Source organism: Pyxidicoccus sp. M6 (assembly GCF_055568925.1).
The window spans coordinates 346,029-458,448 of the sequence record NZ_CM145714.1; the positions used below are offsets into that span (position 1 = coordinate 346,029).

General features: G+C 69.9%; 96 protein-coding genes (2 of these 96 only partly in view). 45 read left to right on the forward strand and 51 right to left on the reverse strand.

Annotated elements, in window-relative coordinates; translation table 11 throughout:
• Positions 1 to 491, reverse strand: partial view of a sigma-54-dependent transcriptional regulator gene (locus ACVTJA_RS01345; RefSeq protein ID WP_465840747.1) — the 5' portion only. Its footprint begins 859 nt before the window's first position; only the first 491 of its 1,350 coding nucleotides appear in the window; the start codon lies at positions 489 to 491; its stop codon lies beyond the left edge, outside the window.
• A gap of 396 nt (positions 492 to 887) precedes the next feature.
• Here ACVTJA_RS01345 and ACVTJA_RS01350 point away from each other — a divergent pair, with 396 nt between their 5' ends.
• From ACVTJA_RS01350 to ACVTJA_RS01365, 4 genes are all read left to right on the forward strand, one after another.
• Positions 888 to 1,154, forward strand: coding sequence for a hypothetical protein (locus ACVTJA_RS01350; protein ID WP_465833096.1), 267 nt, complete (start codon positions 888 to 890; stop codon positions 1,152 to 1,154).
• 207 nt (positions 1,155 to 1,361) lie between these two features.
• Positions 1,362 to 1,760, forward strand: a complete 399-nt coding sequence (locus tag ACVTJA_RS01355; RefSeq protein ID WP_465833097.1) for a hypothetical protein — start codon at positions 1,362 to 1,364, stop codon at positions 1,758 to 1,760.
• A gap of 311 nt (positions 1,761 to 2,071) precedes the next feature.
• Positions 2,072 to 2,419 (forward strand): hypothetical protein, encoded by a 348-nt coding sequence (locus ACVTJA_RS01360; protein ID WP_465833099.1) that lies wholly within the window; start codon positions 2,072 to 2,074, stop codon positions 2,417 to 2,419.
• A 74-nt stretch (positions 2,420 to 2,493) separates the two neighbouring features.
• Positions 2,494 to 2,979, forward strand: coding sequence for a PTS sugar transporter subunit IIA (locus ACVTJA_RS01365; protein ID WP_465833100.1), 486 nt, complete (start codon positions 2,494 to 2,496; stop codon positions 2,977 to 2,979).
• A 33-nt stretch (positions 2,980 to 3,012) separates the two neighbouring features.
• Here the strand turns inward: ACVTJA_RS01365 and ACVTJA_RS01370 are convergent, their stop codons facing one another.
• Positions 3,013 to 4,617: a toxin-antitoxin system YwqK family antitoxin gene (locus ACVTJA_RS01370; protein ID WP_465833101.1), complete on the reverse strand. Its 1,605-nt coding sequence runs from the start codon at positions 4,615 to 4,617 to the stop codon at positions 3,013 to 3,015.
• A gap of 54 nt (positions 4,618 to 4,671) precedes the next feature.
• Here ACVTJA_RS01370 and ACVTJA_RS01375 point away from each other — a divergent pair, with 54 nt between their 5' ends.
• The 3 genes from ACVTJA_RS01375 to ACVTJA_RS01385 all read left to right on the forward strand — a co-directional run bounded on the left by ACVTJA_RS01375 (position 4,672) and on the right by ACVTJA_RS01385 (position 10,540).
• Entirely contained in the window at positions 4,672 to 5,943 is a 1,272-nt protein-coding gene (locus tag ACVTJA_RS01375; protein ID WP_465833102.1) for a M16 family metallopeptidase, read from the forward strand.
• On the forward strand, positions 5,940 to 7,235 hold the full coding sequence (locus ACVTJA_RS01380; RefSeq protein WP_465833104.1) for a M16 family metallopeptidase: 1,296 nt from the start codon (positions 5,940 to 5,942) through the stop codon (positions 7,233 to 7,235). Before ACVTJA_RS01375 ends, ACVTJA_RS01380 begins: the two co-directional genes overlap by 4 nt.
• A 68-nt stretch (positions 7,236 to 7,303) precedes the next feature.
• Positions 7,304 to 10,540, forward strand: a complete 3,237-nt coding sequence (locus tag ACVTJA_RS01385; RefSeq protein WP_465833106.1) for a protein kinase domain-containing protein — start codon at positions 7,304 to 7,306, stop codon at positions 10,538 to 10,540.
• Between the two features lies 1 nt (position 10,541).
• Here the strand turns inward: ACVTJA_RS01385 and ACVTJA_RS01390 are convergent, their stop codons facing one another.
• Together ACVTJA_RS01390 and ACVTJA_RS01395 are read right to left on the reverse strand one after the other, a co-directional pair.
• Positions 10,542 to 11,777, reverse strand: a complete 1,236-nt coding sequence (locus ACVTJA_RS01390) for an ADYC domain-containing protein (RefSeq protein WP_465833108.1) — start codon at positions 11,775 to 11,777, stop codon at positions 10,542 to 10,544.
• A 119-nt stretch (positions 11,778 to 11,896) separates the two neighbouring features.
• Positions 11,897 to 13,696, reverse strand: coding sequence for a sigma 54-interacting transcriptional regulator (locus tag ACVTJA_RS01395; protein WP_465833109.1), 1,800 nt, complete (start codon positions 13,694 to 13,696; stop codon positions 11,897 to 11,899).
• Positions 13,697 to 13,905: 209 nt separating this feature from the next.
• Between ACVTJA_RS01395 and ACVTJA_RS01400 the strand changes: the two genes are divergently transcribed.
• The 3 genes from ACVTJA_RS01400 to ACVTJA_RS01410 all read left to right on the forward strand — a co-directional run bounded on the left by ACVTJA_RS01400 (position 13,906) and on the right by ACVTJA_RS01410 (position 17,951).
• A complete protein-coding gene (locus ACVTJA_RS01400) occupies positions 13,906 to 15,000 on the forward strand; it encodes a hypothetical protein (RefSeq protein ID WP_465833111.1) in 1,095 nt (364 codons plus the stop codon).
• Positions 15,001 to 15,018: 18 nt separating this feature from the next.
• The gene (locus ACVTJA_RS01405; RefSeq protein ID WP_465833112.1) at positions 15,019 to 15,834 is read left to right on the forward strand and encodes a hypothetical protein; all 816 of its coding nucleotides are present in this window, start codon (positions 15,019 to 15,021) and stop codon (positions 15,832 to 15,834) included.
• A gap of 515 nt (positions 15,835 to 16,349) precedes the next feature.
• Positions 16,350 to 17,951: a methyl-accepting chemotaxis protein gene (locus tag ACVTJA_RS01410; protein WP_465833114.1), complete on the forward strand. Its 1,602-nt coding sequence runs from the start codon at positions 16,350 to 16,352 to the stop codon at positions 17,949 to 17,951.
• 66 nt (positions 17,952 to 18,017) lie between these two features.
• Here the strand turns inward: ACVTJA_RS01410 and ACVTJA_RS01415 are convergent, their stop codons facing one another.
• From ACVTJA_RS01415 to ACVTJA_RS01425, 3 genes are all read right to left on the reverse strand, one after another.
• Positions 18,018 to 19,100: a YybH family protein gene (locus tag ACVTJA_RS01415; protein ID WP_465833116.1), complete on the reverse strand. Its 1,083-nt coding sequence runs from the start codon at positions 19,098 to 19,100 to the stop codon at positions 18,018 to 18,020.
• A gap of 25 nt (positions 19,101 to 19,125) precedes the next feature.
• Positions 19,126 to 20,781, reverse strand: coding sequence for a formate--tetrahydrofolate ligase (locus tag ACVTJA_RS01420; RefSeq protein WP_465833118.1), 1,656 nt, complete (start codon positions 20,779 to 20,781; stop codon positions 19,126 to 19,128).
• Between the two features lie 104 nt (positions 20,782 to 20,885).
• Positions 20,886 to 22,196 (reverse strand): hypothetical protein, encoded by a 1,311-nt coding sequence (locus ACVTJA_RS01425; RefSeq protein WP_465833120.1) that lies wholly within the window; start codon positions 22,194 to 22,196, stop codon positions 20,886 to 20,888.
• 81 nt (positions 22,197 to 22,277) lie between these two features.
• Here ACVTJA_RS01425 and ACVTJA_RS01430 point away from each other — a divergent pair, with 81 nt between their 5' ends.
• Together ACVTJA_RS01430 and ACVTJA_RS01435 are read left to right on the forward strand one after the other, a co-directional pair.
• A complete protein-coding gene (locus ACVTJA_RS01430; protein ID WP_465833121.1) occupies positions 22,278 to 22,766 on the forward strand; it encodes a hypothetical protein in 489 nt (162 codons plus the stop codon).
• A 140-nt stretch (positions 22,767 to 22,906) separates the two neighbouring features.
• Positions 22,907 to 23,359 (forward strand): hypothetical protein, encoded by a 453-nt coding sequence (locus tag ACVTJA_RS01435; RefSeq protein WP_465833123.1) that lies wholly within the window; start codon positions 22,907 to 22,909, stop codon positions 23,357 to 23,359.
• An 11-nt stretch (positions 23,360 to 23,370) separates the two neighbouring features.
• Here ACVTJA_RS01435 and ACVTJA_RS01440 read toward each other — a convergent pair whose 3' ends face one another.
• Both ACVTJA_RS01440 and ACVTJA_RS01445 read right to left on the reverse strand, forming a co-directional pair.
• Positions 23,371 to 24,546 (reverse strand): sensor histidine kinase, encoded by a 1,176-nt coding sequence (locus ACVTJA_RS01440; protein WP_465833125.1) that lies wholly within the window; start codon positions 24,544 to 24,546, stop codon positions 23,371 to 23,373.
• Positions 24,547 to 24,562: 16 nt separating this feature from the next.
• Positions 24,563 to 25,249 carry a response regulator transcription factor gene (locus tag ACVTJA_RS01445; RefSeq protein ID WP_465833127.1) on the reverse strand — a complete coding sequence of 229 codons (687 nt, stop codon included), beginning with the start codon at positions 25,247 to 25,249 and terminating at the stop codon, positions 24,563 to 24,565.
• Between the two features lie 157 nt (positions 25,250 to 25,406).
• Here ACVTJA_RS01445 and ACVTJA_RS01450 point away from each other — a divergent pair, with 157 nt between their 5' ends.
• Positions 25,407 to 26,180: an alpha/beta hydrolase gene (locus ACVTJA_RS01450; protein WP_465833129.1), complete on the forward strand. Its 774-nt coding sequence runs from the start codon at positions 25,407 to 25,409 to the stop codon at positions 26,178 to 26,180.
• Positions 26,181 to 26,339: 159 nt separating this feature from the next.
• On the opposite strand, the gene ACVTJA_RS01455 is transcribed toward ACVTJA_RS01450, so the two are convergent.
• Together ACVTJA_RS01455 and ACVTJA_RS01460 are read right to left on the reverse strand one after the other, a co-directional pair.
• Positions 26,340 to 26,966, reverse strand: coding sequence for a LysE family transporter (locus ACVTJA_RS01455; protein WP_465833131.1), 627 nt, complete (start codon positions 26,964 to 26,966; stop codon positions 26,340 to 26,342).
• Positions 26,967 to 27,026: 60 nt separating this feature from the next.
• Positions 27,027 to 27,596, reverse strand: a complete 570-nt coding sequence (locus tag ACVTJA_RS01460; protein ID WP_465833132.1) for a helix-turn-helix transcriptional regulator — start codon at positions 27,594 to 27,596, stop codon at positions 27,027 to 27,029.
• A gap of 288 nt (positions 27,597 to 27,884) precedes the next feature.
• Between ACVTJA_RS01460 and ACVTJA_RS01465 the strand changes: the two genes are divergently transcribed.
• On the forward strand, positions 27,885 to 28,376 hold the full coding sequence (locus tag ACVTJA_RS01465; RefSeq protein WP_465833134.1) for a GNAT family N-acetyltransferase: 492 nt from the start codon (positions 27,885 to 27,887) through the stop codon (positions 28,374 to 28,376).
• Here the strand turns inward: ACVTJA_RS01465 and ACVTJA_RS01470 are convergent.
• The 6 genes from ACVTJA_RS01470 to ACVTJA_RS01495 form a co-directional block, all read right to left on the reverse strand.
• Complete coding sequence (locus ACVTJA_RS01470) at positions 28,373 to 29,242, reverse strand: sulfite exporter TauE/SafE family protein (RefSeq protein ID WP_465833136.1); 870 nt, start codon at positions 29,240 to 29,242, stop codon at positions 28,373 to 28,375. The genes ACVTJA_RS01465 and ACVTJA_RS01470 overlap by 4 nt on opposite strands.
• The gene (locus ACVTJA_RS01475) at positions 29,242 to 29,847 is read right to left on the reverse strand and encodes a rhodanese-like domain-containing protein (RefSeq protein ID WP_465833138.1); all 606 of its coding nucleotides are present in this window, start codon (positions 29,845 to 29,847) and stop codon (positions 29,242 to 29,244) included. Before ACVTJA_RS01475 ends, ACVTJA_RS01470 begins: the two co-directional genes overlap by 1 nt.
• 173 nt (positions 29,848 to 30,020) lie before the next feature.
• Positions 30,021 to 30,719 carry an MBL fold metallo-hydrolase gene (locus tag ACVTJA_RS01480; protein WP_465833139.1) on the reverse strand — a complete coding sequence of 233 codons (699 nt, stop codon included), beginning with the start codon at positions 30,717 to 30,719 and terminating at the stop codon, positions 30,021 to 30,023.
• A 347-nt stretch (positions 30,720 to 31,066) separates the two neighbouring features.
• Positions 31,067 to 32,374 carry a sigma-54 interaction domain-containing protein gene (locus ACVTJA_RS01485; protein WP_465833141.1) on the reverse strand — a complete coding sequence of 436 codons (1,308 nt, stop codon included), beginning with the start codon at positions 32,372 to 32,374 and terminating at the stop codon, positions 31,067 to 31,069.
• 55 nt (positions 32,375 to 32,429) lie between these two features.
• Positions 32,430 to 33,704, reverse strand: coding sequence for an NAD(P)/FAD-dependent oxidoreductase (locus ACVTJA_RS01490; protein ID WP_465833143.1), 1,275 nt, complete (start codon positions 33,702 to 33,704; stop codon positions 32,430 to 32,432).
• 255 nt (positions 33,705 to 33,959) lie between these two features.
• Positions 33,960 to 36,671 (reverse strand): AsmA family protein, encoded by a 2,712-nt coding sequence (locus tag ACVTJA_RS01495; protein WP_465833145.1) that lies wholly within the window; start codon positions 36,669 to 36,671, stop codon positions 33,960 to 33,962.
• Positions 36,672 to 37,057: 386 nt separating this feature from the next.
• Here ACVTJA_RS01495 and ACVTJA_RS01500 point away from each other — a divergent pair, with 386 nt between their 5' ends.
• Positions 37,058 to 37,729 carry a DUF2381 family protein gene (locus ACVTJA_RS01500; protein ID WP_465833146.1) on the forward strand — a complete coding sequence of 224 codons (672 nt, stop codon included), beginning with the start codon at positions 37,058 to 37,060 and terminating at the stop codon, positions 37,727 to 37,729.
• A 55-nt stretch (positions 37,730 to 37,784) separates the two neighbouring features.
• Here the strand turns inward: ACVTJA_RS01500 and ACVTJA_RS01505 are convergent, their stop codons facing one another.
• Entirely contained in the window at positions 37,785 to 38,204 is a 420-nt protein-coding gene (locus tag ACVTJA_RS01505) for a hypothetical protein (protein ID WP_465833148.1), read from the reverse strand.
• 800 nt (positions 38,205 to 39,004) lie between these two features.
• On the opposite strand from ACVTJA_RS01505, the gene ACVTJA_RS01510 reads away from it, so the two are divergent.
• The 5 genes from ACVTJA_RS01510 to ACVTJA_RS01530 all read left to right on the forward strand — a co-directional run bounded on the left by ACVTJA_RS01510 (position 39,005) and on the right by ACVTJA_RS01530 (position 43,697).
• A complete protein-coding gene (locus tag ACVTJA_RS01510; protein ID WP_465833150.1) occupies positions 39,005 to 39,400 on the forward strand; it encodes a type I restriction-modification system subunit M N-terminal domain-containing protein in 396 nt (131 codons plus the stop codon).
• Between the two features lie 37 nt (positions 39,401 to 39,437).
• Entirely contained in the window at positions 39,438 to 39,758 is a 321-nt protein-coding gene (locus ACVTJA_RS01515) for a hypothetical protein (protein ID WP_465833151.1), read from the forward strand.
• Positions 39,759 to 39,917: 159 nt separating this feature from the next.
• Positions 39,918 to 40,067 (forward strand): hypothetical protein, encoded by a 150-nt coding sequence (locus ACVTJA_RS01520; protein WP_465833152.1) that lies wholly within the window; start codon positions 39,918 to 39,920, stop codon positions 40,065 to 40,067.
• Between the two features lie 832 nt (positions 40,068 to 40,899).
• Positions 40,900 to 41,844, forward strand: coding sequence for a GRAS family protein (locus ACVTJA_RS01525; RefSeq protein WP_465833153.1), 945 nt, complete (start codon positions 40,900 to 40,902; stop codon positions 41,842 to 41,844).
• Positions 41,845 to 42,005: 161 nt separating this feature from the next.
• Positions 42,006 to 43,697 carry a DUF885 domain-containing protein gene (locus ACVTJA_RS01530; protein ID WP_465833154.1) on the forward strand — a complete coding sequence of 564 codons (1,692 nt, stop codon included), beginning with the start codon at positions 42,006 to 42,008 and terminating at the stop codon, positions 43,695 to 43,697.
• 6 nt (positions 43,698 to 43,703) lie between these two features.
• Here the strand turns inward: ACVTJA_RS01530 and ACVTJA_RS01535 are convergent, their stop codons facing one another.
• The gene (locus ACVTJA_RS01535; RefSeq protein ID WP_465833155.1) at positions 43,704 to 44,123 is read right to left on the reverse strand and encodes a fibril protein; all 420 of its coding nucleotides are present in this window, start codon (positions 44,121 to 44,123) and stop codon (positions 43,704 to 43,706) included.
• A 408-nt stretch (positions 44,124 to 44,531) separates the two neighbouring features.
• Between ACVTJA_RS01535 and ACVTJA_RS01540 the strand changes: the two genes are divergently transcribed.
• On the forward strand, positions 44,532 to 44,894 hold the full coding sequence (locus ACVTJA_RS01540; RefSeq protein WP_465833156.1) for a hypothetical protein: 363 nt from the start codon (positions 44,532 to 44,534) through the stop codon (positions 44,892 to 44,894).
• 27 nt (positions 44,895 to 44,921) lie between these two features.
• On the opposite strand, the gene ACVTJA_RS01545 is transcribed toward ACVTJA_RS01540, so the two are convergent.
• The 4 genes from ACVTJA_RS01545 to ACVTJA_RS01560 form a co-directional block, all read right to left on the reverse strand.
• Positions 44,922 to 45,908 carry a 4-hydroxy-3-methylbut-2-enyl diphosphate reductase gene (locus ACVTJA_RS01545; protein WP_465833158.1) on the reverse strand — a complete coding sequence of 329 codons (987 nt, stop codon included), beginning with the start codon at positions 45,906 to 45,908 and terminating at the stop codon, positions 44,922 to 44,924.
• A 119-nt stretch (positions 45,909 to 46,027) separates the two neighbouring features.
• A complete protein-coding gene (locus tag ACVTJA_RS01550; protein WP_465833159.1) occupies positions 46,028 to 48,163 on the reverse strand; it encodes a M56 family metallopeptidase in 2,136 nt (711 codons plus the stop codon).
• Positions 48,160 to 48,555: a BlaI/MecI/CopY family transcriptional regulator gene (locus ACVTJA_RS01555; protein ID WP_465833160.1), complete on the reverse strand. Its 396-nt coding sequence runs from the start codon at positions 48,553 to 48,555 to the stop codon at positions 48,160 to 48,162. The genes ACVTJA_RS01550 and ACVTJA_RS01555 overlap by 4 nt, the downstream gene beginning before the upstream one ends.
• 152 nt (positions 48,556 to 48,707) lie before the next feature.
• Positions 48,708 to 49,532 (reverse strand): sterol desaturase family protein, encoded by an 825-nt coding sequence (locus ACVTJA_RS01560; RefSeq protein WP_465833162.1) that lies wholly within the window; start codon positions 49,530 to 49,532, stop codon positions 48,708 to 48,710.
• A gap of 300 nt (positions 49,533 to 49,832) precedes the next feature.
• Between ACVTJA_RS01560 and ACVTJA_RS01565 the strand changes: the two genes are divergently transcribed.
• Positions 49,833 to 50,162, forward strand: a complete 330-nt coding sequence (locus ACVTJA_RS01565) for a hypothetical protein (protein WP_465833163.1) — start codon at positions 49,833 to 49,835, stop codon at positions 50,160 to 50,162.
• Positions 50,163 to 50,290: 128 nt separating this feature from the next.
• Here the strand turns inward: ACVTJA_RS01565 and ACVTJA_RS01570 are convergent, their stop codons facing one another.
• The 3 genes from ACVTJA_RS01570 to ACVTJA_RS01580 form a co-directional block, all read right to left on the reverse strand.
• Positions 50,291 to 51,400, reverse strand: a complete 1,110-nt coding sequence (locus tag ACVTJA_RS01570; protein WP_465833164.1) for a hypothetical protein — start codon at positions 51,398 to 51,400, stop codon at positions 50,291 to 50,293.
• Between the two features lie 16 nt (positions 51,401 to 51,416).
• Positions 51,417 to 52,841: a vWA domain-containing protein gene (locus ACVTJA_RS01575; RefSeq protein WP_465833166.1), complete on the reverse strand. Its 1,425-nt coding sequence runs from the start codon at positions 52,839 to 52,841 to the stop codon at positions 51,417 to 51,419.
• Positions 52,842 to 52,960: 119 nt separating this feature from the next.
• Positions 52,961 to 55,828: a PAS domain S-box protein gene (locus tag ACVTJA_RS01580; RefSeq protein ID WP_465833168.1), complete on the reverse strand. Its 2,868-nt coding sequence runs from the start codon at positions 55,826 to 55,828 to the stop codon at positions 52,961 to 52,963.
• A gap of 455 nt (positions 55,829 to 56,283) precedes the next feature.
• Between ACVTJA_RS01580 and ACVTJA_RS01585 the strand changes: the two genes are divergently transcribed.
• Entirely contained in the window at positions 56,284 to 57,918 is a 1,635-nt protein-coding gene (locus ACVTJA_RS01585; protein ID WP_465833170.1) for a sensor histidine kinase, read from the forward strand.
• 4 nt (positions 57,919 to 57,922) lie between these two features.
• Here the strand turns inward: ACVTJA_RS01585 and ACVTJA_RS01590 are convergent, their stop codons facing one another.
• Together ACVTJA_RS01590 and ACVTJA_RS01595 are read right to left on the reverse strand one after the other, a co-directional pair.
• Entirely contained in the window at positions 57,923 to 60,478 is a 2,556-nt protein-coding gene (locus tag ACVTJA_RS01590) for a sensor histidine kinase (RefSeq protein ID WP_465833172.1), read from the reverse strand.
• Positions 60,479 to 60,578: 100 nt separating this feature from the next.
• Complete coding sequence (locus ACVTJA_RS01595) at positions 60,579 to 61,094, reverse strand: GreA/GreB family elongation factor (RefSeq protein WP_465833173.1); 516 nt, start codon at positions 61,092 to 61,094, stop codon at positions 60,579 to 60,581.
• An 86-nt stretch (positions 61,095 to 61,180) separates the two neighbouring features.
• Between ACVTJA_RS01595 and ACVTJA_RS01600 the strand changes: the two genes are divergently transcribed.
• Positions 61,181 to 61,462 carry a rhodanese-like domain-containing protein gene (locus ACVTJA_RS01600; protein ID WP_465833175.1) on the forward strand — a complete coding sequence of 94 codons (282 nt, stop codon included), beginning with the start codon at positions 61,181 to 61,183 and terminating at the stop codon, positions 61,460 to 61,462.
• Between the two features lie 66 nt (positions 61,463 to 61,528).
• Positions 61,529 to 62,431 carry a DMT family transporter gene (locus ACVTJA_RS01605; protein WP_465833177.1) on the forward strand — a complete coding sequence of 301 codons (903 nt, stop codon included), beginning with the start codon at positions 61,529 to 61,531 and terminating at the stop codon, positions 62,429 to 62,431.
• Between the two features lie 118 nt (positions 62,432 to 62,549).
• Here the strand turns inward: ACVTJA_RS01605 and ACVTJA_RS01610 are convergent, their stop codons facing one another.
• Positions 62,550 to 63,488 carry an alpha/beta fold hydrolase gene (locus tag ACVTJA_RS01610; protein WP_465833179.1) on the reverse strand — a complete coding sequence of 313 codons (939 nt, stop codon included), beginning with the start codon at positions 63,486 to 63,488 and terminating at the stop codon, positions 62,550 to 62,552.
• A gap of 516 nt (positions 63,489 to 64,004) precedes the next feature.
• Between ACVTJA_RS01610 and ACVTJA_RS01615 the strand changes: the two genes are divergently transcribed.
• Together ACVTJA_RS01615 and ACVTJA_RS01620 are read left to right on the forward strand one after the other, a co-directional pair.
• The gene (locus ACVTJA_RS01615) at positions 64,005 to 65,297 is read left to right on the forward strand and encodes a phytoene desaturase family protein (protein WP_465833180.1); all 1,293 of its coding nucleotides are present in this window, start codon (positions 64,005 to 64,007) and stop codon (positions 65,295 to 65,297) included.
• 3 nt (positions 65,298 to 65,300) lie between these two features.
• Entirely contained in the window at positions 65,301 to 66,278 is a 978-nt protein-coding gene (locus ACVTJA_RS01620; protein WP_465833181.1) for a sigma-70 family RNA polymerase sigma factor, read from the forward strand.
• A 13-nt stretch (positions 66,279 to 66,291) separates the two neighbouring features.
• Here ACVTJA_RS01620 and ACVTJA_RS01625 read toward each other — a convergent pair whose 3' ends face one another.
• A complete protein-coding gene (locus ACVTJA_RS01625; protein WP_465833182.1) occupies positions 66,292 to 66,870 on the reverse strand; it encodes a class I SAM-dependent methyltransferase in 579 nt (192 codons plus the stop codon).
• Positions 66,871 to 67,073: 203 nt separating this feature from the next.
• Positions 67,074 to 67,886 (reverse strand): prolipoprotein diacylglyceryl transferase, encoded by an 813-nt coding sequence (locus ACVTJA_RS01630; protein ID WP_465833184.1) that lies wholly within the window; start codon positions 67,884 to 67,886, stop codon positions 67,074 to 67,076.
• 599 nt (positions 67,887 to 68,485) lie between these two features.
• Between ACVTJA_RS01630 and popC the strand changes: the two genes are divergently transcribed.
• From popC to ACVTJA_RS01645, 3 genes are all read left to right on the forward strand, one after another.
• Positions 68,486 to 69,910: a subtilisin-like protease PopC gene (popC, locus tag ACVTJA_RS01635; RefSeq protein WP_465833185.1), complete on the forward strand. Its 1,425-nt coding sequence runs from the start codon at positions 68,486 to 68,488 to the stop codon at positions 69,908 to 69,910.
• A 63-nt stretch (positions 69,911 to 69,973) separates the two neighbouring features.
• On the forward strand, positions 69,974 to 70,414 hold the full coding sequence (gene popD / locus ACVTJA_RS01640; protein WP_465833186.1) for a PopC secretion inhibitor PopD: 441 nt from the start codon (positions 69,974 to 69,976) through the stop codon (positions 70,412 to 70,414).
• A gap of 378 nt (positions 70,415 to 70,792) precedes the next feature.
• On the forward strand, positions 70,793 to 72,544 hold the full coding sequence (locus ACVTJA_RS01645; protein ID WP_465833188.1) for a hypothetical protein: 1,752 nt from the start codon (positions 70,793 to 70,795) through the stop codon (positions 72,542 to 72,544).
• A gap of 65 nt (positions 72,545 to 72,609) precedes the next feature.
• Here the strand turns inward: ACVTJA_RS01645 and ACVTJA_RS01650 are convergent, their stop codons facing one another.
• The 3 genes from ACVTJA_RS01650 to ACVTJA_RS01660 form a co-directional block, all read right to left on the reverse strand.
• A complete protein-coding gene (locus ACVTJA_RS01650) occupies positions 72,610 to 73,002 on the reverse strand; it encodes a RidA family protein (protein WP_465833189.1) in 393 nt (130 codons plus the stop codon).
• Positions 73,003 to 73,061: 59 nt separating this feature from the next.
• Positions 73,062 to 73,388, reverse strand: coding sequence for a hypothetical protein (locus tag ACVTJA_RS01655; protein WP_465833191.1), 327 nt, complete (start codon positions 73,386 to 73,388; stop codon positions 73,062 to 73,064).
• 125 nt (positions 73,389 to 73,513) lie between these two features.
• Entirely contained in the window at positions 73,514 to 74,362 is an 849-nt protein-coding gene (locus ACVTJA_RS01660) for an alpha/beta hydrolase (protein WP_465833192.1), read from the reverse strand.
• 152 nt (positions 74,363 to 74,514) lie between these two features.
• Here ACVTJA_RS01660 and ACVTJA_RS01665 point away from each other — a divergent pair, with 152 nt between their 5' ends.
• The 4 genes from ACVTJA_RS01665 to ACVTJA_RS01680 are packed head-to-tail and all read left to right on the forward strand — an operon-like array spanning position 74,515 to position 78,271.
• A complete protein-coding gene (locus ACVTJA_RS01665) occupies positions 74,515 to 75,780 on the forward strand; it encodes a ferritin-like domain-containing protein (protein WP_465833193.1) in 1,266 nt (421 codons plus the stop codon).
• A gap of 1 nt (position 75,781) precedes the next feature.
• Complete coding sequence (locus tag ACVTJA_RS01670) at positions 75,782 to 76,291, forward strand: PaaI family thioesterase (protein WP_465833195.1); 510 nt, start codon at positions 75,782 to 75,784, stop codon at positions 76,289 to 76,291.
• Positions 76,291 to 76,539: an acyl carrier protein gene (locus tag ACVTJA_RS01675; protein WP_465833197.1), complete on the forward strand. Its 249-nt coding sequence runs from the start codon at positions 76,291 to 76,293 to the stop codon at positions 76,537 to 76,539. Before ACVTJA_RS01670 ends, ACVTJA_RS01675 begins: the two co-directional genes overlap by 1 nt.
• A gap of 28 nt (positions 76,540 to 76,567) precedes the next feature.
• Entirely contained in the window at positions 76,568 to 78,271 is a 1,704-nt protein-coding gene (locus ACVTJA_RS01680; protein ID WP_465833198.1) for a fatty acyl-AMP ligase, read from the forward strand.
• A gap of 70 nt (positions 78,272 to 78,341) precedes the next feature.
• On the opposite strand, the gene ACVTJA_RS01685 is transcribed toward ACVTJA_RS01680, so the two are convergent.
• Complete coding sequence (locus tag ACVTJA_RS01685; RefSeq protein WP_465833200.1) at positions 78,342 to 80,585, reverse strand: VIT domain-containing protein; 2,244 nt, start codon at positions 80,583 to 80,585, stop codon at positions 78,342 to 78,344.
• Positions 80,586 to 80,863: 278 nt separating this feature from the next.
• Here ACVTJA_RS01685 and ACVTJA_RS01690 point away from each other — a divergent pair, with 278 nt between their 5' ends.
• From ACVTJA_RS01690 to ACVTJA_RS01700, 3 genes are all read left to right on the forward strand, one after another.
• Positions 80,864 to 82,096 (forward strand): hypothetical protein, encoded by a 1,233-nt coding sequence (locus tag ACVTJA_RS01690; protein WP_465833202.1) that lies wholly within the window; start codon positions 80,864 to 80,866, stop codon positions 82,094 to 82,096.
• Complete coding sequence (locus ACVTJA_RS01695) at positions 82,093 to 82,755, forward strand: TVP38/TMEM64 family protein (protein WP_465833204.1); 663 nt, start codon at positions 82,093 to 82,095, stop codon at positions 82,753 to 82,755. The genes ACVTJA_RS01690 and ACVTJA_RS01695 overlap by 4 nt, the downstream gene beginning before the upstream one ends.
• 634 nt (positions 82,756 to 83,389) lie before the next feature.
• Complete coding sequence (locus ACVTJA_RS01700) at positions 83,390 to 86,299, forward strand: transglycosylase SLT domain-containing protein (RefSeq protein WP_465833205.1); 2,910 nt, start codon at positions 83,390 to 83,392, stop codon at positions 86,297 to 86,299.
• A 395-nt stretch (positions 86,300 to 86,694) separates the two neighbouring features.
• Here ACVTJA_RS01700 and ACVTJA_RS01705 read toward each other — a convergent pair whose 3' ends face one another.
• From ACVTJA_RS01705 to ACVTJA_RS01760, 12 genes are all read right to left on the reverse strand, one after another.
• The gene (locus tag ACVTJA_RS01705) at positions 86,695 to 87,441 is read right to left on the reverse strand and encodes an SDR family oxidoreductase (protein ID WP_465833207.1); all 747 of its coding nucleotides are present in this window, start codon (positions 87,439 to 87,441) and stop codon (positions 86,695 to 86,697) included.
• A 198-nt stretch (positions 87,442 to 87,639) separates the two neighbouring features.
• Complete coding sequence (locus ACVTJA_RS01710; protein ID WP_465833209.1) at positions 87,640 to 88,857, reverse strand: aminotransferase-like domain-containing protein; 1,218 nt, start codon at positions 88,855 to 88,857, stop codon at positions 87,640 to 87,642.
• A 3-nt stretch (positions 88,858 to 88,860) separates the two neighbouring features.
• A complete protein-coding gene (locus ACVTJA_RS01715) occupies positions 88,861 to 89,337 on the reverse strand; it encodes an Lrp/AsnC family transcriptional regulator (RefSeq protein WP_465833211.1) in 477 nt (158 codons plus the stop codon).
• 290 nt (positions 89,338 to 89,627) lie between these two features.
• A complete protein-coding gene (locus ACVTJA_RS01720; protein ID WP_465833213.1) occupies positions 89,628 to 90,566 on the reverse strand; it encodes a TraB/GumN family protein in 939 nt (312 codons plus the stop codon).
• Positions 90,567 to 90,629: 63 nt separating this feature from the next.
• Positions 90,630 to 91,235 carry a pentapeptide repeat-containing protein gene (locus ACVTJA_RS01725; protein ID WP_465833214.1) on the reverse strand — a complete coding sequence of 202 codons (606 nt, stop codon included), beginning with the start codon at positions 91,233 to 91,235 and terminating at the stop codon, positions 90,630 to 90,632.
• Positions 91,236 to 91,387: 152 nt separating this feature from the next.
• Positions 91,388 to 91,993 carry a hypothetical protein gene (locus ACVTJA_RS01730; protein WP_465833215.1) on the reverse strand — a complete coding sequence of 202 codons (606 nt, stop codon included), beginning with the start codon at positions 91,991 to 91,993 and terminating at the stop codon, positions 91,388 to 91,390.
• A 9-nt stretch (positions 91,994 to 92,002) separates the two neighbouring features.
• Positions 92,003 to 93,484: a SitA5 family polymorphic toxin gene (gene sitA5, locus ACVTJA_RS01735; RefSeq protein ID WP_465833217.1), complete on the reverse strand. Its 1,482-nt coding sequence runs from the start codon at positions 93,482 to 93,484 to the stop codon at positions 92,003 to 92,005.
• A gap of 132 nt (positions 93,485 to 93,616) precedes the next feature.
• Positions 93,617 to 94,219: a hypothetical protein gene (locus ACVTJA_RS01740; RefSeq protein WP_465833219.1), complete on the reverse strand. Its 603-nt coding sequence runs from the start codon at positions 94,217 to 94,219 to the stop codon at positions 93,617 to 93,619.
• A 26-nt stretch (positions 94,220 to 94,245) separates the two neighbouring features.
• Positions 94,246 to 94,848, reverse strand: coding sequence for a pentapeptide repeat-containing protein (locus tag ACVTJA_RS01745; RefSeq protein WP_465833221.1), 603 nt, complete (start codon positions 94,846 to 94,848; stop codon positions 94,246 to 94,248).
• A gap of 22 nt (positions 94,849 to 94,870) precedes the next feature.
• Positions 94,871 to 96,352 (reverse strand): SitA5 family polymorphic toxin, encoded by a 1,482-nt coding sequence (gene sitA5 / locus ACVTJA_RS01750; protein WP_465833223.1) that lies wholly within the window; start codon positions 96,350 to 96,352, stop codon positions 94,871 to 94,873.
• 189 nt (positions 96,353 to 96,541) lie between these two features.
• Positions 96,542 to 97,462, reverse strand: a complete 921-nt coding sequence (locus tag ACVTJA_RS01755; protein ID WP_465833225.1) for a DUF2381 family protein — start codon at positions 97,460 to 97,462, stop codon at positions 96,542 to 96,544.
• 95 nt (positions 97,463 to 97,557) lie between these two features.
• The gene (locus ACVTJA_RS01760; protein ID WP_465833227.1) at positions 97,558 to 99,510 is read right to left on the reverse strand and encodes a serine/threonine protein kinase; all 1,953 of its coding nucleotides are present in this window, start codon (positions 99,508 to 99,510) and stop codon (positions 97,558 to 97,560) included.
• Positions 99,511 to 99,611: 101 nt separating this feature from the next.
• On the opposite strand from ACVTJA_RS01760, the gene ACVTJA_RS01765 reads away from it, so the two are divergent.
• Positions 99,612 to 100,034, forward strand: coding sequence for a helix-turn-helix domain-containing protein (locus tag ACVTJA_RS01765; RefSeq protein ID WP_465833228.1), 423 nt, complete (start codon positions 99,612 to 99,614; stop codon positions 100,032 to 100,034).
• Positions 100,035 to 100,043: 9 nt separating this feature from the next.
• Here the strand turns inward: ACVTJA_RS01765 and ACVTJA_RS01770 are convergent, their stop codons facing one another.
• From ACVTJA_RS01770 to sitA5 (ACVTJA_RS01780), 3 genes are all read right to left on the reverse strand, one after another.
• The gene (locus ACVTJA_RS01770) at positions 100,044 to 101,225 is read right to left on the reverse strand and encodes a serine/threonine-protein kinase (RefSeq protein ID WP_465833230.1); all 1,182 of its coding nucleotides are present in this window, start codon (positions 101,223 to 101,225) and stop codon (positions 100,044 to 100,046) included.
• Between the two features lie 308 nt (positions 101,226 to 101,533).
• Positions 101,534 to 102,136, reverse strand: coding sequence for a pentapeptide repeat-containing protein (locus tag ACVTJA_RS01775; protein WP_465833232.1), 603 nt, complete (start codon positions 102,134 to 102,136; stop codon positions 101,534 to 101,536).
• 22 nt (positions 102,137 to 102,158) lie between these two features.
• The gene (gene sitA5 / locus ACVTJA_RS01780) at positions 102,159 to 103,634 is read right to left on the reverse strand and encodes a SitA5 family polymorphic toxin (RefSeq protein ID WP_465833233.1); all 1,476 of its coding nucleotides are present in this window, start codon (positions 103,632 to 103,634) and stop codon (positions 102,159 to 102,161) included.
• Positions 103,635 to 103,822: 188 nt separating this feature from the next.
• On the opposite strand from sitA5 (ACVTJA_RS01780), the gene ACVTJA_RS01785 reads away from it, so the two are divergent.
• The 7 genes from ACVTJA_RS01785 (at position 103,823) to ACVTJA_RS01815 (ending at position 111,684) form a co-directional block, all read left to right on the forward strand.
• Positions 103,823 to 104,464 (forward strand): hypothetical protein, encoded by a 642-nt coding sequence (locus ACVTJA_RS01785; RefSeq protein WP_465833235.1) that lies wholly within the window; start codon positions 103,823 to 103,825, stop codon positions 104,462 to 104,464.
• A 116-nt stretch (positions 104,465 to 104,580) separates the two neighbouring features.
• Entirely contained in the window at positions 104,581 to 105,294 is a 714-nt protein-coding gene (locus ACVTJA_RS01790; RefSeq protein ID WP_465833237.1) for a TetR/AcrR family transcriptional regulator, read from the forward strand.
• Positions 105,295 to 105,306: 12 nt separating this feature from the next.
• Positions 105,307 to 106,302, forward strand: a complete 996-nt coding sequence (locus ACVTJA_RS01795; RefSeq protein WP_465833239.1) for a 3-oxoacyl-ACP synthase III family protein — start codon at positions 105,307 to 105,309, stop codon at positions 106,300 to 106,302.
• Between the two features lie 26 nt (positions 106,303 to 106,328).
• A complete protein-coding gene (locus ACVTJA_RS01800; RefSeq protein WP_465833241.1) occupies positions 106,329 to 107,882 on the forward strand; it encodes an acyl-CoA synthetase in 1,554 nt (517 codons plus the stop codon).
• A gap of 101 nt (positions 107,883 to 107,983) precedes the next feature.
• Complete coding sequence (locus tag ACVTJA_RS01805) at positions 107,984 to 108,613, forward strand: hypothetical protein (protein ID WP_465833242.1); 630 nt, start codon at positions 107,984 to 107,986, stop codon at positions 108,611 to 108,613.
• Positions 108,614 to 108,868: 255 nt separating this feature from the next.
• A complete protein-coding gene (locus ACVTJA_RS01810) occupies positions 108,869 to 110,497 on the forward strand; it encodes a hypothetical protein (protein WP_465833244.1) in 1,629 nt (542 codons plus the stop codon).
• A 2-nt stretch (positions 110,498 to 110,499) separates the two neighbouring features.
• Positions 110,500 to 111,684 (forward strand): alpha/beta fold hydrolase, encoded by a 1,185-nt coding sequence (locus tag ACVTJA_RS01815; RefSeq protein WP_465833246.1) that lies wholly within the window; start codon positions 110,500 to 110,502, stop codon positions 111,682 to 111,684.
• An 81-nt stretch (positions 111,685 to 111,765) separates the two neighbouring features.
• Here ACVTJA_RS01815 and ACVTJA_RS01820 read toward each other — a convergent pair whose 3' ends face one another.
• Positions 111,766 to 112,420: the 3' portion of an alpha/beta hydrolase family protein gene (locus ACVTJA_RS01820; protein ID WP_465833247.1), read on the reverse strand. 383 nt of this gene lie beyond the right edge of the window; 655 of the gene's 1,038 nt are visible here — the last part of the coding sequence; its start codon lies off the right edge, out of view; the stop codon is at positions 111,766 to 111,768.

Genomic DNA, 112,420 nt, shown 5'->3' on the forward strand with positions numbered 1-112,420 from the left:
GCCGCGTCGGACGCCGCCGCGCGCGTAATCAGGCCAATCGCCGCGTGCATCGCCGGGGAGGTCGTCTCCAGCGTCGCCTCCGGCACGGACTGCGCGAGCTGTCCCTCCAGGCTCTCCAACTGCGACGACAGCTCGCGGTGCGAGCGCGCCCTGTCGAGCACGTGCCGAATCTGTGCCGGCGTGAAGGGCTTGGGCAGGTAGTCGCGCGCACCGCGCCGCACCGCCTCCACCGCCGTGTCGAACGTCGCGTAGGCGGTGATGAGGACCACGTCCAGGTTGGGGGACTCGGCGAGCAGCTTCGGCAGCAAATCCAGTCCGCTGGAGGTGCCCAGTCTCAGGTCCACGAAGGCCAGGTCGGCAGGCCCCTGGGCGAGCGCCGCCAGGGCCGCCTCGGCGGTGGCTGCCTCGCGCACCTCGCACCCGAAGCCCTCCAGGCACACCCGCAGGGTGGTGCGGATGTTGCGTTCGTCATCCACCACCAGCACCCGCATTGGGCGCTCACCGGCCACCGGCGTCACGTCCGTCCGTGCATCCATGCGCCAATCCTAAGGTGCATCCCGCGCGCCGGGCCGTGCCATGTGCCGGGCCCGAGGGAACTCGCGGACTTCACTCTGCCCGTTCGCCCTCGTGCCCTGTACTTCGCAACCGAGAACGCAACCTGCCTTGCGGTTTGCAACCCGCTTCGTCCCGATGACGTCTCGTGCACACCCTGGAAAGTGGTGCTGGCATTGCCGACCGTAATGCAGTGAAACAGGCGGGGTATGCGTCTGACTGGGATGATGTCCGGAGGGCCGCCGCCCGGGGAGGGTGGCGACGACAACATCTTCACTAGGGACCGTCCGCCCTCCAGTGGAGAGAAGCGGGTCCGCCAGGCAGTGGTGGTGGGCGTGGTGTTGCTGGTCCTCCTCGGCGTGTGGCTGTACCTGCAGGGCGGGGAGAACCGGGCCCTCAACGCCATGTCCCCCGCACAGCGAGCGGCCTTGTTCCAGGAGACGCGCGACAGCATCCGGCTGATGTGCCTGAGCGACGCGGGCGTGAAGAAGGCCTTCATGGCCCGCTGCATGAAGCAGGCGGACTTCCTCACCCGTTTCCCCGAGTGCGACGAGGCGTGCAAGCGGGAGATTGAGCCCATGCTGCCGCCGCCGTCCCGCTGAACGCACGCGCGTGATTCCCGACGGGCCGGCCACGCTGGAGCCCGGGAATCAGGCTCCGGAGCGAGCCGCGAGCGCGGGAGTCCTGAATCCGGTTCCGCTCCCCGCGCTGCCGGATGCACGACGTCCGGCGGACACTCCTTGCCAGATGCACGATGCGCCCCATCCACGAGGGCGTCTCTCCTCGGGCGAGTGGGGCGCGCTCGCGGCATGGCGCTTGCGATGGTGGTGGGGTGCATGCGCCTCTACCTCGTCGACGTCGAGCCCACTCCACCTGTTCCTACCCTTGATGACGAAGGGAAGGTGATTCGCGGCCCTTCGCGTCTGTGGTGGGCGGCCGTGCTGGGGGCGCTCCTCTTGGCGGGGTTGTTGTTCGCCGCCGCCGGGTGGCTGGCGTCCGAGCGCCGGGCCATCCTCTCCATGGATTCGTCCGCCCGCGAGCCCCTCTTCCAGCAGACATGGGAGGGCTTCGAGCAGCTTTGCGTAAAGGGCTCGCCGGACTTGTTCGCTGACCGCTGCCGTGAGCAGGCCCGCTTCCTGTTGCTCTTCCCCGAGTGCCAGGGCGTCTGCCTGGAGCAGGCCCGCCTCCGCACGCGCGCCTCCCGCTGAGAAGGCGCCAGGGCTTCATGAGGCATCTCTCCCGCGTTTCCGACGGGCACGAGCTCCGCGCCGGAGCGCGAGGTCTCCGGCGCGCCTCCTTGTCCGAGGACCCGATGCGGCCTCGTCTCCCACGGAGGGAGCAGGGACGCGGGCGGCCCGTGCGCTTCGCAAGGCGGCATCGTGCGATTCGCGAGGGTGCCCGGCGCGAGAGGCTCCCAACTCGTTGGAATCCCGGCTCCTGGCGTGGGGCGGAGGCGGCACGCAACCTGCGTAGGCATTGGGCAGGCCCGGGGAATCGATGCCTCCGGCCTGGAGGACTCATGTGGTTGCCGGTATTCGTGAAGTCGCTTCGCTTGTTGCCCCAACCGCCCGTCGAATCCACGTCCTGGGAAACCAACCTCAAGGCCGTGCACCTGCTGGACGCGGAGGGACTGGTGGAGGCGCGCATGCGTGCCGAGCAGGTGCTCGCCGGAGCGCGCCAGTGCCTGTGCTGCCGAGGTCTGCTGGCGCACCTGTTCGACCGGCTCGGCTCAACGCTGTTCCTGGATGACGACCCGGAGCAGCTCGCACAGGCGTTCGACGAGGACGAGCGCGACCTCTTCACCCCTCGCGTGCTCGCCGCGTGCATCGTCCTCCGCGGGCGTGAGCGGCTGGCGCCCACCGGCTGAAGCGGCGCGTGCCGAGCGGCGACTGGGGATACATCTTTCGTGCGGGCGGCGCTCGCCGTCAGGGGAGACGGAGCATGCTGTGGTGGACGGACTTTCTCGGGATGGACGCCATCCGTCCGGCTCTGGAAGGACGCAACCGGGCGGAGGTGCTGGCGGAGTTGCTGGCACCGCGCGCGGAGGTGCCCGCGCATGAGCTGGCGGCGCGGCTGCTGGAGCGTGAGCGGCTGGGCAGCACGGCCATGCCTGGAGGCGTGGCCGTTCCCCACTGCCGGCTTCCGGGCGTGCCTCGCATCGTCACCTGCGTGGGCATCCACCGGGGCGGGCTGGCCTTCGGCGACGCAGAGGACGGACTGGTACGAATCTTCGTGGGCGTGGTGTCTCCGCCGGACACGGCGGGCCTGCACCTGAATGTGCTCGCGCGCATCGCCAGCATGCTGCGCGAGGCACCCCTGAGGGAAGCGCTGCTGCGCGCGCCCTCGGCCACGGCGATTCACGCGCTGCTGGCGGGAGTCGAGCGGGACCTCGTGGCCTCGCGGACGGAGGCGGCCCAGGCGAGGTGAGTCACGGCCGTAGTGCGAGTCGGCCAGCGGCCGTCAGGGCGCGGACTGCGACGAGAGCTCCACGCCCTCGGGCTTCTCCTGGACGCCGAAGCCGTTGGCCCGGGCCCGCCGCAGCGTGAGTTGGTACAGCGCGGCCACCTTCGGGTCCTTCTCCGCGCGACGCTGGAGCTGCGCGAGCCGCTCCTGCCACCACTGTCGCGTGTGGCCTCCGCGCACCTCTTCCACCTCGGTCGCGCTCGACGGCAATGAGGAGGCCAGCGTGGCATTGCCCGCGAAGACGGCCGCGACGCCCGCAGTCTCCGCGTCCGCGCCGCCTCCCTCGCTCCACTGCTTCGCCACCTTGCCCTCCGCGTCCCGCCGCACCCACCACCCCGAGGGCCTGCCCTGGTTGTATGCGCCCTCGACCTCCACCAGCCCGGACTCGAACCAGCTCGCGGCGCGGCCGTGTGCCAGGCCCTGTTGGAACTGCCTGCGCGACTTCGGACTGCCGCTGGCGTGGAACGTGGTGCTCGGCCCCTCTCGCTTGCCGTTCACATACGCTTCTTCCAGCGCGAGCCGCCCTCCCTGCCCGTACAGCCGCCACGTCCCGTGCGGCAGCCCCCGCGCATAGGTCCGCTCCTCCCACCGCGCTCCCTGCTCGCTCCACGTCTGGAAGGTGCCGTGGGGCTGGCCGTCCTGGTACTCGCCGCTCGCGAGCAGCCGACCGTCCGGGGCGCGCACCTGCTCCCGCCCGTGTCTCCGCCCATCCGGCAGCACGCAGGCGCTCATCCGAAGGCCGCCCGCTTCCAAGGTGCGCCGCAGCGCTGTTCCCTCCGCACACGCCCGTGCCTCGGTCCGGGAGAGTCCGCTTCCCACCAGCACCGCACCGGTGGCAACCAGCGCCCCCACCCAGACGCCCTTCAGGCGCGAGTGCGACGGCGCGGCCGTGCGTGCCCGCGCGCTCGACGCTCCGGGCTGCGCGCCGGCACGCAGCAGCGCCAGGAGCGCCCGTCCCACGCCAGCCATCACCACGGCGAAGGCCACCGCCGACAGGGCCCGCAGGCCCCAGGCCGCCGCGGGCAGGACGAGTCCTCCGGGCCGCCGGGCAGCGATGGCCAGCAACACCACCGCGCCCACGTGCAGCACCGCGGCCACCGCGGTCCTCTCCCTCAGTCGCGTGCGGAGCCCGGATGACCGGGACTCGGCGGCCCGCCCCAGCTCGCCCAGGACATACGGGCCGCCCACGAGCTGCACGCCGGGTACGAGCGCCAGCGCCACGCCCTCCAGCACGTCCCAATTCAGCGGGGCCCGGGCCCGCGCCGCCAGCCGGTGGCCGACCCACAGCGCGAGCGCCACCAGCACCCAAGGCAGCAGAGCGAGCAGCCAGGCGGAGGCAGGAAAGAAGTCCGACGGGGCCCGGGTGAGCACCGGCGCCAGCAGGGCCACGTCCAGCAGGGACGGGAAGCGCTCGGGCAGGGCCGCCTGCGCCACCAGCACCCCGCCCGCGCCCACCAACGCCGTCACACCGAGGAGGAACAGGCCCCGCACCCCTCCGGGGCGCTCACCCCCCACGAGCGCGCCGCAGTGCGCGCAGCGCGCCTCGGACGAGGACAGGGGGTGCTGGCAGGAAGGGCAGGAGGACGGAAGGGGCGCGGCCATGATTCACTGCGCAGCCTGCCTCGTCTGTCCTTCCCTTTTCCAGTCCCCCGCTTCATGCGCCTTTCACGCTTCGCGTCTGTCTTTTCCACGACCCTCGCGCTCTTACTGCTGGCGCCTGGCGCGCTCGCCGCGCCTTTCGAGGTGGAGACCTTCCGCCCCTCGGCCCAGCATCCGCTGCTGCTGCTCGCGCCGCGGGAGTCGAGCCAGTCGACGCTCACCATCATCTTCGACGTGGGCGCCGTGGATGATGGCCTCGAGCGCGGGCTGACGCGCGTCACCCAACATACGCTGCTGCACGCCAACGCGCGGGTCGACTACGAGAAGCTGGCGCTCTCCCTCTACGGCGCCGCGGCCACGTTCGAGATGTACACCGGGCTGCACGAGAGTCGCTTCACCCTCACCGCGCCCTCGGGAGAGTTCAACGCGCTCGCCCGCACGCTGCTCACCGCCATCCTCTCGCCGCGCATCGAGGCGGGGCGCTTCGAGACGGCGCTGGAGCGGGCCGGCAATGACTCACAGCCGCTGGACCCGGGTGTGTGGCTGGAGTTGCTGCTGGTGCGCACCCTCCTGGACGAGCGCCGCTACAAGCAACCCGGCCTGGGCTCGCTGGCGAAAATCGACGGCATGCCCGTGGAGACGGTGCGTGAGCACCTGTCCAAGCTGATGGCGCCGTGCAACGCCACCATCCTCGTCACCGGGCGATTCGATGCGAAGGCGTTGCGTACCCTGGTGTCGGGCATGCGTGGAGGGGTGCCCCACCCGCAGCCGCGTCCCAAGCTGAAGCTGCCCTTCAAGCGCCAGGCGCCGGCGCCTCGCGAGGTGCAGGTGCTGGCCTATCCCATCCGCATCGAGACGCCGGGCCACGCCGCGGCGGCGCGCGTGCTCGCCTCGCTGTTGGAGGAGCGGCTCTTCCAGCGGTTCCGCAACGCCGGGGCGGGCTACGGCTTCGCCTCCGAGCCGCTCTTCACGACCACGCTGGATGCGCTCGCGCTCATCCTGCCGGCGGCGGAGAAGTCGGGCATCGACCTGGGCCCCTTCCTGCGCGAGGAGGTCCGCGCGGTGAGCGAGGGCCAGTTGGAGCCCGGCGCCTTCGAGCGCCACCGGCAGTCCACCCTCGTCCGGTTGCGGCTGGCCGACAAGGACCCGCGCCGCGTGGCGGAGGAGCTGCGCGCCGCGCGCCAGCGGCCGGCCTGGTACGGCCCGGCGCTTCCCGAGGCGCTCGCGTCGCTCACCCCGGAAACCCTGCGCGAGGTGGCCGCCTCCTGGCTGCGCGAGGACTCCACCATCCAGCTCCACTTCGTCAACCGGCCGGAGGCACGGGAATGAGCGCGCATCTCTTCCGGGCCCTGTCCGCGGTGCTGCTGCTCCTCTCCACGTCCGCCCTGGCCAGGGGGCGGGGCGGTCCGGCGCGCGTCACCACCCGCGTGGAGCAGCTCCCCGACGGCGGCGAGCTGGTGCTCTCCCTGCGACCCGGCGCGGAGCAGGCCTCGCTGCACTACGTGGTGCGCACGGGCTCGCAGAAGGACCCGCGGGGAAAGGAGGGGCTGGCGCACCTGCTCGAGCACGTCATCTTCCATGGCAGCCACGACGTGCAGGGCGAGGACTTCCGGCAAGCGGTGAAGGCGGCGGGCGGCGACATCAACGGCTTCACCAGCGCCCACTCCACCACCTTCGTGTTGCAGGCCCCCGCGGAGGCCTTCCTCCCGCTGGCGGAGCAGCTCGTGCGCATCGTCACCAGTCCGGTGCTCGACCCCCGGCGCATGCAGCGCGAGGTGGACATCATCCGCACCGAGCGGAGGTACTTCGGCCAGGACCCGGGCTTCCGCGAGCACCTGGAGGACTCCCTCTTCACGGGCATGGGCTCGCGCTCCATCCTCGGCGACCAGCAGACGCTCGGCGGAATCTCTCGCGAGGACCTCGTCGGCTTCTACACGCGGCACTACGTCCCGGCCAACACCAGCATCGTCGTCACCGGAGGCGTCGAGCGCGAGCAGGTGCTGGAGATGCTCGAGCGCGCGGTGCTGCTGCCGCCCTCCCTGCCCGGCGAGTACTCGCCCACCCCGGTCGCTCCACCGCTGCTGCCCATCGAGCAGACCACGCGCGCGGCCATCAGCCTCATCGCCTACGGGTATGCGGTGGCGCCGAAGGACCTGGGCACGTGTCCTCGCGCCGCGGCCCTGCTGCAGTTGCGGCTGCTGCGCTCGCTGCACATCGAGGAGCCCATGGCCATGGGCTTCCAGGTGGAGTGCATGTCCCTGCGCGGCAATACCTTCCTCCTGGCGCTGGCCTTCAGCGCGTCGCTGCACGCCAGCACGCTGCCGGACCGGATGCAGCAGGCCTTCGCGCAGCTGGCGAGGCAGCCCCCCACGGCCGCGGAGGAGAAGCGGGTGGACCAGCACCTGAAGCAGGAGCGCGCGCGGATGGCCGAGGACGACCTGCGGCGGGGCGAGGCGCTGGCGGACGCGGTGGCGCAGCCGCATGCGGGGGCGCTCAACCCCGCCCTGTTGCTGGTGGAGCCGCCCGCCCGCCTGCCGCGCAGGGCCGTGCAGGACTTCGCTCGCCGCACCTTCACCTCCGAGCGCCAGGTGGTGGTGAACTTCTCGCCCTTCGCCGGCTGAAGGCCCAGGTCCTTGTCGGCTGGAGGGCTCCGCCCGGGCTGCCGGTGAAGACCCGCTAGACTGGCTGCATGGCGAACGCTGGCGACGACAGGGCACCGACGGGGCCGGGGGCCGCGCCGGGCGACATGGCCACGATGGATGGGGTGCTCCCCGCTCCGGACCGGAGCCGGTTGCTCCCGTTCTCCGACTGGGACCGCTACGAGCTCCTCGAGCGCCTCGGCCAGGGCGGCATGGGCGAGGTCTTCAAGGCGAGAGACCGCCGGCTCGGGCGCATGGTCGCGCTCAAGTTCATCCGGGACGCGGATACGGAGCGCGCCGACCGCTTCCTCCAGGAAGCGCGGATGCAGGTCCGCGTCGACCATCCCCACGTGTGCAAGGTGTTCGAGGTCGGCGAGGTCGACGGCAGGCCCTACATCGCCATGCAGCTCGTCGCGGGGCAGGGGCTGGACCACGCCGCTCCCGCGATGTCGCTGACGGAGAAGGTCCAGGTGATGCGCGACGTCGCCGCCGCCGTCCACGAGGCGCACCGGCTCGGCGTCGTCCACCGGGACCTCAAGCCCTCCAACATCCTCGTCGAGCGGCACGAGGGAGGCCGCTGGTTCCCCATCGTCGTGGACTTCGGCCTCGCCTACGACGACGCCCGTGGCCACGGCCTCACCCATACGGGGGCGCTGCTGGGCACGCCTTCCTACATGGCGCCGGAGCAGGCCCGGGGAGACCTGACGCACATCGACCGCCGCACGGACGTCTACAGCCTCGGCGCCACGCTCTACGAGCTGCTCACGGGCGTGACTCCCTTTGCCGCCGCGACGGCCGCGGAAGTCGTGACGAAGGTGCTCCAGGAGGAGCCGCCCTCGCCGCGCGCGCACGCGCCGGACCTGCCGGGTGATTTGGAGACGCTGGTCCTCAAGTGTCTCAACAAGGAGCCGGAGCAGCGCTACGCGTCCGCGCGCGCCCTCGCGGAGGACCTGGGACGCTACCTGGATGGTGAGCCCATCCTCGCGAGGCGCCCGAGCCTGCTGTACCGCTGGCGGCGCCGCGCGCGAAAGCACCGCTCGCTGGTGGCGGTCTCCGCGCTGTCGCTGGCCAGCATCCTCGTTCTCTCCGTGCTGGGCGCGCGCTCGTGGCTGGAGGCGCGGCACACGCGCGCCCAGCTCGCCACGCGCGCCCGGCTGGCCGAGCAGGTAGGCCAGCAGGTGAAGGAGATTGAATGGTTCCTCCGCACGGCCCATGCCCTGCCCCTGCACGACACTCAACGAGAGCAGCAGCTCGTCCGCGAGCGGATGGCGCGCTTCGCGTCGCGGGCGACGGAGCTGGATGAGTACGGCAAGGCCTTGATTCACTACGCGCTGGGACGCGGCCACCTCGCGATGCAGGAGTTCGAGCAGGCGCACGCGGAGCTGACCCGGGCGCGCCAGTCGGGCCTGGACTCACCCGAGCTGCACTACGCCCTGGGCCAGGCGCTCGGCGCGAGGTTCCGCCAGGAGCTGGAGGACATGCGGCGGGGCGGCGACAAGGCCTGGGTGGAGAAGCGCAAGCAGGCCCTGGAGCAGGAATACCTGGTGCCCGCGCTCCAGTCCCTCGAGCGCAGCCGCGAGTTGGAGCTGGAGTCCCCCGACTACCTCGAGGGCCTCATCGCCTTCTACCGCAAGGACTACGACGCAGCGGCGCGGGCGGCCGCGCGGGCCACCGTGTCCGCGCCGTGGATGTACGAGGCCCGGAGGCTCGCCGGAGACGTGGCCCTCGCCCGGGCGGTGGAGCGGCGGGAGCGCGGGGACTACGACGCGGCCCGGGCGGGGCTCGAGGAGGCCGCCACGCTGTACACGCAGGCCCTGGAGGCGGGGCGGAGCGACGCGAGCAGCTACGAGGCCCTCGCGCAGACCTGGCTGGAGCGCGTGGACGTGGAGCTCGACCAGGGCCGGCCCGCCCGGGATGCGCTGGAACGCACGCTCGCGGCCACCGACCAGGCCGCCCGCGTCGCGCCCCACCGCTCCATGTCCTACCGGCAGCGGGCCTACGCCCTGATGCGCCAGTACACGGTGGAGAACACCCAGGGGGCCGTCGATAAATTGGAGCCCATTCTCACGGATTGGATTGCCTCCGGGCTGCGCGCGGTGGAGCGGGCTCCGAACGACGTGTATGCCCATGATGCGCTCGCCATCGGCTACTACACGCGCGGGCTCTACGAGTGGCGGAACCAGCGCGACCCCCACCCCTCCTGGGATGAGGCCATCGTCCGGCTGGAGCGCGCGCTCCAGCTCCAGCCCGACTATCCGTGGGCGCTGAACGACCTGGCGCTCATCCACTTCAACAAGGGCAGCCACCTCCGGGAGCATGGTGGGGACCCCCGCCCGGAGCTCGCGGAGGCGGCGCGATACTTCGAGCAGGCCGCGCGGGCGGACCCTCAGTACCTCTATGCGTCGTTCAACCAGGTGCACGTCTACAACGCGCTGGCCGAATACGGCCTCGGGCGCGGGCTGGACCCCGAGGAGCACGTGCGCAGGTCCATCGAGGCGGGCGAGCGCAGCCTCGCCATCAATGCGAACTACTCCCCGGCGCTGGGCGGCATGGCCTCCGCGGAGCTGATGCGCGCGCAGTACCTGCTGGAGTCCGGAGGGGACGTGCGCCCGCCGCTGGAGCGCGCCCGTCAGCAGTTGGAGCGCGCGCTGCGCACCAACCCCACGGACGGACGCAGCCACCTCCACGTGGCGGAGGCGCACCACCTCGCGGCGCTCCAGGCGATGCGGGACGGCGGCAATCCCGCCGCCGAGCTCGAAGCGGGCCGCGCCGCGCTGGAGCGGGCCTACCAGGGCACGCCCGGGTGCGTCGACTGCCGCGTCGTCGGCGCGCGGGTGGCGCTCACGGAAGCGGAGTGGGCGGGACGGCAGGGCCGGCCGGGCCTGCCATTGCTGAACAGGGCGCGGGCCGAGGCCCAACGCGCCGTGGACATGGTTCCCTACTTCGAGGCCCACCAGGAACTGGCGCGCGTCTACTGGCGGCTGGCCCAGGCGCTGCCGCCCGCCGGAGCGAGCGCGGCCATCGCGAGCGGCCTGGACCAGGTGGAGCGGGCCCTGAAGCTCGATGGGAACCTGGCGCAGGCCCACCTCATCCGCGGGGGCCTGCTCCTCCTGCGGGCCCGGGGGACGGAGGGCCTCGCCACGCGCCAGGAGGCCGCGCTCCAGTCCCGCGCCGCCTTCGCGCGGGCCTTCGAGCTCAATCCGCTGCTGCAGCCGCGGCACCGGGCGCTCGCGGGCGAGGTGGAGGTGCTGCTGGCCCGCCTCGCCGCGAGCCGGGGACAGCGCTGAGTCAGGGCGCGGCCTTGCCGGTGATGATGCGGTGGGGCTGGATGTCCGCCGCGGTGCAGGCGGGGAGCAGGGGCAGGGCCTCCTGGTTCCAGTACTCCAGGTTGAAGAGGTCCGGCCGACGCTGGTTGGACGGATTGAAGCAGACCGCACCCGTGATGTCCCAGATGGCCTCGATGTTGCCCTGCTCGATGCTGAGCTTCGCGAAGTTGAGGACGTCGTCGCGGATGCGGATGTCGGTCCCCTCCACCGTGTAGCTGTTGAAATCCTGGTACGGGTGCGTCTTCGGGTGGGCGAAGTAGGCGGCGCGCTTGCCCTGGATGCAGGCGCCGAGGAACAGGGTCGATTTCCCCTTGGGCTCGAGCGTGGGGTTCCAGGGCACGTAGTCCCAGTTCTCCATGCAGGAGACGATGGCGCCCGAGACGCAGGCCACTGTGACTGAGCTCGCGGAGGCGTTGATGACGCCCGTGGCGCCATTCACCTGGTGCGCCGGCAGGACGGAGAGCGCGAGCGGCGTACTCTCGTTCTCGGGGATGTCCTGCGAGTTGCCCGGCAGCGAGCAGTAGAACCCGGCGACATTCCGCCTGGGGTTGGCGTACCTGGCCTGATAGCGGAAGAGCTTGAGCTGCGTGTCGGGCCTGTCAGGGTTGGGCGCGCCCGCGAGCGCGACCTCCGTGAAGGTGAGCTCGAGGGCATAGGCGTCCGGGCTGTTGACCGTGAAGAGCAGCGTCAGCTTCGGCAGCGTCGAGCCCACCACGTGAGCGGGATTCACCGCGCCCTGGAGCAGGTAGGTGAAGCCGAGCCGGGACGTGCCCGGCACGGTGGAGGGCTCCACCTTGAGCAGGTTTCCCTTCTTGTCGCCGTCGTAGCGGACCTGGATGGGAGTGCTGAGGACCACCGTGTCCTCGGCTCCGGACCAGAGCCGCCCCTTGAGCCGCACGCTGCTCACACTGTCCCCCCTCGCCGGGTAGTTCTCGAAGGACTCCGGGCAGAAGCGCAGGTTGCTCGCGGGGTCGACCCAGAGGCAGTAGCTGCCGGTGTTGGAGACGTAGATGCCGGGACCGTTGGGTTTGTCCGGGCAGGCCGTCCCGCCGGGACAGTGCGTCTCGAGCTCGCTGACCTCCGGAGTCCCGCCGTCCGTCGCCGTGTCCGTGATGCTTCCGTGGGCCACGCACCCCACGAGTGAGACCAGGATGGCCATCAGCGCCACCGCGCTCCGCTGGTCGAGTCCGTTCTTCATGACCGTTCCCCCTTCCGTGCTGTTCGCACTCCCATGCGGCCAGGTCGCGGAGCACCGCCCCCCAGGCGGCGTCCGTCCTGGCTCGCTGGAGGCGGATTGCACGAGGCGTGCCCGCGCTATCACTCGCGCGCCGCGCGTGGGCGGGGAAGCTGGTATCGCCGCGCCTTGAACTTGAAGGTCCGCAGCGGCATGCCGATGAGCTGCGCGGCGCGGGTCTGCACACCGCCGGCGGCCTCCAGCGCCTCGAGCATCCTTCGGTACTCCAGCTCGCGGACCTCCTCGGCGATGGGACGGAAGCTCGCGGGGGCCGTGTCCGGGGCGGGCGCCGTGGGCGGGGGCGGAGGGGCTTCCTCTTCCGGAGGCCGCTGGAGGGAGTCCGGCAGGTGCGAGGCCTCCAGCAGGGGGCCCGTGGCGGTGGTGGCGGCGTACTCCATGACGTTCTTCAGCTCGCGCACGTTGCCAGGCCACGGGTGCGCGCGGAGCACGTCCATGGCGGCGGCGGAGATGCGCGGCGCCGTCCTGCCCGCGCGGGCCAGGGCCTCCTGGAGGAAGCGCGTGGCCAACAACGGCAGCTCGCGGGGACGGTTGCGCAGGGGCGGCAGCACGACGACGGAGGCGGACAGGCGGAAGAAGAGGTCCTGGCGGAAGCGGCCGGCCTTCACCTCGTCCGCGAGCACGCGGTGGGTGGCGGCGACGATGCGCAGGTCCACCGGGCGCTCGCGTGAGTCTCCCAGGCGGGTGATGCGCTGCTGGTCCAGCGCGCGCAGCAGCTTGGCCTGCACGGAGAGCGGCAGCTCCGCCACCTCGTCGAGGAAGAGCGTGCCCCCGCTGGCCCGCTCCAGCAGGCCCGCCCGCGAGGCCACCGCGCCGGAGAAGGCACCCCGCTCGGCGCCGAACAGCTCGCTCTCCACGAGGCTCTCCGGCAGGGCCGCGCAGTTGAGGGAGATGAACGGTCGCTGCGCGCGCGGCGACCAGTGGTGCACGGCCCAGGCGGCGTTCTCCTTGCCCGCGCCCGTCTCGCCATGGATGAGGACGGGGATGGGGCTCGATGCCAGTCGCCGGAGCAGCTCGAAGAGGCGCACCATGGCCTCGTCCGCCACCATCACCGAGCGCTCTCCGAGCGCGAGCTGGTACAGGTCCGGGCCGCTGATGCGAAGGCCTCCGGAGGGCGCCGTCAGGGCCACCGTCCTCGCCGCGGAGATGAGGGTGTCCGCGTCCAGCCCGTCCTGCGGAGCACAGGCCACGCCCGCTCGCACCTCGGGCGCCAGCGGGACGAGGCTCTCCAGCATGGGTTGGACTACTTCCTCCGCCTCCTCCGCCGTCAGCTCGGGCAGCAGGACGAAGAGCTGCGTGGGCCCGCCCCGGCCCACCAAATCCATCAGCCGCAGGCCACCGCCGAGCGCGCGGACCAGCTCCGCCAGGGGGACATCCGTGGGCCCCAGCGCCAGCGCGACGACGCTCAGCGCGCGCTCGTAGCGCAGCACCCGCTCCAGCTCCTCCGCCAGCCTGTCCCGCAGCGGAGCGGCATCCAGCAGGAGCCGCTGCGGCGGGGGGATGTCCCTCCGGTGGAAGACGAGCGTGACGTCTCCCAGCATCACCACGTCTCCGCTGCGCAGCACCTGCTCGCCGGAGATGAGCTCGCCGTTGACGCGGACGCCGTTGTGGCTGTCGAGGTCGGTGATTCGGGCCTCGCCTTCCACCACGCTCAGCCGGGCGTGGCGCCGGCTCACCGAGGCGTCCTGCACGAGCAGCTCGACGCCCGCGCCGCGGCCGATGGTGAGCGCGCCGTCGCGAGGCAGGGGCACAATCGAGGACGAGCTTCCCTCCATCACCAGCAGGGAGAGGCGTCCCGGCTCGCCGGGAGCGGCGCGGCGCTGCTGGCCCGCATCCACGGTTTCTTTCGCGCTGGGGGGCTCCATGGGGGAAGCAAACCACGGCAGGCCCTGTGGGCGGGGCAATGATTGCCCCAGGGGCAAGACCTGCCTCGCGCGGGCCCACGCGAAGGGCAGTCATTGCCTCTCATGCGCGAGTGGGGCGGCGCTCCAGGGGCATGAGCCGCTGGCAGGCCGGCTGCAATGGCCGTCCCCCGCGGGCGACCTCACGCCCGGCTTCGCAAAGGACACACACAATGAAGGCACACTCTTCCAGCCGCCCCGCGTCCCGGAAGTGGGCCGTGGGGCTCGTGCTGGCCGCGATTCCTCTCTTCGGCTTCGACCGGGGCTGCGTCACCTCGCCCCAGACGGACATCCTCGTCACGAGCGCCTCGACGAACGTCCAGGGCTACATCCAGCGGTTCGACGACAACACGCTTCAGTGGCAGGAGAACATGGCCGGCTATGCCCACCTGCGCGTCAACGGGGGCGGGTTCATGGTGTGGGACCAGACGGACGCCAACAACGTGTGGCAGCAGTCAGGGGTGCCGCTCTCGCTTGGCGTCAACGTGCTGGACGGCGAGACCTGGCGCGCGACGCCCAACGGGAACGTCATCGGCAGCATCGATGCCTTCATCCTCGAGCGGAAGAGCGACCTCGCGGCCAATGGCAGCCAGCCGGTGTTCCTCGACTGGTCCGCGTCCGGTGTCGACGCCGAGCTCAAGGCGATTGCCACCGGCACGCTCAACGGGCCGCTCACCGCCGCGCAGCAGACAGCCTTCGTCAACGACGTGAAGGCGGGCGTGGCGAGCTTCTTCGCCAACGCCTACGCCGGAACGTCCATCACCCTCGCCAGCGCTCCGGGCGTGGGCGTGCACACGGTGAAGTTCCTCATCGGCAACAAGCCCAGCCTCTTCGGCGTGTCACCGGGGGACTACAAGAACACCAACAAGACGCAGACGTCGCAGGTCTACATCGACACGTTCCGCACCGTGCTGGTGGACCGCCTCGTCTCCACCACTCCCGCGGAGCTCACCGACACGCTCGCCATGCGCGTGAAGGACGTGTCGACGGCCATCGGCCGCACCGCGGCACACGAGGCGGGCCACAGCTTCGGCTTGGTGTCCGAAGGCATCACGCGGCTGCACGGCTGCGACAAGTCGCACAACTGCGACGCCTACGACGACGCGAACCCGTCGGACCGCTTCGACGTGGGCCACCACATCATGGACCCCGGCGGCAAGTCGCTGCTCTACGCCCGCATCGGCCAGGCGAACCCGACCACCCGCGCCACGAAGACGCCGTACTTCGAGCGCTACGGCAAGAGCTACCTGAAGCTCATCCACCCCTGATTCCAGACGAGGCAACCCATGAAGACGCAAGTCCTGTTCAGCTCCATTCTCTGCATGGCCCTCCTCCTGGGCGCGGGCAAGGCGCTCGCGTTGGACACCCCTCCCGGAGGCGATGCGCTCGGCCTCCAGTTGGTGGCCTCCCAGTCCACGGTCATCGCGCAGCTGACGTCCAACGACGGCACGGCGATGGGCTTCACGACGTCGGTGCAGCTCACCGGCCAGACGCCCACCCAGTTCCGCCTCGTGCATGACACGTACACCGCGGACGAGCGGCTCGTGCCGGGCAACTACTACCTGCTCTTCCTCTCAATGGATGCCGCGGGCGGTCTCCAGCTGGCCGCAAGCGCGTACTCCATCGTGGCCGCCGACCCGCAGGAGGCCGAGAGCTACCGCGCGGCAATCGCCAACTACCAGCGGACCTGGAGGGACCCGCAGGCGTTCAAGCCGGTGGCGCTCGCGCAGCTCGACGCGACCGTGCCCTACCTGCGCTACAGCGCGATGGCCGACCTGTCGCACCGGGGGCTCTTCACCGCCGCCGACGGCGCGCTCCTCTCCCGGCTCGCGGCCTCGAGCACCTCCGCGCAGCCTGACGTGCGCAATCTCGCGCTGCGGCAGCTCGGCGGTCTGGGGCTCGTCGCGTACGCGGAGCAGCTCGGCGCCGTGCTGGGCAACGCGGCGGAGCCCACCTCCATCCGGCTGGCCGCGCTGGACGGCCTGCGCTTCATGGGCCGCGCCGACGTGATTCAGCGTCAGGCGGCCTCCGTGGGGAACAGCCCGAGCCCCAAGCTGAAGGTGCGCCTGCTGGAGGCGCTGGAGCAGGCGCAGCCGCAGTAACTCCAGGCTCCAGTCCAGGCGAGCCGGCCAGGCATGAAGACAAGCGCCTCCTGCCCCCGTCTGGGAGCAGGAGGCGTGCTGGCGCATGGCGGTACGCCATGGCTCGCACAGCCCCGAAGCCTCAGGAGGAGGCTCCGCCCGCTCGGGGAGAGCGCTGCTGCTCCAGGTGGGAGGACCTCCCACCGGACGGAAGCGGAGGCCGGATGATCGGAGCCCCAAAGGGGTCGGACCGCACCCCATCCTGGGACTCTTCGTCTTTTCGCGGCCCTCGGAATGCTACGGGTTGTGGGGGCTTAGCCTTGAGGTGTTCAGTTCGGTATCCTACGCCGCGCGGCGGATCAGCGGTCCGCCCGGGCAGCGGGGGCTCCTCTCATTACGGGCCCGCGGAAGGATGGCGACATGTGCTGGCGCAGCAGGCCCTGCTCGGGGCCCCGCTTCAATTGCCGGGCTCTGACCGGACGTCATGGTCAGCGCGCGGCGTGCTCGGGGACCGCTCACGGTAGGGAGGGCGCCCGGTGCGTCTGAAGCTGAAGTTGATGCAGAAGATGATGGTGGTTCCCGCCGTGGCCGGCGTGTTCCTGGTGGCGATTCTGGTGGCGTTCGTGACGCTGGGGCTGCTGTCGGGCCGTGTATACGAACGCATCAACACCTCCCACGTGCCGGCCATCGAGCTGAGCCGCGAGGTGAACCTCCGCTACCCGGGGTTGCACCGCGGCGCCATGGCCGAGGTGGCTCGCAAGTCGGACGGCGGCATGGAGCCGCTGCGCACCGAGGTGAAGGACCTGCAGGCGAAGCTCGACCTCGCGCGCGAGGTGCCCGGCGGGAAGCCGGAGCGCGCCGACACGCTCAAGGCGGCGCTGGCCTCGTACTGGTCCGACGCCGAGCAGGCCCTGTCGCTCGCGGTGAAGGGTGACGCGCAGGCGGAGGCCGCCCGCACGAAGCTCGAGGCCTCGTACCAGTCGCTCCACACGTCCTTCCAGCAGGCCGCGGAGGAGGACGCGAAGAACATCGACGCCTCCTATGAGGAGTTGAAGGGGCTGCAGGTCACCATGCAGGTGCTGGTCATCGTGCTGGTGGTGGCGGGCATCGTGTCGACGGTGCTGCTGGCGCTCTGGCTGCACCGCCAGGTGACGGTGCCGCTCAACTCGCTGACGGCGGTGGCCACGAAGATTGCGCAGGAGGGAGACCTCACGCAGACCATCGACGTGAGCGCGCAGGACGAGGTGGGCGAGCTGGCGCGCGGCTTCAAGGTGATGGTGGACCGGCTGCGCAGCGTGCCGAGCACGATTGCTTCCGTGGTGACGGACCTGTCGGCGGCGGCGGGCCGGCTGACGCAGGCCAGCCAGGAGCAGGTGAACTTCCTCACCAACCAGTCCCGCAGCCTCACCGAGGCGAGCACCACGATTGCGGAAATCGCGCAGACGTCCAGCATGGCGGCCAGCCGCGCGGAGATGGTGCTGAAGGTGGCGGCGCAGGCGGACGCGTTCAGCTCCTCGGGCCAGCAGTCGATTGAGCAGAGCGCCGCGGGCCTCCAGCAGATTCGTCAGCGGGTGGGCGCGCTGGTGGGCAGCATCGCGCACCTGAGCGACCAGGCCGTGCACGCGGGTGAAATCATCAGCAGCGTGAAGGACCTGGCGGACCAGTCCAACGTGCTGGCGCTGAACGCGGCGATTGAAGCGGCGCGCGCCGGGGAAGAGGGCCGCGGCTTCGCGGTGGTGGCGCGCGAGATGCGCTCGCTCAGCGGTCAGTCGCTGCAGAGCACGCAGCGCATCGGGAAGATTCTCCTCGAAATCAACCAGGCCATCCGCTCGACGGTGTCGATTGCGGAGGGTGACAGCGAGAAGATGGAGGAGGGCATCGAGCAGGTGCTCGCCTCGGCGAACACGCTGAAGGAAATCACCACGGTGGTGCAGGAGAGCAGCCAGGCCGCGCGGCAGATTGTGGCCTCCGTCACCCAGCAGAACGCCGGCATCGCGCAGATGACCGAGGTGATGACGCAGCTGTCGTCGATGATGGCCGACGTGGTGACGGCGACGATGACGGCCGAGGAGGCCGTGGTCTCCATCAACACGTCGCTGGGTCAGCTCAAGGACCTGTCCACCACGTTCCGCGTCTGAGCCGGCGAGGCAGGGCCGTGAGGGTGCCACCGTGCGAGGTGGCACCCCGGTCCGCGACTGGGCGTCTTACGGGCCTTCGGGGCCCGGGTTGCCGTTGCCGCTGTCGGCGACGTAGCGCCACTGGCCGTCGGGCTGGCGGCGCCAGACGGAGAGGTACTTCACGTGGTGCGTCTCCGACTTGCCGTCGGGGCCCTTCGCGACGGAGACGGCTCGGCCCACGGTGTAGGCCAGGTCCCCGGAGCTGGCCGCGCCGCCGAGCTTCGGCTCCCAGCTCAGGTTCACCTGCTCATGGGTGAAGGCCGCGTAGCCCTGCTTGATGGCGTCGTGGCCGAAGAAGCCGCCGGGGCCACCGGGAATCACGGCATCGGGCGCGGCCCAGGTGATGAAGGCGATGCCCATGCCCTCGCGGACGGACTGCGCGGAGAAGGCGGAGTCGGCGGCGAAGGCCTCCGCGAGCACGTCGGAGGGAGCGGCCGGCGTCGCTGCCGGAGGCGTCACGGTGGAGGTGACGGAGAACGTGGGAGGCACGGCGAGAGGACCGCGAGCCTTGCCGAGCACGGCGGCCGCGAGCTGCCATGGACCGTCGGAGGTGCGCGTCCACACGGTGAGGAAACGCTGGTAGCGCTTGCCGGGCTTCGGCTTGGGTGGTGCTCCGGGCGCTCCGGGCGAGGCGCTACCGGGCGCGGAGGCGGGCGCAGACGCGGATGCGGCCTGAGGAGCGACTGCTCCCGGTGCGCCCCCGGTCGAGTCGAGCAGAATCTGCCCCACCGTGTACCCCATCCGTCCGTCCGCGCTGATGTCCCAGATGAGGGGCTCCGCGCTGAGGACCCCATCCCGCTCCAGCGGCTCGGCGGACAGCTTCGCGCGGATGGCATCGGCTCCGCGCAGCGTGTACGCCCCGTCGAGCAGCAGCAGCGCATCTCCAGCGGCGGCGGACGCGATGCCCTCCGCGGAACCCTTCTTCGCCATCGTCTCGGTCCACGCGACGTTGGCGGCGCGGAGCGACTCACGCGCCTCGGCCGGTGACAGCGGCGCCTTCGCCGTGGCGACTGCCTCCGAGGTTGGTGCTTGCCCCGACGCGCCCGGGCCAGCGCACGCCGTGGTGACGAGTGACACGAGGACAACGGCTCCCGCGAGCTGCTGCTTCATGACTTCCTCCTGGATGTCTTCACGCTCATTCGCCCTGCATCAACCCGGTGATGCGGCCGTCATCGTGCACGGTGATGCGCCGCGCGGCCGGCTCGCGAGGCAGGCCGGGCATGGTGAGGATGTCGCCGGTCAGCGCCACCATGAAGCCCGCGCCCGCGGACAGCCGCACCTCGCGCACGGTGAGCGTGAAGCCGCGAGGCCGCCCCACCTTCGCCGGGTCATCCGAGAGCGACAGGTGCGTCTTCGCCATGCACACCGGCAGCTCCGCGCCGCCCAGCTCGCGCACCGTCTGCAGGTCCTTCTGCGCTCCCGCGGTGAACGCCACCTCGTCCGCGCCGTACACCGTGCGGGCAATCGCGCGCACCTTCTCCTCGGGGCTCTGCGACAGCTCGTACAGGAAGCGGGGCTTGGGCGGCGCCGCGTCCGTGCGGTCCAGCATCTCCAGCACCTTGTCCGCCAGCTCCAGCGAGCCCTCGCCGCCGCGCGAGAAGCCCTCGCACACGGCCATCTCCACGCCGCGCGCCCTACCGAACGCGCGCAACTCCTCCAGCTCCGCCTCCGTGTCCTGCGGGAAGCGATTCACGCACATGACCGCCGGCAGGCCGAACGCCGCCACCGATTCCAGGTGCTTCTCCAGATGAGCGAAGCCGCGCACCAGCGCGTCGCGGTCCGGCTCGGCCACCTTCGCCGCCGCCGCGCCGCCGTGGTGCTTCAGCGCGCGCAGCGTCACCACCAGCATCACGCCTCGAGGCCACACGCCCGCGCCGCGGCACTTGATGTCGAGGAACTTCTCCGCGCCCAAATCGAAGCCGAAGCCCGCCTCCGTCACCACCTCGTCCGCGTAGGCCAGGCCCATCCGCGTGCCGAGCACGGAGCTGCACCCGTGCGCGATGTTGCCGAACGGCCCCGCGTGCACCAGCGCCGGTCCGCCCTCGCGCGTCTGCACGAGGTTGGGCATCAGCGCGTCCTTGAGCAGCGCCACCATGGCCGCCGCCGCGTCCACGTCCTTCGCGCGCACGGGCTTCCCGTCCGGCGAGTGGCCCACGACGATGCGGCCCAGCCGCGTCTCCAAATCCTTGAGTCCGTCCGCGAGGGCGAGGATGGCCATGACCTCGCTGGCGGCGGTGATGTCGAACGCGGCCTCGCGCGGCACGCCGTGCGCCTTGCCGCCCAGGCCGACGATGACGTTGCGGAGGAACCGGTCGTTCATGTCCATCGCGCGTCGCCAGCGCACGCGCGTGGAGTCGATGGCCACCGGCGAGCCGTAATACACGGCGTTGTCCACCAGCGCGGCGAGCAGGTTGTTGGCGCTGGTAATCGCGTGCAGGTCGCCGGTGAAGTGCAGGTTGATGTCGGCCGCGGGCTCCAGGCTGGCCTGACCGCCGCCGGTGCCTCCACCCTTCACGCCGAAGACGGGGCCCAGGGACGGCTCGCGCAAGGCGGCCACCGCGCGGCGCCCGCGCTTGCGCAGGCCCATGGCCAGGGCCACGGACATCGTCGTCTTTCCCTCGCCCGGAGGCGTGGGGTTGATGGCGGACACGAGCACGAGGCGGCCCTGCTTTCCGCCCTGCGTCTTCAGTGCGTCCAGTGACACCTTGGCGCGGTTCGTGCCCCACGGGAGCACGTGCTCGGGAGACAGGCCCAGCTCTGCGCCCACTTCGGCGATGGGTCTCAGCGTCATGCCGGGACTCTCGGCGCGGCGGGGGCGGATGTCCAGGTCAGCCGCACCTGCGTGCCCTACGTCCGCCACCCCCGCCCACGAGGAAGGGCGGGGCGCGAGGATGTTCAGGGCACTTGGTCGGCAGTGAGGACCAGCGCGTGCTCGGCCAACGCCACGTCGCTGGGGGTGAGCCGAGCCTCCTGGCCGTTGACCATCTCCAGTCGCAGCCATTTCGCTGTATCGGGTGGAAGCGTTGCAGGCCAGCGGCCCTGCGTGGCCCGAGCCACATCCGCCTGCACGAGCGCGATGAGCGCGGCGGACTGGAGCCGCTGGGTGTCGAGGGGAGAAAGCTCGTGGTGATACTTCAGTGCGCTCACCGCGCCCGGGTAGCCCGCGAGCAGCGAATGGCCGGCATCGATGCGGGCGAAGGCACTCCGGCGCTCGTCGGGCGGCAGGTCCGCCATGGCCACCATGGCGTCGAACATGGAGACGTTGCGCCGCCAGACGTACCGTCGCAGCAGCGGGTGACCGAGTCGAGACGGGAAGTAGAACCACCCTCCCCGGGACTCGACGAGCGCTCGTCCAGAAGAAGGCAGCCGGGCGAGCGCCTCCGGTGGGAGGAGATCCGGACCAAAGGTCGCCAGTTGGTGGAAGACGGATTCCTCACGTAGCAGGGCGGAGAAGGGCGGAAGTCCCTCCCGCAGTCGCTGAAGGCGCACCAGCGCTTGACGCTTGGATTCCAAGGGCGCTGCGTCCAGGGCCGCCGCGCACGGACGGTAGGCGAGCTCCTGGCTCTCGGCGGAGAGCACTCCGCCGTGCAGCGCGCCCCCAAGGCTCAGCTCCCGGCTCAGCGCCAGCGCATCCAGGCACGTGTCCACGGCCTGCTCGGGTCGTCCCTCTGCCAGGAGCAGGCGCGACTCCAGTGCGGCCAACTCCACCACATGCCCGAGCGCGGACAGGCCGCTCTCCTGGAAGGAGGCGTCCGTTCGGCTCAGGCTGCCAAGCCCTACGGGAAGCCCGCCTGCCTCCGCGTGGGTTGCAGCGAGGACATGGCGCATCACCTCCCTGCTCTCTTCAAGCACCTTGCGGCAGGCGGGCGGCATTGTCTCGAGAGGGGTCTTGCCGGAGGCCACTTCGCGACAACGCTCGCGGAGTGCTTCCAGGACGCGGTGCCGGGCCTCAGCAGCGGCTTCGTCTCCTTCCTCGAGCTCAGGAACGGAGTCCGGCACAGGCCTGGGCAACTCGAGCACCGCGGGCAGCAGTGGCCCCACGGACTGGGCGAAGGTGCCCGAGGTGGGCGGGGAGACGTGGGAGGGGCGCGGGTGGGCAGCGCCCTCGAAGGCGTTGGCCTCGCTCACCAGCCGCTCGATGAGCGGGCCCGTGCGCAGGAGCAGCCAGAGGAGCACTCCGGCACATGCGGGGATGAGGACGAGCACCCAGCATCCCATGGTGCGAAGCGAAAGGCGCGACACAGAGCGACTCTATCCTTTCAAATGGCGCTCAAGTAAGTCGAGGCAATGAACTCATCCATCCTGTTCCTTGTGGCGCTTGCCTGCGTTGGGTTCCTGAGCACGGGATGCGCTTCTGGGGTCGTCACGGGACGAATCAGCCCAGAACATTTCCAGTTCACGACCGTCGTGAAACCTCGGAAGACCGATCCTTATGGATGGCGCGCCGTCTGTATTCATGGGCGTATCACCCATGGAGACTCAGGTGCGAGCGATGTCTGCAGGTTCGAGGTAGGCCTGCCGGTATTCAACGAAGAGCGGGGCGAGATTCCGCTCGAGGAAGCCCAGCAAACCGCTGCGGAGCTGGCCAATAGCGCCAGCTACAGGGTCCTTTCGCAGGCTCACCCGGGAGAAGTGCTGGCCGTTCTATGCCGCGATTTCCAGTCGCTCTATGAGGAGTTGCTGAATGATTGGATCAAAGGCGCTCGGGTGAGTCGGTGTATGACCAAAGGAGTGAAGACTGTCCATTTTGGCCCTTCCGACGGATATGAGCCATGAGCCACTCCATGAAAGAGGAACTCATTCAGATTGCGCGTGCCCACTACCCTCCAATGCATTCCAGCGGCACAGCCGAAAGCCCTACGGCCGACCTATGGAGCCCAGAGAGCCAGCGTTGGGAGGATGCCTGGGATAGGGCCATGGACTGGAAGGAGTGCGATGCTCTCATTCATGCGGTACAGGCCGCGTTTCCAGGACATCGGGCGGGGAGGTTCATCCAACCGAGAGTCGTGGCTTGCCTCTACTGCATCCTGGTCCTGGAGCCATCCGGCCCCGAAGGCGCGCGGACGCGCACGCGCATTGTGGGGGCCATCAGCGTGCTGGCGCCAATGTATCTGGTCTACGTGACGACAGAGTCCTTGGACGCTGCGGGACGCTCGACCCGCTCACAACCGTCCTTCGAGCCGCGAGCCGCGGAGCGACTTTATACGAGCACGCTGTCACGGCTCATTGAGCAGCACCTGGGTTATCGCGCGTTTCCACTGGAGCTGGCGGATGTCCCGCTTCCGGATATTCGTGTCGATTTCCTTCATTCGGAGCAACCCACGCTGTTGACCGCGCTATTTGCCAACCGCCTTGAAGACCTGCCCTGAAAGCAATTGATTCATGCCGGGACTCTCGGCGCGGCGGGGGCGGATGTCCAGGTCAGCCGCACCTGCGTGCCATGGGGCTCGACGGTCTCGATGGAGATTCCCCACGAGAATCGCCGGGCCAGCCGCTCCACCAGCGACAGTCCGATGCCAAAGCCTTCCCTGCCGGGCTCGACCTTGCCAAAGCCGACGCCCGTATCCGAGAGGGTCCACGCCGTGGGCTCGATGTCGATGGTGATGCGCCCCTCGCTCGTATAGGCGAGGGCGTTCTTGAGGAGGTTGCCCAGCATCACCTCGGCCACCGGGGCGGGAATGGGTGCCACGACTTCCCCCGTGGATTGGATGGTGACCTCCACGTCCTCGCGCTGCCGCAGATGCGAGTACCGTGAGACGAGCTCCCGCGAGACACCGAGCAGCTCGCAGCGCTCCTCGGTGCCGCCCTCCCGTGCCAGCCAGAGGATGCCCTCCGTCAGCAGGCCCATCTGGTGCACCGCTCCGCGCAGGCGGCCAAAGGTCTCCGCGTCTCGCGGCGGGTCGAGCTCCAGGATTTCCACCGCCCCCAGCGCGACGGCCAGGGGCGTGCGCAGCTCGTGGCTCGCGTCGCGGTTGAAGCGCCGCTCCCGCTCCAGCAGTTCCTGGATGCGCGCGTCCCGTGCTCGCAGCGCGTCGAGCAACGCGCGCACCTCCGCCACGCCTCCATCATCGTCCGGAAGGGCCGAGCCCTCTTCCCGCAGCCGCGCCACGAGTTGCTCCAGCGGCCGACCCAGGCGGCGGGCCACGATGCGGCCGAGCAGCCCGGCGGCCAGCAGTGCCAGCAGTGCGCTGGTGAGGAGCAGGCCCGAGGTACGCCGGAGCTGGGCCGTGGTGCTCGTCAGCGCGGTCACGTCGAGCGCGACGTACCGGGGACGCCCGTCCGCCGCGTCGGGGCGCACCGCGACGTGGAAGTGCCCATGGCCGTCGGTGGCAATCTCGTATTCACCGCGGCGGGCATCCTCGGACAGTCGCGCTCCGAGCCAGGGCGGCAGCGAAGCATGGTCGGCATACGCGGCGAGGCCCGGGAGGTGCCCCGGCTCGGGACGGTCCGCTTCGGCGGCGACGAGCCGGTTGAAGAGGGTGTCCTCAAGGTCATAGCTGAAGAGCGTGAAGAAGCCCCCCATGAGCGCCAGCGCGAAGGCAGCGGACAGCGCCATGGCGCGCAACAGCAGGTCACGGACCGTTCTGGAACCTGCTCGCATCCAGGCTGTACCCCTCGTTGCGTCGGGTGATGATGGCATCGTCGATTCCCAGCGAGGCGAGGGCCTTGCGCAGGGCGTAGACGTGGGTGCGCAGCGCGCTCGACTCCGGAGCGTCCTCTCCCCAGAGCCGCTCCGCCAGCGTCGGCGCGGAGACGGATGCGGGCGCGGCCTCCATCAGGAGCCTGAGTACGAGGGCCTCGGTGCGATGGAGCCGGACGGTGCGCCCGCCGCAGCTCGCCTGTCCGCTCTCCGGCTCCAGGGTGAGCCCACCCAACTGGAGCCGCCGTCCGCTCGGAGGAACGGGCCGGCGCGCGAGGGCTTCCAGGCGCCAGCGCAGCTCCCGCAGGGAGAACGGCTTGACGAGGTAGTCATCCGCGCCCGCCTGGAAGCCCTGCTGCTTGTCCTCCAGGGTGTCCCGGGCGGTCAGCATGAGGATGGGGACGAGCCGTGGCGCGAGCTGCCGGTAGCGCTCGCACACCTCGATGCCGCTCATGCCGGGCAGCATCACGTCCAGCACGATGACGTCGTAGGGGTGAGCCAGCGCGAGCGCGAGTCCCTGAGGGCCCGTGGCCGCGAAGTCCAGGACGAAGTCCGGCTCCAGGAACCTCGCGATGTTGGCTTGGAGGTCTCGATTGTCCTCGACGACGAGCACGCGCATGGAAGCAGGCGCCGGAGACGGGGAGGGGGGAGCTCCCATCCGGAACGGGGCGGGATGCTACCAGTGGCTGCGTCAAATGAACGTCAGCCGGGGATTGACGCGGCGTTGACCCGCGCGGCGGCAGTGTCGGTGCCCTCTCTTCAAGGAGGAGTCTCCGATGTGTCGCTCGCTGTTGCTGGCAGTATGGTTGCTCGCCACCCCGGTGGCCCTGGCTTCCACTCCCCCTGTGCCGATGGAGGTCCAGGCCGGGGATGGAGAACGGATTCCCGTAGTGGTGCTGGCGCCGGAAGGAGACGCGGCGAATCCGCCCGTGGCCGTCCTGCTGCATGGCCTGACGCGCAGCAAGGAGGACTGGCTGGCGGATGCGCCTCCCACGTATGGCGGAGCCCTCGCGGAGCACCTGCGCAAGTCTGGCTACCGCGTCTATCTCATGGATGCGAGGCGGCACGGAGAGCGGGCGACTCCTGACGCGAAGCCCGGTGCACTGGCGAAGCGTGCACATGCGGGAGACACCGCGCCGTACCAGGCGATGATTGTGGACACCGTGCGTGATGCGCAGGCGCTCCTCGCGAAGGTGCTTGCCGGGAGCAAGCCGCCGCGCGTGCTCGTGGCCGGCTACAGCATGGGAGCCCAGGTGGCGCTCCTGCTCGCCTCACGCGAGCCGCGCGTCACGCATCTGGTGACCATGGTGCCGCCGCACGTGGACCCCGTCCTGGGGGACGCCGCGCCGGTGAATCGGATGGGCAGTGTGCACCAGTCCTGGCTGCTGTTGACCGCGGCGAAGGACCCATTCTCCACGGCGGAGAACAACCGCGCGCTGTTCGAGGCGGCGCCCGGCAAGCGCAAGGTGCGCAAGGAGCTCGACAGCGGGCACGCGTTGCCGCGCGAGTACCTCGACGAGGTCCAGCGCTGGTTGCGTGAGATTCGCTAGGCCCTTCGCGTGGGGCTGCCGTGGTGGCGTGGGCCTGGCTCTTTAGCGGGCCCGCGCCTGGAGGCCGGCCATCACCGTGTCGAGCAGCTCGCCCGGCAGCCGCTCACGCTCCGCGCGGGTGAGCTGGAGGGCCCTCTCGATGAGCAGGTTCCGCGCCGCTCACCCGTGCGGCATGGCGGTGCGCCACAGCATGGCCAGCCCGAGCCCGACGAGCGTCACGCCACACGCCGTCTCCAGCAGTCGCACCCACGCCGCGCTCAGCATCCGGCGCAGGGCGGCGATGAGCCCCGCGCAGACGAAGCACCACGCCAGCGAGGCGGCCATGAAGCCGCCGAGGAAGGTGGCGAGGTGCAGCGTCCCGGGCGCCTCGCCCATCAGCGCCGCGACGGTGCCGGCCGCGCCGGACCAGTAGATGACGTTGAGCGGGTTGCCCACGGACATCAACGCTCCGGCTGTCATCGCACCACGGTCGTCGCGAGGCACCGCTGCCTCCGTTGTCCGGCCGCGCCACGCGTCGCGCAGTGCCTGCGCCCCCAGCCCGATGAGCACCGCCGAGCCGGCAACCGAGAGCGGAACGCGCGTCACCGGAAGCTGGAACAGCATGCCCACGCCCGTCAGCCCCAGCACGGCCCAGAGCGCGTCACCCACGAGCGAGCCGACCTGCACCGCGAGCGCGGGGCGGAAGCCGCCCTTCAATCCCCGGTGCAGCGATTCAGCGAAGACAGCGCCGGGCGCGGCGTTGAAGGCCAGCCCCAGCACGAAGGCGTAAGCGAAGATGTCCAGCATGTCTCCATCCCGAGCAGCAGTCGGGACGGATTGAGCCGTGCGGGCAAGCCCGCCGTCTTGTCACCGATTGATGTGGCGAGCGCGGTACGCCCCGGGCGTCATCCCGGTCAGCTTGCGGAACAGCTTGTGGAAGTGCGCCTGGTCCGCGAAGCCCAAATCCAACGCCACGTCCAGGATGTCGTCGCCCCGGTGCAGGCGCCGCCGGGACTCATTGATTCGCTCCTGGAGTTGCCACGCGCGCGGCGGCAGCCCGGTGGCCTTGCCGAAGGAGCGCACGAGGTGCTCCACCGTCATGCCCGCCTCGCGCGCCAGTTCTGTCAGTGGAGGCATGCGCGTCAGGTCCTCGCGCAGCAGCGAGGCGACCCGTGCCAGCCGCGCGTCCTTCCTCGCCACCGCGCGCTCCGTGGCCGCGCCCCCCGCGTCCCTCGCGAGCCGGCCCGCGAGCAGCACCAGCCGCTCCTCGACGAGCGCGGGAGTCTTCGCTTCGACCAGTCCCCGGAGCATGCGCTTGAGGCCCGCGTCGTCGGACAGGGGTCGCTGGAACTCGACGGGAGCGCCGATGAGCTTCTCGAAGGCGGTGGGAGCCACGTACAGGCTGAGGCTCGACCACGTGTTCCCCTCGGTGCGCACGGTGCAGGGCTGCACCTGGCCGGGGTTGTAGAGCGGAAGAGAATCATCGCGGTGCGCCGCGGTGTAGTGCGAGGCGCGGTGTCTCGCGAAGTCACGGGGGCACGCGTGTTGGGACGAGGGCCCGGTGTGTCTCGCGAAGTCACGGAGAGGACATGCCGCGTTTGGCCGTCAGGTCGGGCTTCTGGCAGCGTCCCGGATTGGATGAGCTCGACAGCCGCTGCGTCTCTTCGCCTTCAGTGCGGTCCCTGTGTCCTTCGCCCGTGGCGGCGTGGGGACGAGCCCGCGCTCGTGCGCCATGCGGACAACCGCGCCATCTGGCTGAACCTGCGCGACCTCTTCCCGCATCCCTACCGGCTTCGAGACGCGGAAGGGTGGGTGGCCTTCGCGTCGGCTCAGCGTCCGCTGGTGAATCTGGCCATCGAGGTGGATGGCGAAGCCTCGGGAGGCATCGGGCTGGTGCTCGGCACGGATGTCTCGCGCTACTCGGCGGAGGTGGGCTATTGGCTCGGCGAGTCGCAGTGGGGCCGGGGCATCGTCAGCGCGGCGCTCGAGACGTTCTGCACGTGGGCCTTCTCCGACTTCCCGCTGCTGCGCCTGTTCGCTCTTCCCTTCGCCGACAACGCGGCGTCGTGTCGGGTGCTGGAGAAGGCGGGCTTCCAGCGCGAGGGCGTCATGCGGCAGGCCGCCGTGAAGGACGGGCGCGTGCTCGACCAGGTCCTGTATGCGCGGCTTCGGCCCGGAGGCGCGGCGGAGCTGGGCCTCCAGGTGTCCCGGCCCTAACGCTGCCGTGCCATGCGCAGGCGCCACAGCGTCAGCGGCAGGCCCACGCCCGTCGCGGCCACGAGCCACGGCCACGCGCCCGCCCGCGCGAGCAGCGTGTGCACCGACTCCGGCGCCTGCGCCACGAGGAGGAACGCGGCGGTGGCGAGCACGAACACCGCGAAGCCCCGGCGCAGCGAGGCCGGCGACACGTGCCCCGCGAGTCTTCCACCCACGAGGCTGCCCGTCATCGCCGCCACCAGCACCGCGCCGGTGAGGGCCCATGGGAGCTGCACGTGGCCCAGGTGCCCCATGAAGCCCGCCAGGCACTGGAGCGCGATGACCACCAGCGACGTGGCCGTGGCCACCGGCGTGGGCAGGCCCACCAGCGCCAGTGCGGGGACGATGAGGAAGCCGCCGCCCGCGCCCACCAGCCCCGACAGCAGGCCCACCGCCATGCCCTGCGCGAGGACTCGCGCCACGGGCAGCGTGGGCTCCACGGGCGTCACCGTGCTCGCGGGAGCCGGAGGTGCCTCCTTGCGGCGCAGCATGGCCACGGCGGCGGCCACCATGACGCTCGCGAAGAGGAGCAGCAGCGTGGTGGAGGGAATGAGCTTGTTGATGCGCCCGCCGAGGAACGCGCCCACCATGCCGCCCGTGCCGAACACGAACGCCGTGCGCCAGCGCACCCGGCCCGCTCGTGCATGGAACAGGGCGCCGCTGGCGCTGGTGACGCCCACCACCACCAGCGACATCGCGATGGCCGTCCTGGGCTCCACGCCCAGCACGTACACCAGCAGCGGCACGGTGAGGATGGAGCCGCCGCCCCCGAGCAACCCCAGCAGCACGCCCACGAACAGTGAGGCGGCGATGCCCACGTACAGCATCAGCCCCGCCCTTCCGGCCGAGCGACGGCGAGGAGGTCGCGACACTCGCGCAGCAGCCGCTCGAAGCCCGGGGTGTCGCGGACCATCGCGGGAGGCGAGGCCTGGAGCGTGTCCAGCAGCGCGGTGAGGGACTCGCGCGACGGGCCCTGTCCGTAGATGGGAGCCGGCGCCTCCGGCGCGACGGCGCGGTGCAGGCCCACGAGCAGCTCATCCAGCACTCGCCCCAGCGTGGGAGGAGGTCCCGCCGTCGGCCGCACCACGGGCAGCTCCGCGGTGTTCCACGCGAGCATTCCACCGCGCAGGTTCATCACCCGCGTGAAGCCCAGCTCCACGAGCTGCATGGCCGCCTTCGCCGAGCGCGCCCCGGAGCGGCACACCATCAGCACCTCCGCGTCGCGAGGCCAGTCGGCCACCGCGCTCCGCACGGTGGCCAGGGGCACCAGCCGTGCGCCGTCGATGTGGCCGAGGATGCCGTCGAACTCGGTGGGCTCGCGCACGTCCACGCGCCGGAGCGGGACGGTGGCGGGGAGCGTGGCGAGCTGGTGCACGTCCGCGTCTCGGTAGCCGGCGGGGTTCGGGGTGGCGATGTCGAACAGGGTGGGCATGAGAGGGCTCCGTCTCGCGTCCCCGAGGGGCACGAGCAGGCGGTGGATGAAGCGTTACGGCCCGTGCCGGAGTGACCGCGGCAGGGCCTCGAGATGGGTCGTCCTCCTTGCGGTGGTTGCCGCGCAGGAGGTTTGTGAATCAGCCGTCGGGAGTCACACGGGGCTCGCCTGCTTCACGCTTGCGGCTGCGGCGCGATGGCACCGCACGCGCGGTTGGCGGGCACTGCCACGTCCAGCTTCTTCGGAGGTGGGAGCTGGCGGCTCTTCATGAAGGTGATGAAGTCCTCTCGCGTCCTGCCCGCGAGGCGCGGGTTGTGGCGCTTCTCCTCGCCGATGGTGGACAGCGCGTGGCCCGCGTAGTCGTGGCCCGGGTACACCACGGTGTCGTCGGGCAGCGTGAAGAGGCGGCCGGTGATGGCGTCGTAGAGCTGGCCCGCGTCGCCATTCTGGAAGTCGGTGCGCCCGGTGGCGCGGATGAGGAGCGCGTCACCGGTGAAGAGGCGGCCCTCGCAGAGGAAGCTGAGGCTGTCGTCGGTGTGCCCCGGCGTCTCCAGCACCTTCACCTCGAGGCGGCCGAGGCGAACCACGTCCCCATGGGCCACCTGCCGATTCACGCACGGCGCGCCCCGGGCCGAGGCCGCCACCGTGGCGCCCGTCCGCTCGCGCAGCACGCCCGCGCCGGTGACGTGGTCCGCGTGCACGTGCGTCTCCAGCACCAGCACCAGCTTCAGCCCCAGCTCCGACAGGAGCTTCAGGTCGCGCTCCACCTGCTCCAGCACCGGGTCGATGAGCGCCGCCTCTCGCGTGCCCTCATCCGCGAGCAGGTACGTGTAGGTCGAGGTCTCGGCGTCGAAGAGCTGCCGGAACAGCATGGTCCCACCTCATTCGCGAGTTGTTTCCTTCACCCTGTTGCGAGCACCGTGCCAGCCGCCGGAAGTCGCACCCGGAGGGGGCTCGAGGGCTGGCTTCCATCTCGGGCCGAACAGGCGCTCCGTCCCGAGGGAGGTGGCTGCCTCGACGGATGCGCTCCGAGAGGGCGAAGCGGCACGGCACCCGGGGTGACGCACGGCGGCAGGTGAAACAGTGTGAAACACCGGCTGAAACAGTGGGTCACCCCTCGACGGCGGCGCTCTCCTCGCGAGGTGCGGGGTCGCGATGGCTTACGCCCGCCTGCCGCGGCGGTGCGCTCCACCGTCGCGGCAGCAGGGGCGCATGCGGCTCACTGGCCGCCCTCCTCGCCCATGTCCCGCAGCCGGCGCCACAGCGTGACGCGGCTGATGCCGAGCAGGCGTGCGGCCTCGGAGCGGTTGCCTCCCGCCTGGGCGAGCGCTTCACGCACCCGCTCCGGGAGCAGCGGTGCTTCCGGAGACACGGGCCTGGCGGCCACTGGCGCACGGGCGCGCGGCTCGGAGAACTCAGGCGGCAGGTCGGACTCGCGCACCATGGGCCCCTCCCCGATGACGTACGCGTACTCCATCACGTTGCGCAATTCGCGCACGTTGCCCGGCCACGTATGCGCTTCGAGCAGGCGCCGCGCTCCGGGCGAGAAGCGCTCCACGCGCCGGGTGCCGCGCTGGTGCAGCTCATCCAGGAAGCGCATGGCCAGCGGAAGGATGTCTCCCGGGCGCTCACGCAGCGAGGGCAGGAAGATGGGCACCACGCGCAGCCGGTACATCAGGTCCGCGCGGAAGCGGCCGGCCTCCACCTCCTTGCGGAGGGCCCGGTGCGTGGCGGCGATGATTCGCACGTCCACGGGCACGGGCTCGCGGCCGCCCACGGGGATGACGGTGCGCGTCTCCAGCACGCGCAGCATCTTCGCCTGGAGGTCCAGCGGCATCTCCGCCACCTCGTCGAGGAACAGCGAGCCCTTGTTCGCCAGCCGGAAGTGCCCGGGGCTGTCGCGCACCGCGCCGGTGAAGGCGCCGCGCACGTGGCCGAACAGCTCGCTCTCCAGCAGCGTGGGCGGGAGCGCCGCGCAGTTGATGGCGCGAAACGGCCCCTTGCTGCGAGGCGACAGCACATGCAGCGCGTGGGCGATGAGCTCCTTGCCCGTGCCCGACTCACCGCGCACCAGGACGCTCGACTCGGTGCGGGCCACCTTCTCGACGATGCGGAAGATGCGCCGCAGCTCGGGGTCCTGGGTCCACAGGCCGTGGAACAGCTCCGCGCCGGCCACGTCACGGGTCGGGTCCAGCGTCACGAGCAGCGCCCAGCCGAGCGTCCGCGTCCCCTCCGCCAGTGCCACGGAGCGCACCCGCACCGCGTGCACCCGCCCTCCCGCGCGCAGCCGGGCGGCCGTCTCACGTCCCTCCGTCAGCAGCGAGTCCAGACGCTCGACGCCGCCATGAGGCGCGAGCACCTCCACCAGCGGCGTGCCCACGCGCACGGTGCCGCCGAGCTGGGACTCCAGCGCGGGAGTGAGGGCGGCCACCTGCTTCCCGCTGTCGACGAGGAGCACGGGGCCCGCGAGCGCGTCCAGGGCGGGAAGCACGAATCGGGACGTGGAGGGAGGGCGGGAGTGGGGCATCGTCGCGGCCGGGACGGGACATCTTTAGCCCGGCCGCGAGATGCAGGGCACGCCCTCAGGCGAGCCCGCGCATCATCAGCGACCAGTACAGGCGCGGCAGGCCGTACTTCTTCATCAGCCACATGTCACGTCGCTCCTGGAGGGTGTCGATGAGGGGGAAGCTCGGCGTGGGCTTGCCGTCGTAGTCGAACTCGGCGAGCAGCAGCTTTCCGTACCCGGTGGTGAGCGGGCAGGACGCGTAGCCGTCATAGCGTCCGGGCAGCGGGCGTCCGGCCATGACGGCCTGGAGGTTGTCCACCAGCACCGGGGCCTGCTTGCGGATGGCGGCGCCGGTGCGGCTGGTGGGCAGGTCCGACGCGTCGCCCAGCGCGAAGACGTTGGGGAAGTCCGGGTGCTGGAGCGTGTGCTTGTCCGCCTTCACCCAGCCCGCGCACGGGCCCTCGCGCCAGGCGAGCGGACTGCGCTTGATGAAGTCCGGCGCGCTCTGCGGCGGCGTGACGTGGAGCAAGTCGTAGTTGATGGTGACGCGCTCCTTCTTGCCCTCGCGAGTGGCCTCGAAGGTGGCCTCGCGCTTCGCGCCGTCCACCGCGACGAGGTTGTGCTCGAAGCGCGCGTCGATGCCGTAGCGCTTCACCACGCCCTCCAGCACGGCGGCGAAGGGCTTCACGCCGAAGATGGCCTTGGCGCCCGAGCCGAAGATGACGTTCGAGCGCTCGGTGATGCCGGTGCGGCGGAAGTGGTCCGCGGCCAGGTACATGATTTTCTGCGGCGCGCCGGCGCACTTCACCGGCGTGGACGGGTGGGTGAAGAGGGCGGTGCCCCCCTGGAAGCGCTGGATGAGCTTCCACGTCTTCGGCGCGAGCCGCACGTCGTAGTTGCTGCTGACGTGCTCCGTCTCCAGCGCCTCGCGCAGGCCGGCGACCTTGTCCCAGTCCAACTGGATGCCGGGCGCGACGACGAGGAAGTCGTAGCCCACGCGCAGGCCGCCGCGGGTGCGGACCTCCTGGCGCACGGGGTCCACTTCCTCGGCGGCGTCCTGGAGCCACTTCACGCCGCGCGGGATGAGGCTCGCCTCGTCGCGCACGGTGTCCTCGACCCGGGCCTCGCCGGCGCCCACCAGCGTCCAGAGCGGCTGGTAGTAGTGCTGCTTCGAGGGCTCGAGGACGGCGACGCCCTTCTGCCCCGCGCGGGCGAGCCGGGCGGCCACGGCGATGCCCGCCGTCCCTCCGCCGATGATGAGCACGCGGTGGCGCTCATCCTGGGAGGCGACGCCGGACATGGGCGTCGTCGCCGGGTCCGTGCAGCCGCAATCCTCGGTCGTCGTGTTCATGGAGTCCCCTTCGTGAAACGTGAAACACGAAAGGAGGCCCTAGCAGGGGGCGTGCCACACTCGTCCCCGGGGGCAGATGCCGGGTTCGGGAGCGGACACGGTGTTGCACGGGTGTTTCACGCTGTTTCAGCAACGCCCGGGTGCTTCGCGGGTGGAGCAGGCGGGCGCGGGTGGAGGCGCGGGAATTGCGCTGAGCCGCCGCGCACCGGAGCGGCCGCCAGGATGCGGCCGGCTCCGGCGCTGAGCGCACACGGACTACTTTCCGCCGAAGATGCCGCGCAGGCGCTTCTTCGCCTCGTCCTCGGCCTTCTTCTTGGCCTCGGCCTCCAGGCGGGCCTTCTCGGCGGCGGCCTTCGCCTCCAGCTCCTTCTGCTTCGCCTCGGCCTCGGCGCGGGCCTTCTCTTCACCGCCCTCGATGATGGACTGCACCTGCTTGCCGCGCTCGCCGCCAATCAGGTTGCCCGCGAGCGACGAGGCCGCCAGCTTCGCAATCGTCGTCGCGGCCGGCTTCACGTCCACGCCCGTCACCTCGGGCTTCCACGCCTTGCCCGTCACCTGCAGGCCCACGGGGATGTTCTCCGTCGGCGTCACCTTGCCCATCGTCAGCGTCTTCACCGTCGACGGCGTCAGCGAAATCCCGCCCGTCAAATCCAGCGTGCCGTCCAGGCGGATGCCGCCGTTGAAGCTCAGCGCCGCCTCGGGCCGAGTCCACGACAGCGGCCGCTCGAGCTGCGCCACGCCGTTCTTGATTTCCACGCCGAAGGGCAGGTTGTCGCCGAGCGACGTCACCTGCTCGCTCTTGAGGCCCTTCGCCGCGAAGGGCAGCGCCTTGGCGAGCGGCTCGGACACCGCGGACACCAGGTCCTTGCCCAGCAGCGTGCCGCCCAGGATGTTGCCGTTGATGGCGCCGAGCAGCGTCTGCTGGAGCTTCTCCGGCGTGTAGCCCTCGCCCTTCACGTCCACGTTCCCGTTGAACTTGCCCGTCATGATTTTGTTCGGCGTGAACTGGGTCAGCGCGTCGGCCATCTCCACGTTCTGCACCTTCACCTTCGCGTCGAAGGGGCGCTTCTCCGGCGGAGGTCCAAGGCGCACGCTCGTCCCGTCTGCCACCACCTGGCCGCCGTAGAGGCCGGAGGAGAACTTCTCCACGGTGATGAGGTCGTCGGTCATCTTCACGACACCCGACACGTTGGAGAGGTCCATCTTCGTGTAGCGCAGGGCGCCGATGTTGAAGCGGATGTCGCCGCGGTAGCCATTGAAGCGCGCCGGGTCCTCCGGCGGAGGCGCGGGCGGCGGCGTGCCACCGGTGCGAGCGGCGACCTCCTGCTCGTTCATCAGCAGCGCGTCCGCGTCCAGCCTCTGGCTCTTGAGGTCCGCGGTGAAGGTCGTCGTCGCCTTCTTGCCCTGGCCGGCCGTCGCGTAGGAGGCGCTGCCATTCACGGTGTCCTCGAGCAGGTTCGCCGTGAGCTGGGGAATCTCCACCTTCATGCCGGAGCCGCTCTTGCTCGGCGTGTACGTGCCGGCGGCGCTGACGCGCATGCGCTGGCCGGGGGCCTTGTTCACGATGAGGCCGGGGCGGAGGTCCACGCCGTCCAGGTCCGCGTTGGAGGTGAAGCGCAGCGCGCCGCCGCTGGCCGCGGCGCCGGTGAGGCTCGCGGTGAGCTTCATGGACGACCCTGCGTCCTTGGTGAGCTGGGCCGGTACGCGCAGGCGCACGGGCGTCAGGTCCACGTCGATGTTGATGGCCTGGGCGTCCTGCGTGCCGCTGCCGCGCACCGCGAGGCCGATGGGGCCGGCAATCATGCCGTTGAGCTGCTTGCGCAGCGGCGGGTAGTACTCGGCGATGGCGGCCGGGTCGAGGTTCTTGCCCAGCAGCTCGAAGCCTTCCACCGACGGCTTCTCGGTGAGCAGGCCCTTCACGCGGCCCTTGCCGGTGATGCTCGCGGGGCCGAGGTCCAGGTTGAGCTTGTCGAGCGCGAGGTCACCCACGGCCACGTCGCCCGTGACGTCCGTGTCGAGCACCACGTCGAGCGCCTTGCCACCCTCGGCGCCGGCGAAGCGCAGGCCGAGCGCCTTGATGATGCCGGCCACGCGGGTGGGGCCCTTGCCACCGGGCACCGCGCCGCCGAGGTCCGCCTGCCAGTCCGCGTCCACGGTGCCGGCCTGGAGGCCGACGTCGGGCGGGAGGAAGGGCCCGAGGGGCGCGAGGTCGATGCGCTCGGCCTTGAGCGTCACGCGCTCGGGGGTGGGGATGAGGGTGGGCGGAAGGGGCGCGGCGTTGAGCGCCATCTTGAGGTTCTGCTTGTCGGCGAGGACGGCGGCGGCGAGGTTGACGACGAGCGGCTTGCCGGCCTGGAGGTCCTTCACCTCGATGTCGAGGTCCTTCACGGCGAGCTCGCGGGCCTGGGTGCCGGCCGAGCGGTCCACGAAGCGGATGGTGCCGTCGGTGAGGGCGGCGCGCTCGACGTGGACGCCGGAGAGGTCGGTGGGCTGCTGCGGCTCCTCGGGCTTCTCCTCCTCCTTGGGGGACTGCTCCTCGAGGCGCTTCATGAGGCGCTGGACGTTGGTGGTGCCGTCGGGGAAGCGGACGACGTTGACGGTGAGGCCGGACACCTCGGCGTTGTTCACCTGGATGTCCTTGCCGCGCGAGGAGATGAGCGGCCCGGCGGCGACGCGGATGTCGATGGAGTCCAGCGTTGCGAGGGGGAGCTCCTCGCCCTCGGCGGCGCCGACGGTGACGTTCTCGACCTCCGCGCCGATGGTGGGGAAGAGCTTGGTGGAGATGTCGCCGATTTCGATGGGGCGGCCGAGCTTCTGTGAGTACGTGGCGGCCTGGTCTCGGGCCGTCTTGAGCAGGATGGCGTCGAGGCGCCAGAGGGCGACGGCGACGAGGATGACGAGGAGCGCGAGAATGCCGCCGAGGACGTAGGGCCAGCGGCGCTTCTTGGTGACGACGGTGTTGGACATCGCTTGGTTCCTCCTCCAGCGAGCAGGCCACGGGCGGATGGCTCGGTGCGGGGCCCGGGGAGCCAGCGAACGCTTAGCTCAGCCTCGGGCGGCTCGCACGTCCCAGTCGCAGTGGACTGAAGAGAGTCATTTCACGGGAGCAGACGGCGCGGGCCCGGGGAAATGCACGGCGTCCTACATCGGGAGGACGCACGGCTGCCCCGGAAGCAGGAAAAACGGGGGCGCCAGCCGGCCCTCATGGCGCCCCCTGCCACCCGACAGTTTCCGGATTTGTACACGGTGAGGGCGGAAGGGAAGGGGGAACTCGCGGCGCCTGTCCGGTGTCCCCGCTACATTCCCTGTCTGGCCGCTCCACCCTGTTCCTGGTCCTTCTGGCGTCAACAGCCTTGGCTCAGGACCGCACATCCGTCATTCGTGACATCTCGCCGCCGGGTGGGCCCGAGGATGTCGTGAGTCGTGTGTATGTTGCTGGCGGCATTGCTTCTGTTCTCCGCTTCCAGCAAGCAGTCGACCCCGCCAGGACGAAGCTTCTCGGCTGGGAAGGCCGCTTCGAGCCGCTGGTGGCTCAAGGCAGGTCCGTGGTGGTGGTGCCGCTCCAGGAGCTCGTGCCGGAGGACCGCTTCCTGCTGCTGGTGACGCTCAATGATGGCACCGAGCTGCCGTTCAGTGCGGACGGCACACCGGGACCGAAAGAGTGCTCCGAAGAGGCGCTCAAGACGATGCGCATCCTCCGGATGCGGGTGGGGGATGCCGCGAATGTCGAACTCGACGCCAACCAGATGGACCCGCGGTCCATCACCTTGTACGACGGGCCCATCGAAAGCTACCTGGATGGCCCGCTGGGAACGCTCGAAGCGGGGACCCGGCTGTATGGCCGGGCCTGGACGGGCGGGCAGCAGATTGTGGTCAGGTACTACGAAGCACATCCCGTGGATGGAGACCCCGTGCCCATCTGCGCGGTCGTCCGGGACGCCAGGAAGAAGACCGAGTCCAAGCCGGGCATGGCCATTCTCGACTTCTCCGGTGCCTTGGTGTTCGTCGTGAACTCGTTCCGTTGAATGCCTGCGCTCCGCTGGACCAGGGGCACGGCGGAGCCACCCACGGTTGTCTGGTTCAGGTCCGCTTACGAGAGGGGCCCGCAGGGGGCACTCGCTTCTTCATGCGCGGCTTCGGGGGAGTGGAGGACGCTGCCTGCTTTTTCGCACGCCCTTTCTTCGAGGTGGCAGCAGCGGCCTTCGCCTGCGGAGGCTTCGCTCCAGGCTCCACCTCGTCGAACTCGTAGAAGCGCCTGCGGACGAAGTACATCGCGTTCATCAACGCATCCACGGGCCCGACGCCGAAGCTGTAGTCGATGCCCTTGGTGACATGTTCAAAGGAGAAGGGGCAGTACCAGTCCTTGCCGTCCCGGGTGAGCGCGGGGCGGCCGATGATGATGCGAGAGGTTCGCCAAGTCCCGTCCTCGAGCATGTAGTGCCAGGAGTCTTCAGCAATCGGGTCATCGATGGAGGAGAGTCTGGGGCGCCAGTCCTTCATGGTTCATCCTCCTGACCGCAGTTGTCGGAATCGTCGCATTCGTAGATGGCGCGGCACATGCCGAAGCATGCGGCCTTGGAGCCCCTTGCTGCACCCCAGCAAAGAGCTTTCTTCCTGGGGTCCTTGAGCCGCCTGCAGAAGGCCTCAATCACTTCGCCTCCAGCCTCACAAGCTGCCAGGCAGGTCTGCTTGTTCGCTGGAGATTCAGAGTCCTGCTCGGACTCGCGCCTGGGGGAGTTCTCTGCAGGTGGGCATCCTTCAGGATTCAGTGCGCAGAAGCTCCCTGGCCCGCGCGGATAGCCATCCCGCAGGGCTCGGTCGCGGCTTGGCGACACCGTCGAGCATGCCAGGAGGAGACAGAACGCGGACAGGCTCCAACCGGAAAGGAGCGACCGCCATGCGCGTGAGAGCACAGCGAGAGGCAGAGGCGAGAAGCGCCGCATCGAGGAACCTCCAGCAACCGGAGCAGCGCTTCACTGCTCGCGCCTTCGCTTCGTATCGTCCGGAGGCCGTTGCCCCGGCAGTCACTCCCAATCGCTCGAATCAGTGTAGCCGGCCTCGGGAATCAGGCGCCGTTCACTTCCCGTGAGGTTCTCTGGGCGACACCCTCGCGGTCTGTATGGACTCACATGGAAGCTGTTCGCCCTTCTGCTCCAACCGCTGGCACGCGAGAGCCCTCCCTTCCGGCAACTCCCGACAGGGTGGAGTAGAGCGCCGCCTCGGCGCGAAGGCAGCGTGGGACGCGCCTGAGAGCAGATGGAGTCGTACGCAAGGGCGCATTGATGTGCCCGGGACAAGGCATGCGCACTGGAACGAGCAGCGCGCGAGACCTCAAGCAGTTCAAGGACTTCAGCAGCCTGGCGAGCTTCATCTGGTCCGTCGCGGACCTGCTGCGGGGCGACTACAAGTCGCATGACTACGGGAAGGTCATCCTGCCCTTCACCGTCCTGCGGCGGCTCGACTGCGTGCTGGAGCCCACGAAGGCCAAGGTGCTCCAGCGGTACGAGGCGATGAAGGGTGGACAGGTGAAGAACCTCGACCCGGTCCTCAACCGCATTACCGGTGTGGCCTTCCACAACATCTCACCAAGCCGCCGTTCGGCGTGGAGTGGAAGAAGGTGGAGAAGGCGGTTCGGGACGAGCACGAGAAGCGGGGGCATGCAGGACGCTTCGGTGCGGGCCTGCCTCGTATGGTGAGAAGCGCAAGGAGCTGTCCGAGGCGCAGATTGAGCAGGTGGTGCAGTTCTACGGTGACTTCCAGGAGGGACCGCACTCCAAGGTGTTCGGCACCGAGGACTTCGGCTACCGCCGAATCACAGTGGAGCGTCCGCTGCGGCTCTCGTTCCAGGTATTACCGGAGCGGCTGGAGCGGCTGAAGCTGGAGCGGGCTTTCGCGGGGCTCGCCGAGTCGAAGAAGAAGGGCGCCGCGGGCGAGCGGGAGGTCGAGGACGGCCGTGCGCTCCAGGAAGGCGTGCTCAAGGCACTGCGCTCATTGGAGGGGCACGGGTGTGGAAGAGCCGTGACGCGTTCGAGGACGTACTGGACGGCGCGATGAGAGGGGTGGGACTCAAGCTGCCGGCTCCTCTCCGCAAGGCCATCCTCGCTGCGCTCGCGGAGCGGGACGAGAAGGCGGAGCTGTGCCTGGACGCGAAGGGACAGCCAGAGCCGGACGCGGAGCTCCGGGACTCCGAGGACGTTCCGCTTCGCCATCTCCATGCGCCAGAAGGTGGAGGAGGCAATGGTGGACCGGATGGAGCGCAACGAGGGCATCGCCAGCCGCTTCCTCAACGCCCCGGACTTCCAGGAGCTCCTCTCACGGGAAATCGCGCGGCGCATCTACCGGGAGCTTCGGTCCTCGTCGTAGCCCGACCTTCGCAGTGCTATCGGCAGGCTTGGCCTCGTTCAAGGTCCAGGCTTGGGGGCCGGCGGGTCGGAGGCGTCCACGGGGGCAGCGAAGGGCCTCGTTGGTGTCAGCAGTTCCTCCGGCGGAGGGAATGGTGGTGGGGACGATGTGGGCTGTGTGGAGGGCTGGGGAACAGGTTCGTCGCGAGGCGAGCCCGCATCGGATGGAGATGTTTCCGAGGTGTCCTCTCCCGTGGGGGGAGGCGCCTCGGCGACCACTTCACCTTGGGGCGTGACCGCGTAGGAATACCATCCGTCGAGCACGCGCACGGCCGGGCCGCCACACCGGTTGAAGCGTTGGTGGAGCACCACGTAGTACAGGCCCTGGGTCGGACCCGTGAAGACGGCGACATCCAATCCCTGCTCGGGACTGGCGCAGCCGTGAAACAAGTCCGGAAACGGATTGGTCCGCACCATCTCGCGGACTGCTCCAGCGGCGGCGAGCGCGGCTCCCGCTTCCATCGGCTGTCCCACGAGTTGGGCCGAGTCTTCGGTGGGCCACTCCACCTTCCCCTTCCAGGTCGGAGCGCGTGCGGCGCACCCGGAGAGCACCGCTATCAGTCCTGTCAGCGCAAGCGCCTTGGTCATCTTGGGTTCCTACTCGTGGAGCAGCCGCAGCGGTCCGTTTCTGAAGCAGCGTTGGACACGCGCCAATCCCCGTCAACAAGAGGCCCGCTCCATCCAGGGGCCTGGCAAGAATGGAAGAGTTCCACCCCCCCCAACCAGAAAACGGGCGACTCGTCGTATCTTCCCGTGTGCCCCCGGTGCCGGGGGCGCATGGGGGGACCGCTGTCTTGAGCCACAACCTTCAACGTCTCACGTCCTTTCTCTCGGGTCTCTCGGGGCGCGGCGAGTCGCGCTCGCGTCAGGCTTTGCTCGAGCGCGTCTCCGAGGTGCTGCCCACCGTGTCCATGGCCGGTCGCATCGCCAATGAGTGGCTCTGTCACCATCTCGCCGGCCTCGACGAAGCCGTGCTCCTCGACATCGGCCCCGGCACCGGACGCCAGGGCGTGGACCTCCTGCGCCGGCTCGGCTCGCGCGCGGACGCGCCCCGTCGCCTCACCATCGTCGCCGTGGAACCCGATGCCCTGAGCCTCCGCGCCGCCGAGCACAACCTGCTCGAAGCCGCGCAGGCCTACGGACGCGATGTCCACGTCATGCCCTTCCACTCGCTCGTGGAGGAGTTGGACCCCGCGTTCTGGGCCCTCGTGGCGTCACTCCAGGGACCGCTGCTCGTGCACGCTGCCTTCGCGCTGCACCACCTCCGTGGCACCGTGGCCGGTGAGGAGCTGCGCGACACGGTGCTCCGCCGGATGCGCATGCTGGAGCCGAAGGCCCTCGTGCTCACCGAGCCCAGCCTGGACCTCTCCGCTCCGGACCCGGACGTCTGCTTCCGCCATGCGTGGCGCCACTTCGGCCTCACCTTCCAGGTGATGGACCGCCTCGCCCTGCCTCCCGAGGAGAGCGACGCCATCCGCCGCTTCCTCGTGCGCGAGCTCGAGGTCATCCTCTGCGACTCCGACGACTCCGGCTCGAAGCGCTACGAGCACGTGCGCAACTGGTGGCGCAGGCTCGCCCGGGCGGGCTTCACTCGCGGCGAGGTCCCCCACACGCTCGACATCGGCTCGCACCCGCACGTGCAGCCGCGCCGCTACCCGGGGTACGTGGGGCTCGAAGCCGGGGACGAGACGCTCGTCGCCGTCATGTGCGCCACGCCCGCGGCCCGTGACGCACGCTGAGCAGTCCGCGAGCCTTCGGCCTTTTCCAACCGCCACCGAGCACCGACACTGCAAGCCTCCTCCTGCCCCGAGCTTCCGTGCGCCTCCGTCCCGCCCTCGTCCTGCTGGCCTGTGTCTCCGCCTGCGCCCCACGCGCGCGGACCGGCCTGGAGACTCCCGCCATGCCCACCGCTCCCAGCTCCGCCGCCGAGGCCGCGTACACCCGCCTCGCCCGCGAGTACCTCGACTGGTACATCGGCGCGAACCCCACCCGCGCCACCGGGCTCGGCTTCCACCAGCATGACGCCCGGCTCCCCGAGGTCTCCGCTGACGCGCTGACGCACAAGTCCGAGGTCCTCCACGACTGGCTCGCACGCCTGGAAGAGGTAGACCGCTCCGCGCTCACCGGAGATGCCGCCGCCGACGTGCGCGTGCTCGAGAACGCCATCCGCGCGGACCTCGTCGAGCTGGAGGAGGAGCGTCCCTGGGAGCGAGACCCGGGCTTCTACGTGCGCCTCATCTCGCACGGGCTCGACAGTCTCTCCTCGCGCGACTTCGCCCCCATCGCCGAGCGCATGCACTCGCTGCGCTCCCGCATGGCGCGCATCCCCGACGTCATCGAATCCGCGAAGGAGAACCTCGGCGGCGTGCCGAAGCTGTGGGCGCAGCTCGCCGTCCGCGACGCGCGCGGCACCGTGGCCTATCTGCGCAAGGACCTGCCCGCGGCCCTGGAGGCGCAGGGCTTCGCGAAGGTGGACGCCTCGGAGCGCGAGGCCTTCACCGATGAGCGCGAGGAGGCCGCGCGGCACCTGGAGGCCTTCGCCACGTGGCTGGAGAAGGACCTGCTCCCCCGCGCGGACGGCGACTACCGCCTGGGCCGCGAGCGCTTCGAGAAGAAGCTCGCGCTGGAGGAGCACGTGACGCTGGGCGCGGACCGGCTCCGCGACATCAACGAGCGCGCCATCCGCGAGTACAAGGCCTGGGTCGCCCGCGAGGCCGCGAAGGTGGACCCGAAGAAGACGCCCGAGCAGGTGATGGCCGAGCTGGTGAAGGACCACCCCACCGCGGACCAGCTCATCCCCACCGCCCGCGCGCAGCTCGTGGAGCTGCAGCGCTTCGTGCGCGAGCGCGACATCCTCACGCTGCCGTCGGACGCGCTGCCCACCGTGCGCGAGACGCCGCCGTACGCGCGGCTCGGCTTCGCGTCCATGGACACGCCGGGGCCCTTCGAGTCGAAGGCCACCGAGGCCTGGTACAACATCACCCCCGTGGACCCGGCCTGGACGCCGGAGCAGCAGGCGCAGCACCTGACGTACTTCAACCGCGCGGGCCTGCTCGGCATCTCCGTGCACGAGGGCATCCCCGGCCACTTCGTGCAGCTCCTCTACGAGTCGAAGATTCCCACCGACGTGCGCAAGGTCTTCAGCCCCGCGTCCGTCGTCGAGGGCTGGGCCCACTACACCGAGCAGATGATGGTGGACGAGGGCCTGGGCCACGGAGACCCGCGCATCCGCCTGGGGCAGCTCCGCCGCGCGTTGCAGCGACATGCTCGCTGGTACGCGGCCCTGGCGCTCCACGTCTACGGCGAGCCGCTGGAGGCCGTGGCGAAGCGCTACGCGGAGATTGCGTACTTCGAGCCCTTCCCCGCGCTGCGCGAGGTGGAGCGCGGCACCTCCAACCCGACGTACCTGTACTACGCGCTCGGGCGCATGCAGATACTCAAGCTGCGCGAGGACTACCGTCGCCACCTGGAGGCGCAGGGGAAGCCCTTCGTGCTGAAGGACTTCCATGACCGCTTCCTGCGGCTCGGGCTGCCCGTGTCGCTCGCGCGCGGCGTCCTCATTCCCGGGGACACCGCTCCGTCGCTGGAGTAGCGCGGGTTACAGCTCGATGACCTGGGGTCGCTCCTCGGGAGGGAGCGGCTCGCGGGACGTGAGGCCTTCAATCGTGAAGCCCTCGGGCGCGTGGATGGCGCCGCCGTGCGCCGGGTCCAGGTAGAGCCTCACTGGCGAGTCGAGGCCGTCGTACGTCACCTCGAAGACCTCCAATCCCTGGTTCGGGCCCAGGCGGCGCCAGGCCACTCGCTGGCCCTCGGGGCCGCGCAGGAGGTCGAGGAACGCCATCATTCCATCGTTCCCCCAGCCCACCCGCACCGGGTCCTCGGGACGGAAGCCATAGGAGCCCGGCTGCCGGGCCTGTGCCCGGTGCTCCGGCGCGCGGACTGACGCCACGGACTTGTTGGATGAGGCACACGCCGTGAACAGCAGCAGCCCGGCGCAGGCAAAACGAAGCGCGAACATTCGACGACCCTCCACCCCCACCATCGACCCGCGGGGAAGCTGTTGCCGCGGCCCCGTCCGTGCACGCCGCCTGCCCTCCCTCCGTTCTCCGCAGGACGTTGCGAGTGCCCGGTGCCGTGCAGTGGCCGCGCGGCCGTCGCGAGTGACGGGCGGCCCCTCGCCGCAATGCCTTGCACTCCGAGGCTGCGCTTCCGGTGCGAGTCCTTGTCAGGGTTCAGGACGCTTGCGGCCGGAATCTCCCTCATCCGTGTGTCTGGATTTGACAGGGAATGGGTTGGCGGACAGCGTTGGCCGGTGCCGCTCGACTCCGCCAGACAATCTCAATCAACTCCTCGCGCAATCTGGCTCGTCCTGGGGCTCGGGCTGGTCCTCGCATGCCGGCCGCGCAAGCAGGACGAGTGCGCCAGGGTGAAGGCCCACGTGCTGGAGGAGATTCGCGTCGTGGACGGCTTCCACGACCACGTCCACGATGCGCGCTTCATCGTCCAGCATGCGCGGCGGCTGCGCGACGTCAGCGCGGGGTTGCGCGCGCTCGACATCCAGGACGCGAACCTCCGGGACGCCGTGGTGCGCTACCACACCAGCATCGACCGGCTCGCGGATGCCTGGGTTCAATCCGCGGAGCTGCACACGCAACAGCTCGCGGATGGTGGCTCCGATGGCGGCATGGTCAGCGATGGGCTGGTGATGCTCACCACGCTGATGTCCGCCCACTCCGCCGCCGTGAATGGCGCTCGCTCCGCCATCTCCAACGTCTGCGGTGCCCGCTGAGCCCGGAGCGGGCACCGCCCACGCTGCCTACTTCTTCTTCGCCGCCCCGCCGTCGCCTTTGCCGGACATGGCGCGCATGAAGACCTCGTCCACGCCGTGGATGCGCAGCGACACCAGCTCATCCGGGGTGATGCGCGTGTAGCCCGCCTCGCGCATCTTCTTGACGAAGTCCGTCGTCACGCCGTGGATGCGGAAGGCCACGAGCTGCTCGTCGGTGATGTCCGGGAAGCCCTGCTCGCGAATCTCCTTCACGAAGGCCGGCGTGACGCCGTGGATGCGGAAGGCCGTGAAGCCGTCGGCGTCCATGTCCTTGAAGCCCGCGTCACGCATCTCCTTCACGAAGGCCGGGGTGACGTTGTGGATGGACATGGCCAGCAGGTCGTCCCAGGACAGCTTCGTGAAGCCGGACGAGGCCAGGCCCTGGATGCGCGCCGCGTCGACGTCATGGATGCGGCCCGCCACGAGCTGCTCCAGCGTCAGCCCCGGGTAGCCGGCCTTCGCCAGCTCGTTCGCGTAGGCGGGCGTGACGTCGAAGATGCCCACCTGCATCAGCTCGTCCATGGACAGGTTCTTGTAGCCGGCCGCCGCGAGGTCCTTGATGCGCGAGGTGGTGACGTCCGTGGCCGCGAGGTTGAACTGGTTCTCCGGCGTCAGGTTCGGGTAGCCCAGCGAGGCCATGGACTTCGCGTAGGTCTCGCTCGGAGCGAAGCGGTAGTGGCCCGCGCCCTCGCCGCCCTTGAAGGTGCCCTCGAAGCTGAAGGTGCCGGCCTCGCGCGGCATCGTGAAGGACACCGGGCCGTCGTTGAGGGACAGGCCCTGGAAGGCGGAGAGGGGCTCGCTGAAGCCCATCTGGTGGTGCTCTTCGCCCTTCGGGTGGAGCTGGAGCTGCAGCTCCTTCGTGTTGGTCTTGCTGCGGGGCTGGGCGGTCCAGGTGCCGTTCAGCTCGGGCGCGGCGGTGGCGGTGACGGCCGCGAGCAGCACGGCCAGGAAGGACAGGGACGACAGGCGACGCATGTTGGGCTCCTTCGGATTCGGCTTCGGTCTTCGGTCTTCGGGCAGGCTCCGCCCGTCCGGCGCGCGTCCCCGTGTTCGGGACGCGTCCGTGAGGGCGGTGGAGGGTGGGAGAGGGGGAGTTACTTCGAGCGCGAGCCGCGCATCTTCCGGATGAAGTCGGCGTCCACGCCGCCGGAGCGCAGGCGGACGAGCTCGTCGATGGAGAGGTCCTTCATGCCGGCGTCGCGCAGCTCGCGGAGGAAGTCCGGGTCCACTCCGAGGGCGCGGAGCTGGGTGAGCTCCTCCGCGTCCTTCGTCTGCACGCCGGCCTCGCGCATGCGGTCCAGCCACTCGGGCGTGACGCCCACGGCGCGCAGCTGCATCAGGTCATCCGCGGCCATCTTCGGCAGGCCGCGCTGGCTCAGGGCCTGGATGTAGCCGGCATCCACGCCGACGGCGCGCAGCTCGGAGATGTCCTCCAGCGACATGCCCGTGTAGCCGGCGTTCTTCAGCTCGCGGACGTAGGCCTCGTCGACGCCCACCGCGCGCGCCTGCACCAGGTCATCCGGGTCGTTGGTGGTGAAGCCCGCGGCCTTGATCGCCTCGATGTACTCGGGCGTGACGCCCAGGTGCTTCATCTGCACCAGGTCATCCGCGTCCAGCTTGCGGCCGAAGCGCGCGCTCATGTTCTTCGCGTACTCGGGGGTGACGCCCGCGTGGCCCATGGCGAGGAGGTTGGCCACCGTGGGCTCGTAGCCCATGGACGCCAGCTCCTGCACGCGGGCCGGCGTGACGCCCGCCACCTTCAGCGAGACGAGCTGGTCCACGGTGAGCTGCTGTCCCGCGCCCACCCGCGTGCGCTCGTCGAGGTCGTCATCGTCGTCATGACGGCCCGGCTTCGGCGCGGGGGCGGGAGCCGCGGCGACGGCTCCAGGCACCGGAGCGATGACCGCCGGGGCGGGCAGGGCCTTCTTCGCCGCGGCAGGAGCGACACCGGCGGCAGGCGGCGCGGGTGGCGCGGCCAGAGCGCCGGGTGCGGCCAGCGGCGCCGGGGAGATGTGGCCATTGGCGCTCGGGTTCGCGGCCGGGACGGAGAGCGTCTCCGCGTTGGGGCTCTCCGCACGCGACTCCGCGCGTCCCAGCACCAGCGACGTCAGGGGCGCGGCCATCGCGAGGCTGCTGGCCAGGGTGAGCACCGACGCTCCTGCCACCCAACGTGACGAGCAGCGAGCGGCGGGCGCGGTGATGAGCCGGCGCACGCGCTCCGGCAGCGAGCCACCGAGTGCGGACATCGCCGGGCCCTGCACGGTGGGCAGCACGCGCAGCTCCTCCAGCGCCGTCAGCGCGCGGGCGTAGGAGATGGCACCGCCGCTGGACGCCACGGCGATGTCGTCACAGCAGTGCTCGCGCTCCACGCGGATGACGTGGGACACCCAGCGCACGGCGGGGTGGTAGAAGAGCAGCGTCTCCACGAGCACCTGCGCCAGGTTCACCGCGAAGTCGTGGCGACGGATGTGGGCCAGCTCGTGCGCGAGCACCATCTCCAACTGCCGCGTCGACAGCCCGGACAGCGCGGACACCGGCAGCAGCACCACCGGAGACAGCCAGCCCACCGCCGCCGGCACGTCCACCGCCGCCGACTCGAGCAGCCGCACCGCGCGACCCAACCCCAGCCGCGCCGCGAGCGCGTCCATCCGCTCCTGCCACTCGGAGGACACCGGCCGCGCACCGGCCGCAAGCCGGCGCAGCTTCACCCACTCCGCCGTCATCCGCCCCGAGCACAGCCCCACGCCCGCCACCCACGCCAGCACCAGCCAGCGCAGGTGACGCGCCACCAGCGCCTGCAACCACGCCAGCGGAGACACGCGCTCCGGCGACTCCACGCGAGGGCTCGTCAGCGCCGCCACGGAGGACGCGCTCCCGGGCGACCCGCGCAGCCGCTCCATCGAGGACACGCGCCCGGCGGATGCCACTCGAGCATCCGCCGCCTCCGCTCCGCGCCGCCGCTCCAGCTGAGCCGCCGCGCCCGCGCCGATCCGCTCCCGCGACGACGTGCGAGCCTCTGAACCCCGCGCCTCCGAGTAGTGCCGCCACCCCGACACCGCTGGCAGCGCGAGCGACAGCACCAGCGCGCCACACGCCAGCCCATAGCGCGCATTCGCGGCCCGCCGGCCCACCGTGGCCAGCGCCACCGCGAGCAGCAGCGCCACCAGCGCCCCCTGCCAGAGTGAGTGCAGCAGGGCCCAACCCACGGACTCCATCAGGAGGCTGCTCATTCTTCCGCTCCTTCCAGCGTGTCGAGCAGCCGGCGCAATTCCGCCAGCTCCTCGGGGCTCGTCTTCTTCGAGGACAGCGCCTGCATCGCCAGCCGGGCCGGAGAACCGCCAAACGCGCGGTCCACCAGGTCCGTCACCAGCTGCCGCTGCGTCCGCTGCTCCGTGGCCCTCGACCGGTAAACGTGCGCACGCTGGGACTCGTCGCGCTCCACGAGCCCCTTCTCGGTCATGATCTGCATCAGCTTCAGCACCGTGGTGTACCCGGTGGCCTCCGGCGCGCTCCGGTTGAGGGCCTCGTGGACCTCGCGCACCGTGCTGTCACCGCGCTCCCACAGCACCCGGAGGATGGCCAGCTCCCCATCCGTCGGACGCGGCAGCTTCGTCTCGCTCATCTCGCTCCCTCTCGACACGCCTATATTACGAACGCATTCGTAGATGTCAACGAAGGCCTTCGTAGATGCGGACGGAAGAAAGCCCCCTGTCCCGGTGGGGAGCAGGGGGCCTGGCGTGCCTCACGTGGGATGTGGGCTCGCGTGGGCTGCTGTCAGCCCTCGGTCCGGGCGGGCGCGTCCGCCACCGTGGTCTGGACGGAGTCGGGGTTCTTTCCGTCCCAGAAGCGCTTGGGGTGGCCGTCGCCGCGGGTTCCGCCGGAGAGCTTGTCCACCCAGGGGTACTTCTGGGCCTCCTCGGCGGTGTAGCCGAGGTTGAAGACGGTGGGGCTCTTGGGCCTGTCACCGGCCTTCACGTAGTAGGTGCCGAAGAGCCGGTCCCAGAAGTAGTTGGTGATGCCGTAGTTGCCCTGCTCATTGTGGTAGTGGTGTGACAGGTGCAACCGCTTGATTTCCTTCAGGAAGCCAAGCTTCGGCGTGTAGTTCAGGTGCTGGATGCAGTGGCAGAACTCGTAGAAGCACGTAATCGCCATGCCCCAGCCGAGCGCCGCCGCCGCACCGGCCCTGCCGCCGATGAGGTAGCCCACGGGCACCATGACGCCGCCCACGGTGGGCAGCACGTTGGCCAGCGCGCCGAAGAGGACGCGCAAGTCATTGGGGTCCTGGTGGTGGTCGAAGTGGATGCGCTTCCACGTCGCCGCGGTGAGGGGCGACTTGTAGAGGAAGCGGCTGTGCAGGACGTGCTTGTGCACGAGGTACCAGCCCAGCGGGAACACCACGCTCGCGGCCAGCATGGCCAGCAGCATGCGCAGCGGGTGCTCGAACCACTTCACTGCGAAGACGAGGCTGGTGATGCCGACAGCGATGTAGGCGATGACGGCGTAGTACGTGAAGAACGAGTAGACCAAATCCCCCAGCGTCATCCGGTCCAGGTTGTGTTTGCGGTTCTTCAGGAAAGAGAAGGGTGCGCTGACAGACACGGTATCCCTCGCAGGTGGCCGCTGCCCCTGGGCCGGGGCAGATGGAGCGGGAAGGAGCCCGCGCCGTACCCCGCCGGCCTGGGGATGAACGGCGCCACTCTCACTAGCAGGGGTTCCTGAAAAAGCTCCGTAACGGCACCGGCCCTATAGCTCTTTTCTTGGGGCGGTGAGAAGTGCCGCTGCTGGTGGGAGGGCGATTGTCTCTCCGCCTGCCCGCCGTGCGACCCGGGGACGGGCTTCCCTGGTGCCCGACTGCGTCCCACCTTCCGGGAAGCGAAACGACCTTCCAGGGGGACGCCAATGGCGGAGAAGAGACAACAGGGGAACAGGGGCAGCAAGAGTCGCGCACGGCCCACGGCGCCTCGGGTGGGACGGGCCGCGAGCGAGCCGGCGACGGACCGGGGCAGCATCGCGTTGCGCAGGACGGTGTCGGAGTACCGCGCCGCCGCCGAGGAGCAGGCCTCCCGGGTGCGCGACGAAATCGAGGCGGCGCTCGCCACGGCGCGCAGCACGCGCGAGGCGATTGAGCAGCGCATCGCCGACCAGCTCCATACGCCGCGCGTCACCCACAAGGCCCGCACCACGCGCAAGCGCGCTGCGGGCCGGAGCCGCGCCGCGAGGAAGCACTGAGTCACGATGTGGAGAATTCCTCAGGGCACGACACGCGCGTGCCCTGAGGGAGCGTCCTGGAGGATGCGGCATCGCTCGAGGTACGACGAGCGTGCTCTGAGGGAGCGTCCTCGAAGCAGCGGCTCCGCTCAGGGCGTGACGCGCGTGCCCTGAGGCGCGGGCACCGGCGTGGCGTCCTCCGCCGGAGGAGCGGCGGGGTCCTCACCCAGGCTCTTCAGCTTGCGCGCGAGCTGCGCCGCCTGAGCTCCCTTCGCGCCCATCTCGCTGCCCTGCACGCCGACGAAGGACACGCGGGCGCGCTCCAGCAGCGCCACCTGGGCATGGAGCTGGGCCAGCAGCCGCTCGCGACGGCGGGCCAGCGCGTCCAGGTGATTCAATTCCTCGCCCAGTGACGACGCGGCCAGCTCCAACTGGCGCCGGGCCACCGCGTCCTGCGTGCTGGCGGCGCGGTTGCGCAGCTCGCGCACCTGCGCGTCCACGTCGTTGGCCACCACCGAGCCGAGCTGCGCCTCCAGCCCCGCGTGCGCCTCCGCGAGCGAGAAGCTGTCCGACGCCATCTTCTCCAGCACGCCCAGCAGCTCCTGCCGCCCGGGGCTGGACGGCATGCCCACCACCACTTCCTTGCACTGCCGGTAGAGCGCCAGCGCGCGCGCCGCCAGCGTGCGGGCCTCGCCCTTCAGCGAGTCCTCCAGCAGCCGGCCCCGCGCTTCAATCGCATCCAGCTCCATCACCAGGTTGGCCGGCAGCGTGCTGATGCTCCAGAACAGGGCCACCGTGAGGAAGCCCACCAGCACCGGCCACAGCCCGGTGTGTCCGACGAAGCGCGCCTCCAGCACCTCCTTCACGTACAGCGCCAGCGGGACGAACAGGCCCGCCGCGGCGGCGCTCGTGGCCACGGAGAAGGGCTTGCCCGCTTCGCCCCGCCCGTTGCCCAGCCAGGCGACCAGCGCGGCGGAGATGGCGCCCGCCAGGCTCTGGGGCAGTGGATCATCCGCGCCGAGCAGGAACGGCAGCACGGGCAGCGTCGCGATGCCGATGCGCAGTCCAATCGCGTGGCGCGGCAGGGTCTTCGCCCCGGCGAGCGCGGCGGCCACCACCGCGAAGTAGCCCGCCTCCATGGGGAAGTGCAGCCGCTGGGCGGCGGCCCCGAGGATGCCCATGCAGGCGGCGCCTCCCAGCGCGCGGAGCGTGCGCGTCTCGAACTCCTCGCGGTGGAGGAACTGCACGGAGAGGGCCATCGGTGCACCGTCCTGGCTAGTACGCGTTGCTCTGCCCGAAGTTCTTCATCGTCTTCTTGTAGAGGTTCCGCGACTCACGGCGGACCTCCTCTTCATTGGACGCGTTCCCATAGGCTGCCTCTGTCTGGTCGAGCTCCGCAAGCTCCCCCGAGAGCGCCGACGCGGACGTGCCGAAAATCCTCCGGGCGCTGTCCAGCAGCCCACGCGCCGCCTGCCGGTTGCCGCGCTTCATCTCCTCCGCCGCGGCGAGCATGTGCTGGGTGCCCAACGCCCGTGTCGCATGGACGCGCACGTCCTTGTCCAGATTCGCCCGGACGAGCGCCGCATCCGTCGTGGCCGCCGCGGTGAGCACGAGCCCCGTCTCTGCCGAGGAGTCCTTCGCCACGTCCACGTAGCGTACGTACGCGTCCAGCACCTGGAGGGTGCCCGTCTGCCCCGCGGTGAGCGTCAGCTTCGCCACCACGCGCACGCTCTGGTCTCCGGCCAGGTCATACAGCGGCACCTTCACCACCTGTCCCTCGCGGGTGGCCGGCACGCCGAGGACCTCCACCGCCTGGACCTCGGAGGGCAGCCGCAGCTGCAGCTCCACGCGGCGGGCCACGGTGCTGGTGGCCTGGTCCAGCTCGCGGGAGAACACCTCGGCCAGCTTCGCCGAGTCGTCGATGAAGCCGGAGAAGCCGCCGCCCTGCTCGGCCATGCCGCGCATCAGCACCTCGTTGAAGTCGCCGCCCACGCCGAGCGCGCTCACGGTGATGCCCTCGTCGCGCATGGAGCGCGTCAGGGTGCTCAGCTCCTCCTGGCGCACCAGGCCGGTGGTGGGCTGGCCGTCGCTCAGGAGGATGGCGCGGCTGACGCGGAAGTCGCGCAGGTGCGGGCGCAGGGCGCGCGCCGCCTCGGTGAGGCCGCCGCTGATGTTGGTGGAGCCGTCGTCATGGAGGGTGTTGATGGTCCGCACCAGCTCCTCGCGCACCTCCGGTGTCACCAGCCGGCTGGGAATGGCCCTCACGTCCGTGCCGTAGTCGATGAAGGCGAGCCGGTCCTCGGGCGTGAGGCGGCTGACCAGCTCCAGCGCGGCGCGCTTCGCGTCCTCCAGCTTCTGCCCGGACATGGAGCCGGAGCGGTCGATGACGAGCGCGAGGTTGACGGGGACGCGGCGGCCGGACTCGGGCGGCCGGGCCTTCAGCTCCAGCCAGGCGAAGACTTCGCTGGTGCCCGCCTGTACGTACGCGCCGGACAGCTTGCCGGTGAGGGTGAGCACGCCGCCCGTGGGCGTGGAGGTGACGAGCGGCAGCGTCACCGTGGCCTCGGGCTCGTTCGGCTGCGCGACCGTGTGGCTGGTGTCCGTGACGGGCGGGGGCGGAGGAGCGGGCGGCATGCCCACCAGGAGCGCGCCGAGGGCGAGCAGTCCGGCGAAGGACAGCAGCAGCAGGGTGCGGTTCATTCAGGGCCTCGGGGTATGGGAGGGAAGCGAGCCGGGCCACGTTCGCCCGCTTGCCCCCTACCGCGCATCGGTCAGCGGGAGGAGGGTCCTCCGGATGACCGATGCCCCCTGGCGCTCGCTCAGACCCCGCCCGTCGCCGCGGCCGGCTGGCGCTGCCGCACCAGTTCCTCCACCACGTTGCGCACGCGGCCCTCGTCGAAGGGCTTCTCCAAGAGGAGGTTGGGGATGCTGGCGAGGAACTCGCGCGCGCCGGTGGTGAACGCGCCGCCCGAGACGAAGATGAAGCGGCACTCCAGCCCCGCGTGCTCGCGGCGCACCGCCTCGTACACGTCGCGGCCGGTGAGGTCCGGCATCATGACATCGCAGAGCACGGCGTCCGGCTCCGGCCCGTGCTCCAGCAGCTCCAGCGCCTGCCGCCCGCTGTTGGCCACCTCCACCTGGTGGTCTCGGAGGATGCGCTGCAGCACCCGGCCCACCGCCGGCTCGTCGTCCACCACCAGCACCCGGCCGCGCGGCGCGCCCCGGGGCGACTTCGGCTCCGACACCGCCGACACCACGCGCGGCTTCGGCTCCGTGGTGGGCAGCAGGACGCGGAAGGTGGTGCCCCGGCCCAGCTCGCTCTCCACGGTGATGTCGCCGCCCAGTCCGCTGACGATGCTGTGGCAGATGGACAGGCCCAGGCCCGTGCCCACGCCCACCGGCTTCGTGGTGAAGAACGGGTCGAAGATGCGGTCGATGACCTCGCGCGGAATGCCCACGCCGGTGTCCTGCACCTCCACCACCACGCGCCCGTGCCCGTCGCGCCGCGTGACGAGCCGGATTTCATGCCGGTGCGCCGCGCCCTCGGGAATCGCCTGCGCCGCGTTGACGACGAGGTTGAGGAACACCTGGCTCAGCTTCCCCTCGTTCGCCATGACGGGAGGAATGTCGCCGTAGTCCCGCCGGAGCTGCGCGCGGTGGCGGATTTCGTTCGCCGCCATCATCGCCACCGAGTCCAGCACCGAGTGCATGTCCAGCGGCGACACGCGCTCCTCGTCCGGACGGGAGAACGTCTTGAGCTGGCGCACAATCTGCCGCACGCGCTCCGCGCCCTCGCACGCCTCGTGGAGCACCTCGTGCCACTCGGCCAAATCGGGCTCGCCCTTCATCCGCGCCTGGAGCGCCGACGCGCCGTCGCCCGGGGGCAGGTGGTGGCGGAACTCCTCCGCGAGGAAGCCCAGGTTGGAGAGCACGAAGGCCAGCGGGTTGTTGATTTCGTGGGCGATGCCCGCCGCGAGCGTGCCCACCGACGCCAGCCGGTCCGCCAGCGTCAGCCGCGCCTGCAACTGCCGCTGCTCCGTCACGTCGCGGGCGATGGACACCACCGCCGGCTGCCCGTCGAAGCGCAGCGGCAGCGACACCACCTCCGCCACGCGCGTGCGCCCGTCGCGCCGCACCAGCCGCCGCTCGCCGGTGAGCGCTCCGGCCCGCACCGCCTCCGGCCCGCGCATGTCCTTCACGAACTCGCCGAAGCGCCGCCCCGTGAGCTGGTCCGCGCGCTCGAAGCCCAGCGTGGAGACGAGCGCCGCGTTCGCGTAGACGATGTGCCCGTCGCGCTCGATGGCCGCCGCGTCCGGCACGCCCTCCAGCAGCGCGCGGAAGCTGGCCTCGGACAGCTTGAGGGCCTCTTCCGCCTGGCGCCGCTCGGTGATGTCGCGCGCGAGGCCCTCCACCGCCACCACGCGGCCCGAGGCGTCCGTCACCGGCGCCACCACGTGCTCCAGCCACAGCGTGCGCCCGTCCGGGTGGAGGAAGCGCACCACCACCGGCGCGCCCTGGAAGGGCTGCGGTGCCTCCAGGAGTTGCTCCAGCAGGGCCCGGTCCTCCGGGTGCACGCGCTGGTACCAGAGGTCCGGCTCGCCGTAGTGCGCCACCGGGCCGTAGCCCAGCTTCGAATGCGCCACGCGGCTCACGTAGGCGAAGCCGCGCGGGGGCTCGCGCCGGTAGAGGTACAGCACGTCGGACGCGTTCTCCGCGAGCTGCCGGAAGCGTCGCTCGCGCTCACGCAGGGCGCGCTCGGACTCACGGCGCTCCAGCGTCACGGAGATGGCGCCCGCCGCCGCGGACAAGAGGTCCACCTCCAGCCGGTCCCACGCGCGTGCCTCGGCGACGTTGTCGAAGCCGATGAAGCCCGCGAGCACGCCCTGCACGCGCATGGGCAGCACGAGGATGGAGAGGATGCCCTGCGGGTCCAGCAGCGCTCGCTCGGCCTCGGGGAAGGTGGACACCAGCCCCTCGATGACGTCCCCGCGCGACAGCGTCTCCGCCCAGCGCGTGAGGATGGGGTCCATGGGCAGGTTCTGGAGGTCCGGGTTGTCGATTTCCGGCTTCACCCCCGGCGCGCACCACTCCGCGCGCTGGCTGCACAGCAGCGTCCCATCGTCCCCGCGGTGCGTCTCGAAGACGTACACGCGGCTGGCGCCCGAGGCCTGGCCCAGCGGCGCGAGCACGGGCCCGTACAGGTCGCCGCCCTCGGGCGTGGAGAGCAGACGCTGCTGCATGTCCACCAGCGCGCTGAGGTAGCGCTCGCGGCGGGCGAGCGCGCTGTGTGCGGCCTTGCGCTCGGTGATGTCGTTGAGCGTGCCGGACGCGCCGAGGACGGTGCCGTCCTCGTCGAACATCAGCCGGGCGAAGACCTCCACCCAGACGATGCCCCCCGAGCGGGTGAGGTAGCGCACCTCCTTGCGGGTGAAGTCCACCTTCTGCTCGACCAGGGGGATGAACATCTCCTGCGCGCGCGCCCGGTCCTCCGGATGGAGGAACTCCAGGAAGGGCTTCCCAAGCACCTCGTCCACCGTGAAGCCGGTCAGCTCCGTCCACGCGGGGTTGAGGGACGTCCAGGCGCCGTGCGTGTCCGTCTGGAAGACGACCTCCTTGAGGTTGTCGATGACCAGTCGGTAGCGGCGCTCGCTGGAGGTCCAGTCTGGCCGGGAGTGCGGCGTCTGCATGATGAGACTCGAGGAAGAGAACGCCCGCCCGGGCGGGGGGCGTCCGGGCGTTTCACAATTTCATAACCATTCTGGATTTTCTGCCCGGGCAAGCAAGAGGGCCAGGATGACCCTGGGATTTCGGCGGCGTTGGTTCTGCTGTTGTGCGAGACACGGGGGAACCGCCCCGGCTTCCTTCGGGCTGGTCGGGGGTGTCACCATGACTGTGTGCCGGGAAGTCCCTCATGTCTTCTGGAAGCGCTTGGCTTTCGATGCTCCAACAGGACTCCGAGGCGGGAGCTGAGGCCACTCTGAACGAAGAGGTATTTCGGCTGCTCGTCGAGCAGACGGGAGACGCCCTCGTCCTGGTGGACGCGAAGGGGAAGGTACTCGCCTTCAATAGTGAGGCATGCCGGCAGTATCGGATCCCCCATCCTGAGCGTGTCGAGCACGGCTGGCTCCCCGGGTGTGTCTGGGTGCGTGCGGAGGATACGTCGCGGCCGCTGGACGCGTCTCCGCTCTCGCGCGCGCTGGCGGGCGAGCGGGTGAAGGAGGGGCGCTGGGGCCTGCGCCGGCCGGACGGCACGGTGGTGCTGCTGCGGGGCTCGGTGATGCCGCTGGGCGTCAGGGACGGAGTGGCGGCCGGGGCGCTCATGCGCACGCGCGAGGAAGCGCGGCTGGGCATGGACGCGGCGAGCGCCGCGCGGCTGTTGGCGGAGGCCGGCTCGTTGCTCGGAGCCGCGCTGGACGCCGAGGGGCGGGTGGAGCCGCTGCTGCGCCTGCTCGTTCCCGCGCTGGCGGATGCGGGGGTGCTCCTGCTCGGCCCGCCCGCGGAGGCCCTGCGTCCGGTGGCGGCGGTGCACGCGGAGCCGGACCGGCACGTGCTGCTGCTGGAGTTGCTGCGGCAGCACTCGGCCGAGTCGTTGGTGCCGGGCAGCCTGCTGGTGATGCTCGACACGGGCCAGACGGAGCGGCGGCGGTTGCTGGAGCCGAGCGGCTCGGGGGCGGATGGCGAGCCGCGGGCCGCCTCCGGCAATGGAGACCTGGAGGCGGGTTCGCGAGTCACTGCCGCGAATCGAGTGCGGGAGGCGGGGCCGAATGTCGTTGTCGCGAGTGGGGCGGCGCAGACGCAGCCGCGCATCATCTCCGCGGAGGCGGACCAGGATGCGGCGCTGCTGCGGCGGGCGCTGGAGCTGCACTGCTACCTCGGCGTGCCGCTCGTCGCGCGCGGGCGCGTCATCGGCGCGCTGATGCTCTTCCGCGGGCACGAGGCGCGCGACTTCACCGAGGAAGAGGAACGGCTCGCGGAGGAGCTGGCCCGCCGCACGGCGCTCTCCGTGGACAGCGCGCGCCTGCTGCGTGAGGCCCGCGAGGCGGTGCGCCTGCGCGACGAGTTCCTCGGCATCGCCAGCCACGAGCTGAAGACGCCGCTGACGCCGCTGCACCTCAAGGTGCAGTTGCTGCACAAGCAGGTGGAGCTGCTCGCGGCCCGGGGGCAGCCGATATCCGCCGAGCGCGTCTCGGAGACGCTGGAGGTGGTGCAGCGCCAGGTGCGCCGGCTGACCAGCCTCGTGGACAACCTGCTGGACGTGTCGCGAATCACCGCGGGCCGGCTGAAGCTGGAGCTGGAGGAGATGGACCTGGCGAGCGTGGCGGCGGAAATCATGTACCGCTTCGCCCCATCCGCCGCGCAGCTCAACTGCTCGCTGGAGCTGCACGCGCCCATGGCGGTGGTGGGGCGGTGGGACCGGCTGCGGCTGGAGCAGGTGGTGACGAACCTGCTGTCCAACGCGCTGAAGTACGGCTCCGGCCAGCCGGTGTACGTGCGCGTGGAGGCGGAAGGCCGGCTCGCGCGGCTCAGCGTGAAGGACGGAGGCATCGGCATCTCCGCCGAGGATTTGCCGCGCATCTTCGAGCGCTTCGAGCGCGCGGTGAGCGACAGGCACTACGGCGGCCTGGGCCTGGGGCTCTACATCACCCGGCAGATTGTCGAGGCCTTCGGCGGCAAGGTGACGGCCACCAGCGAGCCAGGCAAGGGCTCCACCTTCGTGCTGGAGCTTCCGCGCGGAGACATCCCCGAGGAGTGGCTGTCCATCCCGGGCGCTTCGTAGCGCCTCACGCCGCGTGCACGGACGACGGCTCCGCCGGAGCCTCCGTGTCGGGCCCGCACGTCGGCTCGGGACTGCGGACGTAGCGAGGCAGCCGCACGTAGAAGCTGCTGCCGCGCTGCGTGCCCTCGCTCTCCGCCCAGATGGTGCCGCCGTGCCGCTCCACGATTTCGCGGCAGATGAAGAGCCCCAGCCCCAGCCCGCCGAAGTGGCGCGCCTGTGCATTGGACGCGCGAGCGAACGGCCGGAACAGTCCAGGCAGGCTCTCCGGAGGAATGCCGATGCCCTCGTCCTTCACGTGCACCAGGATGTGCTGGGCCTCCTCCTGCAGCGACATGCGCACCGTGCCGCCCTGCGGCGAGTAGCGCACGGCATTGCTCACCAGGTTGGTGAGCACCTGGTCCAGCCGGGGCGCGTCCCAATCCCCCTCCACGCTGTGTTCGGGCGTGTGCAGCTCGAAGGCGAGGCCGCTCTCCGCGCGCACCTCGAAGCGCTCCAGCACCTCTTGCAGCAGCGGCACCAGGTCCACGCGCTGCCGCTCCAATTCGAAGCGGCCGCCCTGGATGCGCGCGGTGTCGAGCAAATCATCCACCAGCCGCGCCAGCCGCTCCGTCTGCCGAGCCATGGAGCGCAGCGCCTTGAGCAGCCGCTCTCGCTCGGGGAATTCGCCATTCTTCTCCAGCCACTGGAGCGTGAGCGCGGCAAAGCCCTTGAGCGGCGTGAGCGGCGTGCGCAGCTCGTGGCTGGCCACGCTGATGAACTCCTCGCGCGCGCGCACCGCGTCCTTCAGCTCCGCCTGCGCGGCGCCGGTGTGGGCCGCCATCTCGTTGAAGCTTCGGGCCAGCTCGCCCAGCTCGTCGTCCTCCTCCACCTCCACGCGCCGCTCCAAGTCCCCCGCGGCCAGCGCGGCGGTGGCCTCGCGCAAATCACCGAGACGGCGGATGACGTCGCGAGCCACGAGCTGCGACAGGCCCAGCGCCAGCAGCACGCCCAGCAGCACCAGCCCCACCACCGCGGCGCTCATGCGCGTAATCGCCGCGTAGGCCACCACCAGCTCCTGCGTCACCAGCACGCTCCAGTCGGTGTCCTCCACCGGAGCCTCGGCGGCGAGGATGCGGCGGTCCGCCACGTCGAACTCCTCCATGACGCCGCTGCCGGGGCGCAGCAGTTCCTCGTGAATCGCGTCCGGCAGGCGCGCCTCGCCCAGCAGTGGCGCGCCAGGCGCCGTGTCGCGCAGCACCTTGAGCCCGCGCCTGTCCAGCACCTGCACGCGGAAGCGCCGGGACGCGGGCGTGGTGGCATCACTCAGCCGCTCCAGCGACAGCAGACCCACGAGCATGCCGCGCAGCTCGCCGTCGTGCTCGAAGGGGCGAGTGACCGCCACGAGCGGCCGGTCCGGGGGACGGATGAAGGCCTGGGACACCTCGGCGCCGCCGTGCGCGAGCGCATCGGAGACGAAGGTGCTCGCGGGCACGTGCCAGTCCTCCACGCCCGGAGACGTGGCCAGCACGTGGCCGGAGGCATCCACCGCGAGCGCCGCGTCGAACGCGCGCGCCTGTGCGGCGAGGTTGTGCAGGTACGGCTCCATCGCGGCGCGCTCGCCGGTGACGAAGGCGGCGCGGAAGCCGGGCGATTCCAGCATCAGGTCCAATGACTCACGCGCGTCATCGAGGTAGCGGCGCAGGAAGTCCGCCTCGCCCGCCGCCGCGCGCTGCGTGTCGTCGCGCACCTGCTGTTCAATCGCGCGCTGCGCGAGGAACGCCGCGAGCCCGCCGAGCGCCAGCAGCGGCACCAGCCCCGCGAAGGCCAGCCCGCGCAGCAACTTCCAGCCCACGGTGCGCGGAGCTCGCGGACGCCACTCCAGTGCCTGCGCCACGCACGCCAGCGTGAGCACCGCGTACACGCTGGCCCCGAGCAGCGACGCGCCCCGGCCCAGCGCGTACGCGAGCAGCGCGAAGGGCACGGCCAGCACCCCCATGAGGAGGTTGGGCAGCCGCGCATGCACCCGACCCGAGGGGAGCAGCAGTCCCAGCCCCGCGAGCGTGAAGAGCACGCCCACCAGCGGCCGCAGCGGCGCGAGGTGCGCGTACACGGACAGCGGGAAGCGCTCGGGCGCGGCGAGCATGGCGATGCCGAAGGCGGTGCCGGTGAGGGACACGAAGGCGCGCAGCACGGGCCGCCGTCGCATGGCGGGCGACGCCTCCAGCACCATGCCGCCGAAGAGGAGCGGGTAGAGGACGATGCCGGTGAAGCTGCCCGGCAGGACATTCAGCACCCACCAGTACAGCGCCATCGCCGAGCCCAGCACGAGGCGCGCCCCCCGGTCGAACCAGCGGGGCGCGTTCGGGTACAGCAGCGCGCCCATGAGGGAGATGCTTCCGGTCAGGTAGGTGAGCCCGAGCACGCGCACGTACGGGTACAGCGGCCGGAAGGAGGCCACCCGGAACTCGTACGGCACATACGACATCAGCACGCCGAACATCAGACCCACCAGGGCGGCGGGCCACGTCAATGGCAGGGGCGGGGCCGGCGCCTCGGCTTGCGGAGAGTGGGAAGAAGACATCTTCCCGGATTCACGCTTGAGCCGGACAGTCGGTTCTACTGCCCCGGGGGCTTACGTCCGGGGCAGGACATCCGGTGCGCCCGGAGAGGTACACCCGGACTCACGCCACTTCGAGCACCGTCCATTCCCGTACCTCGCCCGCCAACATCACCTCCACCACTTCACCGGCCTTGCGGCCCATGAGCGCGCGGCCCACGGGCGACGCGGGGGTGATGACGGAGAGGAAGCCGTCGCCGCCGGGGCCCGTCAACTCGGTGCCCGCGCCCACGGGGAGCACGAAGAAGGTGCGCTCGTCGAAGCCCTCTTCGTCCTCGGTGCTCATGTCGACGATGGCGCCCAGGCCCACGGGCCCCTGGCGAGGGAAGCGCGGCAGCTCGCCCTGACCGAAGGTGGAGAGCGCCTTCAATTCCTCCTGCACGCGGCGCGCGCGATGGGCCTGGCCGGTGGCGAGGCTTCCGAACTCAATCGCCGCGCGCCCGTCCTCCCTCTTCTCCGACTCCGTGGCCAGGCTGCGGGCCGCCTCGCGGGCCTCGGCCTCGGCCCGGTGGGCGAGGCGGTCGGACTGCTGGAGCCGCTCGGCGAGCTGGGTCAGGAGTGCATGCTTGTCGAGTCGCATGGGTGATACATAACTGTAGCGCCGGCCGGAGCCGCCTCCAGTTTTCGGCCGAGGCCACCGGGCGCGAGCGGCCGTAGAATGAGGCCATGACTCCCCAGGAACTCTCCCAGAAGGCCCGGCAGCTCGTCTCGGAAGGTGCGGTGCTGCTGGACGTGCGTACCCCGCAGGAATTCCAGCAGGGACACCCCGAGCCCGCGCGCAACATCCCCGTGCAGGAGCTGGCCCAGCGCCTCTCCGAGGTGGGCCCGCCCGGTACGCGCGTGGTGGTGTACTGCGCCGCGGGAGGCCGCAGCGCCCAGGCGGTACAGTTGCTGCGCGCCGGTGGCTACACAGACGTCTTCGACCTCAAGTCGGTGAACTACTGGTAGAGGCGGCGGCACGCGGAGTCGCGTGACACGGGCGCCCGCTTGGAGCAGGGTGCGCCCGCTCCCGCCATGAACCGCACCGCTGGCTTCTTCATCGTGGCCCTGTCCGGGGCGTGCTTCGGCGCGCTCGGCCTCTTCGGGCGCCTCGCGTACGCGTCGGGCGCGGACGTGGCGTCGCTGCTCTTCCTGCGCTTCTCCATCGCCGGCACTGTGCTGGCTTGCGTCATGGTGGTGCGCCGTCAGCCCCTCCCCGGCCTCAAGGTGGTGCTGGCCCTGATGCTGCTCGGCGCGGTGGGCTACGTCAGCGAGGCCGGCGCCTACTTCGCCGCCCTCCAGCACGCGCCCGCGGGCCTGGTGGCGCTGCTGCTCTACTCCTTCCCCGCGCTGGTGGCGCTGCTCCAGCGAGTCGTCTTCGGTGAGCGCCTGGGCCGCGTGAAGTGGCTCGCCGTGGCCCTGGCCCTGGGCGGCACCGCGCTGACTGCGGACCTCGAGCAGGGCGGAGCGAAGCCGCTGGGCGTCATGCTGGGCCTGCTGTCCGCGTTGCTGTACGCGGGTTACGTCGTCATCAGCGCCCGGGTGGCGGGGCGCGCTGGCCCCCTGGCCTCCAGCACCGTGATTCTCGGCTCCGCCGGGGCCACGCTGGGGCTCGTGGTGCTCATCCAGGGCCCGGCCTATCCCACCACCGCCACGGGCTGGGTCGCCGTGGTGGCGCTGGCCCTCGTGTCCACCGTGGCCGCGGTGCTGCTGTTCTTCGTGGGCATGGCCCGCATCGGCCCGGTGAACACGTCCCTCGTGTCCACCATGGAGCCGCTGACGGCCGTGGTGCTGGGCGCGCTCTTTCTCGATGAGCGCCTCAGCGCCCGGCAGGTGGTGGGCGGCCTGCTCATCCTCACCGCCGCGGTGATGCTCGCGCGAGGCGATGCGCCGGAGCCCTCGCGAGAAGCGCCCGGCGGTACGCCACCGCCGGCATAGTCCCTGGGTGCCCGCTCCGGCGAGGACCCACGTCAACGCCGCGCCGCGAGCCCGGCTCCACGGGACACGGGCCCGGAGCACACGGTGAGCCACCGTGCCCCGGGCCCGCGAGCCCTCGTTACTTCGTCACCGAATTCAGGAAGCGCTGCACCTCGTGCACGAACGCGTACGGCAGTTCCGCGTGCGGCGCGTGGCCGGTGTTCGGGTAGAGGACGAAGGTGGCGTTGGGCAGCGCGTCCACCAGCGCCTGCTGCTGCTCGACGGGGAAGAAGCCGTCCTGGTCGCCGCCCACCACGAGCACGGGCACGTCAATCTCACCCAGGCGCGCCGAGTGGTCCTCCGCGATGAGCCCGTCCAGCGTGGCCTGCCACACGCTGGCGGGGAGCTTGAGGCTCTCCGACACCAGCGTGTCGATGTACCGCTGCGGCACGGGGCGGACGAAGGTGCTCGTCTGGAACTCGCGGACGAAGTCCGGGTCCACCGTGCCCACCTGCGTGTCGACGATGGACTTGAGGAAGAGGGCCACCTCGTTGCCCGCGACGGTGGGCGCCGAGCCGACCAGCACCAGCGCGCTCACCCGGTCCGGGGAGTCCAGCGCCACCTGCTGCGCGATGAAGCTGCCCATGGAGTGGCCGACGAGGATGGCCTTCTCCTCGCCGATGGCATCCAGGAAGGCCGCTACGTCCGCGGCGAAGTCCTGCTGGGTGTAACAGCAGGCCGGGCGCGACGAGTCACCGTGGCCGCGCTGGTCCAGCGCGTAGATGTGGAAGTTGCGCAGGAAGATGGGAAGGTCCAGGTCCCAGGTGTGGTGCGAGTCCGTGTAGCCGTGGAGGAACACGACCACGGGGCCGTACTTCGAGCCCTGCTCCACGTAACGCAGCGTGACACCGGTGCTCAGGGTGACGGAGCGCTCACGGAGGTCGGCGGACTGTTCCTGCGTCTCCTGGGACTGGACCTCCTGCGCCTGGGTGGTCGGAGTGGGCTCGCCGGACTCAGGGGCGGGACCACATGCGGCGAAGAGAGGAAGTGCGAGCAGGGCGACGAGGAGCTTTCTCATGCGGGGTGCCTCTGACATTCCCGGCGGGAGATTCCGCCGGCGTGAGCAGCATCATACGCCTACCTCTGACATTGTCTGACGCAAAGCAACTCTCCGGGTTGTCAGGAATTCGCAAAGTCAATGTCAGACAGGAACGCCTCGCGTGAGGCGTGATTGACCCGCGCTGTCGGTGGAAGGTTCTCGCCGGAGTGATGCGATGTGACACGCGTGTCTCGGCACGCAGGGCGAGCGCGACCGCGGTGCCCGAATCGCGTGGAATGAACGCTCCTTCCACCTCGGCCGGCAGGGGCGGGCCGGGCACCCGGGCCCCGGAATGAGCGTTCATTCCACCCCGGCCGGCAGGGGGATGCCGGGCACCCGGGCCCCGGAATGAGCGTTCCTTCCACCCCGGCCGGCAGGCCGCCCGGACCCTCGGTTCACCGGGGGCATTGGCGGAGCGCTGTAACCTTTCGCATGTCTCCGTCGTGGAGCCGTCGGAAGCCCGGGATTTTCCGGGTGCACAGACGGAGGACGGACATGCGGGCAACCCAAGTGGCGGTGGTGGGCGGTGGGCTGGGCGGACTCACGGCGGCGGCGCTGCTGGCGCGCGGCGGCTGCGAGGTGACGCTGTACGAGCGCTCGAAGCACCTGGGCGGCCGGGCGCAGACCTCGGAGGTGGACGGCTTCCGCTTCAACCTGGGCCCGCACGCGCTGTACCGGGGTGGCGCGGGCATGCGGGTGCTCACGAGCCTGGGCGTGAAGCCGAAGGGCGGCGTCCCGGGCGCGGGCGCCTACGCTCTGCGAGCGGGCCGGCTGCACACGCTGCCGAGCGGGCCCGTATCGCTGATGACCACCGACGTGCTCACGCTCGCCGGGAAGCTGGAGTTGGCGCGGCTGCTCGCGGGACTTCCCCGTATCGATACGGACCCCCTGGCACGCATCTCGATGCGCGAGTGGCTGAACACGCGCCTGGCTCGAGATGACGCCCGTGCGCTCGTCGGCGCGCTGACGCGGGTGTCGACGTACTGCGCGGACCTCGACGCGCTGAGCGCGGAGGTGGCGGTGTCGCAGCTTCAGATGGCCCTCGCGGCGAATGTGCTCTACGTGGACGGCGGCTGGAGCACGCTGGTGGACGCGCTGGAGGCCCGTGCCAGGGACGCGGGCGCGAAGCTGGAGCTCTCCGCGCGAGTGGAGTCCGTGGTCCTCCAGTCGGCCCGCGTGCAGGGGCTCCGGCTCTCGGATGGCACGGTGCACGAGGTGGACGCGGTGGTTCTCGCCGGAAGCCCGGGTGACGTCGCGTCACTCGTCCCCGGGGACGCGGTGCTCGCGAAGGAGGTCGCGGAGGCAGTGCCGGTGAAGGCCGCGACGCTGGAGCTGGGCCTGTCCTCCCTGCCACGCCCGGAGGCGCTGTTCGCGCTCGGGGTGGACGGTCCGTGGTACGCGTCGGTGCACTCGGCGTCGGCGCGGCTGGCGCCGGAGGGAGGCGCGATGGTGCACGTGATGAAGTACCTGACCGGCGCGGACGCCGACACGCGCGAGTCCGAGCTCGAGGGCGTGATGGACGTCCTCCAGCCTGGCTGGCGCGAGCACCTGGTGGCGAAGCGCTTCCGCCCGTCGCTGACGGTGACCCACCTGCTCCCGAGCGCGAAGGCCGGAGGCTTGTCATCTCGTCCCACGGCCCGGGTGCCGCACGTGAGCGGCCTCTTCCGAGTGGGAGATTGGGTGGGCGCGGAGGGCATGCTCGCGGACGCCGCCTTCGCCAGCGCCGAGTCCGTGGCACGAGCCCTCGTCACGCAGCACGAGGAGCCGCGGCGCGCGGTGGGAGTCTGAGACATGGAAGGTCGGAGACACGACGCGGTGGCGGAGGCGGCGCGCGAGCACGAGCGCTTCCTCTGGGGGCTCTGCTACCGCATGACGGGAGTGGCGGCGGACGCGGACGACATCGTGCAGGAGACGTACGCGAGAGCCCTGGCCTCACCGCCCGCGCAGCAGGAATCCCTGCGCCCCTGGCTGACGCGCGTGGCGGTGAACCTCGCGAGGGACCACCTGCGCCGCCGCCGTCGCGAGGGCTACGTGGGCCCGTGGCTTCCCGCTCCGCTCGAAACGGGAGACGCCACGGCCGCGCAGGAGCCCGACGTGCCTCCCGGAGTGGAGGCAAGGCTCCCGGGAGGAGGCTCCACGGAGGGACGCTACGAACTGCTGGAGAGCGTCTCCTACGCCTTCCTCCTCGCACTCGAAGTCCTCGCGCCGAAGCAGCGCGCCGTGTTGCTGCTACGCGACGTCTTCGACTACTCGGTCCGAGAGGTGGCCGAGGCGCTCAACATGAGCGAGGTCAACGTGAAGGTGGTGCACCACCGCGCCCGCGCCGCGATGGAGGCGTATGACCGCGCCCGCTGTGTCCCCACGCGCGAGCTGCAGGAGCGCACGCGGGCCGCGCTGGAGAACTTCATGGGCGCGCTGCTTTCGGGAGACGTGGCGGCCGCGGAGGCGATGCTGTCCTCCGACGTGCGCGCGCTGACGGACGGCAACGGCCAGGTGCGGGCGGCCCAGGTGCCGGTGGTGGGCACGAAGCGGGTGCTCACCTTCCTGCGGCGGCTCATGGAGCTGCGAGGTCCGCCGCTCGCCTACGAATTCCAGATGCTCAACGGCCTGCCGGCCCTCGTCACCCTGTTCGCCGAGGCAAAGGACCCGAAGTACCCCCCGCGCGCGGTGGTCCGGGTGGAGCTGGACGCGGACGGGCGAATCGCCCAAATCCACTCGGTGCTCACGGACCACAAGCTCGCGGGCCTGCGCATGCCGTCACCCACCTGAGAAACCCCCGCGCTCAGCCCCGGGGCTTGCGAGCATTGATGACCTCGACCACGCCCCGGAACCGCTGGATGCGGCGGACCACGTCGAATCCGGCCTGCCGCACGAGCTGGTACGTGTCCCGGTTGAGCCGGCATCCTCCGGTCATCACCCGCCACGCGGGGGTGAGCAGGTCCTGCGCGGTGGCCAGCCCGGACGATGGCGCGCGCACGTGCTCCAGCATGCGCAGCTCTCCGCCAGGACGCAGCACGCGGAACACCTCCACCAGCCCGCGCGCGGGGTCATCCACGCTGCAGAAGACGAGGCTGGCCACCACCACGTCGAAGGACGCATCGGTGAAGGGCAGGTCCTCCACGCTGGCGTGGACGAGCTCGGCACCGGGGCGCCGCTCGCGGGCCCGCTCGAGCGCCTCGGCGTCCACGTCGATGGCGGTGACGGACGTCACGGTATCGGGGTAGCCCGGCAGCGCGAGCCCGGTGCCGGTGCCCACCTCCAGCACGCGGCCCGCCAGCCCGTGCACCAGCTTCCGCCGGGCGGCCGTCAGTCCCAGCCACCCCAGTGGAGCCATCACCACGTCATACGTGAGCGGCTTCATGCGACCACCTCCGTGTTCCCATTTCGCGCCCGCCGCGGCGGGCCGGAAACGACTCGGCCCGGAAGCCTGGGCGGATTCGCCAGGGCCACCGGGCCGATATTGCCTGCCACGAAGAGCCGGGAGCGAAGCCACCCTCCCGGAAGCAGCGGCGCCTGACTCGAGGCGCGGTCGGGAGCGGAGTCACCCTCCCGGCAGCAGCGTGGCTACCGCGCCGCCCCCACCGTCTTCCCCGTCCCCGACGAGGAGGCCGGAGGCACCGCGGAAGCCCCGGGAGCGCGCTTGCGCAAGAGGCCCCACAGGCCATACGCCACCAGCGCGATGCAGCCGTACTGCGCGGGCGTCAGCCCGAAGTACCGCGCGTCCACGTACGACAGGTCCACGGCCCGCAGCGTGTCGAAGTAGAACCGGCACGCCGAGTACAGGATGGCGAGCAGCGGCAACAGCCGCCCCTTCAGCTTCTCCGAGTCGCGCACCGCGTACAGGATGCCGCTGATGACGAAGAGGGCAATCGCGTCGTACAGGCCGAGGTCGTGCCGCGGCCCGTCCTTGAACGCCACCGCGAGGAAGAAGTCCGTGTGCACGCCCGGGTGGTCATGCACCGCGAAGCACCCCAGCCGCGCCACCGCCCAGCCCGGCGCCACGCCCAGCGCGAAGGCATCCGCGTAGTCGTTGAAGCGCAGCTTGCGCACCTTGAAGAAAATCACCGCCGCCAGGATGCCGCCCAGCAGGCCGCCGAAGGACGACAGCCCGTCCCACACCTTCACAAGCTGGAACGGGCTCTTGGACAGCTCCTCCGGGTGGTAGAAGAGCAGGTGCACCAGGTGGCCGCCGATGACGCCGCCGATGACGCCCCACATCGCGTAGTCGGCCAGCGGGTTCGGGTCCAGCTTCATGCGCTCGGCGTTGCGGACGAGCAGGCGAGCGGCCAGCAGGATGCCCAGCGCCACGAAGATGCCGAAGGGCTCGATGGTAACGGGCCCCAGGTGAATCGAGGGGGCATGCCAGTAGGGAATCAAGTCTGAAGCTCCAGGACGGGCGAACGTCCCTCCCTTTATCCGGGCGGGGGGGACGGAGGCGAACAATTGTAGGGACGCGGACTTTCCCGACGAAGCCGCGCCCAGATGACTCAACGGGTCCGCTGGACGACACAGTCCCTGTGTGCCCCATGGCACTCTCCTCGTACCCCGGAGGGAATCACTCCCACTTCCAGACGTTCCAGGAAGACCCGTCAGGACCGAAGATGGGGGGCTCACGCGTCTACTACAGGAAATCCTTGGTTTTTTGTCAGGCCCATCCGTTCCAATCGGACCGTGGGCCGGGGCTTCCAAGGAGGGAGTGACGGCATGACGCAGCGGGGACACAGCCACGACACACCGGGCGCGCCGCCACGCGCGAGGCTGGTGTTCGCCCCCGCGGGGATGTCGGCCTCACCCACCACGGTGGTCGCGCCGCCACGGACGCGGGCCACTTCTGCCGGGAGCGCGCTGCCACGAGCGCGCCCCCATTGCCCCCCTCGCACGCGAGAGGCTCCGCACGCGACGGGCGCTCAACTCATGCCGGCTGCCCTTGGTGCACGCGGCGGGCGTTGCAAGGTCGTCCAAGGAGTGCACAACCCATGAAGTCCTACCTGTTGGTTCCAAAGGAATCCATCGAGACGCAGGCGCACGTGGGGCCTCGCGGCACGGAGCAGGGCGAGCGCGTGCTTCCGCGCACCACCGCGCTGCGCTTCGCGGCGGCGAACAAGGCGCCGGACGCGCTCTCCGCACTCGGCCTCCGCTCGGCCACGCTGCCCGGCGTGCGCCCGCAGGTCAGCGGACAGGAGCCGCGCAAGCGCGGCAAGAAGGGCGCGAAGCAGAAGGCCGGCACGCGCGGCGCGGACTCCTCCACCGTGCCCATGCCGGGCGCGGCCGTCACGGAGCAGACGGGCGCGGAGGCCGGCAGCTACCGCTTCATGCCGCTCATCGGCGCCACCATGGCCCACTTCTACGAGGAGTCCACGGAGAAGGCCGCGCGCGCGGACCTGGAGAAGGAGTTCGAGTTCATCCCCGACGTCGTGCCCCTGTCCTTCCCCGGCCCCGTGTCCGCGGGACAGACGGGGCCTCGCAACCGCGGCATGTCCTCGCTCGCCGAGCGCGAGTGGCCGGAAGAGTGCGGCGTGCCGCTCGCCCACGCGCAGGGCATCCGCGGCGCGGGCGTCATGCTCGGCATCCTCGACACCGGCGTGGACGCGGACCACCCCGAGCACGCCGCCAAGGTCATCCAGTTCCGCTACGTGTCGCTCTTCCCCAACTCGCCGCACAACCCGGCCCGAGACATCCGCGGCTTCGACCCGGATGGCCACGGCACGCACGTGTGCGGCATCGCCGCGGGCGTGCACCACGGCGTCGCCCCGGAGGTGGACCTCTACGTCGCGTCCGTCATCGAGTCCGAAACCATCCGCACCAGCCTCGGCCGCGTCGCCGCCGGCATGGAGTGGCTGCTGCATCAGTTCAGCCGCCCTGAAAACTCCACTCGGCCGGCTGTCGTGAATCTGTCGCTGGGCTTCCCGCTCGCCCCGCCGCCCGGAATCACCGAGGCCGACTACAACCTCAACCTGCGGGCGCTGCAGACCATGATTCGTCGGCTGCTCGACTCCAACGTCCTGCCTGTTGTCGCGGCAGGCAACAGTGGACCCGACACGGTTGGTTATCCAGCCGCCTTTCCGGAGTCCCTGGCCGTTGGCGCAGTCGACTTCGAGCGCAACGTCGCCACATTCTCCGCCAGCGGGACGGTGGGTAGGCGCACCGTCCCCGACGTCATGGGTTATGGGGTAAACGTGTACTCGTCCACAGAACGGCGCTGCAACAACCAGGCGTTCTACGAGCGAATGAGTGGCACGAGCATGGCGGCGCCTTATGTAGCAGGTATTGCCGCGCTGTATCGTTGCCGCGCCCCTGACTTGACGGCGCACGAGGTGAGGGATTTGATCCTGGCCAATTCAGTCAAGCTTCCCCGCTCGGCGACACACCGGACGGGCAAGGGCCTGGCTGTATTCCGGTGACGGCGGTGGGTTGATGCCGGGGTCGGCGCCAATGGAGCGCCGGACCCGGGGGAGGATGAGGCCATGAGCAGGAAGAATGGCGGACCGGGGGACATGTACGCGGAAGGTGTGCCCCGGCTGTCCTCGAACGTGCGTCCGCTGCCGGGCGCCGCGAGCAGCTCGCGAGCGGGCCCGTCACCAACGGGTTCTCAGCCCGAGTGGATTGACGTCACGGTGATGCCCCGGGAGGCCCCCGTGGCACCCGTGCGCGCGAGCATGCAGGCCCGGCCGCCCCCGCGCTCCCGCGCGGAGGTACACCAGTCCGGCCTGGCCGAAAGCGCGCGCTTCCACCAGAGCTTCATGCGATGGCTCGAGGAGAAGCATCTCCTGGGCTCCGTGCGCTCGGTGAGCGAGCCGGGCTCCATGCCCATGCTGCACCTGCGCTGCGCGCCTCGCGTGCTGGACCAGCTTCGCCGCGCGCCGGAGTTCGAAGCGGGCACGATGATGCCCCTCGACCTCATCTAGCGGTGGGTGCCCCTCGCCGTGCACCCCTGGTCTGGGACTCCCTCCGAGCGTGAGGAGGGCTGCCCTGGGCGATGCTGTGTGCGCGTCGCCCCCGGAGAAGTGGCCCCGGTTCCGTCGTTCCCGCCACGGTGAACCGACGTCAGGGCCGCTTCTTCCTGAATAACGTAGAAACTCGGGATTGTCCTGCCAACTGGCCAGACGGCCAATGGTCGCGGGTCAAAGTCGGGCGGTCGACGCACCGTACCGAGCGGCCGGGCCCTGTCGCACCAGGCGTCGGAATCCCAAGGGGAAGTCATTTTCCTGGGACGCCTGGCCGCCTGCCCGGCTCCTCCTGAATGAAGCCAGTGCCCCGCACGGCCCCCATCAGGAGCTGAGCCCATGCGCCCTCTCGACATCTTCCGTCCCATCGTCAGCCCCCCGAAGCCGGCCGCTCCGGCCGCTCCGAAGGCACCCGCGGCGTCTCCTCCCGCGTCCAACACCGTCGCGGCTCCGTTGCCTCGGCGGGCCGACGGCTTCGACGGGCCGGGCGCCTCGCGAATCCCGCCCCGCGTGGAGCTCGAGCCGCCCCCGCCGCCGCCTCCTCCCGCGCCGGCGAAGACGGAGGAGAAGAAGGAGAAGAAGGGCTTCTTCGACAAGACGTGGGGCGCCGTCACGGACTTCGCGGGCGACGTGAAGGACAAGGCGAAGGGCGCCGTCGACGACGTCAAGGACAAGGCCGGCGAGGTGAAGGACAGGGCCGAGGACCTGGCCGGCGAGGTGAAGGACACGGCCATCGAGGTGAAGGACAAGGTCGTCGAGGAGGGCGGCAAGCTCGTCGAGGACGTGAAGGACATCGGCAAGGACTGGACCCAGGCGCTCGACTACGAGGAGCAGATCGACAAGCTGGGGCCGGGCGACAAGTACACGCTGTCGGTCGGCGCGGACGCGAGCGTCGAGGGCATCAAGGGCTACGGGAAGGGCAACCTGGAGGTCACCCGCAACGAGAAGGGTGAGTACATCGTCTCCGCCGACGGCGAGCTGGGCGGTGGCGTGTACGCGCAGTTGGGTGGCTCGGTGGGGGCTCGCGCGAAGCTGGAGGGCGAGCTGACGGGTGGCGTGAAGGGGAAGGTGGAGATGAAGTTCAAGTCGGCCGAGGAGGCCAAGCGCGCGGCGGAAACGCTGGTGCGCATGACGACGCCCGGAGCCGCGTTGAAGGGGGGCCCTCCGTCCGCGGACGACCTGAAGTTCGCCGCCAGGCACATCTCCGCCGTGGAGTTCGGCGGGACGCAGGCGGCGCAGCTCGCCGGGGACCTGGGCCTGGGCGTGAAGGGCGCCATGGGGCCCAGCGCCTTCCTCGAGGGCAGCTTGAAGCTGGACTACACGGCTCGCGTCGAGTTCGACGACAACGGCAAGCCGTCGCTCGTCCTCAAGACGGAGGAGTCCGGCGAGGTCTCGGGCGGACTCGACCTGGGGAGCAAGAACCCCAAGAGCAAGGTGCACCACGGAGCGAACGGCGACAAGAAGCTGTCGGGCAACCTCAAGGGCTCGGTGACGGTGGAGGCGCGGTTCGAAATCCCCGAGGGCGTGGACCCGATGAAGCTGACGAAGGACCCGCTGGGCGCCATCAAGCAGTCGGGGGCCAACACGTTGAAGGCCATCGACACGAAGACCACGGTGAAGGTGCAGGCCGACGGGACGGCGGGGAAGAACGGCGTGGGCTACGAGGCGAAGCTGGTCCTCACGAACGATGGCGGGAAGTTCGTGGACGGCAAGGCACTCGACCACGCGCTGCACGGCGACTTCGACAAGGCCCTGGAGTCGACGCGCGGGGCCATGCAGGTGGATGCCACCATCCGCGGTTACGACAAGACCGGCGTGTCGGCCTCGCCGGAGCTGAAAATCATGGGCTTCGGCGTCGGAGCGGACATCGCCGCGCAGCGCACGGACTACGCCGACAAGCCCTCCTTCGAGTTCCACGGCGACGGCAATCAGGCCGGGGAGGCTCTCCGGAACTGGATGTTCGGGGGTGACTCGGAGAGCACGCAGCCGGCTGGCTCCGGGAGCACGCAGACGGCCACGCGGACCCTGACGCAGGGTGACCTGAACAAGCAGGTCTCCATGGCCCGGTACTACGGCGGCGTGCGCGGCTGACCGTCACTGAGGGGGATGTCAGGGGCCCATGGAGGGCCCCCGGGCGACCCGAAGCCGTGGCGCGCTCAGGGCACGTAGGCGATGCAGTCGATTTCCACGCGCAGGCCCGCGTCGGGAAGCTCGGACACCTGCACGGTGGTGCGCGCGGGGCGGTGTCCGGCGAAGACGCGCTCGTAGACGGCGTTCATCCTAGAGAACTCCTTCATGTCCGTGAGGAAGACGCCGCAGCGCAGGACGTGCTGCAGGCTGGAGCCACCGGCCACGAGGATGCGCTCCAGGTTGCGCAGCACGGCCTCCGTCTGCGCCTCGATGCCCTCGGGCTGCGTGCCGGTGGCGGGGTCCTTCGCGCCCTGACCGGAGATGAAGAGCAGCTGGCCCAGCTGCATGCCGGGCGAGTACGGCCCCGCCGGCTTGGGCAGATTCGCGGAGACGATGGGCTGGTGCTTCGCGGTCGTCACGGGCTTCTCCTTCACGAAGAGAGGCCCAGGCATAACGGAGGCGCGAGCGGGGCGCACCCTCAGGACTGCGTGTTCTCGAGGTACACCCGCACCAGCTTGCGGGAGTCGCCCTGCTTCGCGAGATGGGCCTGCACACACATGCCTTTGTGAAGGACGGCGCGGCTCAAGCGTGTGCCTCCCTTGGGCCCGTAGACTTCGACGTCGTCGCCGAACGCGAGCTCCATCTCCTGCTGGCCCGGGGGCTTGAGCCCGATGTCCACACCGTCCACGTCGGTGAGGGTGCCCTCCACGACGTCAATCTGTTCTGGCTGCCTGTGCTCCCGCGAGCAGACAGCCGAGCTCAGCGACAGGAGTGTGGCCGCCATCATCGACAGCGCACCTTTCATGGCTCTCCTCCTCCTGAAGGGAAGGAGTGCCACGAGCGCGGGTGTGACGGGCCGGCTGCCTCACCGCCGCAGCGCACCTGTCGGCACCGGAGCCCGGCTCCGTCATCCAGGACGGGCCGGTGTCCTCACCCGCGAGCGATGTGCAGCCGGGGCACCGTCCGCGAGAGCGCGGAGTCGAGCAGCCCGAGCACCCGCTCGCGGTACGCGTCCGGCGCGGCCGTGAAGGCCTTCGTGTGCTTCGCCTCCGGAATCACCCACAGCGAGCAGCGCTCCTCCGGCAGCGGGCATGCGGCCACCAGCCGCTCGCCCATGGAGGGAGGCGTCACGGTGTCCTTCGTGCCGTAGATGAACAGCACCGCGTTCGTCCCATGGATGTCCCGAGCGCGGGCCACCGGGCGCAGCTTCGCCAGCAGCTTCGGCATGAGGACGTTGCTCGCCTTGAGCACCGCGAACGCCACCTTGTAGCGGACCCAGTACTCATCCAGCGTGGTGAACGGGCACTCCAGCACCGCCGCGGACAGGCCATGTCCCTCCTGTCCCAGCGCGCACGTCAGCCACGCCGAGCCGAACGAAGCGCCGAGCCCCGCGACGGGAAGCCCCGGCGCCAGTTGCCGGGCCCCACGCACCGCCGCGAGCACGTCCTCTGGATAGAGCAGGTCCGCGTCCGGGCTCTCGCCGAAGCCGTTGAAGTCGAACAGCAGCACGTTGTAGCCGCCCTCGCGCAGCATCCGCGCGTGGCCGTTCTTCAGATAGAAGCCCTTGGCCTCCACGCCCATGGGATGCGCGCACACCACCGTGCCGCGCGCGGGCCCGGACGTCGCTTCGCCGAAGAGCCCCACCAGCGTCCCGCCCCGGCCGTTGTCCAGGTCCACGCGCCGCCACGAGGCCCGCTCGGCCCCGGCCTCGGTGGGCCAGACCCAGGGCTTCTGGTAGCGGCTGAAGAACGGCTTCTTGAGCAGCGTGTAGACATTCATCCGGTGCGACTCCGGTGACGCGAGTGAAGGGACGCTACCAGAACGACGGAGGCCGCCGTCCTTCCCCGGCTGAAACAAAAAAGTACAGGCGCGAGGGAAGATTTCTCCCGGACCCCGTTCGAGCAGTGAGTCCCAACGACGACGAGGTCTTCATGAGCACGCTCCAGACGAGCGGTGTGCCGGCGGTGTCTGCCCTTCCTCCATCCCTGATGACGTCCCCGGCGCCGCGCCTTCATGCCGTCTGGCTCGCCGCGAAACCCCTACCCGGCGGTACGAGCGAAGTGACGCTGGCCGACGGTACGCGCATGTCACTGGACGTCGTCGCGCCGGACAGCGCGAGGGACTACCTCTCGAAGACGTCCGAGGACGCGCTGGTGGTGGCCTTCCTCGACGAGCGCCTGGACGGCCAGGTCCCCGCGTCGCTGCGCCTGCTGCGCGACGACCCGCGCTTCGAGCGCACACGCATCTTCCTGCTCGGGCGCGACATGCGCTTCCTCGCGGCGGGAGGGCTGGGGGATTTGGACGTGGAGGCCGTGCTCGACGCGCAGTCGATGGACGCGGCCGGCCTGACGAAGGCGCTGGAGCAGGGCCTGCGCGCGCACCGCGCCCTGGGCACCAACCCGCTCATCCCGCGCTTCTACCTGGATGCCACCTTCAACAAGGTCTTCGACTGGTTCGAGAACACGCGCTGGACGTGGACGGACCTGGGTGACTTCTCCAAGGTGGACCGCGCGCTGCTGTCCGAGGGTGAAATCGAGCTCCTGAAGGAGTCCGCCATCATCGAGTTCGGCACGCTGCCGGGCGCGCACAACTTCCTGCGCGAGTGGGGGGACGAGTACAGCTTCTCCTCGTGGGCGCTGTCGTGGGGCGCGGAGGAGGCGCGGCACTCGCTGGTGCAGTGCCGCTACCTGGAGGCCCTGGGCATCTCCGTGCCGGCGAAGCACGCCATGTACAAGCGTGAGCCGTACCCGATGGGGAAGGACCGCGCGGGCACGCTGATGATGAACATCATCTCCGAGGCGCGCGCCGCGGAGTACTACAAGACGCTGGCCGCCCAGACGCGCGAGCCGGTGCTGCGCAACATCTGGACGGTGCTGGGCCGCGACGAGGGCCGCCACGCGCGCGCCTTCTTCGTCTTCTGCAAGGAGCTGTGCGAGCTGGACCGCCAGCACCTGAACGCGGCGCTGCAGATGGCGTACGTGTGGCTCGCGGACCGCAGCGACGGCGTGAAGCACCCGGCGGGGCACTTCTACCCGCACTCGACCTCGGCCTCGGGGCTGAAGCAGGTGGAGAAGGAGCACCAGGGCGCCACGGACCGGGCGGACGCGCGCGTCTTCGCCATGATTCGCGGCCTCACCGGCGAAGAGAACCTGCGCACGGTGAAGGACCTGAAGCGCACGCTCCGGGACATGGTCTGACATGGACGGGGACGCTTTCCGTGCGCCGCCACCGGACCCGGCGCCCTACGGCAACTGCTTCGGCTGCGCTCCGGGAAACATGAAGGGACTGCGCCTGACGTTCCGCCACGATGAGGCCGGACGCATCTCCACCGACGTGCGCCTGGAGCGGGACTTCGAGTCCTTCCCCGGCATCATCCACGGCGGCATCGTCGCCACGGTGCTGGACGAGGTGCTCGCCCGCGCGTCGCTGCACGTGCACCGGCTGCCGGCGATGACGGTGGGCCTGCGCCTTCGCTACGTGAAGGTGATGAAGACGGGCCAGCCCCACGTGGCCACGGCCGAGGTGTTGTCGCGAGACGGCGAGCTGGTGCGCCTGCACGGGACGCTGGAGAGCCCGACGGACGGGCTCATCGCGGCGGCGGACGCGACGTTCATGTTGCTGGACCCGGCGCGGATGGATGCCGCGAAGCACGGACTTCCGGAAGAGACACTCGAGAGCTTCAAACGCTACATGCGCGAGGTGACGTGATGAAGAACGACATCATCCAGATTCTGAGTGCGGAGCTGGGCATGCCGGCCGCGGAGCTGACGCCGGACGTGCACCTGCGGGGCATCGCGGGGATGGACTCCATGAAGGTGCTCTCCATCATCCTGAAGGTGGAGAAGCGCTTCGGCATCGAGATTCCGGACGACGCCACGTTCCGGCTGGAGACGGTGGGGCAGTTCCTCCAGCTCGTGGAGTCGCTCGCGGCGCCGCAGCTCCAGAAGGTCGGCTAGCGCGCAAGTTGTACCGAGGGGGAACACCATGCTGTCCACGTCCGTCGAGAGCTTTACTGCCTCGCTTCAGCGGGGTGACACGCTGGTGGAGATGTTGCGCCGCTCCGCGCTCGCGCACCCCGAGGCGGGCATCCGCCTGTTGAGCGGTGGCGAGGAGGTGGAGTGGCTGCCGCTCGCGCAGCTCCACGAGGACGCGGGCCGCCTGGCCACGGGCCTGCGCAACCAGGAGGGCGTGGAGCCCGGTGACCGCGTGGCGCTGCTGCTGCCCACTTCGGGCGAGAGCATCCGGGGCTTCTTCGGCGTGCTCGCGGCCGGCGCGGTGCCGGTGCCGCTGCCTCCGCCGCTCCCCTTCTCCAACCCGGAGCGCTACCTGGAGCGCACGCGAGGGGCGCTGGAGCGCTCCGGCATCCGTCTCCTCGTGGGCCCGTCGTCCCAAGAGGGCTTCCTGGAGATGCTGCAAGGAAGCATGGGCACCGGGGTGCGCACGCGCACGCTGGAGCCGCTGATGGAGTCCGGGCCCACGTGGCACACGGTGTCTCCGGACTCACCCGCGCTCATCCAGTACACGTCCGGAAGCACCACGGCGCCGAAGGGCGCGGTGCTCACGCATCGCAATCTCCTGTCCAACGTGGAGGCGATTCGCCGGGGCCTGCGCATGGCGCCGGACGACGTGGGCTGCGTGTGGCTGCCGCTGTTCCACGACATGGGCCTCATCGGCTGCCTGCTGGCGCCCATCTACGTGGGCATGCACCTGGTGATGACGTCGCCGGAGAACTTCGTGCTGGACCCGGAAGGGTGGCTGTCCCTCTTCGGGCGCTACAAGGGCAGCATCGCCCCCGCGCCGAACGCGGGCTACCTGCACTGCGTGAAGAAGGTCGGCGCGGAGGCGGTGAAGAAGCTGGACCTCTCGTCGTGGCGCCTCGCGCTGATGGGCGCGGAGGCGGTGGACCCCGTCACGGTGCGGCGCTTCTGCGAGCACTTCGCGCCCGCGGGCTTCCGTCCCGAGTCGGTGATGCCGGTGTACGGACTGGCGGAGGCCTCGCTGGCGGTGACGTTCAGCGCGCTGGCCGAGCCCATGCGCACGCTGTCCGTGTCGCGCGCGGCGCTGGGCCAGGACGCGGTGGAGTTGGTGCCGTCGAGCCACCCGGACGCGCGAGAGGTGGTGTCCGTGGGCACGCCCGTGCACGAGACGGAGGTGCGCGTGCTGGACGCTCGAGGGCAGGACGTGGCCGCGGGGAGGGTGGGGGAGATTCACGTCAAAGGCGGCAGCGTGATGCAGGGCTATGACCGCAACCCCGAGGCGAGCCGCGCCGCCTTCCGCGACGGCTGGCTGACCACGGGAGACCTGGGCTTCCTGCACGAGGGGCGGCTGTACGTGGTGGGCCGCATCAAGGAGGTCATCATCTCCAACGGCAACAACTACTACGCCACCGACGTGGAGGCCGTGGTGGGCCGCGTGCCAGGAGTGCGCGAGGCCCTCGCGGTGGGAGTGCAGGTGGAGGGCACGGAGGGGCTCGTGGTGCTGCTGGAGACGCGCGAGCGGGACGAGGCCGCGCGCCGCAAGCTCGTGTCCACGGTGCGCGACACGGTGTCGTCCACGCTGGGCATCTCCGCGAAGGACGTGGTGCTGCTGGAGCGCGGACAGATTCCGCGCACGTCCAGCGGGAAGCTGGAGCGTCACAAGGGCAAGGCGCTCTACGCGCAATGGCTCGCGGAGCAGGTGACGAAGTGACAGCGCGAGGCTCCCGGGCGCATTGCTCCGCGCGGGTTCTTTGCCGCGCCCGGTGCCGTCAGTCACGGCGCTACAGGCGCACGATGTACGTCACGCCGTCGAAGCTCCACCAAAGGCGGACCACCTCACACGGAAGCGCCTTGAAGCAGAGCCGTACCCATGCGCCCCGCATGACGCGAGTCCTGCGCGTGCTCCTCGCGGTGTCCACGTTCAGCGTGACGCGGGTGCCATCGCCGAGCTTCGCGTGGAAGGGGACGTTCGGCTCCCAGAGCTGGGTGTCACACTGAATCTCCACGAGGTGGAGCCCATCGATGGAGCCCAGCCATCGCCCGCGCAGTTGCACCGGCGCCGGTTCGCTCGAAGTCGAGCCACGCTTGCGACCTGGCTTGGACTCGATGCGGGGTTCCCGGAGAGTGCCTCGTGAGGCGCGGACCCGTCCCAGGAATGGTGGAGGCAGAGGCGCCGAGGCCGAGGTGTTTCCCGTCGAAGCTGGTGACACCCGCCTCACCATGATGAGCGGGCGTGAAATCGACGCGGAGCCCGGAGTGGGGGCCATGGAGGCGCGCTCCAGGCCCCCCACGGACATCCCATACGGGAGCGCCTGGGGCACCGTCTCGCGCCGAGTGGGCACAGTGGGGTCCACGGTCGGCTCGTTGCTCACCGCGACCCAGGCCGTCAGCGGCGTGGCGATCTGGTACGTCAGGCCGAGCTGTTCCATCTGCTGATTCACCTCCAGCGGCGGCGCTCCACCCTTGTGCCGCATCGAGAGGTCCTCCACCTTCTCTCGTGCGTAGAGCGTCGCGAGGCTGGGACTTCCTTCGCCTGGCTGCGTGGGTGGAACGGTGAGCACCTGCTCCCATTGGCCGCTCGGGGTGATGCCCTTCACGATGAGCCGCCCGCCATCCGGCCGCAGCTTCAGGGACAGGAGCACGGGAGCTCCGGCCATGAGGTCCGTCACCGACGCGGGCGCGATGTCCTCGACGGCATCACCCTCCACCGTCACGTCCACCAGCACGGGCGCCCGTGTCGCGGCGATGAGCCGGGCGGTGCACCGCTCCACGTCTTCGCCCAGGCCGGTGAGGACCTCCACACCCCGGCCCGCGCGCGCGGCAGCGCGGGTGAGCGAGCGATTCACCGCCGAGCCCACGCCCACCGTGTGCAATCGCGACCCCGAGGGAAGGCGAAGGATGAGCGTCTGGACGATGACTTTCTCGGAATCAATCTGCCCATCGGTGACGAGCACCACCTGCCGCTGACTGGAGGGCCGCAGCGGACGGAGGGCTTCGAGGATGCCGGTACTCATCTCGGTGCCACCGCCCGCGGTCAGTGCCCTCACCCACGCCACGGCCTCTCGGCGGGCAGCCTCATCCGTGGAGACGGGCTTCTCCTTCCAGCGGTGCGGGGCGTTGCTGAACGCCAGCAGCTCCAGCGAGTCTCGCGGCTCCAGTGTGTCGATGAGCGATGCGACGACTCGCTGGGCATGCTCCAGCGGAGGGCCTTTCATGGACCCGCTCACGTCCATGAGGACGATGAGGTCCCTGGGAAGCCGCTCCGTCTCCACCGAGGGTGGCACCAACGTGAGCAGCCCATACGCGCTCTCCTCCAACCGTCCCTTCATCCGAGCACGGTGCAGGCTCACACCCGGCTGCGGAGTGGCAACGGGCCAGCGCACCACGAGGTCCCGGTCCAACGGCACGCCTTCGTCCAGGAGGGCCACCGTCCGCGACACGCCGCGCTCGAAGCGCACCGGGTGGCTCGGAGCTTCGGGTCTGCGTCCTTCGACGAGCACATCCCGGATGGACAGCTCGAGCGTGGCACCGACACTGGTAGCGCCACCGGCCACACTCACGTGGGTGCGGCCCGCTGCCTCCGTGCCCTGGTAGCGCGGGGCCACGACGGTGGGGAACCGCCATTCCCACAGTCCCTCGGCGAGCCAGCGCAGTCGCTGGTCCACGGTCAGCTCCACGGTGACGTGCTGGCCCGGCGGCACGTTGCCCAGCTCCTGCGTGAAGAGGCTGGCCCGCTGCTGGGTGAGCAGCGCCGCCGTCCTGCCGGAGATGCGGGCCTGGATGAAGCGCTCGCGAGCGGCCTGGAGCCTGTCCACCTCACCCACGACGCGGCGCTCGCCGAGGCGGAACGCGTACCCTGCCACCACGCCGCCTTCTGGCAGTGGCACCTGGTAGCTCACCTGGAGCGGCTCTTCGTAGGGATTCCGAAAGTGCTGCGTGAGCGTGACGCGGGCAATACCCCCCAGCGCCTCCGCTTTCAGTTCCACGGCGGTGAGCGGCAGTTGCCTGCCATCCACCGAGACCATCCGACCACCCACCTGCTCCTGCTGAGCTGTGTCCGTCGCTGCGGGCCTCCATTCAGGTTCTCGGGTTCCAGCGCATTCACGAGGCTCGCCTGTCCCGGCTGACAAACCCGAGGCGCCGGGTGCCACCGTCCCCGCGCACTGTGCCAGCCGGTGCACACGTGCACAGTCACTCTTCCCCGCCGTCTCCAGCAAAACCGCGTACCTGGCGCGTTGGTGTGTGAAGGCACGGAGGTTGCGATGCAGGGCGCTCGTCGGACGAATTCTCACGGAGCCCATCCATGCAAGCGGCGAGGAAGCACTCTCCAGTCACCCGGTATGCGCGGCGTCCCGGCGCGAGCGGTCTGCACCTCGAGTTGTTCTCCACCGCCGAGGCCCTGCCCGACGCGGACTGGCGCGCGGTGGTGCGGCCCGGCCACGTCTTCCTCCAGCCCGAGTACCTGCGAGCCCTGGAGCGAAGCCGCCCCGAGCGAATGACGTTCTTCTACGCGCTCTTCCGCGAGCACGGCCGCCCCGTGGCCGTCGCGAGCTTCCAGTGCGTGGACTTCGGCATGGACGGCTTCGGGCCCAACCTCCTGCCGGAGGGCCTGCCGCCCGAGCAGACGATGGACGCGTCCCTCTTCTTCCGCGCCCAGCTCAAGCGCGCGCTGGGGCGCATGCGCGTGCGCGTCTTGGTATGCGGCAACCTCTTCGTGTGTGGCCCGCATGGCTTCGCGCACCGGCCGGAGGTGGACGCGGAGCGCGCGTGGTCCGCGCTGGCCGAGGCGATTGATGCGCTACAAGCACAGGAGCGCAGCCTGACCTTCGTGCTGGTGAAGGACCTGGCGCCCGAGGAGCGCGAGGCCACCCGCGCCCTGGAGCGAGCGGGGCTGGATTGCGTGCAGGTGGACCCGACCATGGTGCTCGACGTGCGTCCCCACTGGCGCACGTTCGATGACTACCTCGCGGACCTCACCACGAAGTACCGCGCCAATGCGCGCCGCTCGAGGAAGCAGCTCCAGGGCGTGGAGCGCCGCAGCCTGAGCGCGGAGGAAATCGCCCGCTTCGCGCCGCAGGTGGAGGCGCTGTACGGCGCCGTGCACCAACGCTCGCGGCTGCGTCCCTCGCGCGTGCGGGGGGCCTACTTCGCCCACCTGAAGGAAGCGCTGGGGGAGTCCTTCAACTTCCTCGGCTACTTCGAGGGTGGGGAGCTGCGCGCCTTCAACTCGCGCCTGCGCACGGGAGACGAGTCGGAGAGCTACTACCTGGGCATCGACTACGCGCACAACGAGCGGCTCGCGTTGTACTTCAACCTGCTGCTGGACGACGTGGAGTACGGCATCGTCACGGGAGCGAAGCGCATCCAGTTCGGGCGCACCTCGCTGGAGTGCAAGAGCGCGCTGGGCGCGGAGCCGCTGAGCCTCAACCTCTTCACCCGCCACCGCGAGCCGCTGCTGTACCCGTTGGCCCGAAGCCTCCTCCCGCTGGTGCAGCCGAAGTGGCACGCGCGCCATCCCTTCAAGGAGCACGCATGAAGCGTCACCTGCCGGTGCTGGTGATGGTGCTCGGGCTGGTGGCGACGCTGCTCATGCTGCGTCCGCTCGCGGAGGGTGCGCTGCCGGCGCTCGACACGGTGCGAGACTCGGGCCTGAAGGGCACGGTGCTCTTCAGCGCGGTGTACAGCGTGTCCACGCTGTTGCTGCTGCCCACCTCGTTCTTCGCCCTCATGGCGGGTGCGCTCTATGGGCCATGGGGCGGAGGCGCGCTGCTGATGCTCCTCAGCCTCGGCGTGGACCTGGTGGCCTTCTCGCTCGCCCGCTTCGGGCGAGGCCCCTTCGAGCGCATGCGGCAGCGCTTCCCGGGACTCACACGGCTCGACGAGGCCATGAAGGACGGTGGCTTCGGCGCGGTGTGCCTGCTGCGCCTCTCACCGCTGGCTCCGTACGGCGTGCTCAACTACGTGCTGGGGCTCACGCGCGTGAGCGCGGCGTCGTTCCTCGCCGGCACGCTGGTGGGAAGCCTGCCGGCCACCGTGCTCTTCCTCGTGCTGGGCCATGGCGCGGCGGACGTGATGCGTGGCTCGAGCGGCGCGGTGGGGCTCTGGGTGACGGTGGCCCTCACCGCGCTCAGTGCCGTGGGCCTCACTGCATGGGCGAAGAAGCGGCTCTCGGTGTCACCGGAGGTGGCTGTGTGACGGCACCGGCGGGTCGGAAGCCGCTGTGATGCCAGCGGACGGCGCGCCACATTCGGGCAGCCGCCTCCGTCCGCTGGCGACGTGGGCGTCAGCGGGCAGGGCGCTCGAGCTGCAGGCCGTCTCCCACCTGCCACGACTGGCCGGGGTCGCCCTTCGGTCCCGGCGGGCCGTCAGGGCCCTTGGGGCCTTCGGAGCCGCAGCCCCCCAGGCTCACTGCGATGCATCCCCGTGCGACGAAACAGGTTCCGGCCTTCAGGGGGGGCCTCTCGCGCGGGGTGTGGCGGCGCGGGAGGAACGGACAGCGCCCGAATCCGTCGCCGTGAGGGTGCCGGTGCTCGGGCCACCACCCGCGTGCTCCTGCATTTTCGTTACGAAAAACAGGCGTGAGCCCGATACCGGAAAGGGAAATGGCCTGACGGTGCGGGCGGGCCGGGTGGTTGCGTCCACCACCCGGGCCCAGGCGTTCCCACGCGCCGGACGTGAGCGCCGTCAGGTTTTTTGCAAACGGGAGGGGGTGCCGCCTCCGCCGGTATCGCCTGGACGACGCGCGAGCGGTCTGCGCGAGTTGACCCAGTCCCGTTCCCACGGAGCGTGCCAATGCATTGGGGCCCCAGAATTTCACAAGAGGGCTGCGATGGTCGGGCTTCGAACGGGAGCGGTGGTGTTCCTGGCATGCGCGAGCGTGCTCGGAGCTGGCCCCACGTGGGCACAGGAGGCCATGGAGGAGACCCCGGGCGAGGTGCTCTCGGAGGAGCAGCTGGAGGCGCTGCTCGACTCGCCGAAGGCGCAGCCCGACAGCGCCGAGGGGGCCACGCCTTCCTTCGGGCCGGAGCAGCTCACGCCGTACTTCGCGGAAGGGACGCTGGCGAAGGCCCGCGCGGAGTTCAATCGGGGCCGGTACAAGCGCGCACGGGCACTGCTCGCGCAGGAGCAGCCCACGTTGCCGGTGCGCTTCCTCCAGGCGCAGAGCGCGCTGCTGGCGAAGGACTTCGCCGTCGCCGCGGACGAGTTCGCGGCGCTGGCCAACGACTACATCCCCTTGAGAGACCACTGCCTGTTCCGGGCGGCGCAGGCCAACGAGAAGCTGCGCCGGTGGGCCATGGTGGTGGAGCAGTACCGGGGAGTGAGCGCGGGCTCGCCGCTGTATCCGCAGGCGCGCTTCAGCCTGTCGAAGGTGCTCCAGCGCCGAGGCGACATCGGTGGGGCGCTGGCCGCGCTGCAGGAGCTCATCGACAGCCGCCAGTCGCGCGGGCCGGACGCGCTGCGGATGAAGGCGCTGCTGGCCATCTGTGACCTCGCCCGGGCCCAGGGCCAGTACAACGCCGAGCACCGCGCGCTGCTGGAGGTGTGGGCCACGAGCCCGATGTCGCGCGAGGCCCAGCGCGCGGCCCAGCGGCTGAAGGGGCTGCCGCTGCCCCTCAAGTGGAGGGTGCGCCGGGCGGAGGCGCTGGTGGAGTTGCACCGCAATCAAGCGGGCATGGAGCTGCTGAACGGAGTGCTGCCGCATGTGCAGCTTCCCGACGAGCTGGCCTGCCGCGCGCACCTCACGTACGGCCGTGCGCTGCGCAAGGAGCGGCAGCACCGGAGGGCCATCCAGGTGCTCTCGCCGATGGTGGAGCAGTGCACCTCGCCGGAGGAGCGGCCGCAGGCGCTGTACGTGCTGGGTTATTCGCAGTCGGTGGTGGACCCGAAGGCGGCCATCGAGACGTATGCGACGCTCGCGCGGGACTACCCGGAGCACGGGTACGCGGACGACGCGCTGTTCTTCTCGGCGTGGTTCCTCCAGCGCACGGGGGACACGGACGCGGCGATGGCTCGGTACGAGGAGACGGCGCGGCGCTATCCGTCCGGCAACTTCGCCTCGGAGGCGCTGTTCCGGGCCTTCTGGCTCCACATGCGCCGTCAGGAGCCCGAGGCCGCGGTGGCCGCGCTGACGGCGGTGGAGAAGCTGCCCGAGGCCGCGCGCACGGACGAGGCGCTCTGGCGCGCGAAGTACTGGCACGCGCGCATGCTGGAGGGCGAGGCCACCAAGGCGGAGGCGATGGACCGCTACGAGTACATCGCCGCCGAGCGGCCCGCGGGCTGGTACGGAATGCTGGCGCGTTCGAGGCTGGCGCTGCTCGCGCCGGAGCGGGTGGCGCGCTTGAAGCCGTCGCTCGAAGGCGTGGGAGGTTCCGGTGCCGCGGGGAGCGCCGAGGAAGCCGCCAGGGCGGGGGCGGGTGGTGCCGCGGAGGTGGCCGCGAGCGGCGCGGGTGCGCTCACGCGGTCCACCGCCGCTGCCGGCGATTCGCTTGGTGCCGCTGGAGTGCTCACCCGAGCCGGCACGTTGCCTGGAGTCGCCGGAGTGCTTCCCGGCTCCTCTCTGGTGGCCGGCAATCCGCTCGGAGCGAATCCATCGACCCCGGTGGAGCTCGGCAAGCCCGGAGCGTCCGCGGGAACCATCATCGTGGCGACCAACTCCGGCGGGTCCATCGACACGCTCACCCGGGCCGCCGCCGAGGCGGGCAAGCCCGTCCTCTCCACGGGAGTCATCAAGCCCGGTGGCGTGAACGCGGACGTGGGAGGGCCGGGCCTGTCCACGAGAGCGCGTGTCACGTCCGGCGGAGACCTCATCGCAGCCACCCACCCCATGGGGGCCATGGCCCCGGTCGGCACTCCCGGTGGTTCTCTCGCGGCCGTGGGGACCAGCAAGCCGGACGCGGCGGCACAGGCAGCCGTCGCAGCCGCAATGGCCGAGCCCGGCGAGCTCGGTGAGCCGGCTGAAATCTGGCCGCTCGCACCCGGTCCGCTCCAGCGCGACGAGCGCTTCGCGGCGGGCGTGGAGTTGTTGCGGCTGGGGCTGCCCGGCGCGGTGGAGGAGTTCCTCGCCATCGACGCGCGCGTCCTGCCGGAAGCCTCCGCGCGCCTGCTGTACCAGACGGTGCTGCGCACCGGGCGCCGCAAGGTCGCGAGGCAGGTGGCCCGCTCGGGGCTGAAGCAGGAGGTTCACGGCCCGCTGAGCGCCTCCTCGCGTCCCATCTGGGAGGCCACGTGGCCCCGGGCCTATCGGAACCTCATCGTGCGCTACGCCCGAGCCTCGCGCGTGGACCCGGACCTCCTCCAGGGACTCATCCGCGAGGAGAGCCGCTTCAACCCGCGCGCCCGTTCCTCCACCGGAGCCCTGGGCCTGGCCCAGCTCATGCCGTCCACCGCGAAGCAGGTCGCGGACTCACTGAAGCTGCCCCCGGTGGGCGAGGCCGCGCTGCTCCAGCCCACGGACAACGTGCGCCTGGGCGCGGCCTACCTCGGCCAGTTGCTCAAGCACTTCGGCGGCAACGTGGCCTACGCGGTGGCCGCGTACAACGCGGGCCCCGGAGCCGTGGAACGCTGGCGTCATGCGATGCCCCAGGCGGAGCTGGACGAGTGGGTGGAGCACATCGCCTTCGAGGAGACGCGCGGCTACGTGAAGAAGGTGCTCGGCAGCTACAGCGCCTACAAGCTCCTCTACGGCAACGAGCCCGCCGTCCTGCGCAACCTCCGCGTGGACGACGTCAGCGTGAGGTGAGCGCGCGCGCCGTCAGCGGTCCCAGTGCTGCCGGGGGACGAGCTCCAGCTCGTCGTCCAGCAGCACGATGACGTACGGACCACCCCACGCCCACACGCCCTCCATGTTCCAGGGCGGGGCGCTGTCTCCACGACGCCGGCAGGGTCGATGGGAGACGGACACGTGTGGAGCTGGAGTGCACGTCCGGAGGCAGCGGCCTCGGAGGCCGCCTTGCGCAGTGCCTTCGACTGGATGCTCTCCACGTTGCCCGAGTGGATGTTCCGCCACATGCCATCCACTCTAGCGCGGGGCCCGCCTGTCGCAGGCCCCAACTCCATCCGTCCAGGGCGCGGCGCCGAAGCTCGATTTCTCGGCCTCGGCGGTGGCCGCCCCGGATGGGAGCTGCTTCGACGGGCCTAGAAGTTGAGGCCGCCGTCCACGTCGATGGTGCGGCCGTTGAAGTAGTCGCACTCGATGATGAACTTCACCGCGAGCCAGATGTCCTCGGGCACGCCGATGCGGCCCACCGGAATGGAGGAGACCAGCGCGTCGCGGGCCTTCTGGTTCATGCCCTGCGTCATCGGCGTCTCAATCATGCCCGGAGCCACCGCGCCCACGCGCACGCCGAAGGGCGCGAACTCGCGGGACCAGGTGACGGTGTTGGCGGCCAGCGCGGCCTTCGCGGACACGTAGTTGGACTGACCGCGGTTGCCGTGCCGGGCGATGGACGACATGTTGACGACGACGCCGCCCTTCGTGTCCGACTCCGCAATCTTCCCCACCACCTCGCGCACCATGAGGGTGGCGCCGGTGAGGTTGACGCCGATGACGGCGTTCCAGTCCGCCGTGGACAGCTTCTTCACCTGGCCGGTGGTCCTGTCCTTCTTCACCAGCAGCGCGTCGCGGAGGATGCCCGCGTTGTTGATGAGGCCGTTGAGGCCACCCATGGCCCCGTGCGCCCAGTTCACGAAGGAGATGATGTCCTCCTCGGAGGACACATCCAGCTTGCGGCGGTGGATGCCCGCGGGCAGCGCGGCGAGCCGCTCCTCGTTCACGTCACCCACCGCCACCTGGGCCCCGCCCTCCTGGAGGCGCTGCGCGAAGTGCGCGCCCATGCCCTGGGCGCCGCCGGTGATGATGACTTTGAGGTCCTTGAGCTGCATGTGTGTCTCTCTCCGCGAGTGAGGCGGCGCGAGGCCCCGGGGGACCCGCGCCACCGGAAAAGTGCGCGCAGGCTACGCAACCCGGGCCCCGCAGGCCAGCGGCGAGAGACTTGAAACCTGAATCGGGCTTCAACTTCCGTGAAGCAAGAAGCGCCGCGTCACCCGGGAAGGTGGCGCGGCGCGGAGTGCTCCGTGGGCCTACATCGCCGCGGAAATCACGGCGCCCAGCCGCCGCATGCCCTCGGTAATCAGGTCGGGCGGGCGGTTGGAGTAGTTGAGGCGCATGAACTCCGGGCGCGGGTTGTTGGCGAAGAAGGGGCTGCCGGGGACGAACGCAACCTTCTGCTCAATCGCCTTGGGCAGCAGCGCCTCGCCGCTCAGGCCCTGGGGCAGCTCCACCCAGAGGAACATGCCGCCCTCGGGCGTGGTCCACTTCGTGCCGGCGGGCATGTGGACCTTCAGCGCGTCCAGCATGGCGTTGGCGCGCTGGCCGTAGACGGGGCGCAGGGCGTCCAGGTGGCCGTAGTAGTCGAAGCGGGTGAGCAGCTTCGCCACCGCGCGCTGGGCCAGCGTGGCGGTGTGCAGGTCCGTCGCCTGCTTGGCGATGGTGAGGCTGCGCACGAAGTCCTTCGGGCCGGCCACCCAGGCAATGCGCAGACCCGGGGCGAGCGTCTTGGAGAACGTCCCCAGCGACACCACCACGCCCTCGTCGTCGAAGGCGGCCATGGACGGCAGGTGCTCGCCGGTGAAGCGCAGCTCGCCGTACGGGTCGTCCTCGAGGATGAGGAAGCGGTACTTCTGGGCCAGGCGCACCAGCTCCTTCCGGCGCTCCAGCGCCAGGGTGGTGCCCTTCGGGTTCTGGAAGTTGGCGACGACGTACACCAGCTTGGGCCGGTGCGTGGCCAGCATGCGCTCCAGGTCATCCGTGCGCATGCCGTGGTCGTCGCTGCCCACGGTGGCGAACCGCGCCTCGTAGGAGCTGAACGTCTGCAGGGCCGCCAGGTAGCTGGGGCTCTCCACCATCACCAGGTCACCCGGGTCCAGCAGCACCTTGGCGACCAGGTCGATGCCCTGCTGCGAGCCGCTGGTGATGAGGATGTTGTCCGGGGTGGACACGCGGCCGCGCTTCTGGAGGTGGCTGCAAATCCACTCGCGCAGGGGGCCGTAGCCCTCGGTGGTGCTGTACTGGAGCGCGGCGCGGCCCTCGGTGGCGAACACCTCGGCGTGCGCCTCGGCGATGGCGTCCAGCGGGAAGAGCTCCGGAGCGGGCAGGCCGCCCGCGAAGGAGAGGATGTCGGGCCGCTCGGCGATTTTGAGGATTTCACGCACCGCGGACGTCTTGGTGCGGGCCATCCGTTGGGCCAGCCGCCATACCGGCGGAGGAGGAAGGGGTGCGCTCATCGCGTCGGCGCTCATGACTCACTCTCCTTTCTGCTGCTCGGGAGGCACGCGGACGTGCGTGTCCTCTTTGATGGATGACAAGACGATGGTGGTCTGCGTGCGGGTGACGCCGGCGATGGTGCGCAGCGTCTCCACGAGGAGCGAGTCGAGCGTCTTCGTGTTCGCCGACTTGACCTTGAGGATGTACGAGTCCTGGCCCGCCACGCGGTGGCACTCGAGGACGTCGGGCAGCGCGAGCACCTTCTTCGCGAAGTTCTCGAAGTACTTCGGGTGCTCGATGCTCACACCGATGAAGGCGGTGATGTCCTTGCCCAGCTTCGCCGCGTCCACCCGCGCCGAGTAGCCGGTGATGACGCCGCGCTCCTCCAGCTTGCGGATGCGCTCGGCCACCGCCGGCTGCGACAGCCCCACCGCGCGCGACAGCTCCAGCTGCGTCGCGCGGCCATCGCGCTGCAGCATGTCGACGATGCGGATGTCGAGCTCATCCAGGTGCATGGCTGGGAGGGACCTTATTTTTATAAGCGGTTCGCGACTTCGGCAGTTAATTTAAATTTGATGTCCCAAGGATGCAACTGGAGGTTCTTGCCTCTGTTGCAGATTCCCCGCTGGGTCCGGTGCGATTGCACGGACGGTGCCGTTCCGGGCGCGTCACGAGGGCGGCCCGGGCGGGGTTTTTCAGCGGGAAGTGGGAAGGGAATGCGCCACCGTGGACCCCGCGCTGCCCCGCGGGGCGAAGTCGCCGCCTTGCGGTGTGCGCGAGTGGACGGTGGGCGGGGAGGCGGGCGCTACTCGGCGGCGGCGCGGTTCAGCTGGCGCACGGTGTGGCCCTGCTGCTGGAGGAGGGCGACGAGGCCCTTCGGGCCGACGACGTGGCCGGCGCCCACGACGATGAAGTGGGTGCGGGGCTCGGCGAGGAGGGCGTCCACGCGGGTGGCCATCTGCGCGTTGCGCTCGAAGTAGATGCGCTCGTAGACGGGGCGGTAGGTGGGGTCCTCGGCGCCTTCGAGGACGAGCGCGGCCATGCCGTCCGCGTCACCGGCCTTCCAGGCGGCGACGAGCTGGTCCAGGGCGGAGCCCGCGTCGGTGGTGCGGCGGAGCTGGTCGCGGAGCATGAGGTCCTGGAGCGTGTCCGGGGTGCCGGCGAGCATGCGGAGCTGGCCCTCGGCGGTCTCGAGCTCGACGATGCTCTTGCCGGTGCTCTGGGCGCGGGCGAGGAAGGCGCGGTCGATGCCCTCGCCCTGCTGATAGCCGGCCTGCTGCAATTCGGTGACGCTGAGGACCATGCCCACGAGCCAGGGGCGCAAGGGCTCCAGGTTGGAGAGGGCCAGGCCCATGCGCTGGGCGGCGTTGCCGAGCAGCCTCATGGTGACGGGGTCCAGGCGCTGCGAGAGGCGCTGGCCGTCGGGCAGGCGGCCGAGCTCCAGCGCGAGCTTCTGCATGGCGGTGGGGTCGACCTTGTTGACGTCGACCTCGACGACGAGGGCGTCGGATTGGGCGAAGGCGGCCTCCATGGACGGGGGCAGGGCGAGCTCGCCCGTCTTGCCCATGTGGATGGAGCCGACGAGGTAGGCGGTGCCGCCGCGGCCGTGGCCGTCCTTCACCTCCCAGAGGAAGGCGTGTCCGGTGTCGACGGGGACGTACGGCTTCGGCGCGGGCGTGGAGGCACAGCCCACACCGAGCAGCGCGGTGAGGAGCAGGGACGGCAGCAGGGACAGGCGCTTCATGGGGGGCTCATCGAAGCACCGGCGCCCGTGCCGAGTCGAGGTTCCTGGAGTGCGGGTGTGGCGTCAGAGGATGACGCCGGGGAGGGTGTCGAGGACGGCGCGGATGGCTTCCACGGTGGTTTCGTCGCGCTTCGCCAGGGCGGGGGCGAAGTAGGTCACGGCGAGGGTCTCCGGAAGGTTGTCCGTGAAGGACTCGACGGTGATGCGCATGGTGCCCGGCCACTGACGAGCGAGCAGTTCGCTCTTGCGGCCCACCGGGTCGAGCACGGTGAAGCAGGGCCATGAAGGAAGCTTCAGGCGTGTGAGGTCGCAGCCGACGAAGCGGCAGGCGTCCAGGCGCGCATCGGTGAAGTCACAGTCCTCAACGATGCCCCGCTCCAAGTCCATGGCGAATGACCAGCGGCCAAAGTCACTTCCGGTCATGGCCCCTGTGAATCTGCAGCCCTTCAGGTGGGCATTGGTCCAGGGGAAGTTCTTCAACTCCCTCTTCACCTCGATGGTGCAGTCGATGAGTCGAGGCTGGACGAGAATCAGGTTTCTCGCGGCTATCTTCAGCACGAGAGTGCAGTTGCGCAGCGTCAGGTTGGGCCCCAGGAAGCACACCGTGTCAGCGCCGATTTCGAGCCGTTGATTCTCGATGTCCTGGTTCTCGATGTTGAGCTGGCTCATCGCGTGCGCCTCAGAAGGTAATCATCCGGAAGAACTCCCCGGCCATGCGTGTGCCATGCAGCGCCAGGTTCGAATCTGTTCCGGAGAGAAGCTCGTACCTGGAAGCACGGGGGCCCGTGCGGAGTCGAGGTTCCTGGGGTGGGGATGCGGCGTCAGAGGATGACGCCGGGGAGGGTGTCGAGGACGGCGCGGATGGCTTCCGGGGTGGTTCCGGTGCGCTTCGCAATCACGGTCGCGGAATCCGTCACAGCCACCGTTTGTGGCGGGGAGTTTGCGAGGGTCTTCACCATGAAGCGGGTGGACTCCGGCCATGGAGCGGCGAGCAGTTCGTCCAGTCGTCGGACCGGATCGAGAATCGTGAAGCAGGGCCAGGAAGGGAACTTCAGGGTCTTGGGGTCACAGTCGACAAAGCGGCAGGCGTCGAGGCGTGCCCCGGTGAAGTCGCAGTCCTCAATGCCTCCTCGCTCTGGCGTCTCGTCGTAGGGCCAGCGGCCGAAATCGCTACCAGTCATGGCCCCCGTGAATCGGCAGCCTTTCAGGAAGGCACTGCACCAGCGGAGGTTCTTCAGCTCCTTCTTCACCTCGATGGTGCAGTCGATGATACGTGGGCCGATAAGAATGAGATTTTTCGTGGCCACCCTGAGTACCAGGGTGCAGTTCCGGAGCGTCAGGTTGGGGCCCAGGAAGCCGATATCTCCGGCATTGATTTCGATTCGCTCGTTTTCGATCACTCGGTTTTCGATGTTGAGCTGGGCCATCTGCCAACCTCAGAAGGTGATCATCCGGAAGAGGAAGCGTGCCATGCGCTGCCCGTGCAGTGCGAGGTTCGAGTCCGTGCCGGATAGAATCTCGTATCTGCACCCTGTGGCTGGATCTAGCGCATCAACGCCTCGGGAATTCCATCGCAAGTGCCTGAATTGCTCTTGCAGAATCTTCTCCACGAAGCGCCCCCGGGCTTGACGTTCCAATAGCCGCGCCAACCAATACTCCCCCCGCTCGATGGCTGCAGAAATGGCCCGGCTTTCGCCGCCCGTGAGTTGGTGGGGGCCCCACTGCTTGGCCGCGCGGCTCGCCGCCGCCTGGAGCTGGTCTCCCATCGGGTCCGTTGCGGGGATGTCCTTCAGAGGCTTGTTCGCGGGCACATGCCAGCGCTGACCGTTGGTGATGACCTGCCGGTTTCCTCCCTGATGCCGGATGCTGGCGGTGACTGCGGCCTCTGACTCCGCGGCCGCCGTGCTCGCCTCGCGCCCCGGGCTCTTCATCATCACGGAGAAGGTGCCCTCGGACGAGGCCGCCACCGATTCCACCTCGGCGACTTGTGCGAGCCGGATTCCTCCCTGCGCCTCGGCCTGCACTGCTGCCTGCTGGAAGCCGGGCAGTGCAGGCAGCTTCTTCGCCAGCTTCGGCACCGAGCCCGCGAGGACCGCCGTGGCCACCATCACCAGCACGCGCGCGGTGTTCTCACCCATCACCCGGCCGAACTTCTCTCCGGCGTCGCTCAGCTCATCGAACGAGGTGGCCCGGTTGGAGTCCTCCACAAGTTGGACCCAGCCGCGCATCAGGCTCCACACCGTGTCCACGCCCAGCCACGCCAGGAGCGCCACGGTCATCACCGCCGCGACGCTTTTAGACAGCGGGTCTGGTAGTGCCCACAACGTGAGGTAGAGGGCGGCTGTCCAAACCAACATCGAAAGCACTGCGGACGGCTGCACCATCCCCTTGAGGGCCTCCGTCGTCTCTTCCATCACCGAGCCGAGTGAAATGGCCAGCGCCAGGGCATACCGGTCATCACCGCGCACGGTGGGCCCGTCCACCAGCAGTCGCAGGCAGTCACCGCCGCCCTGCGTCCGCTCGCACCAGCGCAGGTACTCGCGCGTCAGCTCCGCTTCCGCTTGCGATGCGGAGGCACTCACGTCCACCGGCGCCAGGCGGATGACGCGCTCGCCGTTCTGTCTCGCCACGGCCTCGCGCGCCTCCGCGAACAACCGCTGCGCTTCCTCCCGTGGCCGCGAGACGGGCCGCGCCTCGCGCGCCAGCCTCGCCACTGTCTCCGTGAAGTCGTCCTCGTCCACCTCCACCGGCTCGCCCGGCACCGTGTGCGGAGCGATGACGCCCAGTCCGTACCGTGCCGCGCCCGGCCCCACTTCGCGGTCATCCTCCGCCGCGACGCGCGCGACACGCGGAACCCCACTGCAAGCGGTCAGCAGCACCAGCAGGACGGCGCCTGCCTGACGGAGAAGGAGTCGCATTGAGGAGTCCTCAGATTCACGGATGCTTCGATGGTACTTCCCGGCTGGAGGGGAAAGACCCCTGGGCATTCACACAGGGGGGAAGCACGGGGGCCCGCGCGGAGTCGAGGTTCCTGGAGTGCGGATGCGGCGTCAGAGGATGACGCCGGGGAGGGTGTCGAGGACGGCGCGGATGGCTTCCACGGTGGTCTCGTCGCGCTTCGCCAGGGCGGGGGCGAAGTACGTCGCGGCGACGGTTCCCGGTGGGCATGCGACAAACGACTCTACGGTGATGCGCATGGTGCCGGGCCACTGACGGGCGAGCAACTCACTCTTGCGGCCCACCGGGTCGAGGATGCTGAAGCAGGGCCACTTCGGGAGCTTCAGGCGACTGATGTCACAGTCGATGAAGCAGCATTCGTCCAGTCGGGCACCGGTGAAGTCACAATCCTCGATGCCGCCAAGCTCCGGATGCTCAGCGTAGGGGTACCGGCCAAATTCATTTCCGGTCATTGAACCCGTGAACCGGCATCCCTTCAGGATGACGCCTTCCCAACGGAAGTTCTTGAGCTCCTTCTTCACCTCCACGGTGCAGTCAATGAGCTGCGTCCGGGTAATCACCAGCGCCCGTGTGGGGACCTTGATGATGAGGTGGCATCGTCTCAGGGTCAGGTGGTGACCCAGGTAATAGAGGTGCTCCTTGCTATCCAGCTCCAGGCGCTCGTCTTCGATGGTGGTGTCGTTGAATTGAATCACGAGGTGCCTGGGGAGCGGATGCGGCGTCAGAGGATGACGCCGGGGAGGGTGTCGAGGACGCCGCGGATGACTTCCGGGGTGGTTCCGGTGCGCTTCGCGACGGCGGGAGCGAAATACGTCACGGCGGCGGTTTCCGGCGGGCCATCCACAAAGGACTCCACGGTGATGCGCATAGTTCCGGGCCACTGGATGGAGAGGAGCTCGTGCTTGCGGACCACCGGGTCGAGGATGGTGAAGCAGGGCCAGGAGGGGAACTTCAGGGTGCGGGCGTCGCAGCCCATGAAAACGCATGCCTCCAGTCGAGCTCCGCTGAAGTCGCAGTCCTCGATGCCGCCGAACTCGGGTTCCCTGGCATAGGGCCAGCGGCCGAACTCACAGCCGCTGAATGCGCCTGAGAATTTGCAGCCCTTCAAGATGGCACCATGCCAGCGGTAGCCCTTCAGCTCCTTCTTGGCCTCGATGGTGCAGTCGATGAGTTGAGTCCTGCTGACCACCAGTGCTCGCGCGGGCACTTTCAGGATGAGAGTGCAGTTCCTCAGGGTCAGGTTGTGTCCCAGGTAATAGAGCTCCGTCTTGCTATCGAGTTCCAGCCGTTCACCTGTGATTTCCCGGTCGCTGAACTGAATCATGGGTTACCGATGGGCGAGCGACTCAGAAGGTGATCATGCGGAAGAAGACTTCCGCCATACGCTGGCCATGAAGCGCCAGATTCGAGACCGTGCCAGAGAGAATCTCGTACCTGTAGCCTGTCGCAGGGTCAATTGCATCGACTCCGGTCCTGCTCCACTTCAGCCCCCGGAACTGCTCAATCAATTGGCTCTCCACGTACCGACCTCGGGCTTGTCGTTCCAGGAGTCGTGCCAGCCAGTGGTCGCCCCGTGCGACGGCCTCCCTGATGGCTTCGCGCTCTTGCGCCCTGAGCATGTGGGGGCCCCATTCTTCGGCGATACGAGTCGCCGCTGCTTGGAGTTCGTCTCCCACCGGGTCTGCTGAGGGAAGGCCCTTGAGTGGCTTGTTCGCGGGCACATGCCAGCGCTGACCGTTGGTGATGACCTGTCGGTTTCCACCCTGGTGCCGGATGACGGTGGTAACCGCGGCCTCTGTTTCCGCAGCAGCCGCGCTCGCCCCGCGCCCCGGGCTCTTCATCATCACGGAGAAGGTGCCCTCGGACGAGGCCGCCACCGACTCCACCTCGGCGACTTGCGCGAGCCGGATTCCGCCCTGGGCCTCCGCCTGTACCGCCGCCTGCTGGAAGCCGGGCAGTGCAGGCAGCTTCTTCGCCAGCTTCGGCACCGAGCCCGCGAGGACCGCCGTGGCCACCATCACCAGCACGCGCGCGGTGTTCTCGCCCATCACCCGGCCGAACTTCTCTCCAGCCTCGCTCAGTTCATCGAACGTGGTGGCCCGGTTGGAGTCCTCCACAAGTTGGACCCAGCCGCGCATCAGGCTCCACACCGTGTCCACGCCCAGCCACGCCAGTAGGGCCACGGTCATCACCGCCGCGACGCTTTTAGAGAGCGGGTCTGGTAGTGCCCACAACGTGAGATAGAGGGCGGCTGTCCAAACCAGCATCGAAAGCACGGCGGACGGCTGCACCATCCCCTTGAGGGCCTCCGTCGTCTCTTCCATCACCGAGCCGAGTGAAATGGCCAGCGCCAGGGCATACCGGTCATCGCCGCGCACGGTGGGCCCGTCCACCAGCAGGCGCAGGCAGTCACCGCCGCCCTGCGTTCGCTCGCACCAGCGCAGGTACTCGCGCGTCAGCTCCGCTTCAGCCTGAGATGCTTTCGCGCTTACCTCGATGGGGGCCAGACGGATGACGCGCTCGCCGTTCTGTCTCGCCACGGCCTCGCGCGCCTCCGCGAACAACCGCTGCGCTTCCTCGCGTGGTCGCGAGACGGGCCGTGCCTCACGCGCCAGTCTCGCCACTGTCTTGGTGAAGTCGTCCTCGTCCACCTCCACCGGCTCGCCGGGCACCGTGCGCGGAGAGATGACGCCCAGCCCGTACCGTGCCGCGCCCGGTCCCACCTCGCGGTCATCCTCCGCCGCGATGCGCGCGACACGCGGAACCCCACTGCAAGCGGTCAGAAGCACCAGCAGGACGGCGCCTGCCTGACGGAGATGGAGCCGCATTGAGGAGTCCTCAGATTCACGGATGCTTCGATGGTACTTCCCGGCTGGAGGGGAAAGACCCCTGGGCATTCACCACGGCCGGCTTGAGCCTGTGCATTCCCGCCATGCGCAGCCTGTGCAGCATGAGTCGTGCTTCTTTCCCGTGGACCGGTGGAGTGACTCGGCCGCCTTCCAGTCCTGAGCCGCTATCTACGGCAGCATCACGCCCTGGATGATGGCCGTCCTGCCGCCCTCGGCCTCCCACAACCGGAGGGTGAAAGGGCCTTGGACGTTCAGGTCCCCAGCTTCCGCCTCCACGACCACCTTGAGCGTGTCGCCTGGAGGAATGGGCTCCCGGGGCCACACCTCCAGCACCTTGAGCTCCATGCCCTTCCTGTCCTCCAGCACCATCTTCGCGTCCTGGGCCGTCCACGGCGCCGCGTTTGGGGGATTCCTCAACAACAGCTTCACGGCCACGTGCCCGCCGGCGCGGAAGCTCGCCGTGGCTCCTTCCAGCAGCAGGGCGCTCGACGGGGATGCCCTCGCGCTCTTGCTGTTGTCCCTGAACCCGAACGCCCTTTCGTCGAGGAGACCCAAGGCGTGAAGCCCCGCGAGCCCTCTGGGACTGGTGGACTCGGCGCGGAGTCGCGCGTTCTCCTGCTGGCATTGGCGGAGCTGCTCGTTCCGTGCGCCCAGCTCCTGGCGGAAGGATTCCACGGGGCGGGTTTGCCGATGTACATCCACCAGCGGCGTAGCCTGGACGGGGTGGACGACCAGCAGCAGTGCCGCGCTCGTCGGTGCAGCGGCATCCTGGAATCGCACCGTCAGCCGCAAGCGCTCGCCCGCCGCCAGCTTCTCGGAGGGCACCAGCTTGAGGTTGCTCGGCCCGGGCTCCGCCTGCGTGAAGCGGTCCTTGCCTTCGAGCGCCAGGGAGTCCGGGGCGAGCGCCTTGTCGAAGTTGATGATGGTGGTCTGGCCCGGGCTGATGCAGACACTGGTGGGCTCCTCCGTGGCCGTCGCGGGAAGCTCCACGTGCTGAACACCCGCCGGACAGGGCGTGAGACCTGGCTGCGCGGAGGCAGGTCCGGTCAGCAGGACTGGGAGCAACAACGCAAGGGGAGCGGCGGGCATGAAGCAGGACCTTGGAAGATGGGGCGTGGGAACGATACCTGCCACGTTGCCTCTACCATGCCCGGCACGGGGCCTCGCACAGCCGTGGACGGGCCCTATTCGAAGCTGCGCACCGCACTGATAAAGCCCACGGAGAAGACGCGGATGTTGGAGGGGGCGCTACCAGGCTCGAGCTCGAGTCCCCTGTTTCCGCTCGTGTCCAGCAACTCCATGCAGACGGGCACGACCCGGCCGGTATTCCTGAGCCGTACCTGGGTCATCCTGCCGTAGACGCGGTCTCCGAGGACGAGCCGCCCGGAGACCATGGAGCCATTGGGGATGTCTCCGAAGTTCGCCCCGATGATTTCGACCGAGGTCCAGCCTTCGCGCACGGTGAGGACCCGGTTCCCCCCGCCGCCGAAGCTCCAATCCACCTTGTCCCCCACATCAATGTCGAGCTGCTCCATGGTCTCCAACGCGCCGGGCGGACATGGCTCGGGAGGTGGCCGCTCGCGCACCTGGGCTCCCGGGCAGCCGAGCAACGCGCAGGCCGCAGCCGCTGCCTGGAGCGTCTTGCCCGCGCTTCCCCGCCCTCTGACGGGCGACGTGAGTTGCTGGGCCTTGCCAGCGGGGGTCTGCGTCTTCACGGGGGCCGGTTCCTCGGGAGGCATCGCCGGAGTGGCGGTGGCCGCAGGGGTGGGGACCGCGCCGTGCGGAACTGCGGCTCCGTTACTTTCCGGCGGCGGTCCCGGTGGCGCCACTTTCCAGCCGGGAGCCGGACCGTCTCCCTCCTTCGCGAAAGAACGTACACCCCAGCCACTGAGGGACGTGGAGATCAGGGCCGCGCACAACATCGCGAACAACATCCCCAGTGCGGCGGCACGCCACGGCGAGCGGGCCGACTCGGAATCGCGCGGCTCCAGGGCAACGGTGCTCGCTGGAAGATGCGCCTCCTCCCCAGTGCCGGACTTGCCGGACGCTGATGCCGGCTCTTCATTGAAGCGCGCAGGTGCCGACTCCGAAGCGGGTGATGTGCCCCCAGTCTCCCCGGGCCGTGGCCAGCGCCTCCCTCTCCTTGGCCGGAAGTCCTCCCGGACCGCGTTGAACCAGCCCGCTTCCTCGTCCGCGTCCGGACCGGGCCGGGTGGTGACGTTATGCACGTCATGGAAGTCGCACAGGGGCGCGTGCCATTCCGGCAGGTCCCGCGTCCGCAGTTCCTCCAACTCCGCCACCAGCGACGCGGCATCCGGCCGGTGCTCCGGGGCTTCCTCCAGGAGGCGCATGCACAGCGTGCTCAACTCTTCGGGCACGCGGCCGTTGCGAGCACGGGCGCTTTCGAGCGGCCCGGAGCGAACCATCGTTCCGTCAGCTCCCTCCACCATGTGAAAGGGCTTCGTGCCCGTCAGCAGCCAGTACAGCACCATCCCCAGTGCGTAGATGTCGTCGGCGGGCGTGGAGCGGTAGTGCGCGGCGGGGTCCTCCCTATGCGCGCGGTGGAAGCGCCAGGCCTCCGGGCTCAGGTAGGCGCGCGTGCCCGGAGGCAGTGAGCCACCCGTGACGCGGGACGTGTCCTCGTGAGTGCCCACGCCCAGGTCCACGAGCACCGCCTCGCCGTCCGCCTCGCGCACGAGGACGTTGGCTTCCTTCACGTCGCGGTGGATCGCCTTCCCCTCGTGCAGGGCCCGCAGCGCCCGCGCCACGCCCAGGACACGCAGCAACACCTCGTGCGCGGACGGGTTCTCCGTCTCCGCCCAGACGTCCAGCCGCCGTCCCTCCACGTACTCCATGATGACGACGAGGAAGCGGGGCGCCCGGTCCGGCCATTGCCAGTAGCCCAGCAGCCGCACGACGTTGGGGTGCTTCACGCGCGCCAGCATGAGCAGCTCCCGCTCGCCCCAGTCGCCCAGGCCCACCAGGGGCAGCAGCTTCAGCGCGTAGTGCTGCCCGCCTCGCTCGGCGAGGTACACCGTGCCGAAGCCGCCCTGTCCGAGCAGCGCCTTCAGGACGTAGCCGCCCACGTCGTCGCCGATTGCGGGCTCCAGTGACTGGACTCTGTCGCGCGGATGCATGGAGCCGCCGGGGAACGATGTCCGGGCACGCCCCCGGTGCTGTGGGCGCTCGAGGCCGAACGGGGGCGCCCTGCCCGGGCATTGACCCCGCAGGTTATGCCATGGAGTCAACCCGATGGTACACTGCCGACGCGGCGGAGGCACCTTCCAGCTCCGCCTTCCCGCCCATGAACGAGAAGCTGGCAGCAGTCATCGGAAAGGCCGCGCGCGCCGCCCGGGAGCGGTTGGGGCTCACCCAGGTCGAAGTGGCCGCGCTGATGGACCTCTCTCCCGTCGTCTACAACCGGCTCGAGCGCGGGCGGATGCTCCCCAGCGTCCCGACGCTCGTCCGGCTCTGCGAAACGCTCAAGACCTCGCCGGAGGTCTTGCTCGGGTTCAGCCGCTCTTCGAGCAAGGGCAAGGACGGCGACAAGCCCGCCGAGGATTCCCCACCGTCGCTGCATCACCTGATGGGACTGGCGCGCAAGCTGGATGAGCCCCAGCGCGAGGCGCTCATCCACATGGCGAAGGTCCTCCTGCGCTGAAACGAGCCGCTACCGGGGCTTCATCACCGTGTCCGGCATCAGCTCGTGTTCATCGAGGCCCGCGGGGTAGAGCGCGCCCTCCAGGGGCTCGCCAATGTCCCGCATGGCGCTGGCGTCAGAGATGACGCGGGCCATGTCCGCGGCGGCTTCCGCGCGCCCATAGCCCGGCCGGAGCTCATGGAGCCGGCCCCGCAGCTCGCGGCCCAGCTCCTCCGCTGAAGCCTGTCTCCGCGAGGGTTCTCGCTGGAGGGCCCGGTGCAGCACGGCCCGAAGTGCCTCCGGGAGCGTCGCCGTGGCGCGCTCCACGTCGTCCTGCGTGTAGCGCTTCATCAGGGACAGCATCTGTCCGAGAGGCACGTCAGGCTCCTCGTCCGCTCGCGCGTTCGACACGGCGGCATCTCCGGGTGGACCTTCCTGGCCGAGCCAGAAGCCGAAGAGGTGCCGATTCGTCAGTGCCTCCAGCAGCACGAGCCCGAGGGAGAAGAGGTCCGAGCGCGCATCCATGGGCGCGCCGAGCAGGTACTCGGGGGAGGCGTACATGAGGTCTCCCTTGAGGAGCCGCTCGGGCGTCTCCTCCCGGCCCACCCGTTTCGAGTACGCCGCCCCGAAGTCCGTCAACTTCACCTGTCCCGTCGTTCGCTCCACCCGGATGTTCCGGGGGCTCACGTCGCGGTGGATGATGCCCAGGGGCCTGCCACCCTCGCCCGGGTCCGTGAGCGTGTGGGCATGGTGGAGCGCATCCGCGACCTCGGCGGCGACGTAAAGGACGAACGCGGGAGGCAGGGGCTGGTTGCGCATCACCGCCACCGTGATGAGTGCATCGAGCGAAGGCCCGCCCACGTATTCCATGATGACGTGGGGAGCCCCGTTGATGACACGGAAGTGATGGACCTGGGCGACCGCGGGATGGTGGAGGCGGAACGCCAGTGACACCTCTTCCTTCAGGCGTTGCCGCATCGGGAAGGACTCCGGATTCCGCAGACGCTTGATGACGACGAGGCCGGAGAGCCCGTGGCGCAAGCTCCGCTCGAAGAGCAGCACCTGCTCACCGTTGTCGCGCTCCTCCAGGAGGCGCACGCAGCGGAACTCCACGGCGCCTGCCGAGAAGCCCGATTGGGACAGGTCCCGGCTCAACTGCTCCACTCCCTTTTCGAGCACGCTGCGCCTGCCCGCCTTCCGTGTGTCTGTCATCTGGGTCCTCGCTGGATGCGGTGATGGCCACCCGTGGCGTTCGCGCTACTTGGGGTCCACCTTGAGAGCGCCGTCCTGGACCTGGACGGGACCCACGCATTGGACGGGGACTCCGGTGCAGCGCAGGGACAGGTGCCGAAGGGCGGTGGCGCCCCTGCCGACGCGCGCTCCGGAAGGAGCTACCGCCTTCGTCCGGTTCATCAAGTCGACTAACCTCCTGGGTTAATAAGCCTGACGCCCTATCACAAGATGGGCTTTGGGGAGAAGCCAGGGCGTCCTGGCGTCGGCCCGGCGTCCGGAGGGCGGTCTCAGAGAATCACGCCGGAGAGGGTGTCGAGGACGGCGCGGATGGCCTCCGGAGTGGTGCCGGTGCGCTTTGCCACGGCGGGAGCGAAGTACGTCACGGCGGCGGTCTCCGGTGGGCCTTCCACGAAGGACTCCACGGTGATGCGCACGGTGCCAGGCCACTGGATGGAGAGAAGCTCGTGCTTGCGGACCACCGGGTCGAGGACGGTGAAGCAGGGCCACGAGGGAAACTTCAGGGTGCGGGCGTCACACTGGAGAAAGCGGCATGCCTCCAGCCGGGCCTCCCTGAAGTCGCAGTCTTCGATGCCGCCAATCTGGTCGGCTTCTTCATCGGGCCATCGGCCGAAGTCACAGCCGCTCAAGGCCCCTGTGAATCGGCAGCCTTTCAGATGGGCATGGTCCCAGGAGAAACCCTTCAGTTCCTTCTTCGCGTCAATCGTGCAGTCGATGAGCCGTGTCTTGCTGACCACCAGCGCTCTCGCGGGCACTTTCAGGATGAGAGTGCAGTTCTTCAAGGTCAGATGATGACCCAGGTAATAGAGTTCGGTCTTGCTATCGAGCTCCAGCCGTTCACCTGTGATTTCGCGGTCGCTGAACTGAATCATGGAGCGTTGAGAGGCACAGTCCTCAGAAGGTGATCATCCGGAAGAAGAAGCTCGCCATGCGCACGCCATGCAAGGCCAGGTTCGAGTCCGTCCCAGAGAGAATCTCGTATCTGCAGCCTGTGGCGGGGTCAATCGCATCGACTCCCTTGGGATTCCACTGGAGGTTCTTGAACTCGTCACGGAGTTGCTTTTCCACGAACCTCCCTCGGGCCTGGCGCTCGAGCAGTCGTGCAAGCCAGTGGTCACCACGGGACGCCGCTTGCCGGATGGCTTCTTGTTCTTGCGGCCTCGGCCCGCGTGAACTCCAGCGCTGAGCCGCGCGGGCCGCTGCTGCCTGGAGTTGGTCTCCCATCGGGTCTGTCGCTGGAATGTCCTTCAGTGGCTTGTTCGCGGGCACATGCCAGCGCTGCCCGTTGTTGGTGATGACCTGCCGGTTTCCGCCCTGGTGCCGGATGATGCTCGTAACCGCGGCCTCTGACTCCGCGGCCGCCGCGCTCCCCGGGCTCTTCATCATCACGGAGAAGGTGCCCTCGGACGAGGCCGCCACCGACTCCACCTCGGCGACTTGCGCGAGCCGGATTCCTCCCTGTGCCTCCGCCTGTCCTGCCGCCTGCTGGAAGCCGGGCAGTGCAGGCAGCTTCTTCGCCAGCTTCGGCACCGAGCCTGCCAGGACCGCCGTGGCCACCATCACCAGCACGCGCGCGGTGTTCTCGCCCATCACCCGGCCGAACTTCTCTCCAGCCTCGCTCAGCTCATCGAACGTGGTGGCCCGGTTGGAGTCCTCCACAAGTTGGACCCAGCCACGCATCAGGCTCCACACCGTGTCCACGCCCAGCCACGCCAGGAGCGCCACGGTCATCACCGCCGCGACGCTTTTAGACAGCGGGTCGGGTAGTGCCCACAACGTGAGGTAGAGGGCGGCTGTCCAAACCAACATCGAAAGCACTGCGGACGGCTGCACCATCCCCTTGAGGGCCTCCGTCGTCTCTTCCAGCACAGAGCCCAGTGAAATGGCCAGCGCCAGGGCATACCGGTCATCACCGCGCACGGTGGGCCCGTCCACCAGCAGGCGCAGGCAGTCACCGCCGCCCTGCGTCCGCTCGCACCAGCGCAGGTACTCGCGCGTCAGCTCCGCTTCGGCTCGCGACGCGGAGGCACTCACGTCCACCGGCGCCAGGCGGATGACGCGCTCGCCGTTCTGTCTCGCCACGGCCTCGCGCGCCTCCGCGAACAACCGCTGCGCTTCCTCGCGTGGTCGCGAGACGGGCCGTGCCTCACGCGCCAGTCTCGCCACTGTCTCGGTGAAGTCGTCCTCGTCCACTTCCACCGGTTCGCCGGGCACCGTGCGCGGAGCGATGACGCCCAGCCCGTACCGTGCCGCACCCGGCCCCGCCTCCCAGTCACCTTCTGCTGTGACGCGCACGACACGCGGAACCCCACTGCATGCGGTCAGCAACATCAGCAGGACGGCGCCGGCCTGACGGAGATGGAGCGACATGGAGCACCCGTGAACCTGGGAGGAGTGGGACCACGTTACGAGCTCACGACTGCAATCGGAATGATGCGGCGAGGTTTTCCCACCTCCCCCCTGGCACGGAACCGCGCTTCACTCTTGGCGCCGATCAGCCACGGACAACCTCACCGTGGCACTGGCATGGCGGGCCCGCGCCCCCGCAGCATGACCCCATGGAGGAACACTTCCTGCTGCTCCCCGAAGCCCTCCCGTCCACGGCGGTGACGGGCCTCCAGGCTCCCGCCCTGGTGGAGCTGCGGCGCGAGCTGGAGCGCGCGGGAAGACTCACCGTCCACGAGGTGCGCGGCCTGCGCCTCGCCGAGGAGCACCGCAAGTCCGCCGGCATCGTCCTGTGGTCCTTTCCCACACTCGCCGACGCACTGGTGTGCTGTCAGGACGGACCCGTGGACCCGCGCTTCCTGACCCAGGGCCCACCGCCCATGCACATCGCGCGCGTCACCGGAGAACGCCTGCTCGCGGACACGCGCTTCATCCGCGCCGCACCCGGGTCCCTCGCCACCGAGGTGCCCGGCCTCCTCCCCGTGCGGCAGCAGGCCTTCCTCCGTCACGCCGCCTACGCCCAGGAGCAGTGGCTCCTCGCGCTCACCCCCGAGGTCCTCGCGCGCGCCCCGCGCCTCACACCCCAGCGCGCCCTGGAGTCCGCCCTCGACGTCACCCTCCGCGCGACGAAGGAGCGCACCGAGCGTGAGCGCCTCAAGCGTCTGCCCCGGACTCTTGGCGCCTGGCGGCCGGACGCGCTGCAGTCCTTCTCACCCCTGCGAGAGCACGCCGCCGCCGCATTCGCGATAGGCTGAGCCTCCCAATCTTCAGGGGACAGGTGACGCTCTGCGTCGCGCCTTCTCCATGACGCGCGGAGCCATGTTCCGCGCTTTGACAAGCCCATCAACCGGGTGCTACCGCTAGGTGAAACATGAATCGCCCTTCAACTTCTCCAGACCGCGCCGGGCCGGTGACGCCCAGGGGGCAACGGACGCGCGCGAAGCTGCTGAAGGCCGCGGAGTCGGTCTTCGGAGAGAAGGGTTATGAGCGTGCCTCCATCGCCGACATCACCCGCAAGGGCGGCGTCGCGCTGGGCACCTTCTACGTCTACTTCCCGGACAAGCAGTCCATCTTCGTCGAAGTCGTGGACGAGCTCGGCACGCGCCTGCGCCGCCTCATCGGCGAGTCCACCGCCTCCTGCGAGACCCGCGTCGACGTCGAGCGCGAGGGCCTGCGCACCTTCTTCGAGTTCGTCCGCCAGCACCCCAACCTCTACCGCGTGGTGCGCCAGGCCGAGTTCGTCGACGCCGCCTGCTACCGCCGCTACTACGACCGCTTCGCAAAGGGCTACGTCAGCGGCCTCACCCGCGCCATGGAGGAGGGCGAGGTGCGCCGCATGGACCCGGAGGCGCTCGCCTACTGCCTCATGGGCATCGGTGACTTCCTCGGCATGCGTTGGGTGCTGTGGGAAGAGGACCCGGGCATGGAGCGCGTGCTCGACACCGCGATGAGCCTCATCCAGCACGGCATCGACACCCGTGCTCCCGCCGCGCGCAACACGCTGAAGGCGGCGGCCGCCTCGAAGAAACCCAAGAAGAACACCCTGCGCCCCACGCGCCGTCCGGCGCGCGGCGCCCGGAGCTGAAGAACACCCGCCATGCGATACGCCCAGATTCTGTCCACCGGCCGCTACGTCCCCGAGAAGGTCCTCACCAACGCCGACATCGAGAACATCCTCGGCGAGAAGGTGGACGAGTGGCTGCAACAGAACGTGGGCATCAAGGAACGCCACGTCATGGCGGACGACCAGGCCACGAGCGACCTGTGCGTCGCCGCGGCCCGGCAGGCGCTGGAGCGCTCCGGCACGAAGCCGGAGGAGCTGGACCTCATCATCGTCGCCACCGACACGCCGGACTACCTCAGCCCGGCCACCGCGTCCGTGGTGCAGGCCAAGCTGGGCGCGCCCAACGCCGGCACGTACGACCTCAACTGCGCGTGCGCCGGGTGGGTGACGGCGCTCGACGTGGGCTCGAAGACCATCGCCGCGGATGACAGCTACCGCCGCATCCTCGTGGTCGGCGCGTACGGCATGACGCGCTATGTGAATTGGAAGGACAAGAAGACCTGCACCCTGTTCGCGGACGGCGCGGGCGCGGTGGTGCTGGGCGCGGGCGACAAGCCCGGCTTCATGGGCGCGAAGCTGCTGGCCAACGGCGAGTACCACGACGCGCTCGGCATCTACACCGGCGGCACGCACCGTCCCGCCACCCCCGAGACGCTCCTGCTCACCAACGGCAAGCCCTCGGTGCAGTTCGTCCGCAAGTTCCCCGCGACCTTCAACACCGAGCGCTGGCCCATGCTGCTGGACCAGCTCCTCAAGCGGCAGAACCAGACGCTGGACGACGTGAAGCTCTTCGTCTTCACCCAGCTCAACCTGCGCACGATTGAGGCCACCATGAAGGCGCTCAACCAGCCCATGGAGAAGGCCCACTACACCATGGACAAGTGGGGCTACACGGGCTCGGCCTGCATCCCGATGACGCTCGACGACGCGGTGGTGCAGGGCAAGGTGCGGCGTGGCGATTTGGTGGCCTTCTGTGCCAGCGGCGGCGGCCTCGCCATGGCCTCCGCCCTCTATCGCTGGACCGCCTGAGCCGCATGACAGGGGAGGGGACGCGCATGTTCATCGGAGATTGGATGGGCCGGGGTGCCCTCTACTGGCCCGAGCATGTGGCCGTGGTGGACACCGCGAAGGGGGACGCGGGCCGCTTCACGTACCGCGCCCTCAATGCACGCGCCGAGGCGCTGGGCGGCTGGCTGCGCGACGTGGCCGGCGTGAAGCCCGGAGAGCGCGTGGGGCTCGTGGCCCACAACGGCGTGGAGTACCTCGACGCGCTGTTCGCCTGCGGGAAGATTGGCGCCGTCTTCGTCCCCTACAACTGGCGCCTGCACGCCGCCGAGCTGACGGACCTGGTCAGCTCCATCCGTCCGCGCGTGCTCCTCTTCGGTGACGACTTCCGCGACGGCGTGGCCCAGGTGCGCGAGCGCATCGGTGACGGGTTGCGCCTCGTGGCGCTGGAGTCGCAGGGGCTGCCCGGCGCGGACGCGTATGCGACGGCGCTGGCGCACGTGCCCGCGACTCCAGTGAGGAACGACGCGGTGGCGGAGGAGGACATCCTCTGCCTGCTCTTCACCGGCGGCACCACGGGCCGCTCGAAGGGCGCGCGCATCAGCTACCGCATGGTGGCGTGGAACACGCTCAACACGCTGGTGCACGAGGTGGTCCCCGGCGACGTCACGGTGACGCACACGCCCATGTTCCACACGGGCGGGCTGCTCGTGTACACGGTGCCGCTGCTCACCGTGGGCGGCACCGTGGTCATCATGCGCCGGTGGGACCCGGAGGCGCTGCTGGACCTGATTCCGCGCGAGAAGGTGACGCTCTTCTTCGCGGTGCCCACGCAGTACCAGCAGCTCCAGGAGTCGCCGCGCTTCAAGTCCACCAGCTTCTCCACCGTGCGCTTCATGACGAGCGGCGGCGCGGCGCTGCCGGTGCCCCTCATCCAGGCGTGGCAGGCCGTGCACCCGGTGCCCTTCAAGCAGGGCTTCGGCATGACGGAGTTCGGCCCCGGCCTCTTCAGCATGGGGCCCGAGTTCGCCGTGTCCAAGGCGGGCTCCATCGGCCGGCCCAACTACTTCATCGCCGCGAAGCTCGTGGACGACGACGGCCGCGAGGTGCCGGCGGGTGAGGTGGGCGAGCTGCTGCTCAAGGGCCCGTCCATGTGCTCGGGCTACTTCGAGGACGAGGCCGCCACGCGCGAGGCCATCGACGCGGACGGCTGGCTGCACACGGGTGACCTCGCTCGCAGGGACGCGGACGGCTTCTTTTTCATCGCCGGTCGCAAGAAGGACATGTTCATCTCCGGCGGAGAGAACGTGTACCCGCTGGAGCTGGAGTCCGCCCTCTACGAGCACCCCGCCGTGCACCAGTGCGCGGTGGTGGGCGTGCCCGACGCGAAGTGGGGCGAAGTCGGCCGGGCCTTCGTGGTGCTGAAGCCAGGCGAGCAGGCTTCCTCGGAGGCGCTGCTGGAGCACCTGCGCGGCCGCGTGGCACGCTTCAAGGTGCCGAAGCGGGTGGATGTGGTGGAGCGCCTGCCGATTTCCGCGGCGGGGAAGATTCTCAAGCGCGAGCTGCGCGAGGCGGCCATCGTCGCGGACCGCGAAGCCCGCTGAAGCAGCCGCGAATTCTCGCGAGGTCCCCCGTGCCGACGGCCCTCGCCTGCCAGGTGTCGTGTCATCCCGGCGAGTCCCGCCGGGGAAATAGGAGCAACCCCATGAAGAAGAAGCTGCTGTCCGCGGTGATGGTGTGCACGCTGGGCCTCGTGGTGGGCTGTGGTGACGATGACGAGACCACCAACCCGCCCGACAACACCCCCAAGCTGGACACCCAGGCCAACATCCTCGCCTTCCTCGACGGCAAGACGCTGGTGATGAGCGGGGCCAACATCCCCAGCCACCCCAACGGCTACAACGAGGACATCGACTACGGTAACGCCACGCAGTGCTACAAGAGCGTCACCATGACGGTGGCCGCCGGCACCTTCTCGGTGAACAGCATCCCGGGCACCGTGGAGAACTCGCCGGGCGTGGGTCAGCCGGGCGGCACCTGCAACCATGACCTGGCGAAGAACCCGCTGGCCTTCAACTCCACCTCCGTGGTCATGGAGAACATCGCGACCGACGGCAGCTGCTTCGACGTGACGTTCAACTACCCGGGTGGCCTCGTGCAGGAAGGTCGCGGCGGCTTCTCGGCGGACCACAAGCAACTGAAGCTGGAGATCTTCTTCAAGGGCCAGTCCTCCGGCGCGCGCTGCGCCACGGGCGCGGTCGGTGCCGACGGGACGATTACCCTCAACGGTGCCCCGTTCTCCGGCAAGGCGGTGCAGACCTACGCCATCCAGTAGTCGCCGCACTCCCGCTTCCGGGAGGAGGGCGTGCTCCTCCCTCCTTCCGGGCGCGGGCCGGGGCTTCCCGGTGGCTGTCGAAGCACGGAGCACGGTAAATGGCCTCGTCGCCCGTCCCCTCCTCCTGGTGAGGCGTGATGGGCCCCAGGCACGCATCCGCAACACGAACGACGACATCTGAGCCCGGTGAGCCCGGGGCGCCCCTCGCTCGGGGCCGAGGTGGATATGACGGGAAGGTGGCTTGAAGCACGCGCGATGCGGCGCTGCGCGGTGGCGCTGGCGCTGGGCCTCGCGGGACTGGCACTGCCGGCGGCCGCGCAGAGCACGCCGGTTCCCGGCCTCTATTACGGCGACTGGCTCGAGGAGAAGGACCGCGAGGAGGACGCGAAGCCTCGCGAGCTCACCCTCATCAACTACTTCTTCACGCGCCTGTCGCTGACGAACCAGGTGGGTGACCCGGCCGGCCTGCGCGGCGTGGCGCTGGGCCCCATCGGCTCGCCCTCGGGCAGCGCGGTGAGCGTGACGCCTGGGCGCACGGCGTACTTCGTCGAGCAGCGCTGGATTCCCGTCATCGAATACAGCCCCTACTTCGTGGACGGGCTGGCGTCGTTCCGCGCGCAGTTCGAGGTGGACTTCATGTGGGGCCGCGCGGCCAACGCGCTGGGCCAGAACGAGGGCGGCGGCTTCAACGCCGACCAGGTCAACATCCAGACGAAGAACGTCAACGTCGCCATCTACCCCACGCGCATTCCCGCGCAGCTGACGCTGCTCGTCGGCACGCAGCCCGTCTACGACACGCCCTATGACCCGACGCGCACGCCGCTGTCGGACATCATCCGCACCGGCTACAAGCTGGCCTTCCTCGGCAGCGACGCCACCGGCCTGTCCGTCTTCAGCAACTACCTCAAGGGCCAGGCGCGCCTGACGCTGCTGCCGCTGGGCAGCGCGCAGTCGGACCGCGCGGAGAAGAACGACCCGCGGCTGAAGTACATCTGGCTGGCCATGGCGGACTACGTCTACCCCGTCCGCCCCAACACCAACGTGGGCCTGTCGTTCTGGTACCTCAACGACAACACCAAGGGCGACGCGTACGCGTACGAGGGCCTGGTGAAGAGCGGCCCGTCCTCCACCGGCCTCCCCGGCTTCGTGGGCACCGCGCGCTTCCCGATTGAGCGCCCTACCGGCGAGGTGTTCTGGGTGGGCGCGCACTTCAACCACAACATCGACTTCCGCAACGGCCGGCTCGGCGCGTCCGGCTTCGTCATCTACAACGGCGGCGAGTACAAGAGCGCCGCCCCGGACACGTCGGTGCTGGACAAGCTCAGCATCTCCGGCCTCTCCGCCAACGCGGAGCTGATGTACCAGTGGGGCCGCGGGCCGGCGGACGTGGTGACGCTGGAGGGCATGGTCACCACCGGCGACAACAACGTGCAGGATGACCGCTACACCGGCGCCTTCACGATGAACCAGTACGGCATCCCCGGCGCGGTGTGGTTCAACCACAAGATGCTGCTGCTGTTCCCCTTCACCAGCACGGTGAACAACTACGCGGGCGCGGTGTCGGACATCTCCAACCAGGGCTTCGGTTTGCGCGCCGGCATGGCCACGGCGGCGTGGGACATCATCCCCAACAAGCTCAACCTCAAGGTGGGCACGGGCATCGCCAACGCGGGCGCCACGCCGACGCGGTGGAATCCGGACGTGCCTCGCGGGCGCTTCATCGGCGCCGAGGTGAACGCGGAGCTGCGCTACACCATCCGCTACCTCATGACGGTGGGCCTGCATACCGGCTACCTCTTCCGCGGCAGCTTCTACGACGGCGCTCCCACCGTGACGAGCGACCCTTGGGCGGCTTTCACCACCTTCACCTGGTACGCGTTCTGACCATGAGCTCCTCCCGCGCCTTCACCGCCCTGCTCCTCGCGGCGGGGCTGTCCTCCTCCGGCTGCGTGCGCTCGTACGCGACCGAGTCCGCCCTCTCCTTCAAGGACTTCGACTACTCCTCCGAGGGCTCGAAAGAACCCTGGCCCGTGAAGCGGCTGTCGGTGCCGCGCACCGCCGCGCAGTACGGCCTGCCCGCCGCCTTCGAGGTGGCCTACGTGGACATGCCGGCCAGCGCGCCGGACGCGAAGACGGTGGTCTTCATCCACGGCCTCGGCTCGTACCTGAAGTTCTGGCGCTCGCAGTTGGACGCCTTCCACCAGCAGGGCTACCGCGTCATCGCGGTGGACCTGCCGGGCTACGGCAAGTCCGACAAGCCGGGCACCTTCCCGTACACCATGGAGGCCATGGCCGACGTGGTGCGCGAACTGGTGGACACGCTGCAGGTGGACAAGCCGATTCTGGCCGGCCACTCCATGGGCGGTCAGACGTCGCTGTCCTACGCCATCCGCTACCCGGACGCGCTGAGCGCGCTGGTGCTGGTGTCTCCCGCCGGCTTCGAGAAGTTCTCCTGGAAGGAGAAGGCCTGGTTCGAGCGGGTCATGAGCACGGAGTTCATCAAGGCCGCGCCGGAGTTCGCCATCTGGGGCAGCGTGCGCCAGGGCAACTTCATGAACTGGCGGCCGGGGCTGGAGTGGCTCATCGAGGAGCGCGTGCGGGTGGCGAGGTCCCCCGAGTTCGACGCGTACGCCTACGCCAACGTCCGCACGGTGCGGGGCCTGGCGCACAACGACTTCGTGCGCGACAACCTCCACCATGTCACCGTGCCCACGCTCATCGTCTACGGCACGGATGACCGGCTCATCCCCAACCCGTTCCTCCACGGCGGCGAGACGCGCGACATCATGGAGTACGGCGCGTCGCGCATCCCCGGCGCGAAGCTGGTGGCGCTGAAGGGCTGCGGCCACACGCTGCAGCTCGACTGCCCCGAGCGCTTCAACGAGACGGCGCTGGCCTTCGTCCGCGCCGCGGCCGAGGGGCAGGTGCCCGTGCCCGAGGGTACGCCGCCGCAGGAGAAGGCTCCGAAGCCGGGAACCGCCACGCCCGGAACGCCGGCGCCAGAGACCACGCCTCCGCCGACGCCGGCGAAGGAGGGTGCTCCGGCTCCCGCGAATGCTCCGCATCCGTGACGCCGTGAGCCGGTGACGTCGTGAAGTCATGAGCCCCACCTTCGCACCGCGCGAGGGTGGGGCTTCTTCATGAGGGCCGGACTACGGGATGGTGTGGTTGCGCACCATGCTGTACTGCACGGCCGCCGTCAGGTCCTTCGAGTTGAAGTGCCCGTAGGGGTAGGCCGAGTACACCTTCTCGCCCGTCTGGCCGGGGATGCGGGAGGTGTAGTCTCCGTAGACGACGCCGCCGTAGCCGATGATTTCGTCCGCCGTGGAGTAGATGGTGTAGCGGTACGCGCCCTCGTAGCCGCTCGTGGACATCAGGTTGTTGAGGTACGTGGAGCGGCCCACCACGAGGCCCCAGTAGAGGTAGCCCGGGTACAGGCCGTTGGTGGAGCCGCAGGTGGGCGTGGAGGGACCCGTCTGGTAACAGGACGTGAGGCCCAGGTTGGCGCCGGCGATGCCGACGAAGGTGTCCACCGAGCCCGTGAGCGGCGAGCCCACGTTGTAGTCGCCGCCGTCCGCCGAGTCATTGGCGGTGCCGCCGAGGATGGCCTTGCGCGTGAGCGTCACGCCCATGGAGTGGGTGACGATGTCCACCTTGGAGGCGCCGGTGTAGCGCAGCACCGCCTCGATGAACTTGCGCACCTTCATCACGTTCGCCTTCGAGTGGTACTGGTACGCGGACATCGTCGCGCTGGCCGGGCCCCACGTGGTGGCGTACAGCTCGCTCGTCTTGTAGCCGTTGGCGAGG

Excerpts from the sequence above, each read along its gene's own strand:
- ACVTJA_RS01355 (WP_465833097.1), top strand. The coding sequence starts at position 1,362 with ATGGCGCTTGCGATGGTGGTGGGGTGCATGCGCCTCTACCTCGTCGAC.
- ACVTJA_RS01360 (WP_465833099.1), top strand. The coding sequence starts at position 2,072 with ATGTGGTTGCCGGTATTCGTGAAGTCGCTTCGCTTGTTGCCCCAACCG.
- ACVTJA_RS01365 (WP_465833100.1), top strand. The coding sequence starts at position 2,494 with ATGCTGTGGTGGACGGACTTTCTCGGGATGGACGCCATCCGTCCGGCT.
- ACVTJA_RS01370 (WP_465833101.1), bottom strand. The coding sequence starts at position 4,617 with ATGGCCGCGCCCCTTCCGTCCTCCTGCCCTTCCTGCCAGCACCCCCTG.
- ACVTJA_RS01375 (WP_465833102.1), top strand. The coding sequence starts at position 4,672 with ATGCGCCTTTCACGCTTCGCGTCTGTCTTTTCCACGACCCTCGCGCTC.
- ACVTJA_RS01380 (WP_465833104.1), top strand. The coding sequence starts at position 5,940 with ATGAGCGCGCATCTCTTCCGGGCCCTGTCCGCGGTGCTGCTGCTCCTC.
- ACVTJA_RS01385 (WP_465833106.1), top strand. The coding sequence starts at position 7,304 with ATGGCGAACGCTGGCGACGACAGGGCACCGACGGGGCCGGGGGCCGCG.
- ACVTJA_RS01390 (WP_465833108.1), bottom strand. The coding sequence starts at position 11,777 with ATGAAGAACGGACTCGACCAGCGGAGCGCGGTGGCGCTGATGGCCATC.
- ACVTJA_RS01395 (WP_465833109.1), bottom strand. The coding sequence starts at position 13,696 with ATGGAGCCCCCCAGCGCGAAAGAAACCGTGGATGCGGGCCAGCAGCGC.
- ACVTJA_RS01400 (WP_465833111.1), top strand. The coding sequence starts at position 13,906 with ATGAAGGCACACTCTTCCAGCCGCCCCGCGTCCCGGAAGTGGGCCGTG.
- ACVTJA_RS01405 (WP_465833112.1), top strand. The coding sequence starts at position 15,019 with ATGAAGACGCAAGTCCTGTTCAGCTCCATTCTCTGCATGGCCCTCCTC.
- ACVTJA_RS01415 (WP_465833116.1), bottom strand. The coding sequence starts at position 19,100 with ATGAAGCAGCAGCTCGCGGGAGCCGTTGTCCTCGTGTCACTCGTCACC.
- ACVTJA_RS01420 (WP_465833118.1), bottom strand. The coding sequence starts at position 20,781 with ATGACGCTGAGACCCATCGCCGAAGTGGGCGCAGAGCTGGGCCTGTCT.
- ACVTJA_RS01430 (WP_465833121.1), top strand. The coding sequence starts at position 22,278 with ATGAACTCATCCATCCTGTTCCTTGTGGCGCTTGCCTGCGTTGGGTTC.
- ACVTJA_RS01435 (WP_465833123.1), top strand. The coding sequence starts at position 22,907 with ATGGACTGGAAGGAGTGCGATGCTCTCATTCATGCGGTACAGGCCGCG.
- ACVTJA_RS01440 (WP_465833125.1), bottom strand. The coding sequence starts at position 24,546 with ATGGCGCTGTCCGCTGCCTTCGCGCTGGCGCTCATGGGGGGCTTCTTC.
- ACVTJA_RS01445 (WP_465833127.1), bottom strand. The coding sequence starts at position 25,249 with ATGCGCGTGCTCGTCGTCGAGGACAATCGAGACCTCCAAGCCAACATC.
- ACVTJA_RS01450 (WP_465833129.1), top strand. The coding sequence starts at position 25,407 with ATGTGTCGCTCGCTGTTGCTGGCAGTATGGTTGCTCGCCACCCCGGTG.
- ACVTJA_RS01455 (WP_465833131.1), bottom strand. The coding sequence starts at position 26,966 with ATGCTGGACATCTTCGCTTACGCCTTCGTGCTGGGGCTGGCCTTCAAC.
- ACVTJA_RS01470 (WP_465833136.1), bottom strand. The coding sequence starts at position 29,242 with ATGCTGTACGTGGGCATCGCCGCCTCACTGTTCGTGGGCGTGCTGCTG.
- ACVTJA_RS01475 (WP_465833138.1), bottom strand. The coding sequence starts at position 29,847 with ATGCCCACCCTGTTCGACATCGCCACCCCGAACCCCGCCGGCTACCGA.
- ACVTJA_RS01480 (WP_465833139.1), bottom strand. The coding sequence starts at position 30,719 with ATGCTGTTCCGGCAGCTCTTCGACGCCGAGACCTCGACCTACACGTAC.
- ACVTJA_RS01485 (WP_465833141.1), bottom strand. The coding sequence starts at position 32,374 with ATGCCCCACTCCCGCCCTCCCTCCACGTCCCGATTCGTGCTTCCCGCC.
- ACVTJA_RS01490 (WP_465833143.1), bottom strand. The coding sequence starts at position 33,704 with ATGAACACGACGACCGAGGATTGCGGCTGCACGGACCCGGCGACGACG.
- ACVTJA_RS01495 (WP_465833145.1), bottom strand. The coding sequence starts at position 36,671 with ATGTCCAACACCGTCGTCACCAAGAAGCGCCGCTGGCCCTACGTCCTC.
- ACVTJA_RS01505 (WP_465833148.1), bottom strand. The coding sequence starts at position 38,204 with ATGAAGGACTGGCGCCCCAGACTCTCCTCCATCGATGACCCGATTGCT.
- ACVTJA_RS01510 (WP_465833150.1), top strand. The coding sequence starts at position 39,005 with ATGCGCACTGGAACGAGCAGCGCGCGAGACCTCAAGCAGTTCAAGGAC.
- ACVTJA_RS01520 (WP_465833152.1), top strand. The coding sequence starts at position 39,918 with ATGCGCCAGAAGGTGGAGGAGGCAATGGTGGACCGGATGGAGCGCAAC.
- ACVTJA_RS01530 (WP_465833154.1), top strand. The coding sequence starts at position 42,006 with ATGCCCACCGCTCCCAGCTCCGCCGCCGAGGCCGCGTACACCCGCCTC.
- ACVTJA_RS01535 (WP_465833155.1), bottom strand. The coding sequence starts at position 44,123 with ATGTTCGCGCTTCGTTTTGCCTGCGCCGGGCTGCTGCTGTTCACGGCG.
- ACVTJA_RS01545 (WP_465833158.1), bottom strand. The coding sequence starts at position 45,908 with ATGCGTCGCCTGTCGTCCCTGTCCTTCCTGGCCGTGCTGCTCGCGGCC.
- ACVTJA_RS01550 (WP_465833159.1), bottom strand. The coding sequence starts at position 48,163 with ATGAGCAGCCTCCTGATGGAGTCCGTGGGTTGGGCCCTGCTGCACTCA.
- ACVTJA_RS01555 (WP_465833160.1), bottom strand. The coding sequence starts at position 48,555 with ATGAGCGAGACGAAGCTGCCGCGTCCGACGGATGGGGAGCTGGCCATC.
- ACVTJA_RS01565 (WP_465833163.1), top strand. The coding sequence starts at position 49,833 with ATGGCGGAGAAGAGACAACAGGGGAACAGGGGCAGCAAGAGTCGCGCA.
- ACVTJA_RS01570 (WP_465833164.1), bottom strand. The coding sequence starts at position 51,400 with ATGGCCCTCTCCGTGCAGTTCCTCCACCGCGAGGAGTTCGAGACGCGC.
- ACVTJA_RS01575 (WP_465833166.1), bottom strand. The coding sequence starts at position 52,841 with ATGAACCGCACCCTGCTGCTGCTGTCCTTCGCCGGACTGCTCGCCCTC.
- ACVTJA_RS01580 (WP_465833168.1), bottom strand. The coding sequence starts at position 55,828 with ATGCAGACGCCGCACTCCCGGCCAGACTGGACCTCCAGCGAGCGCCGC.
- ACVTJA_RS01590 (WP_465833172.1), bottom strand. The coding sequence starts at position 60,478 with ATGTCTTCTTCCCACTCTCCGCAAGCCGAGGCGCCGGCCCCGCCCCTG.
- ACVTJA_RS01595 (WP_465833173.1), bottom strand. The coding sequence starts at position 61,094 with ATGCGACTCGACAAGCATGCACTCCTGACCCAGCTCGCCGAGCGGCTC.
- ACVTJA_RS01600 (WP_465833175.1), top strand. The coding sequence starts at position 61,181 with ATGACTCCCCAGGAACTCTCCCAGAAGGCCCGGCAGCTCGTCTCGGAA.
- ACVTJA_RS01605 (WP_465833177.1), top strand. The coding sequence starts at position 61,529 with ATGAACCGCACCGCTGGCTTCTTCATCGTGGCCCTGTCCGGGGCGTGC.
- ACVTJA_RS01610 (WP_465833179.1), bottom strand. The coding sequence starts at position 63,488 with ATGAGAAAGCTCCTCGTCGCCCTGCTCGCACTTCCTCTCTTCGCCGCA.
- ACVTJA_RS01615 (WP_465833180.1), top strand. The coding sequence starts at position 64,005 with ATGCGGGCAACCCAAGTGGCGGTGGTGGGCGGTGGGCTGGGCGGACTC.
- ACVTJA_RS01620 (WP_465833181.1), top strand. The coding sequence starts at position 65,301 with ATGGAAGGTCGGAGACACGACGCGGTGGCGGAGGCGGCGCGCGAGCAC.
- ACVTJA_RS01625 (WP_465833182.1), bottom strand. The coding sequence starts at position 66,870 with ATGAAGCCGCTCACGTATGACGTGGTGATGGCTCCACTGGGGTGGCTG.
- popC (WP_465833185.1), top strand. The coding sequence starts at position 68,486 with ATGAAGTCCTACCTGTTGGTTCCAAAGGAATCCATCGAGACGCAGGCG.
- popD (WP_465833186.1), top strand. The coding sequence starts at position 69,974 with ATGAGCAGGAAGAATGGCGGACCGGGGGACATGTACGCGGAAGGTGTG.
- ACVTJA_RS01645 (WP_465833188.1), top strand. The coding sequence starts at position 70,793 with ATGCGCCCTCTCGACATCTTCCGTCCCATCGTCAGCCCCCCGAAGCCG.
- ACVTJA_RS01655 (WP_465833191.1), bottom strand. The coding sequence starts at position 73,388 with ATGAAAGGTGCGCTGTCGATGATGGCGGCCACACTCCTGTCGCTGAGC.
- ACVTJA_RS01660 (WP_465833192.1), bottom strand. The coding sequence starts at position 74,362 with ATGAATGTCTACACGCTGCTCAAGAAGCCGTTCTTCAGCCGCTACCAG.
- ACVTJA_RS01665 (WP_465833193.1), top strand. The coding sequence starts at position 74,515 with ATGAGCACGCTCCAGACGAGCGGTGTGCCGGCGGTGTCTGCCCTTCCT.
- ACVTJA_RS01670 (WP_465833195.1), top strand. The coding sequence starts at position 75,782 with ATGGACGGGGACGCTTTCCGTGCGCCGCCACCGGACCCGGCGCCCTAC.
- ACVTJA_RS01675 (WP_465833197.1), top strand. The coding sequence starts at position 76,291 with ATGAAGAACGACATCATCCAGATTCTGAGTGCGGAGCTGGGCATGCCG.
- ACVTJA_RS01680 (WP_465833198.1), top strand. The coding sequence starts at position 76,568 with ATGCTGTCCACGTCCGTCGAGAGCTTTACTGCCTCGCTTCAGCGGGGT.
- ACVTJA_RS01685 (WP_465833200.1), bottom strand. The coding sequence starts at position 80,585 with ATGGTCTCGGTGGATGGCAGGCAACTGCCGCTCACCGCCGTGGAACTG.
- ACVTJA_RS01690 (WP_465833202.1), top strand. The coding sequence starts at position 80,864 with ATGCAAGCGGCGAGGAAGCACTCTCCAGTCACCCGGTATGCGCGGCGT.
- ACVTJA_RS01695 (WP_465833204.1), top strand. The coding sequence starts at position 82,093 with ATGAAGCGTCACCTGCCGGTGCTGGTGATGGTGCTCGGGCTGGTGGCG.
- ACVTJA_RS01700 (WP_465833205.1), top strand. The coding sequence starts at position 83,390 with ATGGTCGGGCTTCGAACGGGAGCGGTGGTGTTCCTGGCATGCGCGAGC.
- ACVTJA_RS01705 (WP_465833207.1), bottom strand. The coding sequence starts at position 87,441 with ATGCAGCTCAAGGACCTCAAAGTCATCATCACCGGCGGCGCCCAGGGC.
- ACVTJA_RS01710 (WP_465833209.1), bottom strand. The coding sequence starts at position 88,857 with ATGAGCGCCGACGCGATGAGCGCACCCCTTCCTCCTCCGCCGGTATGG.
- ACVTJA_RS01715 (WP_465833211.1), bottom strand. The coding sequence starts at position 89,337 with ATGCACCTGGATGAGCTCGACATCCGCATCGTCGACATGCTGCAGCGC.
- ACVTJA_RS01720 (WP_465833213.1), bottom strand. The coding sequence starts at position 90,566 with ATGAAGCGCCTGTCCCTGCTGCCGTCCCTGCTCCTCACCGCGCTGCTC.
- ACVTJA_RS01725 (WP_465833214.1), bottom strand. The coding sequence starts at position 91,235 with ATGAGCCAGCTCAACATCGAGAACCAGGACATCGAGAATCAACGGCTC.
- ACVTJA_RS01730 (WP_465833215.1), bottom strand. The coding sequence starts at position 91,993 with ATGGCCCAGCTCAACATCGAAAACCGAGTGATCGAAAACGAGCGAATC.
- sitA5 (WP_465833217.1), bottom strand. The coding sequence starts at position 93,484 with ATGCGACTCCTTCTCCGTCAGGCAGGCGCCGTCCTGCTGGTGCTGCTG.
- ACVTJA_RS01745 (WP_465833221.1), bottom strand. The coding sequence starts at position 94,848 with ATGATTCAGTTCAGCGACCGGGAAATCACAGGTGAACGGCTGGAACTC.
- sitA5 (WP_465833223.1), bottom strand. The coding sequence starts at position 96,352 with ATGCGGCTCCATCTCCGTCAGGCAGGCGCCGTCCTGCTGGTGCTTCTG.
- ACVTJA_RS01755 (WP_465833225.1), bottom strand. The coding sequence starts at position 97,462 with ATGCCCGCCGCTCCCCTTGCGTTGTTGCTCCCAGTCCTGCTGACCGGA.
- ACVTJA_RS01760 (WP_465833227.1), bottom strand. The coding sequence starts at position 99,510 with ATGCATCCGCGCGACAGAGTCCAGTCACTGGAGCCCGCAATCGGCGAC.
- ACVTJA_RS01765 (WP_465833228.1), top strand. The coding sequence starts at position 99,612 with ATGGAGTCAACCCGATGGTACACTGCCGACGCGGCGGAGGCACCTTCC.
- ACVTJA_RS01770 (WP_465833230.1), bottom strand. The coding sequence starts at position 101,225 with ATGACAGACACACGGAAGGCGGGCAGGCGCAGCGTGCTCGAAAAGGGA.
- ACVTJA_RS01775 (WP_465833232.1), bottom strand. The coding sequence starts at position 102,136 with ATGATTCAGTTCAGCGACCGCGAAATCACAGGTGAACGGCTGGAGCTC.
- sitA5 (WP_465833233.1), bottom strand. The coding sequence starts at position 103,634 with ATGTCGCTCCATCTCCGTCAGGCCGGCGCCGTCCTGCTGATGTTGCTG.
- ACVTJA_RS01785 (WP_465833235.1), top strand. The coding sequence starts at position 103,823 with ATGGAGGAACACTTCCTGCTGCTCCCCGAAGCCCTCCCGTCCACGGCG.
- ACVTJA_RS01790 (WP_465833237.1), top strand. The coding sequence starts at position 104,581 with ATGAATCGCCCTTCAACTTCTCCAGACCGCGCCGGGCCGGTGACGCCC.
- ACVTJA_RS01795 (WP_465833239.1), top strand. The coding sequence starts at position 105,307 with ATGCGATACGCCCAGATTCTGTCCACCGGCCGCTACGTCCCCGAGAAG.
- ACVTJA_RS01800 (WP_465833241.1), top strand. The coding sequence starts at position 106,329 with ATGTTCATCGGAGATTGGATGGGCCGGGGTGCCCTCTACTGGCCCGAG.
- ACVTJA_RS01805 (WP_465833242.1), top strand. The coding sequence starts at position 107,984 with ATGAAGAAGAAGCTGCTGTCCGCGGTGATGGTGTGCACGCTGGGCCTC.
- ACVTJA_RS01810 (WP_465833244.1), top strand. The coding sequence starts at position 108,869 with ATGCGGCGCTGCGCGGTGGCGCTGGCGCTGGGCCTCGCGGGACTGGCA.
- ACVTJA_RS01815 (WP_465833246.1), top strand. The coding sequence starts at position 110,500 with ATGAGCTCCTCCCGCGCCTTCACCGCCCTGCTCCTCGCGGCGGGGCTG.